72 protein-coding genes and 2 pseudogenes (2 of these 74 cut by a window edge) are annotated in these 88,634 nt (G+C 67.3%); 38 read left to right on the top strand and 36 right to left on the bottom strand.

Annotated elements, in window-relative coordinates:
- A pseudogene (locus tag E6J58_22645) lies at positions 1-1,612 on the bottom strand (propionyl-CoA synthetase) (it extends 201 nt beyond the left edge of the window).
- 138 nt (positions 1,613-1,750) lie between these two features.
- Here E6J58_22645 and E6J58_22640 point away from each other — a divergent pair.
- Positions 1,751-2,404: a hypothetical protein gene (locus E6J58_22640; protein TMB32720.1), complete on the top strand. Its 654-nt coding sequence runs from the start codon at positions 1,751-1,753 to the stop codon at positions 2,402-2,404.
- A 32-nt stretch (positions 2,405-2,436) separates the two neighbouring features.
- Here E6J58_22640 and E6J58_22635 read toward each other — a convergent pair whose 3' ends face one another.
- Positions 2,437-4,293, bottom strand: coding sequence for a radical SAM protein (locus tag E6J58_22635; protein ID TMB32719.1), 1,857 nt, complete (start codon positions 4,291-4,293; stop codon positions 2,437-2,439).
- Between E6J58_22635 and E6J58_22630 the strand changes: the two genes are divergently transcribed.
- Positions 4,209-4,970 carry a polysaccharide deacetylase family protein gene (locus tag E6J58_22630; protein ID TMB32718.1) on the top strand — a complete coding sequence of 254 codons (762 nt, stop codon included), beginning with the start codon at positions 4,209-4,211 and terminating at the stop codon, positions 4,968-4,970. The genes E6J58_22635 and E6J58_22630 overlap by 85 nt on opposite strands.
- 150 nt (positions 4,971-5,120) lie before the next feature.
- Here the strand turns inward: E6J58_22630 and E6J58_22625 are convergent, their stop codons facing one another.
- Entirely contained in the window at positions 5,121-6,554 is a 1,434-nt protein-coding gene (locus E6J58_22625; protein ID TMB32717.1) for an Hsp70 family protein, read from the bottom strand.
- A 40-nt stretch (positions 6,555-6,594) separates the two neighbouring features.
- Positions 6,595-7,299, bottom strand: coding sequence for a leucyl/phenylalanyl-tRNA--protein transferase (locus E6J58_22620; protein TMB32716.1), 705 nt, complete (start codon positions 7,297-7,299; stop codon positions 6,595-6,597).
- On the opposite strand from E6J58_22620, the gene E6J58_22615 reads away from it, so the two are divergent.
- A complete protein-coding gene (locus E6J58_22615) occupies positions 7,285-8,391 on the top strand; it encodes a threonine synthase (GenBank protein TMB32715.1) in 1,107 nt (368 codons plus the stop codon). The two genes, E6J58_22620 and E6J58_22615, sit on opposite strands and share 15 nt — an antisense overlap.
- Here E6J58_22615 and E6J58_22610 read toward each other — a convergent pair.
- Entirely contained in the window at positions 8,388-9,041 is a 654-nt protein-coding gene (locus E6J58_22610) for an inorganic pyrophosphatase (GenBank protein TMB32732.1), read from the bottom strand. The genes E6J58_22615 and E6J58_22610 overlap by 4 nt on opposite strands.
- A gap of 81 nt (positions 9,042-9,122) precedes the next feature.
- On the opposite strand from E6J58_22610, the gene E6J58_22605 reads away from it, so the two are divergent.
- The gene (locus tag E6J58_22605; protein TMB32714.1) at positions 9,123-11,405 is read left to right on the top strand and encodes an NADP-dependent malic enzyme; all 2,283 of its coding nucleotides are present in this window, start codon (positions 9,123-9,125) and stop codon (positions 11,403-11,405) included.
- Positions 11,406-11,423: 18 nt separating this feature from the next.
- On the opposite strand, the gene E6J58_22600 is transcribed toward E6J58_22605, so the two are convergent.
- Entirely contained in the window at positions 11,424-12,233 is an 810-nt protein-coding gene (locus E6J58_22600; GenBank protein ID TMB32713.1) for a ferritin-like domain-containing protein, read from the bottom strand.
- 458 nt (positions 12,234-12,691) lie between these two features.
- Here E6J58_22600 and E6J58_22595 point away from each other — a divergent pair, with 458 nt between their 5' ends.
- Entirely contained in the window at positions 12,692-13,723 is a 1,032-nt protein-coding gene (locus tag E6J58_22595) for a hypothetical protein (GenBank protein ID TMB32712.1), read from the top strand.
- Between the two features lie 7 nt (positions 13,724-13,730).
- Here E6J58_22595 and E6J58_22590 read toward each other — a convergent pair whose 3' ends face one another.
- Positions 13,731-13,955: a hypothetical protein gene (locus E6J58_22590; protein ID TMB32711.1), complete on the bottom strand. Its 225-nt coding sequence runs from the start codon at positions 13,953-13,955 to the stop codon at positions 13,731-13,733.
- A 187-nt stretch (positions 13,956-14,142) separates the two neighbouring features.
- On the opposite strand from E6J58_22590, the gene E6J58_22585 reads away from it, so the two are divergent.
- The 6 genes from E6J58_22585 to E6J58_22560 are packed head-to-tail and all read left to right on the top strand — an operon-like array spanning position 14,143 to position 18,998.
- On the top strand, positions 14,143-14,646 hold the full coding sequence (locus E6J58_22585) for a hypothetical protein (protein ID TMB32710.1): 504 nt from the start codon (positions 14,143-14,145) through the stop codon (positions 14,644-14,646).
- A 25-nt stretch (positions 14,647-14,671) separates the two neighbouring features.
- The gene (locus E6J58_22580; protein ID TMB32709.1) at positions 14,672-15,409 is read left to right on the top strand and encodes a ferritin-like domain-containing protein; all 738 of its coding nucleotides are present in this window, start codon (positions 14,672-14,674) and stop codon (positions 15,407-15,409) included.
- A complete protein-coding gene (locus tag E6J58_22575) occupies positions 15,409-17,172 on the top strand; it encodes a carbamoyl transferase (GenBank protein TMB32708.1) in 1,764 nt (587 codons plus the stop codon). The genes E6J58_22580 and E6J58_22575 overlap by 1 nt, the downstream gene beginning before the upstream one ends.
- The gene (locus E6J58_22570; protein TMB32707.1) at positions 17,169-17,381 is read left to right on the top strand and encodes a hypothetical protein; all 213 of its coding nucleotides are present in this window, start codon (positions 17,169-17,171) and stop codon (positions 17,379-17,381) included. Before E6J58_22575 ends, E6J58_22570 begins: the two co-directional genes overlap by 4 nt.
- Positions 17,368-18,318, top strand: coding sequence for a methyltransferase domain-containing protein (locus E6J58_22565; protein TMB32706.1), 951 nt, complete (start codon positions 17,368-17,370; stop codon positions 18,316-18,318). The genes E6J58_22570 and E6J58_22565 overlap by 14 nt, the downstream gene beginning before the upstream one ends.
- 8 nt (positions 18,319-18,326) lie before the next feature.
- Positions 18,327-18,998, top strand: coding sequence for an HAD family hydrolase (locus E6J58_22560; GenBank protein ID TMB32705.1), 672 nt, complete (start codon positions 18,327-18,329; stop codon positions 18,996-18,998).
- Here the strand turns inward: E6J58_22560 and E6J58_22555 are convergent.
- Both E6J58_22555 and ligD read right to left on the bottom strand, forming a co-directional pair.
- A complete protein-coding gene (locus E6J58_22555; GenBank protein ID TMB32704.1) occupies positions 18,941-19,594 on the bottom strand; it encodes an alpha/beta hydrolase in 654 nt (217 codons plus the stop codon). The two genes, E6J58_22560 and E6J58_22555, sit on opposite strands and share 58 nt — an antisense overlap.
- Positions 19,591-22,008 carry a DNA ligase D gene (gene ligD, locus E6J58_22550; protein TMB32703.1) on the bottom strand — a complete coding sequence of 806 codons (2,418 nt, stop codon included), beginning with the start codon at positions 22,006-22,008 and terminating at the stop codon, positions 19,591-19,593. Before ligD ends, E6J58_22555 begins: the two co-directional genes overlap by 4 nt.
- A 37-nt stretch (positions 22,009-22,045) precedes the next feature.
- On the opposite strand from ligD, the gene E6J58_22545 reads away from it, so the two are divergent.
- The 6 genes from E6J58_22545 to E6J58_22520 all read left to right on the top strand — a co-directional run bounded on the left by E6J58_22545 (position 22,046) and on the right by E6J58_22520 (position 27,866).
- Positions 22,046-22,933 carry a Ku protein gene (locus tag E6J58_22545; GenBank protein TMB32702.1) on the top strand — a complete coding sequence of 296 codons (888 nt, stop codon included), beginning with the start codon at positions 22,046-22,048 and terminating at the stop codon, positions 22,931-22,933.
- 24 nt (positions 22,934-22,957) lie between these two features.
- Positions 22,958-23,764 (top strand): tetratricopeptide repeat protein, encoded by an 807-nt coding sequence (locus tag E6J58_22540; protein ID TMB32701.1) that lies wholly within the window; start codon positions 22,958-22,960, stop codon positions 23,762-23,764.
- Entirely contained in the window at positions 23,761-24,456 is a 696-nt protein-coding gene (locus E6J58_22535; protein TMB32700.1) for a DUF72 domain-containing protein, read from the top strand. Before E6J58_22540 ends, E6J58_22535 begins: the two co-directional genes overlap by 4 nt.
- Positions 24,457-24,817: 361 nt before the next feature.
- Positions 24,818-26,002 (top strand): hypothetical protein, encoded by a 1,185-nt coding sequence (locus E6J58_22530; protein ID TMB32699.1) that lies wholly within the window; start codon positions 24,818-24,820, stop codon positions 26,000-26,002.
- Between the two features lie 58 nt (positions 26,003-26,060).
- Positions 26,061-27,419, top strand: coding sequence for a M20/M25/M40 family metallo-hydrolase (locus E6J58_22525; protein ID TMB32698.1), 1,359 nt, complete (start codon positions 26,061-26,063; stop codon positions 27,417-27,419).
- A gap of 3 nt (positions 27,420-27,422) precedes the next feature.
- A complete protein-coding gene (locus E6J58_22520) occupies positions 27,423-27,866 on the top strand; it encodes a MaoC family dehydratase (GenBank protein ID TMB32697.1) in 444 nt (147 codons plus the stop codon).
- Between the two features lie 67 nt (positions 27,867-27,933).
- Here E6J58_22520 and E6J58_22515 read toward each other — a convergent pair whose 3' ends face one another.
- The gene (locus tag E6J58_22515; protein ID TMB32696.1) at positions 27,934-29,373 is read right to left on the bottom strand and encodes a tetratricopeptide repeat protein; all 1,440 of its coding nucleotides are present in this window, start codon (positions 29,371-29,373) and stop codon (positions 27,934-27,936) included.
- A gap of 39 nt (positions 29,374-29,412) precedes the next feature.
- Positions 29,413-30,231 (bottom strand): VWA domain-containing protein, encoded by an 819-nt coding sequence (locus tag E6J58_22510; protein ID TMB32695.1) that lies wholly within the window; start codon positions 30,229-30,231, stop codon positions 29,413-29,415.
- 126 nt (positions 30,232-30,357) lie between these two features.
- On the opposite strand from E6J58_22510, the gene E6J58_22505 reads away from it, so the two are divergent.
- Entirely contained in the window at positions 30,358-30,891 is a 534-nt protein-coding gene (locus tag E6J58_22505; GenBank protein ID TMB32694.1) for a hypothetical protein, read from the top strand.
- A 43-nt stretch (positions 30,892-30,934) separates the two neighbouring features.
- On the opposite strand, the gene E6J58_22500 is transcribed toward E6J58_22505, so the two are convergent.
- Genes E6J58_22500 through E6J58_22475 form a run of 6 tightly spaced genes read right to left on the bottom strand, consistent with a single transcriptional unit; the run spans position 30,935 to position 41,168 of the window.
- Complete coding sequence (locus E6J58_22500) at positions 30,935-32,698, bottom strand: acyl-CoA dehydrogenase (GenBank protein ID TMB32693.1); 1,764 nt, start codon at positions 32,696-32,698, stop codon at positions 30,935-30,937.
- A gap of 48 nt (positions 32,699-32,746) precedes the next feature.
- Positions 32,747-34,357 (bottom strand): alpha-D-glucose phosphate-specific phosphoglucomutase, encoded by a 1,611-nt coding sequence (locus E6J58_22495; GenBank protein TMB32692.1) that lies wholly within the window; start codon positions 34,355-34,357, stop codon positions 32,747-32,749.
- A gap of 18 nt (positions 34,358-34,375) precedes the next feature.
- On the bottom strand, positions 34,376-35,209 hold the full coding sequence (locus tag E6J58_22490; protein TMB32691.1) for a phosphatase PAP2 family protein: 834 nt from the start codon (positions 35,207-35,209) through the stop codon (positions 34,376-34,378).
- Positions 35,206-37,221: a hypothetical protein gene (locus E6J58_22485; GenBank protein TMB32690.1), complete on the bottom strand. Its 2,016-nt coding sequence runs from the start codon at positions 37,219-37,221 to the stop codon at positions 35,206-35,208. Before E6J58_22485 ends, E6J58_22490 begins: the two co-directional genes overlap by 4 nt.
- On the bottom strand, positions 37,221-38,297 hold the full coding sequence (locus tag E6J58_22480) for a PilT/PilU family type 4a pilus ATPase (GenBank protein TMB32689.1): 1,077 nt from the start codon (positions 38,295-38,297) through the stop codon (positions 37,221-37,223). Before E6J58_22480 ends, E6J58_22485 begins: the two co-directional genes overlap by 1 nt.
- Entirely contained in the window at positions 38,298-41,168 is a 2,871-nt protein-coding gene (locus tag E6J58_22475) for a PilT/PilU family type 4a pilus ATPase (GenBank protein TMB32688.1), read from the bottom strand. It lies immediately after the preceding gene.
- Between the two features lie 86 nt (positions 41,169-41,254).
- Here E6J58_22475 and E6J58_22470 point away from each other — a divergent pair, with 86 nt between their 5' ends.
- Both E6J58_22470 and E6J58_22465 read left to right on the top strand, forming a co-directional pair.
- Positions 41,255-41,875, top strand: coding sequence for an SGNH/GDSL hydrolase family protein (locus E6J58_22470; GenBank protein ID TMB32687.1), 621 nt, complete (start codon positions 41,255-41,257; stop codon positions 41,873-41,875).
- Between the two features lie 68 nt (positions 41,876-41,943).
- Complete coding sequence (locus E6J58_22465; GenBank protein TMB32686.1) at positions 41,944-42,141, top strand: hypothetical protein; 198 nt, start codon at positions 41,944-41,946, stop codon at positions 42,139-42,141.
- Positions 42,142-42,346: 205 nt separating this feature from the next.
- Here E6J58_22465 and E6J58_22460 read toward each other — a convergent pair whose 3' ends face one another.
- Genes E6J58_22460 through E6J58_22445 form a run of 4 tightly spaced genes read right to left on the bottom strand, consistent with a single transcriptional unit; the run spans position 42,347 to position 49,370 of the window.
- Entirely contained in the window at positions 42,347-43,411 is a 1,065-nt protein-coding gene (locus tag E6J58_22460; protein TMB32685.1) for an aldo/keto reductase, read from the bottom strand.
- A gap of 20 nt (positions 43,412-43,431) precedes the next feature.
- Complete coding sequence (locus E6J58_22455; GenBank protein ID TMB32684.1) at positions 43,432-46,461, bottom strand: FAD-binding protein; 3,030 nt, start codon at positions 46,459-46,461, stop codon at positions 43,432-43,434.
- A 17-nt stretch (positions 46,462-46,478) separates the two neighbouring features.
- Entirely contained in the window at positions 46,479-47,561 is a 1,083-nt protein-coding gene (locus E6J58_22450; GenBank protein ID TMB32683.1) for a mandelate racemase, read from the bottom strand.
- Between the two features lie 3 nt (positions 47,562-47,564).
- A complete protein-coding gene (locus E6J58_22445) occupies positions 47,565-49,370 on the bottom strand; it encodes a thiamine pyrophosphate-requiring protein (GenBank protein TMB32682.1) in 1,806 nt (601 codons plus the stop codon).
- Between the two features lie 220 nt (positions 49,371-49,590).
- On the opposite strand from E6J58_22445, the gene E6J58_22440 reads away from it, so the two are divergent.
- The 12 genes from E6J58_22440 to E6J58_22385 all read left to right on the top strand — a co-directional run bounded on the left by E6J58_22440 (position 49,591) and on the right by E6J58_22385 (position 61,831).
- Positions 49,591-50,244 (top strand): cytochrome C, encoded by a 654-nt coding sequence (locus E6J58_22440; GenBank protein TMB32681.1) that lies wholly within the window; start codon positions 49,591-49,593, stop codon positions 50,242-50,244.
- On the top strand, positions 50,232-53,183 hold the full coding sequence (locus E6J58_22435; GenBank protein TMB32680.1) for a 4Fe-4S dicluster domain-containing protein: 2,952 nt from the start codon (positions 50,232-50,234) through the stop codon (positions 53,181-53,183). Before E6J58_22440 ends, E6J58_22435 begins: the two co-directional genes overlap by 13 nt.
- Complete coding sequence (locus E6J58_22430; protein ID TMB32679.1) at positions 53,183-54,586, top strand: hydrogenase; 1,404 nt, start codon at positions 53,183-53,185, stop codon at positions 54,584-54,586. Before E6J58_22435 ends, E6J58_22430 begins: the two co-directional genes overlap by 1 nt.
- Positions 54,583-55,113: a DUF3341 domain-containing protein gene (locus E6J58_22425; protein TMB32678.1), complete on the top strand. Its 531-nt coding sequence runs from the start codon at positions 54,583-54,585 to the stop codon at positions 55,111-55,113. Before E6J58_22430 ends, E6J58_22425 begins: the two co-directional genes overlap by 4 nt.
- Positions 55,110-55,688 carry a cytochrome c gene (locus E6J58_22420; GenBank protein TMB32677.1) on the top strand — a complete coding sequence of 193 codons (579 nt, stop codon included), beginning with the start codon at positions 55,110-55,112 and terminating at the stop codon, positions 55,686-55,688. The genes E6J58_22425 and E6J58_22420 overlap by 4 nt, the downstream gene beginning before the upstream one ends.
- Positions 55,685-56,896: a hypothetical protein gene (locus E6J58_22415; GenBank protein TMB32676.1), complete on the top strand. Its 1,212-nt coding sequence runs from the start codon at positions 55,685-55,687 to the stop codon at positions 56,894-56,896. Before E6J58_22420 ends, E6J58_22415 begins: the two co-directional genes overlap by 4 nt.
- Positions 56,893-57,291 carry a hypothetical protein gene (locus E6J58_22410; protein TMB32675.1) on the top strand — a complete coding sequence of 133 codons (399 nt, stop codon included), beginning with the start codon at positions 56,893-56,895 and terminating at the stop codon, positions 57,289-57,291. Before E6J58_22415 ends, E6J58_22410 begins: the two co-directional genes overlap by 4 nt.
- Positions 57,288-58,088, top strand: coding sequence for an SCO family protein (locus E6J58_22405; protein ID TMB32674.1), 801 nt, complete (start codon positions 57,288-57,290; stop codon positions 58,086-58,088). Before E6J58_22410 ends, E6J58_22405 begins: the two co-directional genes overlap by 4 nt.
- Positions 58,085-59,137, top strand: a complete 1,053-nt coding sequence (gene coxB / locus E6J58_22400) for a cytochrome c oxidase subunit II (GenBank protein TMB32673.1) — start codon at positions 58,085-58,087, stop codon at positions 59,135-59,137. The genes E6J58_22405 and coxB overlap by 4 nt, the downstream gene beginning before the upstream one ends.
- Positions 59,115-60,764 (top strand): cytochrome c oxidase subunit I, encoded by a 1,650-nt coding sequence (locus E6J58_22395; GenBank protein ID TMB32672.1) that lies wholly within the window; start codon positions 59,115-59,117, stop codon positions 60,762-60,764. The genes coxB and E6J58_22395 overlap by 23 nt, the downstream gene beginning before the upstream one ends.
- Positions 60,765-60,831: 67 nt before the next feature.
- Entirely contained in the window at positions 60,832-61,404 is a 573-nt protein-coding gene (locus tag E6J58_22390) for a cytochrome c oxidase subunit 3 family protein (protein TMB32731.1), read from the top strand.
- Between the two features lie 43 nt (positions 61,405-61,447).
- Positions 61,448-61,831 (top strand): oxidase, encoded by a 384-nt coding sequence (locus tag E6J58_22385; GenBank protein ID TMB32730.1) that lies wholly within the window; start codon positions 61,448-61,450, stop codon positions 61,829-61,831.
- A gap of 21 nt (positions 61,832-61,852) precedes the next feature.
- Here the strand turns inward: E6J58_22385 and E6J58_22380 are convergent, their stop codons facing one another.
- Together E6J58_22380 and E6J58_22375 are read right to left on the bottom strand one after the other, a co-directional pair.
- Positions 61,853-62,149 (bottom strand): DUF2795 domain-containing protein, encoded by a 297-nt coding sequence (locus tag E6J58_22380; GenBank protein ID TMB32671.1) that lies wholly within the window; start codon positions 62,147-62,149, stop codon positions 61,853-61,855.
- A gap of 9 nt (positions 62,150-62,158) precedes the next feature.
- Entirely contained in the window at positions 62,159-62,677 is a 519-nt protein-coding gene (locus tag E6J58_22375; protein TMB32670.1) for a hypothetical protein, read from the bottom strand.
- Positions 62,678-62,981: 304 nt separating this feature from the next.
- Here E6J58_22375 and E6J58_22370 point away from each other — a divergent pair, with 304 nt between their 5' ends.
- Positions 62,982-65,282, top strand: a complete 2,301-nt coding sequence (locus tag E6J58_22370) for an EAL domain-containing protein (protein ID TMB32669.1) — start codon at positions 62,982-62,984, stop codon at positions 65,280-65,282.
- A gap of 5 nt (positions 65,283-65,287) precedes the next feature.
- On the opposite strand, the gene E6J58_22365 is transcribed toward E6J58_22370, so the two are convergent.
- From E6J58_22365 to E6J58_22330, 8 genes are all read right to left on the bottom strand, one after another.
- Positions 65,288-66,709 carry a peptidase M48 gene (locus E6J58_22365; protein ID TMB32668.1) on the bottom strand — a complete coding sequence of 474 codons (1,422 nt, stop codon included), beginning with the start codon at positions 66,707-66,709 and terminating at the stop codon, positions 65,288-65,290.
- A 98-nt stretch (positions 66,710-66,807) separates the two neighbouring features.
- Positions 66,808-68,070, bottom strand: a complete 1,263-nt coding sequence (locus E6J58_22360; GenBank protein ID TMB32729.1) for a PAS domain-containing sensor histidine kinase — start codon at positions 68,068-68,070, stop codon at positions 66,808-66,810.
- Between the two features lie 41 nt (positions 68,071-68,111).
- Positions 68,112-69,458, bottom strand: a complete 1,347-nt coding sequence (locus E6J58_22355; GenBank protein TMB32728.1) for a sigma-54-dependent Fis family transcriptional regulator — start codon at positions 69,456-69,458, stop codon at positions 68,112-68,114.
- Between the two features lie 5 nt (positions 69,459-69,463).
- On the bottom strand, positions 69,464-70,126 hold the full coding sequence (locus E6J58_22350; protein TMB32667.1) for an ABC transporter ATP-binding protein: 663 nt from the start codon (positions 70,124-70,126) through the stop codon (positions 69,464-69,466).
- A gap of 239 nt (positions 70,127-70,365) precedes the next feature.
- Positions 70,366-72,774 (bottom strand): ABC transporter permease, encoded by a 2,409-nt coding sequence (locus E6J58_22345; GenBank protein ID TMB32666.1) that lies wholly within the window; start codon positions 72,772-72,774, stop codon positions 70,366-70,368.
- Positions 72,775-72,970: 196 nt separating this feature from the next.
- Positions 72,971-73,645: an ABC transporter ATP-binding protein gene (locus E6J58_22340; GenBank protein ID TMB32727.1), complete on the bottom strand. Its 675-nt coding sequence runs from the start codon at positions 73,643-73,645 to the stop codon at positions 72,971-72,973.
- 17 nt (positions 73,646-73,662) lie between these two features.
- Positions 73,663-74,910: an HlyD family efflux transporter periplasmic adaptor subunit gene (locus tag E6J58_22335; protein TMB32726.1), complete on the bottom strand. Its 1,248-nt coding sequence runs from the start codon at positions 74,908-74,910 to the stop codon at positions 73,663-73,665.
- A 147-nt stretch (positions 74,911-75,057) separates the two neighbouring features.
- A complete protein-coding gene (locus E6J58_22330) occupies positions 75,058-77,700 on the bottom strand; it encodes an ABC transporter permease (protein ID TMB32665.1) in 2,643 nt (880 codons plus the stop codon).
- 41 nt (positions 77,701-77,741) lie between these two features.
- Here E6J58_22330 and E6J58_22325 point away from each other — a divergent pair, with 41 nt between their 5' ends.
- The 5 genes from E6J58_22325 to E6J58_22305 all read left to right on the top strand — a co-directional run bounded on the left by E6J58_22325 (position 77,742) and on the right by E6J58_22305 (position 83,308).
- Positions 77,742-78,950 carry an MFS transporter gene (locus tag E6J58_22325; protein ID TMB32725.1) on the top strand — a complete coding sequence of 403 codons (1,209 nt, stop codon included), beginning with the start codon at positions 77,742-77,744 and terminating at the stop codon, positions 78,948-78,950.
- Positions 78,943-80,358, top strand: coding sequence for a 5-oxoprolinase/urea amidolyase family protein (locus E6J58_22320; protein TMB32664.1), 1,416 nt, complete (start codon positions 78,943-78,945; stop codon positions 80,356-80,358). The genes E6J58_22325 and E6J58_22320 overlap by 8 nt, the downstream gene beginning before the upstream one ends.
- Positions 80,349-81,452, top strand: coding sequence for an NAD(P)/FAD-dependent oxidoreductase (locus E6J58_22315; protein ID TMB32663.1), 1,104 nt, complete (start codon positions 80,349-80,351; stop codon positions 81,450-81,452). The genes E6J58_22320 and E6J58_22315 overlap by 10 nt, the downstream gene beginning before the upstream one ends.
- Positions 81,453-81,842: 390 nt before the next feature.
- Entirely contained in the window at positions 81,843-82,445 is a 603-nt protein-coding gene (locus E6J58_22310) for a hypothetical protein (GenBank protein TMB32662.1), read from the top strand.
- A 557-nt stretch (positions 82,446-83,002) separates the two neighbouring features.
- Positions 83,003-83,308 carry a CpsD/CapB family tyrosine-protein kinase gene (locus tag E6J58_22305; GenBank protein ID TMB32661.1) on the top strand — a complete coding sequence of 102 codons (306 nt, stop codon included), beginning with the start codon at positions 83,003-83,005 and terminating at the stop codon, positions 83,306-83,308.
- Between the two features lie 108 nt (positions 83,309-83,416).
- On the opposite strand, the gene E6J58_22300 is transcribed toward E6J58_22305, so the two are convergent.
- The 5 genes and pseudogenes from E6J58_22300 to E6J58_22280 form a co-directional block, all read right to left on the bottom strand.
- Entirely contained in the window at positions 83,417-84,835 is a 1,419-nt protein-coding gene (locus E6J58_22300) for a lipopolysaccharide biosynthesis protein (protein TMB32660.1), read from the bottom strand.
- An 81-nt stretch (positions 84,836-84,916) separates the two neighbouring features.
- Positions 84,917-85,783 (bottom strand): hypothetical protein, encoded by an 867-nt coding sequence (locus E6J58_22295; protein TMB32659.1) that lies wholly within the window; start codon positions 85,781-85,783, stop codon positions 84,917-84,919.
- Between the two features lie 14 nt (positions 85,784-85,797).
- The gene (locus E6J58_22290; GenBank protein ID TMB32658.1) at positions 85,798-86,808 is read right to left on the bottom strand and encodes a Gfo/Idh/MocA family oxidoreductase; all 1,011 of its coding nucleotides are present in this window, start codon (positions 86,806-86,808) and stop codon (positions 85,798-85,800) included.
- A 177-nt stretch (positions 86,809-86,985) separates the two neighbouring features.
- Positions 86,986-87,738 carry a WecB/TagA/CpsF family glycosyltransferase gene (locus tag E6J58_22285; GenBank protein ID TMB32657.1) on the bottom strand — a complete coding sequence of 251 codons (753 nt, stop codon included), beginning with the start codon at positions 87,736-87,738 and terminating at the stop codon, positions 86,986-86,988.
- Positions 87,739-88,612: 874 nt separating this feature from the next.
- A pseudogene (locus E6J58_22280) lies at positions 88,613-88,634 on the bottom strand (hypothetical protein); it runs 1,589 nt beyond the window's last position.

Here is an 88,634-nt window from a genome sequence, read left to right as displayed (position 1 = left end):
CAACTCCTTTTCAACGCGCTGCACACCGGACTTGAGGACGACGAATCCGACCGGCACCTCACCCTTGAGCTGATCGTTCACACCCACCACGGCGCACTCGGCCACGTCCTTGTGCGAGGCGAGGATCTCCTCCATGGCTCCGGTGGAGAGCCGGTGGCCGGCGACGTTGATGACGTCGTCGATGCGGCCCATGATCGAGAGGTACCCGTCCTGGTCGTAGAATCCGCCGTCGCCGGTCAGGTAGTAGCCCGGATACCTCGCGAGATAGGCGCTCTCGAACGTCGCGTCGTCGTCGTAGAGCGTGGGCAGGCATCCCGGCGGAAGCGGAAGCCTGATGGCGATGGCGCCGTTCTGGCCGCGCGCGACGTCGTTTCCCGTCTCGTCGAGCACGCGGACGTCGTAGCCCGGTCGCTGCGATGGGCCAGCCGGTCTCGGTCTGCCACCAGTGGTCGACCACGGGGATCCGCAGCTTCTGCTGCGCCCACTGCAGCGTCTCCGGATCGCAGCGCTCGCCGGCGAGGTAGAGCGCCCGCAGCGATTGCGTCGGATGATGCTTCTGGATGAACTTGCCTTCGGGATCCTCGCGGCGGATGGCGCGGAACGCGGTGGGCGCCGTGAACAACGTCTGCACGCCGTGTTGGGAGACCACCCGCCAGAACGCGCCGGCATCCGGGGTCCCTACTGGCTTGCCTTCGTAGAGGATGGTCGTGTTCCCGTTCAGGAGCGGCGCATAGACGATGTACGAGTGGCCTACCACCCAGCCGATGTCGCTCGCGGCCCAGTACGGCTCGCCAGGACGCGCGTTGTAGATGGCGCCCATGCTGTACTTGAGGGCGACGGCGTGTCCGCCGTTGTCGCGCACGATTCCCTTCGGGCGACCGGTGGTGCCGCTGGTGTAGAGCACGTACAGCGGGTCGGTCGCGGAGACCGACACGCAGGCCGCCGGTTCCACGCCCGCGACGGCGTCGTTCCACTCGACGTCGCGTCCCTTCTGCAGCTCCACCTCGAGCTGAGGTCTCTGCAGAACGATCACCTTCTCCGGCTTGTGCTTCGAGATGGAAATCGCCTTGTCGACCATCGGCTTGTAAGGCACCGTCCGGCCCGGCTCGAGACCGCACGAGCCGCACACGATCGCCTTCGGACGCGCGTGCTCGATTCGCGCGGCGAGCTCGTGCGCGGCGAATCCGCCGAAGACCACGGAGTGGACTGCGCCGAGTCGCGCGCAGGCGAGCATCGCGATCACCGCCTGGGGGACCATCGGCATGTAGATGACGACGCGATCGCCCTTCCCTACGCCGAGGCGGCGCAACGCTCCGGCGAAGCGCGCGGTCTCCTGGAGCAGCTCACGGTACGTGTACTTCAGCGTCTGGTTTGCGACTGCGCTGTCCCAGACGAGCGCGAGCTGATCGGCGCGGCCCGACTCGACGTGGACGTCGAGCGCGTTCTCGCACGTGTTCAGCTCCCCGCCCTGGAACCAGTTCGGGCGTTTCGGGTCCTTGCGATCCAGCACGCGTTCCCACGGCTTGCGCCAGCGGAGAGCGCGCGCGGCCTCGCCCCAGAATGCCTCCGGTTCCTGCAAGGACCGGCGGAAGACCTCCTGATAACGGCCCATGGTGCCTCCGTGGGAGCACACTGTGGGCGAGCCGCACCTGCGAAATCAAGGCCGGGCGTCTGCCTGGATGCCCTGCCGCTCGAGGCTACGAATCTACGAATCGTGTCCGTCGGACGGAGGCTCCCCGAGGGAAACGCGATGGCACGGGAGGTGAAACGAACCCTCGCAACGAAGGAGACAGACCATGACGACCCTGGGAAAGACGCTGTTCGTCAGCTTGAGCCTCGCCGCCCTGATCGCGGGCACTCTGGTGCTCCGGTCCGAGCCGGAGCAGGCGGCCCATGCGCAGCTGACTGCCGCGCAGCGGGCCGAGATGCAGCCGGCGGCGAAGCCCGCAGACCCACCGAAGGCGACGGTTCCGCCCGCCGACGACGACCAGAAGATTCCAGACTGGGACGAGCCCGAAAACGGCAGCGGATCCTGAGCACGAAAGTCGACGGTCGCCGGACCGCCCGGTACGCTGCGGCGATGGACGATCGCCGCAAGTTCCACCGGGTCAATGCACCTGTGTTCTGTCGGCCGGTCGGGCAGCCGCTGTTCAGCAGGCGCAAGGCCGTCGACGTCAGCCTCGGCGGCCTGCGCGTCTATGCAGACGACCCGCCCATGTCCGGCGACCGCCTCGAGCTGGAGCTCTTCCTGCCGGACCAGTCCGAGGTCATGTGCACCGTCGAGGTCGTCTGGGTCGAAGCGCTCCCCGAAGGATCGCCCGCCCGGTACGACGTCGGCGTGAAGTTCGTCACCATCTCGCCGGTTGACCGCGAGAGGCTGTCGACCGTGCTTCAGTCCGAATAGCCTGCACAGCACAAACCGTAGCCGCACAGCGGCTAGCGCGCGTCGCCGAATCCGAGCACGCGCTGCGTCCATGCAAGCTCGAGCGACGGATCGGCAAAGGCGACGAAGTCCCCGTCCGCGCGCCGCGCGAGCTCCGCGAGCGCAGCGTCGGACACCGGTCCGGTCACTCGCGCGCCAGGCAGATCGGATCCGAGCCTCTCCGCCTCGCGCAGCGCCTCGTGCACGGGTTGGTCGCGGAAGACCTGCGCGCGCCGGTGAAGGGCATCGATCCAGTCCTGCGGGTAATGTGGCTCGCGCACGACGACCACGATGCGGCGCTGCAGGTTTTCTCCGCGATGCTCCAGCGCCCGCGATGCGTAGCTCGCGGGCGCGTCGTCCAGGCGCCGGCGGATCGCGTCGACGAGATCGAGCGGGAACGGCGCCAGGGGCCGGAGGACGATGTCCAGCGTCGCGTAGGGATCGAGCCGCAGCCGCGCATCGATGGCGCGGAGGATGTCGCTGCGGCGCGCGAACAGATCGCTTGCGTCGAACCAGAGGGCCACGTGCTGCGCGCCCTCCGCCTGGGCCGCGAATCCGTCGATGCCCGGATCCACCAGATGCGGCCGGGGCCATTCGTCCAGGCGGCGCCCCAGGCGCTCTTCGGCTGCGAGAACCGTCTCGACCAGCTCGTCCTCGCTGAACGTTGCCGTCCGGTGGACGCGGTAGGGCGGCGCGGAGTCGAAGACGACCCCGTCGTCGACGGCGCTGGCGCGCATCGCGGTGCCGGGAAGCAGCGACAGCGGAAACACCTGCGCCTCGCTGGCGAGGCCATGCTCCTCGAGAAAGTCGATTCCGCGCAGCACGTCCTCGGGCGTGTCGCCGGGAAGCCCGACGATCAGATCGACGAGCAGCTCGATTCCCTCGGCGTGCAGCATCCTCGCTGCCTCGGCGACGCTCGAAGGCGATCCGCCGCGGCGCACGCGCTTGAGCGTTTCGCGGTTGACGGACTGCAGCCCGATCTCCAGCCGATCGAATCCCGCCTGCTTGAGCTTTCTCGCCTGCTGCGCCGTGAGCCCCTCCGCCCGGACTTCGGCAAAGAACGTCAGCGCGCGCGACGGGTTCTCGCGAGCCAGCGCGTCGAGGAGGGGCTCGAAGCCGGGACGGTGGTTGAAGGTCGGATCGAGGAAGACCACCTCGCGGGCCCCGCGGTCGCGCAGCGCGCCGATCAGCGCGGCGCTCGCGTCGACATCCAGCACGCGGAGCACGCTCGAGGAGCGGGGATAGAAGCAGAACGTGCAATGCGACCGGCAACCCCGCACGGTCTCTACGTACGTCGAGCGATGCGGTTCCACCGGCACCAGATGCGCGAGGTAGGGCGACGGGTAGTCGGCCAGCGGGAAGCTCGCCGCCGCTTGCGGCGCGAACGCGGTGAATCCCAGCGGTCCCCGGACGGCGACGCCGGGAAGTCCGGCAGGGTTGTTGCCGTCCAGCAACGCCGACATGACGCGCGCGAAGGTATCCTCCGCCTCGCCGGTGACCGCGATGTCCGCGCCGGGCTGCTGGAGGATGAAGGCGTTGTCGGGACCGACCTCCGGACCACCGATGAGAATCTTCGTCCGCGGCGACCGTCGTTTCACCTCGCGGGCGAGATGCAGGCTGCGCTCGCTGTTCCACAGGTAGAGCGAGAACCCGACGAACTCCGGCTCTTCGCGCGCGATCCGGTCGGCAAGGAGCGTATCTCCGAGCACGTCGGTCGCCGCCGGCTCGAGGACCTCGATCTCGAGACGCCTGTCCAGCCCGTGGACACGGGCGGCGACGCCGAGGCATCCCGCGGCGAGAGGAACGTTGCCGGTGGCTGCCAGCGCAGCCGGCGGAGGCACCGGGAGCTGGACGAGGCGGAGCTTCGGCACGGCGGCAGTATAGTGGAGCCGTGTTCGCGCTGACGTTCGACGACGGTCCCGGGCCGTCCACCGAAGCGTTGCTCGACGTGCTCCTCGCCTTCGGCGTCCCAGCCACGTTCTTCCTGCTCGGCCGCAACGTCGAGGAAGCGCCGTGGTGTGGCGATCCGGGGCGAGCACGGGCGATCGCGCAGCGCGCCCGGAGCGAAGGACAGGTGCTGGGAAACCACACCTATTCGCATCTGCGGCCGGATCGATGGCGCGAGTTCGCGGCGGACGTCCGCCGCGGCGAGGCCGTGCTGCGCCTGCTGCGCTCCGGCCCCATTCCGTTCCGGCTGCCCTACGGAATTCAGCGCGTCGCGGGCGGCTTTCCGCTGGGAAGCGCCGGCGACCAGATGGACCCCCGGCTCTCGGTGATCGCCTCGATGGGGATGACGCACCAGCACTGGACGAGCGACTTCGACGACTGGACGCTGGGCCCAGCCGACGGACCGTTGCTCGCCCAGCGGATGGCGGCGCACGTCGAGCAGTGCGCCGGCGCCGGCATGGATGCGGTTCTCGACCTGCACGACTCCGGCACCGGATCGAGCTTCGGCTACGAACGGCCCGCGACGGTCGTCGGCGTGAAGCTGCTGCTGGAGGAAGCGCGGCGGCGAGGCTGGGAAACCTTCGCGGTGGGTCACCCGTAGCGCCGAAGGCACTCGTCGAGCTCGATCCGCGGCATCCGGATGGAGCCATCGCTGTCGCGCGATGCATGGTCGGGATCGACGAAATCGATGTGGAAACGGAATGGCCGCGAGGGCTCCCGGTTGTCGACGATCGCGTCGATACGGCATCCCTCACCTCCGCGACAGGCGCGCAGTCTTTTCGAATCCGTCGTCGAGCACGCGGAGGCTCGCGGTGACCGTGCCGTCGGCGCCGCACCGGTAGGTTTCCTCTACTTCCGGCCCGTGACCGAGGCGCTGCACGGGGACGGCCGCCAGATCGCGGTCGCGCAGCGAAGGGTCGAACGGGAACAGGAGCTCGTCCCAGGCCGCGAGGTTGCCCTCGGGGCGTCCTTCGTCGATGCGGCCGCACTCGACGAACCGGTAATGGCCGACGTTGTGCGCCGCGCGATACCGGCGGGACACCTCTGCCGGCAACGGAGTGTCCTTCGGCACCAGGACGTCGAAGGAGATGCGGCCGCCGTGCTCGTCCTCACGGAAGACGCCGAAGTGGCGCGTCAGCCTCTCGGTCAGCTTGTATCCCGCCCCTTCGTCGAGGTGGATGGCGAGACCGATGGCGCAGGACCCGAAGGGGTGCGGCGAACGCCGCACGCGGTGCGCGCCGAACTTCTCGCGCAGCCGCCGGTACACCGGCGGAAACGAAGAGGCGCCGCCGACCACGTAGATACCGGCCAGCTCGGTCCAGGCCACCTCGTCCTCTCCCCTGCGGGGATCGCGCATGGCGGGTTCCATCGCCGAGAGCGTCTGCTCGATCAGCGGGGCGCAGGCGTCGTAGACCTCGTCGACGGGGACCACGGTTTCGTCGACGACGAACTTCCGCGTGTTCGGATTGAGCGACTCCTTCTGCTCGCGGACCTCGTCGAGCAGGTGCGGAGTCAGCGAGCGGCCTCTGCGCTTTGAAAGGACGAGGTGCGCGATGGCCTCGTCGAAGTCATCGCCCCCCAGACGCGAGATGCCGCTCGAGGTGACGACCTCGTTGGTGCGTCCTTCCATGTGGATGAGCGACGCGTCGAACGTTCCGCCCCCGAGATCGTAGACCAGCACATACTCGCGCTTGGCGGTCACCGTCTCGCGGAAGCGATGGGCATACTCGAATCCTGCCGCGCTCGGCTCGTTGAGCACCGCCTTCACGTCGAAGCCGGCGCGGCGGTACGCGTCCATGGTGATCAGGCGCTGCGCCGTCGAGGCGTTGGCCGGGACGCTGACGGCCGCCTCAATCCGGTCCTTGCGGCGAAGGCCCGCGTTTGAATGATGCAAGAGCTGCTCGCGGACGTGCGCGAAGAAGCGGGTGAGGAGCTGGGCAAGCAGGATCGACCGGTCGCCGATCCGCACCTCGGTATCCACGTGAGCATCGTTGAGGAGCCGCTTGAAGGAGCGGAGCACCGTCCAGCCGCGCTCGGCATGGCCGAAGCGCAGCTCGCCCTGGGGATCGAGTCCGACGATCGAGGGAATGGCGTCGGTATGCTCGAACGAGACGATCGGATAGTTCCCACGGTCGATGACGGCCACGACCGTGTGGGTGGTCCCGAAGTCGATGCCGAACCGCATGCACGCAGTGTACCGTGTAAACTGCCGACCTGTCTGGCTTTCAGACGAAGCGCGCTGACCGCCCGAGGGCTTCCCGGACGCGGGCACGATAGTCGTCGCGAGAGATCTCCCTGCAGCCCAGAAGCGACAGGTGCGCGGTCAGCACCTGGACGTCGAAGAGGAGGAAGCCGCGCTCGCGCAGCCGATCCACGCAGGAGGCAAACGCCACCTTGGATGCGCCGCTCACACGATGGAACATGGATTCGCCGGCGAAGAGCGCGCCCATGGCGATGCCGTACAGCCCTCCGGCGAGCGTCGATTCGTGCCAGACCTCGACGCTGTGCGCCCAGCCGAGGCGGTGGAGCTCCGAATACGTGTGGAGGATGTCGGGCGTGATCCAGGTTCCTTCCCTCGGCCGATCCGCGCATGCACGCATGACGTCGTCGAACGCTTCGTCAAACGAGACGCGGAGATCCGACCGGAAGGCGCGACGCACCGTGCGCGGCCATGGCCCCGCCGAGGCGAGCGGAAAGATCGCGCGCGGATCGGGCGATGCCCAAGGCACGAGGCCCTGACGGACGGGCCAGGGAAAGATGCCTCCCCGGTAGGCCTCCAGTACCAACGCCGGCGAGAGCGATCGGCTCACCGCCACGACGTCCTCGCCACGCCGCGGCTCGGGAAAGCGCACCGCGATATGCGGCGGCTCGATCGGCGGATACGGGATCACTGCTGTTGTTGTATTACGGCGCCAATGCTGAATCCGCATCTGAAAGGGCTCTCGTGCTTCGCGTGCGGAACGTTTCACGAGCCGGGGGCGCTGCGCACGGTGTGCGGGCGCTGCGGAATGCCGTTGCGCGTCGACTATGCGCTCCAGCGCTTCGAACCGGCTGGCCCTCCCACATTGTGGCGATACGGGCCGGTCCTGCCCCTCGATCCGGCGGGCGCGGTCACGCTCGGCGAGGGATTCACTCCGCTTTTGCGCGTCGACGACCAGCTCTGGGTGAAAGACGAGTCGCGCAATCCCACCGGCTCGTTCAAGGCGCGAGGGATGGCGGTTGCCGTGTCGATGGCGAAGGCCCTCGGAGCACGCGCCCTCGCGGCCCCGTCGGCGGGAAACGCCGCGGGAGCCCTCGCTGCCTACGGCGCCGCGGCTGGATTGCCTGTCACGGTGGCGATGCCGGAGGACACGCCGCGCGCGTTCGTCGAGGAGTGCCGCCATTATGGCGCCGATACGCACCTCGTGCGCGGCACCATCTCGGACGCCGGCAAGTGGCTCGCCGGGCATGGTCCGCGCGAAGCCTTCGACGTGTCGACGCTGAAGGAGCCCTACCGCGTCGAAGGCAAGAAGACGATGGCGTACGAGCTGTTCGAGCAGATGCAGGGAACGCTCCCGGATGCGATCGTCTATCCGACCGGCGGCGGCACGGGCCTGATCGGAATGTGGAAGGCGTTCGACGAGATGCAGGCCATCGGCTGGATCGGGCCGGAGCGGCCCCGCCTCGTCAGCGTACAGGCGGAAGGGTGCGCGCCGGTCGTCCGCGGCTTCCTGTCGGGTACGGAACAGACGGAGCCCTGGCTATCGCCGCGCACCGAAGCGTATGGACTGCGCGTACCGAATCCGATTGGCGGGTTCATCTGCCTGCGGGCTTTGCGCGAGACGCGGGGAACGGCCCTGGCCGTCGCCGAGAACAGGATCGGTCCGGCTGCGCAGGAGCTATCGCGGCGCAGTGGAATCGACGTCTGCCCCGAAGGAGGCGCGGCGTGGGCGGCGGTGAAGGACTTGTCTGCGAGCGGCTGGCTGAAGCCACGCGACCGCGTCGTGGTCTTCAACACCGGAACCGGCCTCAAATACCGTTAAGACTCCCGTTCGCCGATGAGCCGCGCCAGCAGCGTCGCGCGCGCCTGCGGGTCGCCGAAGGATTCGCGGTAATCGTCGATGCTCCGGCGCAGGACTTCCACCGCCTCGACGCGGTCGTAGACCTCGGCGATGCGGACGGTGCGCGCCCGCTCGCCGGGCATCTGCTTGTACGTGAGGAAGTAATGGCGGAGCCGCTCGATCAAGCCTTTTGGCGCATCCGCGATGTCCCGCAGGTCGCCGTATGCCAGGTCGCCTTCCAGCACCGCCACCACCTTGTCGTCGGCCTCGTCGCCGTCCATCACGCGCAGGCCGCCGATCGGGCGCGCGCGGAGGAAGAAGTTGGCATGCGCCATGGTCTTCTCGGTGAGGACGCAGACGTCCATCGGATCGCCGTCGCCGCGGACGTTGGCTACTCCGGTCCGCTCGGAGCAACGCTTTCCCACCCGCACCCCGCAATAGGTCTGCGGGACGAATCCGTACAGCGTCGGCGGCTGGCTCGAGTAGCGCTGCGGCCGGTCGACGCGCAGATGGCCGCTCTGCTTGTCGAGCTCGTACTTGACGGTGTCGGTGGGCACGATCTCGACGTAGGCCTCGATCACCCCGGCGGGATCTCCAGCGGCCACGCCGTGCCACGGGTGCGCCTGGAACATCGTCCGGACCAACTTCTCCAACTCGTCTGCCACGGGGCCGGCGCGTATCACGAGGAGGATGCGTGGTAAACAGGCGCCGTCATGGCCAGCACGTTCGAGACCAAAGGACGCCCGTCACGGCAGGACGCGCTCGACTACCATTCCAGCGGCCGCAAGGGAAAGATCGAGATCGTCCCTACCAAGCCGGTTGCCACCTCGCGCGATCTGTCGCTCGCCTACAGCCCCGGAGTCGCGGAACCCTGCCTGGAGATCGCGCAGGACCCCGACCTCTCGTACAAGTACACGATCCGGGGAAACCTCGTCGCCGTGATCTCCAACGGCACCGCCGTGCTCGGACTCGGCGACATCGGCGCCTACGCCTCCAAGCCGGTGATGGAGGGCAAGGGCGTCCTGTTCAAGAAGTTCGCCGACATCGACGTGTTCGACATCGAGGTGGACGCGAAGGACATCGAGACGTTCTGCAAGGTGGTCAAGGCGCTGGAGCCGACGTTCGGCGGCGTCAACCTCGAGGACGTGAAGAGTCCCGAGTGCTTCATCATCGAGCGCCGGCTGCGCAGCGAAATGCAGATCCCGGTGTTCCACGACGATCAGCACGGGACCGCCATCATTACCGGAGCGGCCCTGATCAACGCCCTGGATCTGGCGAAAAAGCGGATGCAGGACGTGAAGGTGGTCTTCGTCGGAGCGGGCGCGGCGGCCGTCGCCTGCGCCGAGCAGTACGTCAAGCTAGGCGTTCCCCGCGAGCACATCTTCATGTGCGACAAGTTCGGCCTCGTCTATCGCGGGCGACCGGAGGACATGGACGAATGGAAGGGCGTCTTCGCGCAGGGAACGCAGCCGCGCTCCCTTGCGGAGGTGCTCAAGGGGGCCGACGTGGTCGTCGGCCTGTCCGCGAAGGGCGTGATCTCGAAGGAGATGGTCGCGACGTTGGCGCCGAACCCCATCCTCTTCGCGCTCGCGAATCCGGTCCCGGAGATCCTCCCCGAAGAAGCCCAATCGGTCCGCAGCGACATCATCATGGCGACGGGGCGCAGCGACTACCCGAACCAGGTGAACAACGTGCTCGGCTTTCCCGGGATCTTCCGCGGCGCTCTCGACGTGCGCGCCAAGGCGATCAACGACGAGATGAAGCTCGCCGCCTCGCGCGCTCTCGCGGATCTCGCCCGGCAGGACGTGCCCGAAAGCGTCAGCGCGGCGTACGGCGGCCAGATCTTCAGCTACGGTCGCGACTACATCATTCCCAAGCCGTTCGATCCCCGGGTGCTGACCGCGGTGGCCCCAGCGGTCGCCGAGGCCGCGATCGAATCGGGCGTCGCGCGCGTCGCCCTGGAGCGCGACCGGTACGCAGAGGCGCTGCGGCGGAGGCAGGGGCGGACGTACGAAGTGATGAGCGTGGTCGTCTCCCGCGCGCGCCGGCGCATGACGCGGATCGCGTTTCCGGAAGGCAATCACCCGCGGATCCTCCGGGCCGTGCAGGAGCTCGTCGAGGAGCACATCTGCACCCCGGTGCTGCTAGGAAACCGCGAGCACATCCAGGAGCTGGCGAACGAGGCGCACCTGGCGGCGATCGAGGACGTCGAGATCGTCGATCCGCTTCGCAGCGACCGCCTGGAGCCGTACGCCCGCGCGTTCTACGAGCTGCGGCAGCGATCCGGAATCTCCTGGGCGGAAGCGCTGTACAGGATCCGGCAGCGGAACACCTATGCCGCGATGATGCTGCGCGAAGGCGCGGTGGACGGGCTGGTCACGGGAATGACGCGGACGTATCCGGAGGCGATCCGCCCTTCGCTGGAGATCGTGCGCACGCAGCAGGGACGGCGCGCCTCCGGCACCTACATCGTCGCGTTCAAGGAGTCGCTGAAGCTGTTCGCGGACTGCACCGTGAACGCGGACCCGACGTCCGAGGAGCTGGCGGACATCGCCATCTCCACCGCGGAGCTGGCACGGGCCTTCGAGCTCACCCCCCGCGTCGCCATGCTCTCATACTCGAACTTTGGCACCGACCGAGGTGGCTCGCCGGCGAAGGTTCGCCGCGCGGTGGAGCTGGTCCGCGCGCGGCGGCCTGATCTGGAGGTCGAGGGAGAGATGCAGGTGGATCCGGCAGTGGTGCGCTCGGTGCGCGAGACGGAGTTTCCCTTCGCGCGCCTGAGCGGTGACGCGAATGTGCTCATCTTCCCCGACCTGAACAGCGGGAACATCGGCTACAAGCTGCTCTGGCGGCTCGGTGGCGCGGAAGTGATCGGGCCGGTGCTGATGGGCATGGCGAAGCCGGTCAACGTCCTGCAGCAGGGCGCGTCCGTGCAGGACGTGGTGAACCTGGCGGCGATGACCGCGGTGCGCGCGCAGGGCGAGCTCACCTATTGAGCCGCACTTCGCGGATGGTCACGCTCGCGCCAGGATGCCGCGTTCGCGCAACCGGTCCACGACGCATTTCTGCAACGACGTCTGCGCCAACGAGAAATACGCGTCCGTGTCCATCCATCCGAGGGCATGGACCGCGGCTGACTGGGAGTCCAGGTCCGGACGGCGCTGCGCGCGTTTCCAGCCGCTGACCAGGGCGTCGATGGTCTCCGTCGCGATCTCGCCGAGGAGGCACCGATCCGACCGCGTGAGCCGATCGGCTGCCCAATCTAGGAACATGAATCCGAATTCGCCGTGCGCCGCCTCGTCCTTGACGATCTGCCCCAGCACGCCGCGCACGAGCGGGTGGGCCGCGACACGGAAGGTACCGTGAAGAAGCGGAATCGAAATTGCCTCGCCCACGCAGAAGATCCGCACGACCAGATCGGCGGCCCGAAACAGCGGGCGCGTCCCTGGCCGCGGCTTCGGGACGAGCTGCTCCGGATCGTGCAGCAAGGGCGCGCCGCCCCCCAGCTCGGTTGCGAGCCTGGAGCAGAGCTCGACATGGGTAATCTCGTCGAGCGGGAACCGCGCCGCCAACGCGACCAGGTCCAGGGGCGCGCGCGCCTCCATCAATGCGCGAAGCGCGACGGCGCAGGCTGCACCGGTCCGGTGTTCCTGGAACGCAGCCTCCGTCCAGGACTTCCGGGCTGCGAGCACCAGCTCGTCGGGAAAGGCCGCGGGATCCAGCGTCCCCCAAGGCAGATCTTCGACCTCCGGCCGGAGTCGGCGGTAGCGGCGCTCCGCAGCGCCACCGAGCAGCGACAACTCGAACAGCTCAAGATCCGCCATCGGCGCCGCCATCGACGGGACAGGCACAGAACGCTCCGTCGGGCCGCCCCCCGTCCGGCAGGCAGACGCCGGCGTCGCAAGTCGGCACCGGTTTCAAGTTTCCGACCACGATGGGCTCGTCCGATCCGCCGCATCCGGTGATCACCGCCACCGCGATCCCCGCACCGGCTGTCAGGAGCGGCCGAGCCTTGGAACGTCGCCTGCGAGACTTTGCATCCATCGGGTCCTCGTGGTCGACGAAGTTAGGAACGCGACTCCGCATTTCCAGTCCCCATTGGGATCCAAGATGGCGGCGATTGAACAAGACGGGTCAAAGCCGGGCCGATAGCCGCGCAAGTACCGTCGGTCCACAGCACCCCGACTCATCCGCTCCGTGCCTGGTCACGACGGTGCGGTCCTTGACGTTGCGGCATATGCTCCGCCGCGGGCTGAGGATGCTTCGCAGACTTGCACAGGGCATGATCGTTCTGGCCGCCGTGGCTCTCTTCGTATTTGCCTGGCGCGGTGACGGGGCGTGGTTCGACAAGCACGTGTTCCTGCCGCAGCAGTTTTTCATCCCGGCGAGCCGCGGCATCGTTGTCTGGTCTCGGACAGCCGCCGTCGCAATCGCGATGCTTCTGCTCGTCCTCGTCCGTTTCCTTCCGCGCGGGGCTTCGGGCCGGCGCCTGCTGCTCGCGGTGCTCCTGACGCTGCCTGCCGCGGAAGTCGTCATTGGATGGCGGGTCCACAGGCTGATACGCCCCGAGCTGGTCACGGCGATGGACGCGCTCACCACCTCGCATCCGCGCTACGGGCGCACGCTCACGGCCTCCATGGATCGCGTCCAGCCGCTCTCGGGCCGCGAGATCCGCTTCCGCACGGATGCGGAAAGGCGGCGGATTTCGGGCGCTGCGATCGACGCCACCTCGCCGTCGCTGATCTTCACCGGCGAGTCGACCATGGCGGGATTCGGCCTGCAGTGGGAAGAGACGTTTCCTGCCCTGGTCGGAACGCGGCTGCAGCTCCAGGTCGTGAACCTCGCCAGTCCGGCGTATCGCGCCGTTCAGTCCTGGGTGCGACTGAAGGATGCGCTGCCGAATCTCGAGCATCCTGTAGCCGTCGTCGGCATTTTCATGCCCGGTCTCGTGGGGCGCAGCTTCGTCCCCCCGGAAGCCCCAAGCCTGCTCCAGCGCTCCGCCCTGTACCGGCTGTGGAAGCATCTTTACTGGTCGGACGCGGCCGTCGACGAGGGCATGCGCGCCGTCGCAGCCAGCCTCCGCGACATGGCCGCCTTGGCCAAGGCGCGCGGCGCGCCCTGCATCTTCCTGGTGACGGGGCGCACGCCGCAGTGGATGCTGCACGAGCTGTTCGAGGTGCCCGCCCTGGACTTCGTCGTCGTCGAAGTGCCGCAGGAAGAGCTGCTCGCCGATGGCCATCCCGGCCCGCGAGGCAGCATCCGCATCGCCAATGCGCTCGAGGCGCGACTGCGCACCACGCTGGCGCACCGCTGATTGCGGCTCAAGCGTCTTCGGGAAGCACGTCGCGCGAGATGTGCCAGGCGCCCCAGCTCACGCCTGTAAGCGCCAGCACGGCGCCGGCCGCGGACAACGGCGGAATTCGATCGCCGTACACCAGCCATCCCAGCCCGAGAGCGCCCACTGGCGTGAGCTGCTGGATGATTCCCGCCGGCGCCGAGCAGACGGCCAGCACGGCGAGCGCCGAAGCGGCGCGCGGGGCTTTCACCGGCTCGTACTTAGCATGTACAAGCCAAAGCGAAGCCGCAGGGCGCACCTCCGGTGCGGCAGCGGATTGCAATGCACAGCTTCCGGCGATCATGTTGCCTGTACGGTATTGGGACGACTTCCTCTGACCCTGGTGCTACGTCGCGGCCGGGCGCCGGCGGGAGGTCCAGAAGGAATTCGCGGATCGCGTGCGCTTCCTCCGGCGCGCGTACCTGCTCGTCGCGCGCGACGGCCAGCGCCCCTTCTACGATGACTACGTCATCTCGCACCGGGTCCGCGCTGCGCAGATGCTTCCCCAGCTCGGGTTCGCCATTCCGCAACCCGGGATGAAGTACCCGTCCTCGAGCTGGAACGCGCAGCTGCTGGCCATGCGCGTGTCTGACATCTTCCCCGAGCGGCTCGATGCGCTGGAAGACGCGATCTTCGGCGCGATGTTCCGCGAGCTGCGCGACGTTTCCGATCCGGCAGTCTTGCGCGAATGCGCGCGCGATGCGGGAGTGCCGGAGGCGGAGGTCGACGAGGCCATCGCCAGCAATGCGCTTCGGGAGCGTGCGACCACCGAGCACGAGGAAGGCGAGGACGCAGGCGTCTCGGGCATTCCCGCGGTGGTGATTCCTGAACTCCCGCCGATCATGGGCGCCGTGCCGACTGACATGTATCGACAGGCGCTCCGCTCCGCTCTCGGCGCGTAGACGCGACCATGCTAGCGTCCGCGGCGTGCATCCCGTCCCTTCGCCGGTCGACAGGCTGCTGAAGCCGCTGCATCGCTGGATCTGGGCCGATGCCGGACGGCGCGCGCGCAAGCTGCTCCGATTCGCCGAGACCGAGGCGGACGGCGGGCGCGATCTGGCGCGCGCCGCGGAGCTGACGCGGGATCCGGTGTTGCGCCGGCTCTTCTTTCGCCATGCCGGAGACGAGCAGCGGCACGCCGATCTCTTCGCTCGCCGCGGGCGCGAGCTGTTGGCGGCAGCGACTGCGGATCGCGGCTTCGAGGCGAACTGGCTGGCGCCCGGCGAACGCGGCCTCGATGACCTGCGCGTCGAGGACGAAGCGGACGAAACGCTCCTCGCATTCCTGCACCTTTCCGAACAGGCGGCCGCCGGCCGCTTCGCCGCGTACGCGGAAGTGCTCGACGCGGACCCGCAGACCCGTGCTCTCTTTGCGCGCATCCTCGAAGACGAGGCGTTTCACATGACGTATACCCGCAAGCAGCTCGCGCGGCTCTCCCCCAAGAAGCAAGGCCTTCGGCTGTGGCAGGCGCGCGCGGCCAGGATCTGGAGCGCGTATCTGCGCCTCGCGTCCGCCGTTGCCGGGGTACTCGGACGCCTGCTGCTGTTGGTGCAATACTTTCTTCTGCTGCCGCCGTTCGCGCTGCTGGCGAAACGCGCCGCGCGGTCGGAGCCGGTTGGCTTCGCCTCTGCGCGCCGGCCGATGCCGATGAAGAGCCAGTACTGATGCGCATCCTGGGCATCTCGGCGCACTACCACGATTCCGCGGCGGCATTGCTGATCGACGGGATGCCGATCTGCGCCGTCCAGGAGGAGCGGCTCTCGCGCCGCAAGAATGACGCCGCGTTCCCGCTCTCCGCGATCGAGTGGTGCCTCGAGCAGGGGCACCTCGAACCGGAGCAGCTCGACGCAGTGGTCTTCTACGAAAAACCGATGCTGAAGTTCGATCGCATCCTGACCATCGCCCTGCGCGGCTTCCCGCGCACGTGGCGCAGCTTTCCGCGCGCCATGCAGAACGCGCTGGGCGGCAAGCTCTGGGTCAAGGGGATCATCGCCTCGCGGCTCGGCGTCCGCTCGGACCGGATCCTGTTCTGCGAGCATCACCAGTCCCACGCCGCGACCGCCTTTCTCACGGCTCCTGTGCAGCGCGCCGCGATCCTCACTGCCGACGGCGTGGGCGAGTGGGCAACGTTGACCCTCGGCCGCGGCGACATCGACGACGACGGGCAGGCTCGAATCGGGATCTCGCGCGAGCTGCGCTTCCCGCACTCGCTGGGCATGCTCTATTCGACGTTCACTGCGTATCTCGGCTTTCCCGTGAACGAGGGTGAGTACAAGGTGATGGGCCTCGCCGCCTACGGACGCCCCGCGTTCGAGGATTTGCTCTGGCGGATCGTGCGGCGCACTCCAGACGGCGGGATCGCGCTCGATCTCTCGTATTTCGACTATCACGAGAGTGCGCGACGAGGCTGGTCACGCAAGCTCGTCGACGCTCTGGGGCCGCCGAGGGATCCCCGCGATCCGATCGACCTTTCGACACCGGAAGGCCAGCGCTGCGCCGATGTCGCAGCCAGCGTCCAGCTCGTCGTGGAAGAGATTCTCGTCGACCTCGCGCGGCAGCTGCAGCGTGAGACCGGCCTCCCCGATCTCTGCCTCGGCGGCGGCGTCGCGCTGAACGGCGTGGCCAATGCGCGAATCCTCCGCGAGTCGGGATTCAGCAACCTGTACGTTCCACCCGCTCCCGGCGACGCCGGGTGCGCCATCGGCGCGGCCCTCTACGCGGACCGGATCCACTTCGGCAGGCGGCACGGCGCGTTTCCCGATCATCCTTACTGGGGACCGGTGGTCGACGCGAGCGAGCTGGCGCACATCGCTGCCGAAGACGGCTTCGAGGCGCATCGCTTGACGGAACCAGAGCTGCTGCCGCGCATCGCGGAGGAGCTCGCGCAGGGGCGCATCGTGGGTTGGATGCAGGGCGCCTGCGAGCTGGGTCCGCGCGCTCTGGGCAACCGCAGCATCCTCGCGGCGCCCCACGACGCTTCCATGCGCGAGCACCTCAACCGCAGCATCAAGTACCGGGAGGAATTCCGTCCTTTCGCGCCGGCGGTCCCGATCGAGCTTGCGGACCGCTACTTCGAGCTTCCGCGGGGAGGAGCGCGGCTTGCGCGCTTCATGTCCGGCGTGTTCCCGGTGCGGACGGAATGGCGTGAGCGGCTGGCCGCCGTCACGCACGTCGACGGGACCGCGCGCGTCCAGACCGTCGATCCGTCGATGGCGCCACGCTTTCACGCACTGCTTCATGCCTACGGCGCGCGGACCGGCATTCCGGTGCTGCTGAACACCAGCTTCAACCTCTCGGGTGAGCCCATCGTGAACCGCGCCGTCGAAGGATATTCCACGTTCCGACGCAGCGACATCGATCTGCTGGTCGCGGGGGACGCCCTGGTGACGAAGCGCCGCTCGGCCCAGACGCTTCCGGAGGTCGCATGATCCGCCGTCGCGGCAGGCTCGCTCGCACCTGGCTCATGCTCGCGAACGCGGTGCCCACCATCGCGGACGGAGCGCGTGGCCTCTGGCGAAGCGAATCGGGACGCAAGTGGCTAACCCCGCTGCTCGTCTTCCTCTGCGCGACGGGTCTCATCCTGATCGTCAGCGCCACCGTCGAGGCCCTGGCGCCGTTCCTCTATGCAATCTTTTGAGCATCTTCTCGCCTGTCCGCGCTGCCGCGGCCCGCTCCGCGCGCTGCACTGCGATGCGTGTGGTGCCCAATACGACGCGCCAGGCGGCATTCCCGCTCTACGGCTCGACGGCGACGCGCGAACCGAGCAGGTTCGCAGCTTCTATGCGACGGCGCCCTTTCCCGGATACGGGCCCCGCGACAGCTACGCCGGCCTGCGAGCGCGCGCTTCGCGGAGCGCATTTGCGCGCAGCCTCGACGCCGCCATTCCGGACGATGCCTCGGTGCTGGAAATGGGGTGCGGCACCGGCCAGCTCAGCCTGTTCCTGGCTGGTGCTGGCCGCCTGGTGATCGGCGCCGATCTGACGCGCGCGGCGCTGGAGCTCGCGCAAGGCGCGGCGAACCGATTCGGTGTCGGCGGCGTCCGGTTCGTCGAGACGGACGTTCACGCGCCGGGCCTTCGCAAGGAAGGTTTCGACGTGGTGGTGTGCAACGGAGTTCTCCACCACACGCCCGATCCGCGCGCTTCGTTTGCCGCCCTTTCGGGACTGGTACGCCCCGGCGGCGTAATCGTGGTCGGGCTCTACAACGCGCTCGCGCGCCTGCCGCTTCGCGCTCGCCGCGTGGTAGCGCGCCTGAGCAACTATCGCTGGATTCCCGGCGATCGCGTCCTGCGCGACCGCTTCCGCGAGCCCGATCGGCGCGAGGCGTGGATCCGCGATCAGTACAGGCACGTCGAAGAGCACCGGCACACCCTCGGCGAAGTGCGCGGCTGGTTTCGCGATGTGGGGATCACCTGGTTGCGCGCCTATCCAAGCACGCTGCTGGACGACGAGGCGAACGAGCTCTTCGCGCAGGAGGACGACTGGGCGCTCGAGCGGATGGTGGCGCAAGTGCGGTGGATGCGGAGCCTCGGGCACGAAGGCGGCCTCTTCGCGGCGGTCGGAGCGAAGCCGTAATTTGATGCATGACCGCAGAAGCGCTGCTCTTCGACATCGACGGCACCCTCGTGGACTCGGTCGACCTGCACGCCCGTGCATGGGAGGAGGCGTTCGAGCACTTCGGCAGGCGCATTTCCTTAGCGAAGATTCGCGCGCAGATCGGCAAGGGCGCCGACGAGCTGCTGAAGACGCTGCTCCCGCCGGAGGAATTCGAAAAGCGCGGCGAGGAGATCGATCGGTGGCGCTCCGATCTCTACAAGCGGAAGTACCTCGGCCAGGTGCGCGCATTCCCGCGCGTACGGGAGCTCTTCCAGGAGCTGCTCCGGCGCAAGCTCCGGATCGCGCTGGCCTCGTCGGCCAAGGGAGACGAACTCGCGCGGTACAAGCAGATTGCCGGCATCGACGACTTGATCGACGCGGAGACGAGCAGCGACGACGCCGAGCGCAGCAAGCCGAATCCCGACATCTTCGCCGTGGCGCTCAAGGGACTCGGCGGCGATGTGCGCAAGGATCGCGTGCTCGTCGTCGGCGACTCGCCCTGGGACGCCATTGCCGCCGGCCGCCTCGGCGTGCGCACCCTTGGAGTGCTCTGTGGCGGGTTTCCGGAGGCGGAATTGCGGAAGGCGGGCTGCATCGCGATCTATCGCGATCCAGCCGACCTGCTCGCGCGGCTCGACGAGTCGCCGATCGTCCGCTGAGCCCAGCGCGCGAACGTCTGCGCCAGCTCGGTCAGGACCTCGGGATCGCCGCGCCCGCTCTTCTTGCGCACATGGAACGAATGGTCTGCGTCATCGACGATGTGGAGCGTCGTCCGGGGCAGGCGCTCCACGGTGGGCCGCAGCAGATCGAGATGCGCCAGCTCGTCGCGCGTGCCCTGCAAAAAAAGCATGGGAACCGCGACTTCGCGCAGATGCGCGGCCCGCTCGACGCCGCGCTTGCCGGCCGGATGGAGCGGAAAGCCGACGAACGCGAGCCCGAGCACGTTTGGGAGCGGCGCGAGCGCCTGGGCCTGCGAGGTCATCCGGCCGCCCATCGACTTGCCTCCGGCGAAGAGCGGAAGTCCTTCCTTCGCCGCGGCAGCCACCACCTCGCGGACGCGTTCGTGCAGGACCGCAGGCGGATCGATGCGCCGCCGCCCTTCTTCCATGTAAGGAAACTCGTACCGCAGCGTCGCGATGTGGAATGATGCCAGCGCTACGGACAGCTTTTCGAGAAAGGGATGGCGCATTCCGGCACCAGCGCCATGTGCGAGCACGTACAGGCAGAAAGCGCCGTCGGGGCGCCGGAGGATCATCTCAGCTTGCCTGCGAGCCGTGCGAGGGCCGCCTGCAGGTCGGGACTGAGCTCGAGCACCGGCTGCAGCGGATCCTGGCGCAGCTTCTTCATCCGGGCCGGCGCGGTCTTCAGCGTGAACTTGCGCGGGTCGAGCTTGCCGTTCACTTCGCTCCACTTGAGCGGCATCGAGACCGTCGCGCCTTGCACGGGCCGCGCGCTGAACGGGCCCGCGATGGTCTTGCCGTGCCCGTTCTGCAGGTAGTCGAGATAGACGCGCCCTTTGCGCGAAGGGATGTGCCGCTCGATGGTGGCGATCCTCGGAAACCGGGACTCGACAGCTCGCGCGATCAGCTCCGCCAGCGTCGTCGACTGCGCGTGCGTGAGCTGGCCTCCCACCGGCAACAGGACGTGGAGCCCCTTCTGCCCGCTGGTCTTGCAGAAGCTGGGCAGTCCGATCTCCTCGCACAACTCGTGCACGGCGTTGGCCAGCGTCACCACGTCCTCGAACGGCGCGGTCTTCGGGTCGAGGTCGATGATGCTCCAGTCCGGATGCTGTGGCTTCGCCATCCGCGATGCCCAGAGATGCAGCGGGATGGTGCCGAGATTGATGACGTACAGGAGGGTGTCGACGTCCTCGCAGACGAAGAAGTCGATGTCCCGGCCACCCTCCTCGCTCCAGACTCTCGCGGTCCGCACCCACGCGGGAACGTAATCGGGAGCATCCTTCTGGAAGAAGCTCTTGCCGGCGATCCCGTCGGGATATCGCGTCAGTACCACGGGGCGGTCGCGAAGGTACGGGAGCAGCCACGGAGAGACCGCGCGGTAGTAATCGATCAGGTCACCCTTGGTGTAACCGTCCTCGGGCCAGAAGACCTTGTCCAGGTTGCTGAACGGGACTTCGCGCGGCAACAGCGTCACGGGCGGCGCCCCCGGCTCGATGCATTCGGCGGGCGCCTTGTCGCTGCGGAACCTGAGGAACGTCGGCTGTCGCAAGAGCCCGTCCTCGGTGATCTCCTTGTAGCGCACCTCGACCACCAGCTTCGGCTGCACCCAGGTGTGCCCGCGGCCGCCCGGAAGCGGTCCCATGCAGGGCGGCTTGTCCAGCCGCAGCGCTTCGAGCTCGGCGCGCGCGGACGTGAGCTCCTTCTCGCTGAAGCCGCCGCCGACCTTCCCCACGTAGACGAGACCCTCCGTGTTCTGCACGGCGACGTGGACGGAGCCGAAGCCCGTCCTCGATCCCTCCGCGCGCGTGAACCCCACCACCGCGAAATCTCCCACGCGGTCGATGCGGATCTTCTGCCAGTCGCGGAATCGGCCGCTCCGGTAGGCGGATTGCGCCCGCTTCGCCACGATTCCTTCGAGACCGAGCTCGCGCACGCTCGCATAGAGAGCGCGGCCCTGACCCTCGACGTAATCGACGGCGCGAATGGGACCCGCGGCCGGGACGAGTTGCAGCAGCAGCTTCTTCCGCTCGATCAGCGGCAGCGTCCGCAGATCGAAGTCCTCGAACGCCAGAAGGTCGAAGAGGAACAGCGTCGCAGGCAGCTCCGCTGCCGCGCGCTCCACGTCGCGCGGCGCGGTGAGCAGCGCGCGCTTCTGCAGCCGCTGGAAGACGGGACGGCCGGTATCGTCGAGCACCGCGATCTCTCCGTCCGCAATGAACCGCTCGGCGGGGAGCGCCAGCAACGCGCGCGCGAGATCCGGAAAGACCGCCGTGGCGTCCGCTCCGCGGCGATAGAAGATCCGCGGACGCGCGCCGTCGTGTCGCGGTCGTCGAACGGGTCGCTGCGCGGCTCGGCCAGCATCGGCTGCACGTCCTCCCCAACCACCGGGCGCCGCGGGGCCTTCAGCGCCTCGCAGTGCGCGCGCATCCCCGCCGCCCGCTTGCCGCGCTCGCGCAGCTCCTCGACCGCGAGACCGGAAAGGATGGAAGAGTCTTCGTAGGGCTCGGCGACGCCGCGGCGCACGTGCCCGTCGCCGGTCTCCTTGATCAGCAACCACTCCTTTCCCGTCTCGCCCTTGATCCGAACCAACGTCCACATCCCCTTCAGCTTGAAGCCCTTCAGCTCGAAGAGCAGCTTGCCGGCCCTGACTCCCTCGGGCGGGTCTCCGACCGGACGCCACAGCCCGCGGTCCCAGACGATCATGGGACCAGCGCCGTATTCCCCGTCCGGAATGACCCCCTCGAAGTCCGCGTACTCGACCGGGTGATCCTCGGTCTGCATTGCCAGCCTTTTCTCGGCCGGATCCGGATGCGGACCGCGCGGCACCGCCCAGGACTTGAGCACGCCGTCCCACTCGAGTCGCAGGTCGTAATGCATGCGCGAAGCGCTGTGTTTTTGCACGACAAAAACGCCGGGCCGCGCTGCTCCCGCGCCCATCGGCTCCGGGGTGCGATCGGCCGACCGCTTGCGCCGGTATTCGTCCAGCAATTTGGACATTCGTGCGGCGAGGTTATCATCCACGCCCCATGAGGCCACTTGCTACGGGGACCATTTCCTTCGGGCTGGTTTCCATCCCGGTGAAGCTGTTCTCGGCCACCGAGTCGTCGGCGGCGATCTCGTTCAACATGCTGCACGCCAAGTGCGGTGGCCGGGTCAAGCAGCAGTACATCTGCCCGCGCGACGACAATGCGGTGGTCCCGCGCGAGGAGATGGTGAAGGGGTATGAGTTCGCCAAGGACCGCTACGTCACCTTCACGCCGGAAGAGTTGAAGGCGCTGGAGGAGAAAGCGTCACAGCAGATCGAAATCGCCGAATTCGTTCCCAGCGAGAAGATCGATCCTGTCTACTTCGACAAGGCCTACTACCTCGGACCGGAGAAAGGCGCCGATCGCGCCTACCGGCTGCTGGCGGAGGCGATGCGGCGCAGCGGCAAGACCGCGCTGGCGCGCTACGCCGCCCGCGGCAAGCAGTACCTGGTGCAGATCCGGCCGCTGCCCGAAGGCGGCCTGGTGATGCAGAATCTCATGTACGCCGACGAGATCCGCCCGTTCTCGGAAGTCGGCGTCGAGCCCGCCGAGGTGAAGGACCAGGAGCTGGCGCTGGCGCGGCAGATCATCGAGCAGATCTCGACCGACGAGTTCAAGCCCGAGAAGTACAAGGACGACGTGCGCACGCGCATCCAGGAGCAGATCCAGCGAAAGGTCGAGGGGCAGGAGATCCAGATCGAGCAGCCCGCCGCGCCGCAGACGCAGATCATCGATCTGATGGAGGCGCTCAAGGCTTCGCTGGCCGCCAAGGGCCTCGGTCCGGCAAGGGAGAGCGCGCCCGCGCCGGCGAGGCCCGAAGAGCGGAAGCCGGCCAAGCGCGCCGCCGGCGAGGCCAAGGCGGAGAAAAAGGCTTCTTCCCGGAAGTAGCCCTCCGTGCGATCTTCGGCCGCGATGAGCGGCTACGGAGCGCGCGAGGTGGCGAAGATGCTCGGCCTCTCCGTGTCACAGGTGCGCGCGTACGTGCGCGCGGGCTTCCTCGAGCCTACGCGGGGGCCGCGCGGCGAGCTGCGGTTCTCCTTCCAGGATCTGGTGCTGCTGCGCACGGCGCAAGGGCTGGTCTCCGCGCGCATTGCGCCGCGGCGCGTGCGCAGCGCATTGCGCAAGCTGAAGGAGCAGCTTCCCGAAGGCAGGCCGCTGCGCGGCGTCCACATCCACGCGGAGGGAGATCGCATCGTCGTCGGCGACGATCGCGCCTCGTGGAGCCCGGAGTCGGGACAGGTGCTCTTCGACTTCGAGACGAAGGAGCTGGCCCGCAAGGTGGCGCCGCTGCAGATCCGGGCCCGCGGCGGCGACGCCTCCGACTGGTACGAGCGCGCCTGCGATCTGGAAGAAACGGCACCGGATGACGCGGCGGCCGCGTACCGCCGGACGCTGGAGCTCGATCCATCGCATGCGGGCGCCTGGGTGAATCTCGGGCGGCTGCTCCACGAAGCCGGAGACGCTCGCGCTGCCGCCCAGCACTATCGGAAGGCGATCGAACTGAACCCGGACAACGGGGTCGCGCTGTTCAATCTTGGCGTCGCCCTCGAGGACCTCCGGATGCCCGAGGAGGCGATCCTGGCCTACCGGACGGCGCTGGCCGCCGACGCTGCCTGCGCCGACGCGCACTACAACCTCTCCCAACTCTACGAGGCGCGGGGCGAAGGAACAGCGGCGCTGCGCCATTTGCGCACCTATCGCAAGCTGGTGCAGGCGTGACGGTGCACGTCGGCACCAGCGGATACAACTACGAAGCCTGGAGAGGCAGCTTCTACCCCGAGGACCTCTCGTCAAAGAAGATGCTCGGGTACTACGCGGAGCAGTTCGATACCGTCGAGATCAACTATTCGTTCTACCGCAAGCCGACGACGAAGATCCTCGAGGGATGGGCGGCGCAGGTGCCGGAACGGTTCCGGTTCGCGCTCAAGGCATGGCAGCGAATCACGCACCAGAAGCGGCTGCGGGAGAGCAGCGAGCTGGTGGAAGGATTCGTGGACGCGGCTCGTACGCTCGGCGCGCGACTGGCCCCCGTGCTTTACCAGCTCCCTCCGAATCTGAAGGCGGACTTGCCGCTCCTACGAAACTTTCTCCAGCAGCTCCCTCGCGACCTGCGTGCGGCCTTCGAGTTCCGCCACGCGAGCTGGTTCGCGGATGAGACGTACGCAGCCTTGCGCGACGCCGGGGCGGCGCTGTGCATCGCGGAGAACGAGGAGCTGGCGACGCCCGCGGTGCGCACGGCGGACTTCGGGTACCTGCGTCTGCGCCGCCAGGACTACGACTCTGCGGCTTTATTGAAATGGGCAGAGTTCGTGAAGACGTACACCGGCGAGGTCTTCGTCTACTTCAAGCACGAAGATTCTGCGGCCGGGACGGAATACGCCAGGCGCTTCGCATCTCTCGCAAAGTCGTAGAGTCTCGCGCGCTTCGCGAGATCGGCGCCTGATCGCCCGGCGTCCGACCGATCGCCACGCGGTTGACGGCGTCCGTGACCACGACTGTCCCTCGAACCTTGAGCCCACACGGCAAACGAGCCGAGCAGCACCGCGCGTTGGTGGATGAAGCAGGCCGGCACACGGTCATCTGCGCTGGCAGATTACAGGTGGCCCTCCTCGATGGATAGATGCCCAGGGCGGCGCGCATCGTTGCTTTGCTTTGCTCGCATGAGTCTGCAAATTTCGAAAAGTACGACTTGAAAATCCAATTCCATCATTGGCGAAACCTTTAAGTGACCGCGATTTCGGGACGATCTTCTTCTCTCGTCAATCTTGCCGAATGGCGCTTGCGGCGAAGTGCCCCAGGTTGCCTTCGACCGCCGCTGCGCTCAGGCAGCTGGCAAAGAGAAAGGATTGGGTTGTGTCTGTGGCACACGAGAAGACATGTCATGCTTCGCGCCGCTTCATCCTCGTCGCCCTGATGTCGCTGTTCGCTGCACCCGCAAGGAGCATCGCGCAGACATCCTCCACGCCCACTTTCAGTGGGCAGGCTTACGTCGTACAGGCCACCGTCCCGCCGCTCTTGCCGATCACCGTCGCCGACACCGGTCCCCTCCCTTCCAGTGGAGGCGCGCAGGAAGCCTCCCTTCTGGACGTCCCGCCGATCTCGCTGGGCACCGCCGGGGGCTTGAATGGAGCTGACGTTGCACATGCCACGACGATCGGCCGGGGAAACGCGAGCCGGTCAGAGGCATCGGTCGCCGATCTCAGCCTGACTGCCGCCGGAAACACGATCGCCGCCGACTTCCTGATGTCGGAGGCCAGCGCCCAATGCACAGGGACAAGCCCATCCGTCAGCGGCAGGTCCGATCTGGCCAAAGTCGTCATCAACGGTCAGAGCATCGACGTTTCCGGAGCCACCAACCAGACCGTCCCACTGCCGCTCAATGCAGGGTCAGTCGTGATCAACGAGCAGTCGAGCTCGGTCAACGGCCAGTCGGGCACGATGGACGTCAACGCCCTGCACGTCGTAGTCAACAACCCGGCGTCGGGATCGGCGCCGCTCGCCGAGGTGATCGTCTCCCATGCACATGCCGACATCACCTGTCCTGCGTCGCCGCCGCCGTGCGACGCGACCGCCGCCGACTTCGTCACCGGTGGGGGATGGATTGCATCGCCGTCAGATCCGAATGCCAAGGCAAACTTCGCCGTGGCGGGTGGCATCAAGAACGGGTTGTTCTGGGGTCACCTGATGTACCTCGACCACGGCAAGCCGTTGCGCGTCAAAGGAACCGCAGTGACCGGTTACGGCGCGTACCCTGCTTTCGGATCGAACGGCAGGAAGACGCTCGGCTTGGCCGACGTCGATGGCACCACCGAATCATATGAGGCGGACGTCGCCGATAATGCTGAGTCAGGCCGCGGAGTCGACAGGTTCCAATTGCTCTTGAACGGGGCTCCAGTAAACTCTGACAACTTCCTCGCGGGCGGCAATATCCAGCTTCACAAGCCACAGTGCCAATAGACAGGAGCGCGACCCGTGGAGGCGCGTGGTAGGGTGCGCGCCCCACGGGAGGTGACAGATGCTTCTCGCGCTCGCCTGCGTCGCGCTCGCGGCCACCGCCGTCGAAACCGAAGCCCGCCAGATCCTCGACCAGCTCCTGCGCGTCGATACGAGCCACGGCAACGAGACGGCGGCGCTGCAGCCGGTGCTTGCCCGCTTCCAGCAGGCGGGCATTCGCGCGCAGATCCTCGAGTCGGCGCCGGGGCGTGGAAATCTGATCGCCCGCGTCCCCGGGACCGGCAAGAAGCGGCCGCTGCTCCTGCTCGCACACATCGACGTCGTGCCGGTGGAAGGGCAACCATGGACGGTGCCGCCGTTCCAGCCTACCGAGAAGGACGGCTTTCTCTATGCGCGCGGCGTCAGCGACGACAAGGCGATGGCCGCCGCGTTCACCGCCATCGCGCTGGAAGCGGCGCGCGGTCCGCAGAAGCTCTCGCACGACCTGATCGTCGCGCTCACGGCGGGCGAGGAGACGGGCGGGCTGGTCGGCGTGAGGTGGCTGGCGCAGAACCACCGTGATCTGCTCGATGCCGAGCTGGCGTTGAACGAGGGCGGAAGCCTGCTCGTGGCGCCCGATCTTTCGCGGATGGAAGCAGTGCAGATCGGCGTGGCCGAGAAGACCTTCCAGAGCTACCACCTGACCGTGAAGGGAAAGGGCGGTCATTCGTCCGTGCCGCCCACGGATGTCGATCCGGTCGTGACGCTCGCCCGCGCCCTGCAGCGGATTGGCGAGCTGCGGTTTCCTGCCAAGGTCACCCCGGAGGCGCGCGAAGGGATCGCCCTCTCCGCCCGATACGAGAAGCCGCCGCTGTCCGACGCGCTCAAGCGCGTGGCGGATACGGGCACCGTCTCGCCCGAGGACGATGCCCTGATCAGCAAGGACCGGCTTGCGAATGCCCAGCTCCGCACTACCTGCGTGACGACCATGCTGAAAGCCGCGCCGCAGGACAACGTCTTGCCCACCACGGCGGAAGCGACTGTGAATTGCCGCATCCTGCCCGATGAGACGCGGGAGCAGACCCAGACGAAGCTGGCGCAGGCCATCGGCGATGCGGCCGTCGACCTGAAGCCGACGGAAGACTTCTACTCGGCGAAGCCGTCGCCGATCGCTGGCGCGGTGAACGATGCCGTGCACGCTGCCGCACGCGCCGTCTGGGGTGATGTGGCAGTCGTGCACGCGATGGGGACCGGCGCGACGGATTCGCGGCACCTGCGCGAAGTCGGCATCCAGTCCTATGGCCTCGGCGGCGCTCCGGGGACCCGCGAGGACGCTCGCGCCGGCCGCGCGGCGCACGGCGCGGACGAGCGGCGTCCGATCCGCTGGATCGGCGACGGCGTCAGGTTCCTGCGCGAGGTGACGCTGCAACTGGCGAGATAGCTCATGCGTTACTTCGAAGACTTCGCCGAGGGACAGGTCTACGAGCTGGGGGAGGCGAGCATCAGCGAGGCCGAGATTCTCGAGTTCGCCCGCAAGTACGATCCGCAACCGTTCCACGTCGACCAGGCGGCGGCGCAGCACTCGATGTTCCGCGGGCTGATCGCGAGCGGCTGGCAAACCGCGTCGATGTACATGGGCCTGCTCGTGCGCGGGCTGCTGCTGGATTCGGCGAGCCTGGGGTCGGCCGGCGTCGATGAATTGCGCTGGCTCAAACCGGTGCGCCCCGGCGACGTGCTGCGGGGGCGCGTCACCATCACATCCGTGAGACCGTCGTCGAAGAGCCCCAGCCGCGGCACCGTGGCTACGTTCGGGGAGCTCTTCGACAGGCAGGGGGAACGCGTCTACTTCGTGCGGTCTTCCGGGATGTTCGCGCGCCGGCCGCGCTAGGACACATCTCATGACTTGTACAGCCTTGAGGCGCGGTCGCTAGGCCGCCTTCGGCGGCCGCGACTGATCATTCTGCGCCCTTCGCGCGCGTGCGCAGCTCGCGGATCGACTTGCGGATCTCCGGCGCGTCCGACGCCTTCGGCGAGAGGCGCAGGTACTTGTCGTACGCCTGCAGCGCCTCCGCGTCGTGTCCCTGCATCGCGTACGCCATGCCCAGGCCCCGGAAGGCGACGGCGATGGTGGGCTCGTTCTCGAGCGCAGCGCGGAAGCTGGCCAGCGCATCGTCGGTGTTGCCCTGTTCCAGGGCAGCCTCGCCGCGGCGGACCTGCGAGAGCGCGAGTGCGTGCAGCATGGCGGCCTGCGAGCTGGGGCCGGCCGCGCGCTTTCTCGCGGGCGGCGCGGAGGTGGCGGCTTGCGGGGCGGTGCCGCCGTCCCCCGCCGCGCCGGCGCCGGCGTCGGCGGCCGAGTCCCCGGGGTTGATTTGGGCAGACTTCGATTCGACTGTTGCAGCGGCATCGGTTGGGGCAGTCTCCGCCTCGGCGGCAGCGTCCGCACTGATCTGGGTAGAGCTCGCGTCGCGTGAAGCCGGAGGCTCACTGCGCGCAGGTTTCGCTTCGTTGGCGACGGGCGTTGCGTCGGCTGCGGGCTTCGGTTCCGTCGTTGCGGGCTTCGCCTCCGGCGGCGCGGATTCGGCCGTCGCCGGCGGAGGCGGAGGCCGCGGCACAGGAAACGCAAACACGCCCAGCGCCCACGCCACAGCGACGACGGCCGCAGCCGACAGCGTGCCGGCGAGGATGGCCGGGGCAACCACAGGCTGCCGCCGCCGACCTGCATCGCCAGCGCGGAGCTGACCCACTTCGAACCGCTCCATCGTCTCCAGCGACTGTCGCTGCGCCGCCTCCATGCGCGACTGCACCCTCCCCAGGGTCGCGACTTGCGTCTCGAGCTGCTGCAGCCGGTCGATCAGTCTCGCCACGGCGTCCTTCTCCGGCGGCGGGCGCGACGAGCGGTGCCGTAAAGAGACGAGAATGTTCCGCTCGCCTTCCGCCGGCGGCCGCGGCTGCACTCCCTCCACCGCCTCTTCGAGCTGCTTGAGGTCCTCGATGCGCGTCCGCCGGTCGGAGGCCAGCGCCAGCTGCAGCACTTCGCCGAGGGGCCCGGAGAGGTCGGTGGAGTGACCGGAGAGCGGCGCGTGCTTGCCAGTCAGCAGCTCGTAACCCAGCACACCTGCGGCGTACACCTGCACCTTCGGGTCGTTCTTGTCGGGAGCATCGGGCGAGAGCAGCTCCGGCGCGAGATACGCAGGGTCCGCCTCGGGCTCGTCTTCGTCGAATGGCGCCAGGCGCAGCCCGCCTGCATCGTCGATCTGGAGGAGCCGCGCGCGCAGCGTGGAATCGTTCGCGGCGGCGAGGCGCACGGCGGCCGCGAACAGGACCGCGGCCTCGTTGTAGGGCAGCCGCTGGCCCCCGCTCCGCGCTCTCTCCAGGATCTCGAGGACGGTGATCATCGGCGTGGACGGGAATGTACCCCATCCACGCCGGCGCCTTCAGTAGCTGACTCCGAGCGACTCCGCCTTGGCGCGGACGGTGCTGGCGATCTCGGCGTCGAGGTTGTTCATCGGAACTGTATCTGCAGGGATCGGGGGCGGAGCGGCAGCGACATGGATCTTGCCCTCTTTCGCGAGCGCGGCGGCGCCCTTCTTCCATTCAGACTCCTTCAGCTTCCGGTCTGCGACCCAGGTCTTGCCGCCTTCGTTGAGCACGCTGAACTTGCGCCCGTCGGCCCTCTGGGCAACCCGGGTGTACGTCAGGTGCGTCATCGTCCCGTCCGACATCTTCGCGATCCTCTCGAACACGCGCTCTCCTTCAGCAGACAGACCGGAGCAGGCGATCACGTTGATGGTGATCCCCTTCTCCGCCGCTTCCGAAGCGACCTTCCGCCAGTCTTTGCCATCCGGATAGTGATGCGGGCCGGCATCCCCAACGAGGAAGATCAGCCGCGCGGTGCTCTTCGAGAAATCCCACTGCAGCTCGTGCACGGCGGCGTACAGGCCTTCGGCCACTGATTCGGGCTCGTCGCCGCCACCTTCCGCGTCGAGGCTCCGCAGCGTTTTCTGCACGTCCGCGATTTCTCGCGAGAAGGGAAACGCCTTGGTCACGTAGGCGTCGCCGCGATCGCGGAAAGCGACGATTCCGAAGCGCACGTCGGGTCGCGGTTGCCCGGCGGAGACGTTGCGCGCGATGGCGACGATCTTCTCCTTCACCACATCGATCTCGTCGCCCATCGAGCCGGTGGTATCGAGAGCGAACGCCACGTCGATCCGCGGCACGTTCGCCGCTGCAACCAGGAACAGGACAGCCATCATGGCAGCACCTCCTGCGCTGAGTGAACGCCGCCTTCAGCAAAAGGATCTGACTGGGGAAAAGCCGATGGCGCGCCGCGGTGTTGACGTGGCGGGCGCGGAGGTTAGGTTCAAGGGACGGCGTGAGGCATGGTGCCCACGCCCGAAATCCCCGCCGGGAGCGAATGGCCCCGGCGAGTTGGAGGAACGATGCATCCAGGCATGATGTGGTGGTGGAAGAACGCGCGCCGGCACGGCTGCGGCAGCGAAGGCGCTTCCGCGGGTGAAGGTGGCGGCTGGCAAGCCGGCCCGTGGCGCGGTCCCGGAGACGACTTTGGCAGCGGCGCATTCGGCGTCCGCAGGCCGCTCCGGTTCCTGGCCTACAAGCTGAACTTGAGCGAGGAGCAGGTCTCGCAGCTCGCGAAGATCCTCGACGAGCTGAAGACCGAGCGCGCGCAGGCGGCCGTGGACGATCGCCGGACGGTCGCGTCGTTCGCCGACGCGCTCGGGCTCGACGCGTTCGACGAGGCCCGCGCGCGCGAGGGCGGCGACCTGCGGGTGAAGAGCGCCGAGCGGCTGCGCGATGCGGTGATCAAGGCCCTCGGGCGGATCCACGCGCTGCTCGACTCCGGACAACGGGCGCAGCTCGCCTACCTGATCCGGACTGGGGTGCTCTCGCTCTAAGCTGGTCGGTGCCGGGCGCTCCGTCCTGGAGCGCCCGGTGCTCTCACTTGAGGAAGTCGTTCTGGTAGCCGCCGGCGGCGACGGCCGCGTCGGCGACGTCCTGGAGCGACTGGTCGTTGTTGTGCCCGCCGCTGGCGCGCGAGTTGGCGCGGATGCGCGTCCGCGCGTCCGAGTAGAACGTATACGTCATCGAGATCTCGTTCTTCGCCTTCTCCACGCCGCGCTGCTCGATGATCCGTGTCGTGCGGGCGAGGGCGGCGGCGAGGGCCAGCAGATCGATGGCGATGTCGGCGATGCGGCCCACTTGCAGCTGCTGCTCGACGATGTTGCGCCCATGCCTGCGCAGCGACGTCTCGCAGAGCGCGGCCAGCGCCTGGGCCGCGTCCTCCAGGTACACGACCTGCTCGTGCAAAGTGGGATGCGCCTTGCCGATCTGCGGCGTCCGCCCGTAGGGCACTGCCTGCATCGGCACGGTCTGGCGCGCTTTCCGGACGGCGTATTCGCGCAAGAGCCCGAATCCCTTGATCGGGTCCCTGAGCGAGCTCGACAGATCCTTGCCGAGACCCTTCAGGTACTCGCCTGGCTTCTGCAGCCCGGTCAGCCCGATGTACTGCCGCAGGATCTCGTTCGTCCCCTCGAAGATGCGGTTGATGCGGGTGTCGCGCATCGCTTGCTCGTAGGGCTGCTCGCGCATGTAGCCCATGCCGCCGGCGATCTGCAGCGCCTCGTCGGTGGCGCTCCACACCGCCTCGGAGTTGAAGACCTTGGTGGCGGCTCCTTCCACCGAGTAGTCGACCGCCCCGCGATCGATGGTCGAGGAGACGAAGTAGCAGAGGGACTCGCTGACGTAGAGGTTCGTCGCGATCCGCCCGAGCTTCTCCTTGATCTTGCCGAAGCTCGCGAGCGGACGGCCAAACTGCTTGCGCTCGGCCGCATGCGCGATCGCGAGCTGAAGGAGCTTGCGCTGCCCTCCCACCGCGCCAGCGCCCAGGCCGGTGCGGCCGTGGTTGAGGATGCTCATCGCCACCTTGAAGCCCTTGCCTTCCTCGCCGAGGACGTTCGTCGCAGGCACGCGCACGTTGTCGAAGAAGACGGCGGTCGTGTTCGAGGCGCGAATCCCCATCTTGTCCTCGTGCGGGCCGTGCGTGATGCCGCCGAGGTCGCGGGTGACGATGAAGGCGGTGATCTTTCCCTTCTGCTCCGCCGTATCCAGAGTCGTCTTCGCGAACACGGTGTAGAAGTCCGCGATGCCGCCGTTGGTGATCCAGAGCTTCTGCCCGTTGAGGACGTAGAAGTCGCCGTCACGGCGCGCGCTGGTCTTGATCGAGAACGCGTCCGACCCGCTCCCCGGCTCGGTCAGGCAGAACGCAGCGATGTTCTCGCCCGATGCGAGCTTCGGAAGGTAGCGCCGCTTCTGCGCGTCGTTGCCGAACAGCAGGAGGCCTTTGAAACCGATGCTGGAATGTGCGCCGAGGGTCACGGCGATCGACGCGTCCCAGGAAGCAACCTGCTGCATCACTCTCGCGTAACCGGAGTTGGAGAGCCCGAGGCCGCCGTGCTCTTCCGGCACGATCAGCCCGAACAGGCCCATCTCCTTCAGCGACTGGAGCAGCTCCGCAGGGAACTCACCGTCGCGATCCAGCTTGCGCCTGTCGATCCCGGCCATGTACCGGTCGATGGTCTCGCAGATCGGCGCAACCAGCTCGGCCTGGTCTCGCGGCATCTCCGGGTAGGGGAAGAGCTGGTCCTCGAGGATGTCGCCGAAGAACAGCGACTTGCCGAAGGAAGCGCCGGGGTCGAAGGGCATCCTCGAAGTCTAACGCACCCCGCCGATTCGTCCCGGAATTCGCCGCGGTCAGACCGTCTTGATCGCTTCCGCCACGATGGCTTTCGCCTCGTCGACGATGCGTTGCAGGTGCGTCTCGTCGCGGAAGCTTTCCGCGTAGATCTTGTAGACGTCCTCGGTACCTGACGGCCGAGCTGCGAACCAGCCGTTCTGCGCGACGACCTTGAGGCCGCCGATGTCGGCGCCGTTTCCTGGCGCCTTCGTCAGCTTCGCCGTGATTGGCTCCCCAGCGAGCGTGCCGGCGCGGACTACGTCGGCGGAGAGCTTCTTCAGCGCCGCCTTCTGTGCCGGTGTCGCGGGCGCATCGATGCGCGTGTACACCGGGCGTCCGAGCTCGGCGGAGATCTTCTGATAGAGCACGCCAGGATCCTTGCCGGTGCGTCCGAGGATCTCGGCCGCGAGCAAGTCCATGATGATCCCGTCCTTGTCCGTGGCCCACACGCTCCCGTCAAGGCGGAGGAATGACGCGCCGGCGCTCTCTTCTCCGCCGAAGCCCAGCGACCCGTCGAGGAGCCCGTCGACGAACCATTTGAACCCGACCGGCACCTCGCGCAGCGTCCGCCCGATCTTCCGCGCCACACGATCGATCAGCGCGGAAGACACGAGCGTCTTCCCCACTGCCGCGCGAGCCGGCCAGGTCCGGTTCGTGAACAAGTACTGGATCGCGACCGCGAGATAGTGATTGGGGTTCATCAGCCCGGCGCCGGGCGTGACGATCCCGTGCCGGTCGGAGTCCGTGTCGTTGCCGAAGGCGAGCTGGTACTGATCCTTGAGCCCCACCAGCTTCGCCATTGCGTAGGGCGACGAGCAGTCCATCCGGATCTTGCCGTCGTGATCGACCGTCATGAACCCGAACGTCGGATCGACCGTCCGGTTCACCACGGTGATGTCGAGGCCGTACTCCGACGCGATCGGATCCCAGTAATCGAGGTTCGATCCGCCGAGCGGATCGACTCCCAGCCGCAACCCGCGCACGGGCTCCAGATCGACGACGTTGCCCAGATCGCGCACGTAAGGTGTGATGAAATCGTGCTCCTCAAGCATCCCGGGCCGCACCGCGCGTCCGATCGAGTCCGGGTTCCGCAAGAGGTCGTTCGCGCGGTTCTCGATCCATCCCGTCGCCGCGGTGTCGGCCGGTCCGCCGCTCGGCGGGTTGTACTTGATGCCACCATCCTCGGGCGGATTGTGCGACGGCGTGATCACGATCCCGTCCGCGAACCCGCGCGAGAGCCCGCGGTTGTACGTGAGGATCGCGTGCGAGATCACCGGCGTGGGCGTGGCGCGGCGCGACCAGAGGACGTGCACGTCGTTGGCCGCGAGAACCGACAGGGCAGTGTCCTGCGCCGGATCCGAGAGCGCGTGCGTGTCCTTGCCGAGATAAAGCGGGCCGCTCGTCCCCTGGGCCTTGCGGTACTCGCAGACGGCCTGGGTCACGGCGAGGATGTGCGCCTCGTTGAACGCACGCTTCAGTGCGGTACCGCGGTGGCCGCTGGTCCCGAACGCCACGCGCTGCTGCGGATCCGCGGGATCGGGCTTCTCTTCGTAATAGAGCCGGCGCAGCCGCTCGACATCGATCAACAATTCGCGCGGGGCCGGCTTTCCGGCGAGCGGATGGGTCATGCGCGGGAATCTACCGCCTTAGAAACGGCCGGTCAGCGCAAACGAGGGCCCCTGCGCGGCAACCGACAGCGAGCCGCTGGACAACGGCCCGCCGCGCCGGTGGAGAAGCGGCACGACGACGCCGCAGGCCGCCCCGATGGCGGCGCCGGCCGCCACGTCGGTGAAGTAGTGCTTCTCAGCGATCATGCGCAGCGCCGAGGTCGTCACTGAGCCGACGGCGGCGCCGGCCCAGAGCCACGGAGCCGCGGCGGATTCCTCAATGGTCGCGGTGGTCGCCAGGGCGACGCCGAGCGACGTCACCCACGCGGTATGGCCTGAGGGAAAGCCGAGGTGGCTGCCCACGTCGGTCACGCCGTACGTTCCCTCCGCTTCGCCGGTGCCGTAGCGCACGTATGGCCGCTTGCGCGCGGCGATGAACTTCACACCCTCCGCGAGGGCGCCGGAGAGGAGAGCCGACTCCATGACAATGGACACGGCACGCCAATCGGCCCCGTCGCTTGCGTGCGGCCCCGTCGTGGTCCAGGCGCCGGCAATCGCCGCAGCCGGCACGAGAAGGTACGCGACGACGTCGCTGGCGACGCCCGCCGTCGACCGCGACAAAACCCATCCCGTCATGGCGTCGTGAAACCAGGCGTCGACGCCGTTCAGCGAGCCGCGCGACCCCGTCCCGGGAAGGCCGGTATTGTCGGCGCCGTCGCAGAGCCGGCAGTGGGCCGGCACGAGCTGGTTCCGCGAGAGCTCCGGAACGATCCATCCGACGAGGGCCACTCCGGCGACGGTGAGATCCGCCGCGGGTCGCACGTCGACCTTGTCCGATGCGCCCACCGCGAGCGCGAGCGCAACGCCGATCATGCGTACGCGTCGCGAATCGCGCCCAGCTCCTGCGCCAGCTCGCGGCAACTCTGGTACCGCTGCCTGGGGTCCTTGGCGAGCAGCCGGACGATGATCGCGTCCAGCTCGGCTGGCACGTGCGGGTTCTTTTCCCGCGGCGGCACCGGTCGGTTGTTCACGTGCATCATCAGGATCGGCACCAGCTCCTCGTGGAAGAACGGCACCTGCCCGGTGAACATCTCGTAGGCGCAGACGCCCAGCGCGTAGATGTCGGTCAGGTGCGTCACGGTGCTGAAGTTTCCGATCTGTTCCGGCGACATGTAGAGCGGAGTTCCAGCGATGGCCCCGGCCACCGTCACACCCGGCGTGGCGTACTGCTTGGCGATGCCGAAGTCCATCACTTTGAGGATACCGTCCTCGGTAACGAAGAAGTTGTCCGGCTTTACGTCGCGGTGGATGACGCCCGCGTCGTGCGCCGCCTGCAGGCCGTGGCACGCCTGCAGCAGGTACCCGAGCGCGGTGCGGAACTCGATGGGCTGGCGCATGCAGTCCTTGAGGCTCTTGCCCACCAGCAGCTCCATGCTGATGTACCGATGTCCGTTGTGCGCGCCGATGTCGTACAGCCGGATGATGTTCGGGTGGATGAGCTGGCGCGAGAGCTTCAGCTCCTGCTTGAACCGCGCCACGAGCACCTCCGACGCCTGCTCCAGGTTGAAGACCTTGAGCGCGACGTTTTCCTCCAGCTCCAGATCGAACGCGCGGAAGACGGTCGCCATGCCACCCTGGCCGATCTTCGCCTCGAGGCGATAGCGGCCGGCCACGGTCGCGCCGACTTCGAACTTCTCCTCGGAAGAGACGGGTTGTCCGACCACGACTTCGGCTTCCGCGAGCAATTCCGGCGGCGTGGTTTCCGGCGACCTGCTCACCTTCTTCAACAACCCGGGATCGGTGCGAAGAACCGTGGCCGAGCCGCCGCCGGGCAAATCCGGCAGATCGCCCAGGTCCGGCAACGACGGCATGCGCTTCTTGTGGAGGTCCGCGTTGGAGAGGACCTGGCGCGCGACCATCGCCGAAGGCCGGAGCTGCTCTTCGACGCGGCCCAGGCGCTCGCGCGCGCCCGGATGCGCGGGCTGCGCTGCGAGCAGCTTCTGCAACGCTTCGCGGGCGTTCTCGGGAAACCCATGCGAGTCGTACAGCGCCGCGAGCAGGTCGAAGACCTGCAGCTCCGCGGCGTCGCGCGGCCCACTGCGCACGTACGGGCCGACGAAGTGCTCGAAGCGGAAATCGAGCACGTTGAGGTTCGTAGCCAGGCGCACCGCGATGGCCGCCGCCACGCGGTACTGCGCGTCTTCGGCGGGTACGCGGCAGAGGTTCTCCAGCGCCTTTCCGGTATCCCCGAGCTCGAGGTAGGCCTGCGCGGCCTCGAACGGCGCCCCCGCGTCGGCGTAGAGTTGGGCCGCGTCGGCCTTCCGCCCCAGCACTTTCGCCATGCGGGCTGCGTCCGCGAAGCGCTTCAGCTGCACGTACGATTGCAGGGCAGCTTCGTGCTTGCCCTGCTGCTCGAGCTTTTGCGCCGAGACCATCGAGACGGCCTGCCCGCCCACGGCGGTGGCCTTCGACGGCGCCAGCAGCGGCCCGGTCTCGAACTGCCCCGGCTTCATCGAGGACAGCTTCGCAGCGCCTACCGAATCGCCGGCTTTCTGCAGGACCTCCACCGCGCGCTGCTGCTCGCCGAGGGCCATGAACATCTGCACTGCGGTCTGGTTCTCCCTCGCGCGCCCGAAGAAGATGGCTGCCATCAGGGCGCGCTTCCTTCCCGCAGAATCGAGCCGTCCGACCTGCCCCGGTTGCACTCCCAGGCTCTCCAGCAAGAGCTGCCCGGCGTCGCGCGGCCGCCGCAGCGAGCCGAGCACGCGCGCCGCTTCCTCCACCGCGCCCACGTCGCGGAAGAGTCTCGCGGCGGCGTCGCCTTGCCCGGCCTTCTCCAGGCCCCGCGCTCGATCCAGCGCCTTCTCGCGGGCCTTGGCATCCATCACTCCTCCTGCATTTCCGCCGCCAGGCGCTTGAGCGACTCGGGTAGATTCGCGAGCTTGATCGCCTCCTCGACGGTGATGTCGCCCTGCTTGAGCAGCCTGAACAGGCTGGCGTCGAGGCTCTGCATCCCGCTGCCGTCGTTGGAGGCGCTGTCGAGATAGCCGTCGATCTGGAAGATCTTGTTTTCGCGGATCAGGTTGGCGACCGCGTAGCTCTGCAGCAGCACCTCCATCACCGCCACGCGCCCCTCTCCGCTGGCGTGCTTGGCGAGGTGCTGCGAGATCACGCCGCGCAAGAGCACGGAGAGCGTGCTGCGCACCTGGTCGCGGCTCTCCTCCGGGATCACGTCGATGATGCGGTCGATCGCCTTCGCGGCGCTGTTCGAATGCAGCGTTCCGATCACCAGCACGCCCGTCTCGGCCGCGGCGATGGCGAGGTGGATGGTCTCCAGATCGCGCATCTCGCCGACCACCAGCACGTCGGGACTCTCGCGCAGCGCCGACCGCAGGGCGCTGGAGAACGACTCGGCGTGCTTTCCCACTTGCCGCTGCGTGATGGCGCCCTTGATGGGCTGGTGGAGGAACTCGATCGGATCCTCGATGCTGATCACGTGGCGCTGCGACGACTTGTTGATCTCGTCCACCATCGCCGCCAGCGTGGTGCTCTTCCCCGATCCGGTGGGGCCGGTGACCAGCACCAACCCGTTGGCCAGCAGGGTGAGCTTCTTGACCGCCGGGGGCAGCCGCAGGTCCTGCAGCGTGGGGACCTTGTTGGGGATCACGCGGAACACGGCGCCCAGCCCCTGCGACTGCACGAAGATGTTCACCCGGAACCGCGCTACGCCCTCGATCGCGTAGACGAGGTCCGCTTCCTGCGTCTTCTCGAACTCGGCGCGCTGGTCTTCGGCAAGAAGCTCGAGCAGGAACCGGCTGGTCTCCACCTCCGAGAGCACGCGGAATGGAAGCGGCATCAGCGCGCCCTCGTACCGGATGATTGGCACGTTGCCGGCATGGAAATGCAGGTCGCTCGCGCCCTGCTCCGCCACCAGTCGCAGGAAGGAGTCGATCCGGGCCATCTATTCCTTCCTCGTTGCCGGTGCCGTACGGACTGCGGCGATCGGTTGCGGCCGCGTGGGGATGGCTGCCGACGGCTTGAAAATCGGAATGCGCTTCTGCTGCGCGAGCTTTTCCTCCGCATCCAGCAGCGGCTCGAAATCCTTCTTGCTCAGCGCCTTCACGTACGCGTCGGCGGCGCTGATCCGGTTCTCCTTCACCAAACGCATCAGGTCGGAATCCATCAGCTGCATGCCCTGCTCGCGAGAGGTGGAGATCACCGAGGGAAGCTGGAAGGCCTTTCCTTTCCGGATCAGGTTGGAGACGGCTTCGTTGTTCACCAGCAGCTCCACGGCGAGCACGCGACCCGGGCCGGTTTTCTCCTTCATGAGATACTGGCAGACCACGGCGCGCAGGGAGTCGGCGAGCGTCGAGCGCACCTGCTGCTGTTGTCCCGGGGGAAACGCGCTGACGATGCGGTCGACGGTGGTGGCGGCGGAAACCGTGTGCACGGTCCCGAACACCAGGTGGCCCGTTTCCGCCGCGACCACGGTGAACTCGATGGTCGGCAGGTCGCGCATCTCGCCGACCAGGATGACGTTCGGGTCCTCGCGCAGCGTCGATCGCAGGGCGGCGGCGAAGGTGCGGGTATGACTGCCGACCTCGCGCTGGTTGACGAGACTCTCCTTGCGCTTGTGGATCACCTCGATGGGATCCTCGAGCGCGATGATGTGCCGCGACGCGGTCCGGTTGATGTAATCGATCAGCGCGGCGAGCGTGGTCGACTTGCCCGAGCCCGTCGGCCCGCCCACCAACACCAGCCCGTTCTTGAGGTCGCCGAAGGTACGGACCAGCGGCGGCAGGCCGAGCTTCTCGAACTGCGGCAGCGTCCCGCGGATGCGCCGGAAGACGCCGGAGAGGCCTCCCAGCTGGTAGAAGATGTTGGCGCGAAACCGTAGCCCCTCGCTCTTCACCTCGTGCGAGTAGTCGACGTCCTGCATCGCCTGCAGCGCCATCAGCTGGTCGGTGGAGAGATGCGGCAAAAGCAGCGCCTTGACCTGCTCTTCTTCCAGCGGCGTCGCGTTCACGGCGTTGACGCGTCCGACCTTCTTCATGAACACGGGCTTGCCGGAAGCGATGATCAGGTCGTCGCCCTCGGCCTGTGCGAGCTGAAGGAGGAGCCGGTCGAGCAGCGGGACCGCGTGCGCTGGCTTCCCTTGGGCAGTGATCCGCCAGCGGGTGATCAGATCGCGCGCCGCTGAGCGCACTTTGGGATGCGGATCGTCGTTCAGTTTCGCCACCGCCCCCGACTGATCGCTGGCATCGAACTTGTCGAGATACTTCACCACCAGGTACCGCACGTCCGCGCTTTCCGATGCGCAGAGGGACGCAACCTGCGGGCTTGCTGTCTTCACGCCCATGTCGATCAGCGCCTGGATGCACACCGGCTGCACGTCGGCATCTGCAGCCATGATGTGCAGGAGGTGCGGGACCGTGCGCGCGTCGTTGATCGCAGCCACCGACTCGATGGCGGTCTCCTTCACCCACCAATCGGTATCCTCGGTGGCCATCTGCACCAGCGAGCGCAAAGCCTTGGGATCCTTGATCCGGCCGAGCACGCTGACCGCGAAGCGCCGGATCACGTCGCTGGCATCCGTGAGCAGGGACACGACGTGGGCCGTGAGGCGAACGCCGCCGAGTTCGATCAGCGCGTCCATGACGCGCTCGCGCACCCACCAGTCCTCGTCCCGCAGCACGCCCATCAGCTTTGGCCAGAGCTGTTGATCGGGATCGGCGACTGTGCGGATGATCTCCGTCGCCATCCGGCGTACGTTGACGTCGCGGCTGCGCAGCAGCCAGATCACCGTCCGCGAGACGTCGAGCTTGCCCTCCATCGAGAGCTGCTTGAGAACTTCGGCGGCGCGGTTTCGCACCGGGATCTGGTTGTGGGCGAGGGCGTCGACCAGCGGCGGCAGCACGGCGTCGGTGCCGATGGCCTCCAGCGCTCCGAGCACCGCGAGGCGGATGACGCGCGGGCCGGCGCGCATCTTCCGCTCCAGCGCGGCCATCACGCGGGCGGAGCTGAAGCGGCGCAGTCCGTCGACCGCCGCCTTGACCATTCCCACCGTGTCGGAGTCGAGGAAGATGCCCACGTACTCGAACCAGTCATCCTCAGTGGCGAGGGCCGAGAAGGCGAGGACGGCCTGGACGACGACCGCCTCCTGCTCCTTCTGCGCGTCGAGCAGCGGCGCGATGGCCTTGAGGGCAGCGGCAGGGTCCTTGCCCATCACCGCGGCGTTGCCGAGGTGCTTGAGCGCGTGTACCTTTTCCGCCGCCGAGCCGGAGATGAGCGCCGCTTGCAGGGCGGGGATCGCCTGTTGCTTGGCGAAGCCTACCAGGACGTCCATCGCTTCGATGCGGCCTGCGAAACCCGCCTCGGCCACCGCGCGGCCGAGCAGATCGAACAGCGCGCGGCTGCCGCCGAGCTGCTGCAGGGTACGCGCGACGGTGGCGCGCAGCCCGCTATCGGACGAGCGCAGGTAGTCGACCAGCACCGCGTGCTCGGTCGCGCTGTTCACCTTGGGCAGCAGCGCGGCGAGCGTGGTTCGCAGCGCCGGCTCCGCCGACTTCAGCGCCTTCACGAACGGCGCGCAGAGCGCCTTGTCCGGGTTCTTGTCGATCAAGCGCGCGAACACCGTCAGCCGCGCGCGCTGCACGCTCGCGTCCGGCGCTTTTCCCGTGACGATGTCCAGCAGTTTCAGGAGCTCCGCGGTCTGCGGCGCTTCCGCTTCCGCGACGAATCGCTCCACCTCGTCGGGGGCCCTCCACGACGCAGCCTTGAACTGGTTGAGGAGGTCCTTCCCTGAGATCATCGACGCCTGCCAGCTTAGCATCGGGGTGCAAATTCGCCTGTTTGTTGGCCAGGGTAGGCGGCGGTCGCACCCGCCCGGCAAGACTGCGCGATGCCTACATTGTCGCAGTGCCGGCGGAACTCCTCTATCTGGCGCTCGGCGACTCCACGGCGGTCGGGATCGGCGCGCCGAGCGGCGGCGGCTATCCGGAACGACTCGCGGCGAAGCTCCGCGGAGCGTTTCCGACGCTGAAGCTCGTCAACCTCGGCGGCAGCGGCGCCACGACCTCCGACGTGATCGAGATCCAACTGCCGCGCGCGCTGCGTACCCGGCCCCGCCTGGTGACCATCGGGATCGGGATCAACGATGTAGGCCTGCAGCGTCCCGACGATGCCTTCGCGGTGAACCTGGAAGAGATTGTAGTGCCGTTGCGGAAGCTTGCCGCCCCCATCGTCATCGCGAACATGCCGGATCTTGCGCTTTCGCCTGCGGTGGCGCGGATGGTGGAGCGTTCGTTCTACGAGCGCCGCATCGAGCTGTTCAACGAGCACGTCACGGCCACGGCGGCGCGGCACAAATTGTCGCTGGTCGATCTGTACGACTGGAGCCGCCACGCCCTCCCCGGGCACCCGGAGCTCTTCTCGCCGGACGGTTTCCACCCCAGCGCCCTCGGCTACGATGTGTGGGCGGAGCGGATGTTCCCCGCCGCCCTCGCACTGTTGCGCGAAATGATCCCCCTTTCGGCCTGAAACCACGCCTGAAATGCGGACACTCCTGCTGCGTAGGACCTCACGAAGGGCACGCAGAAGGAGATGCCATGCGGCTGTTGAAGAGCTGGTTCCCGATCGCGCTCGCGATTCTCTGGGTGGTGATGGCGGCGATGGCGATGGCCGACTTCGCGTCGTTCAATGCCGCGACCGCACCGCGCAGGCCGCCGGTGGTGAAGCAGGAGCGCCCGGTGCATTCCGCCTTGTCCCAGGGACGGGTCACGCCCCTCCGCGCGATGCCCAACTGAGTGTGCTCGCTGAACGTCCACGCAGCAGTTTGAAAGCGTGGACGTCGGAGAAAGGTCGGGGCGCTCGCGGGATGGCTGCTTGCTCCAGTGACGGGCACGCTCTCGCTCCTGCGCCGTGCGCGCATGTTCACCGTGAAGACGCCGTCTATTCCGGCTCGGGTCGAAGCTCACTCTTCGGACGTGCGGCTCCCCAGCATTCCACCTCCTACAGCGAAAGCGGCTCGACGCCTGCCAGCGCCGCGTTCTCGTCCACATGAGCCGGCGTTTTCATCCCGACCAGCGCGCAGGTGATCCCCTTCGTGCTGCGGGCGAACTGCAGGGCCCGCTGCGCGTCCGTTTCCACGCCCGCCAGCGCATCGCGGACCGCCTGGGGAAGCTCGTGCGTGAGCCGCCCTTGCAGCACGCTCGCGGAAGCGAACACCATCAGCCGCGATGCCTGCGCGGCCTCGAGGAAGGTCGAGCCGTCCTGGTTGCGCAAGGTGGCGGCCTCGTCCATTTCGACGTTGAACGGTAGCTGGACGGCGCGGAAGCGGTGCCGATCGCCGGCGACGTCGCGGGCGGCGGCGAGGACTTCCGCGAGCGAGAGGTGCTCCTCGTCGTCGGATTCGACCCGGTAGCCATTCCAGGTCGCGGTCCCGTACCAGCCGATGCGCCCGTCGGCACACGCGCGCTCCAGCGCCTGGAATGCAACGCGGAGCCGGCGCAGGAATTCGGGGCGAGGCACTTCGCCGAGCTGCGTCTCGGGATTGTGCAGGTAGTAGACGTCGATGCATTCGACACCGAGGTTGCGGCGGCTGCGGTCGATCTGGTCCTGGAGAAAACGTGGCGCCAGCGAGTGGCAGCCGGCGACGATGTCGTCAGCCTCCAGAATGCCGCTGCGGAGGAACGTCTCCTCGACGTACGCACGCGCATCGTGCGGGCGCCCGCCGTCGAAGGCGAGGTAGCCGCCCTTGGTGCAGAGCACGACCCCGTCGCGCTGCTGCCCACTCTCGCGCAGGGCCGCCCCGACTGCGCGCTCGCTGCGCTGGTTGCGATAGTTGATCGCCGTGTCGACGACATTGAGGCCGAGCTGGATCGAGCGGCGGACGGAGGCGGCGTAGAGCGCGTCGGTCTTCGCGTCGTCGCGGCCCAGATACGTGCCGATACCCAGCGACGACACCGACAGCCCTTCCGCTTCGCGGAAGTGCCCTGACGCCGAATCCGCGTCCTCGCGGAACCGCGCCGTGCCTTCGGCTGTCGCTCGCCCGGGGAGCATGAACGAACCCAGCATCCCTCCGGATCGTACCTGGATCAACCCGCGCGTCGGCGCATGCGTACAGCAGCCACCGCGAAGGCGGCGGCTCCGAAGAGCGCGAGCCGCAGCAGGACGCGCCTCCTGCGTACCCGTCGCGTGGCGATCCGCGATGCGCGGGGCTCGCGTTTCCGCTGCCGGACCGCCATCTGCAGCGCCTGCGCGATGTGTAGCGGCCGCTTGCCGGTCGTCGAGATCTGGCCGTGGCAGCTGAAGCCGTCGGAGACGATCAGCGTCTCGTCGTCCACCTCGCGGACCCTGGGAAGCAGACGGCGCTCGCCGATGCGCATCGACACGTCGTACTTGTCCGCTTCGTAACCGAACGAGCCCGCCATCCCGCAGCACCCGGAGTCGACCACCTCGCAATCCGGCAGCACCGCCCGGATCAGCTCCTGCTCCTTCTCCCAGCGGAGCACGGCCTTGTGGTGGCAATGTCCGTGGACGAGCGCGCGCTGGCGCAGCGGCGGAGGCCGCCAGTGCGGCGCCCGCGCCCGCAAGAAACCCGCGAGCGTGTGCGTCTGCTGTGCGAGCCGCTGCGCGTCGGTGTCGTGCGGGAAGAGGCCGAGGAGCTCGTCGCGGAGCACCGAGACGCAGCTCGGCTCCAGGCCGACCACCGGCGTCCCGCGCTCGATCTCGTCGTGCAGGTCGTCGAGGATCTGGCGCAGCTTGCGCTTCGCCAGATCGAGCATTCCGTAATCGTAGAGTGGCCTGCCGCAGCAGAGTCGCTCCGCCTGGATGAGGACCTGGAAGCCCGCGTCCTCGAGCACCTCGACCGCGGCCTGCGCCACTTCCGGATGGAAGAAGTTGTTGAAGGTGTCTGCCCAAAGCAGGACGCGCTCGCCCGCGCCGCCGACACGGGGCCGCGCTTCGAACCACGAACGGAACGTCTGCGGTGCGAACTTCGGAACCTCGCGCGACAGCGCGACGCCGCCGGCCCACTTGAAGACGGGAGTGCGCGAGATCGCGTTGGCCACCGAGGGCACGCGGGAGGCGATGCGCGACCACCAATGGATCAGCCCCATCGCATACGCGCTGCGGGGGCGCAGGCGGCCAGCATAGTAGTGCGCAAGGAACTCCGCCTTGTACGTCGCGATGTCCACGTTGACGGGGCACTCGCCTTTGCAGCCCTTGCACGCCAGGCAGAGATCCAGCGCCTCTTTCACCGCCGGATCCCGCCAGCCTCCGCGCAGCGGGTTCCCTTGGAGCATCTCGAACAAGAGATGCGCCCTCCCCCGCGTCGAGTGCATCTCCTCCATCGTTACCATGTAGCTCGGGCACATGGTGCCCGCGTCGGTCTTGCGGCACTCGCCGATTCCTACGCACCGGGCGCTCGCCTTCGCGAAGCTGTAGTCATCCTCCTGGTAGTGAAAGTGCGTGCGCGGCGTCGGAGGGCGGTAGTGCGCGCCGATCCGGAGATCGTCGTCGATCCGGTTGGGACGCACCACCTTGCCCGGATTCAGCTTCCAGTCCGGGTCCCAGATGCGCTTGAACTCCTCGAATGCATCCACCAGTTCGGGGCCGTACATCCTGGGAAGGAACTCCGCCTTGCTTTGGCCGTCGCCGTGCTCGCCGGAGATCGATCCTCCATGCGCAACCACCAGGTCGACGGCATCCGAAATGAAGCGGCGATACTTCGCGATTCCGTCCGCGGTCCTGAGATCGAAGTCGATGCGGGTGTGGACGCAACCCTGTCCGAAGTGGCCGTAGAGAGCGCCATCGTATCCGTAATCGTCGAACAGCTTGCGCAGTCTGCGCAGGTACTCCCCCAGACGTGCCGGTGGGACCGATGAATCCTCCCATCCCTCCCAGTTCTCCTTTCCGTTCTCCTTCCGCGCCGTCGCCCCGAGCCCCGCCTCCCGCACCCTCCAGAGGTGCTTCTCCTCCGACTTGGTATCGAACAGCTTCATCGAGGGGCCGCCGCGGAGCCGGTCCATCAGCTTGCGCGCCTTCGCGTCCGCCTCTTCCCGGGTCTCGCCGCCGAACTCGACCATCAGCCAGCCCCGTCCTTCGGGCAGCAGCTTCACGTCATCGGGGTGGATGCCCTTCCACTTCATCTGCTGCACGAGCAGCTCGTCGATGCCCTCACACCCGATCGGCTCCGCCTCCATCACCTCCGGGATGTGATCGGCGGCGTGATAAACGTCCTCGTACCCGAGCACCAGCAGCGATCGGCACGGCGGACTATGGACGAGCCGCACCGTCGCCGCGAGCACCAGGGCGCAGGTCCCTTCGGTCCCGACCAGGGCACGGGCAACGTTGAACCCGCGCTCGGGCAGAAGCTGCGGCAGGTCGTAGCCGGAGACGCGCCTCGGGATCATCGGGAAGCGGCTGCGAATGCTCGCAGAGTGGCGGTCGCGCAGCGCGCGGAGCTGCCGGTAGATCTCTCCGCGCCTGCCGTCGCCGGCGCAGATCTGCTCGAGCTCGTCCGGAGTGGTCGGTCCGACGGTCAGGCGCGTGCCGTCGTAGAGAAGCACGTCCAGCTCCACGACGTTGTCGCTGGTCACGCCGCCCATCACCGAGTGCACGCCGCAAGAGTTGTTCCCGATCATCCCTCCAAGGGTGCAGTGATTGTGCGTGGCCGGATCGGGAGCGAAGGTCAGGTGGTGCGCCTCGGCGCGTTCCCGCAGGCGATCGAGGATCACGCCGGGCTGCACGCGGGCCCGGCGTCGCGAGGGGTCGAGCCAGAGGATGCGGTCCAGGTACTTCGAAGTATCGATCACCAGCGCGACGTTGCAGCACTGGCCGGCGAGCGAAGTGCCGCCGCCGCGCGCCACGATCGGCGCCCCGGCATCGCGGGCGCACGCCACGGCCTCGATCACGTCCCGCGCCGTGCGCGGCAGCACGACGCCGATGGGCACCTGCCGGTAGTTCGAAGCGTCGGTGGCATACAGCGCGCGGCTTCCGGCGTCGAATCGCACTTCACCGGACGTGCGCTGTCGCAGCTTGCGTTCCAGGGCGCGGACGTCCACCTCGGCTCGCGACTCCAGGGAGCGCGGTCGTAGACGGACCAAGGTCTGAAGGCTGGGCATCTTCGTTTGACCCCAAACTAAAGCTGCACACCGAACTGCGCGGCGTCCTGAACCTTGAACACGAGTCCCAGCCCCGGACGCGAGAGATCCGGCCGCAGCAAGCCGTGAACCGGGGTCGGCGCGCCGTCGAAGAGCATCCGCTCGATTCTCTGGTGGTCGAAGAACCATTCGAGGTGCCGCACGCCCGGAAGCGCGCATCCAAGAGCCACGTGCAGCGCCGGTGCGCAATGCGTGGACATCGGCAATTCATGGGCGCGCACCAGCGCGTGCGCGTCGAGAAATCCGGTGAACCCACCGCAGCGGGTCACGTCCGCCTGGACCACGTCGAGCACGGGCAGCAGCTCGCGGAAGTCGTGCGGCTCCCATGCGTACTCCCCGCCCGTGACCTCCATCGGTGCCGCGTCACGGACGAGCCGCAGCCCCTGGAGATCGGTCTTCACCACGGGCTCCTCGAACCAGCTCACGCCCTCTTCGGCGAAGTCGCGCGCAAACCGGAGCGCCTGTTTGCGCGAGTACGCGCCGTTTGCGTCGACGAACAGCCCGCGTCCCCGCCCAATCGCCTTGCGCGCCGTCCGCACGCGCTGCAGGTCGCGATCCGGCTCGCGGCCCACCTTCATCTTCACGAAGCGGAACCCTTCGTCGGCCCATCGCGAGAGCTGGTCAGCGAGCCGGGATTCCGGATACGAGGTGAACCCTCCGCTGCCGTAGGCCGGAACCTCGGAGCGCACCGTCCCGAGCAGCTTCGCGACCGGAACGCCGAGCATCTTCGCCTTGAGGTCCCAGGCGGCGACATCCAGTGCCGAGATCGCCATCGCTCCGGCGCCGGAGCGGCCGTGGTTGCGGACGGACGCGCACGCTGCCTCGTAGATTCGGCGCGTATCGAACGGATGGAGCCCGCGCACCGCCGGGGCGACCACGTCGCGGAGGAGGCGCGCCGCGCCGGCATCCGCGTACGTGTATCCGAGCCCGCGCCAGGCTCCCGCTTGAACCTCCACCACGACCAGCGTGGTCTTGCTCCAGATGGCGGTGCCATCCGACTCCGGCTGGCTCTCCGTCGGAACGTCGTAAGCGGAGACCTGGATTTCGCCGATCTCCGCCAACGGTTATCCGCCTTTCTCGCCGTCTTTCTTGAAGACGCCGGCCACCGCCGCTTTGATCGTCTCGCCGATCATGTGCCGCTTGTCGGGATCCCCCTTGAGAACCGCCTTCGCGTACGCCTTCGCTTCCTCGAGCGTGACGTGCGGCGGCATCATGGGAAATTCCGGATCCACGAGCGCTTCCACCAGCACCGGCCGGTCCGCCGCCAGGGCGGCATCCCAGGTCCGTCCGACGTCCTCGGGCCGGTCGACGCGAAGACCGAGCAAGCCGAGAGATTCGGCGTACCCCGCGTAGGGAAAGTCCGGGATCTCTTGCGACCCTTCGAACTTGGGCTCGCCGGCCTGCGCTCGCAGCTCCCAGGTGACCATGTTGAGATCGCGGTTGTTGAGGACGAGCACGACGAAGCGCGGGTCCTTCCACTCCCTCCAGTACTTCTTGACGGTGACGAGGACGTTGTTGCCGTTCATCTGCATCGCGCCGTCGCCGACGAGCGCGAAGACCGGCCGGTCCGGGTAAGCAAACTTCGCCGCCACGGCATAGGGCATCGCCGGGCCCATGGTCGCCAGATTGCCCGAGAGCGAGCCCATCATTCCCGCCCGGAAATCGAGATACCGCGCGTACCAGGTAGCCGAGCTGCCGGAGTCGGCGGTGAAGATCGCGCGCTCCGGGAGGCGCTTGTTCAACTCGCGGTACACGAACGCCGGGTTGATCGGCTTCGCCTCCACGGCAGCGTGCGCCTCGAGGATCTGCCGCCATTCGCGCATGCTGCCCTCGATCTGCTGGCGCCAGCCGCGATTCACCTTCCGCTTCAGATACGGAAGGAGCGCCCGCAGGGTCTCCGCCGCGTCGCCGTGCAGGTTCACCTCCATCGGATAGCGGATCCCGAGCATGCGGCCCTTCAGATCGATCTGCACGCCGCGAGCCTGACCCTCCTTCGGGAGGAACTCCGAGTAGGGGAACGACGAGCCCACCATCAGCAGCGTGTCGCACTCGCTCATCATCTTCCACGACGCCTTGGTGCCGAGCAGACCAATGCTTCCGGTGCACCCGGGGGTATCGTCGGGAAGGACGGCCTTTCCCAATAGCGCCTTGGCAATGCCCGCGCCGAGCACGTCCGCCACCTGCACCACCTCGGCCGCCGCACGCATGCAGCCGGCGCCGACGAGCATCGCCACCTTCTGCCCGGCATTGAGCACCTCCGCGGCGCGCTTCAGGTCTTCGTCGCGGGGAACGATGCGGGGCGCCGTGTAGCCGACGCTGGAGTGGATGGTGTTGTGCGCGTGTTCCTGCTGCTCGACCGCCTTCTCCTCCTGCAAGTCCTTCGGAACGATGACGCAGGTGACGCACTTCTCGGAGATTGCAATGCGGAAGGCGCGATCGATCGCGTGACGGACCGACGAGGGTGCCGTCACCGTCGTCACGTAGTTGTGCGCCACGTCCTTGAACAGGTTCTGGAGGTCGACCTCCTGCTGGTATTCGCCGCCGAGCGCCGTGGTCGCGGACTGCCCGACGATGGCCACCACCGGCTGGTGATCCATCGCGGCGTCGTAAAGGCCGTTGAGCAGGTGGATCGCGCCGGGTCCCGAGGTCGCGAGGCATACTCCGGGTTCGCCGGTAAACTTTGCATGGGCGCCGGCCATGAATGCGGCCAGTTCCTCGTGACGCGCCTGGATGAACCGCGGTCGCTCGTCGCCCGCGTGCTCGAACGCGGCCATGATCCCGTTGATCCCGTCCCCGGGATAGCCAAAGACCCGCTGCACTCCCCACGCGCGCAGCCGCTGGTAGAGAAAATCGCCCACCGTCTTTGCCATACGAGCCTCCGTGTCAGGGTAGTTACCTGACGCGCACAGGACACGTGCCGAGTCGGCGCTTGCCAACTCGGTGGATCAATGGGCAGCATCCTCACACCCTCGCGCGCTCGCAGGCGACTGAGGGAGTGCGACGTTCGGTCGCTGCGGCATTCTGCATCCGCTTCCGCGAAAATTTTTCGGCTACCAAAAGCCTGGGCAGTCCGGACCCCGTGAGAACGGAATGAGCTCTCTGTTCAAGCCCTCTTCGAACACCGCGTTCCGGATCGCGCTGTTCGCCCTCGCGCTGCTATTCGGCGGCGGGTTGATTGCAGGCCCGATGATCTACGTACGGACGCCGTTCTATACGCAGCAACAGGATCCGGTGGACCAGCCGGTGCAGTTCGACCATCGCCACCACGTCGGCGATGAAGGCATCGACTGCCGCTACTGCCATTACCTGGTGGAGAAGTCGCCTGCAGCCGGCGTGCCGCCGACCTCGCTCTGCCTGAACTGCCACGAGCAGATCTGGAACAAGAGCCCCAAGCTAGCGCCGGTCCGCGAGAGCTATTTCGCCGACCGGCCCATCGTCTGGAACAAGGTCAACAAGCTGCCGCACTTCGTCTACTTCAACCATTCCATCCACGTGAAGCAGGGTGTCGGTTGCGTCACCTGCCATGGCCGCGTCGACGAGATGGCGCAGGTGGAAAAGGCGCAACCGCTGACCATGGGGTGGTGCCTGGAGTGCCATCGCCAGCCGGAGAGATATCTGCGACCGCGCGATCAGGTCACCAGCATGACCTACAAGCCGAAGAGCGATCAGCTCGCGATCGGCCGGGAGCTGAAAGAGCAGTACCACGTCGAGACCCGCACGAGCTGCACCACATGCCATCGCTGAAGTCACTTCCCATTGCCGGCCAGCGGCAGAAGGTTTGGCGCGGCCTCGACGAGCACGCTGCGGCGCCGGCTCTCTCACGGGAGCTGCGACCCGAGGCACCTCCCGACGACGCGACTTCGCGGCGAAGCGTGCTGCAGCTCCTTGGCGCCTCGGCCGCGCTGGCCACCCTCGGTGGATGCCTGAAGCCGCCGGACGAAAAGATCCTTCCGTACACGCGACAGCCGCCGGAAGTGACGCCCGGAAATCCTCTTCACTACGCGACGGCGACCACCATCGACGGCCGCGCCACCGGCCTGCTGGTCACCGCCAACGAAGGGCGGCCGACGAAGATCGAGGGCAATCCCGATCACCCCTCGAGCCGCGGAGCGGTGGGGCCGCTGGAACAGGCGGAGCTGCTGAGACTGTACGACCCGCAACGCCTGAAGGTCGTGCAGAACCGCGGCCAGGATCGATCCTGGCGCGACTTCCTCCAGGCCGCGGCCGCAAGAGCGCGGGCCGTGCGCGACGCCCGCGGAGAGGGGCTGCGCTTCCTGATGGAGCCCGGTTCCTCGCCGCTCATCGCGCACCTGCGCCAGCGGCTGACCGACCTCTATCCGCGCGCCAGGTTCTCCTCCTGGAGCGCCATCCCGCTGCAGCAGGTCCACGACGGAGCGCAGCTCGCCTACGGCGGCGCTTACGAGACGCGCCTCGATCTTTCCCGGGCGCGCGTCGTGCTTTCGCTGGACTCGGACCTTCTCGCGGCCCTGCCGGGGACGCTTTCCGCGATGGGCGATTGGGCGGCAAAGCGCGACCCCGAACAGGGGCCGATGGCGAGGCTCTACGCCGTCGAAAGCAACCTGACGGTGACGGGAATGAACGCCGATCACCGCCTGCGCCTGAAGCCGACCGACGTGCATCGCTTCGGGCTCGCGTTGCTGGGCCGGCTCGCGGCGCAGGTGCCGGCGCTCGCGCGCTACGCGCCGCTGCAACAGCGGTTCCGGCTGCCAGCGGAGAGCGCGAAGTTCGCCGATGCCGTGGCGAAGGATCTGGTGAAGGCCGCCGGCGGCTCCCTGGTCTGCGTCGGGGCGCGCCAGCCGCCGGTGCTGCACGCCGTGGCGCACGCGATCAACACCGCCTTGGTCAGCGCCTGCGCCGCCGTCGCGCGCCCGGTGCTGCACGAGACCGACGCCGGCCCGCGCTCGCTGCGTCAGCTCAGCGAGGAGATGCGCGCCGGCCGCGTCGGCACGCTCGTGATCACCGCGTGGAACCCGGTCTACGGCGCGCCTGCCGACCTCAATTTCGGAAAGGCGCTTTCGCAGGTGCCCTTCTCCGTGTACCGCTCGCTGTACCTCGACGAGACGGCGGAGCGCGCCGGCTGGGTACTCCCGGCGCTACATCCGCTGGAGAGCTGGGGCGACGCGCGGGCGCACGACGGGACCGTCACCTTCGTGCAGCCGCTGATCTCGCCGCTCTATGCCGGCGTGAGCGAGGCCGAGACGCTCGCCGCTTTTCTCGGCGAGGGCGATCGCACGGCGTACACGCAGCTGCGCGAGCTCTGGCAGTCGCAGAGGCCCGGCGAGTTCGCGCTCAATTGGGAGAAATGGCTCGCCGACGGCTTCATCTCGGGCACGGCGACACGCCCTGAATCGCCGGCAGTGCGCCACGAGCAGATCCTCGCCGCGGCGATGCAGGTCCCGGCGTCGGAGTCGGCGCCAGGCCTGGAGATCAACATCGTCCCGGACTACCGCGTTTGGGACGGCCGATTCGGCAACATCTCCTGGCTGCAGGAACTGCCTGATCCGGTGACGAAGGTCACCTGGGAGAACGCGGCGCTGATCGCGCCGAACACCGCGAAGAAGCTCGGCCTCAGCCAGGGTGAGCGCGTCGATCTCGGCCTCCGCGGGCCGCCGGCGCACGCTCCGGTCGTGCTCGCGCCGGGTCATGCCGAGGACTGCGTCACCGTCTCCCTCGGATACGGGCGCCGCGGAGCGGGCGAAGCGCTCTGTCGTGATCTGGGATTCGACACCAGCACCTTGCGCCACAGCGACCACCCCTGGTTTGCGCCGGGCTTGACGGTCACGCGAGTCGGCGGAAGAGCGCTGATCGCGCAGACGCAGGAGCACCACTCGATGGAGGGTCGGCTGATCGCGGCCTCCACTACCGTGGCGAAACTGAAGGAGACCGGCGAGGAGCTGGCCGAGCACCGGGGCTCGCTCCTGACCGCATACCCGGGGGACAGCTACGCCGGGTACCGATGGGGCATGGCGATCGATCTCTCGCGCTGCACCGGCTGCAGCTCCTGCATGATCGCCTGCGTCGCCGAGAACAACATTCCGATGGTCGGCAAGGAGCAGGTGGCGAAGAGCCGCGAAATGCACTGGCTGCGCGTCGACCGCTACTTCACCGGCGACGATACCGGGAACCCCGGCGTCGTCTTCCAGCCGCTGATGTGCGTGCACTGCGAATATGCGCCCTGCGAGTACGTGTGCCCCGTCAACGCGACCGTCCACAGCGACGAGGGCCTCAACGAGATGGTCTACAACCGGTGCGTCGGCACGCGGTACTGCTCGAACAACTGCCCGTACAAGGTCCGCCGGTTCAACTTCTTCTCGTACACGTCGGACTACACCGACACGGAGAAGATGGCCTTCAACCCGGACGTGACGGTGCGCGCGCGCGGCGTCATGGAGAAGTGCACCTATTGCGTGCAGCGGATCGAGCGCGCCCGCATCCACACCCGCCTGCAGGATCGCCGGATCCGCGACGGCGAGGTGCTCACGGCCTGCCAGCAGGCCTGCCCCGCCGAAGCCATCGTCTTCGGCGATCTCAACGACTCGAACGCGAAGGTGCGCAAGCTGCACGAAGCGGAGCGCCGCTACGACCTGCTGCACGAGCTGGGGACGCGGCCGCGGACCGCGTACCTGGCGCGCGTCATGAACCCCAACCCGGAGCTGGCGTGATGGCGGAAGCGGTCCTCGACGCGCGGCTGCTCCCGCTTCCTCTGATCGAGGGGGCCCAGGACGACGGCACGCTGAACAAGTCGCTCAACGCCTACGTCTGGCAGGCGCCGCAGCGGGGATGGCTCGCGCTGCTGCTGCTCGGCATGGCCGGCACCGGCGTGCTCTTCTCGGCGATCGCGCTGACCATCGCGAAGGGCATCGGGCTGTGGGGCAACAACATCCCCGTCGGCTGGGCGTTCGGGATCATCAATTTCGTCTGGTGGATCGGGATCGGGCACGCCGGCACGCTGATCAGCGCGATCCTGCTCCTCTTCCAGCAGAAGTGGCGCACCAGCATCAACCGGTTCGCCGAGGCTATGACGCTCTTCGCCGTCATGCAGGCGGCGTTGTTCCCGGTGCTGCACACCGGGCGCCCGTGGTTCGCCATCTACTGGCTGTTCCCATACCCGAGCACGAATTCGATCTGGCCGCAGTTCAAGAGCCCCCTGATGTGGGACGTGTTCGCGGTGAGCACGTACTTCATCACTTCGCTGCTCTTCTGGTACCTGGGACTGATCCCCGACCTGGCTGCACTGCGCGACAGCTCTACCAGCCGGCGCGCCCGCATCGGTTACGGCATCTTCGCGCTCGGGTGGCGCGGCAGCGCGCGGCACTGGCACCACTACAAGATCGCGTACCTGCTGCTGGCGGGCCTCGCCACGCCGCTGGTGCTCTCGGTCCACACCATCGTGTCCTGGGACTTCGCCCTTTCCATCCTGCCCGGCTGGCACACCACCATCTTCCCGCCGTACTTCGTCGCCGGCGCCGTCTTCTCGGGCTTCGCCATGGTGTTGACGCTGCTCATCCCGGCGCGCCGCTACATGGGGCTGAAGCACGTCGTGACTGCCCGTCACCTGGAAGCGATGGCCAAGGTGATGCTGCTCACCGGCCTGATCGTCGAGTACGGCTATCTGATGGAGCACTTCGCCGCCTGGTACAGCGGCAACGAATACGAGCAGCACATCTTCTTCGTCACCCGCCCCAGGGGCCCCTACGCCTGGGCCTACTTCACCCAGATGTTCTGCAACGTGGTCGTGCCGCAGATGTTCTGGACCCGGTGGGCGCGCCGGAACGTCTGGACGCTGTGGATCGGGGCGGTGCTGGTGAACGTCGGGATGTGGTTCGAGCGCTTCAACATCATCGTCACTTCGCTGCACCAGGACTTCATTCCCTCGAACTGGGCGATGTACTACCCGACCTGGGTGGATCTCTCGCTCCTCTTCGGGACCATCTGCTTCTTCGGGACCCTCTTCCTCATCTTCCTCAAGTTCCTTCCGGCCGTGGCCACGAGCGAGTTGAAGGAGCTGAACCATGAGCTGGCTCACGGGGGCGGAATGAGCGAGCTGGAAGGAGCGCGTCCATGAGGCGCTTCGTCCTCGGCGAATTCACCGAGCCCGACGCCTGCGTCGAGGCGGCGCGCAGGCTGCGCGAGGGCGGCGTCCAGGGCCTCGATGCGTACTCGCCCTATCCCCTGCACGGGATCGACGATGCCTTGGCGATTCAGCGCAGCAAGGTGCCGGTGGTGGCCCTCACCGGAGGCGTCTTGGGCGCGCTCGGCGGCTACACCCTGCAATGGTACCTGAACAGCAGGGCATACCCGATCAACGTGGGCAGCCGTCCCCAGCACGGCTTCTGGACGAACATTCCCATCACCTTCGAGTCCGGCGTGCTGATCGCGGTGCTCTCGATCTTCTTCGGCTCGATCTTCTGGTTCTTCAGGCTGCCGCGCACCTACCACCCGGTCTTCGAGTCCGAGCGGTTCCGCACCGCCTCGCTCGACGCCTTCTGGATCAGCGCGGAAACCTCCGACGAGAACGCCGTCGCCGATCTGGAGAGGAAGTTCCGCGAAGCGGGCGCGCACAAGGTGCACACCGTGGCGGAGGCCACATGAAGCGCCTCCTCCTCCTCGCGGCGCTCGCGACCGCCTGCGGCGACACCACGCTGTTCGATCCGATGGAGCGTCAGCCCAAGTTCAAGCCGTTCGCCGGCAACCCGCTCTACGAGGACGGGCGCGCCATGCGCCAGCCGCCCGAGGGCACGGTTCCGCGCGAGCGGCAGACGCTGCGCCCGGAAATCACCACCGGGCGCGACCGCGCCGGTCAGATCGTCAGCGCCATCCCCATCCCGCTGACGCGCGAGCTGATGCTGCAGGGTCGTACGAAGTTCGAGATCCACTGCGCCGTCTGCCACGGTCTGGTGGGCGACGGGGTCTCCCTGGTCGCCACGCAGATGTCGCTGCGGCCGCCGCCCAACCTGCACAAGCTGAGCAATCCAGGCCCCGGCCACGTCTTCCAGGTGATCAGCGAGGGCTACGGCCTGATGGCCTCCTACGCCCCCGAGCTCACGCCCCAGGAAAGGTGGGCGGTGGTGGCGTATCTGCAGGCGCTGCGGCGGAGCCAATCCGCGACGCTCGCCGATGCCCCGCCGGACATCCGGCAGAAGCTGCGCGCGGAGAAGGAACGATGACGGAGCGGCGCGCGCTGCCCGATGCCAACCTGCCCCCGTGGTCAGGCGGCCGGACGCAGGTCATGGGCGCGGCCATCGCCGGCGCCGTCGGCCTCCTCTTGACGTTCATCGGCATGGCCGTTTCGCCCCAGCGGGCGCTGCTCGCGTACCTCGTCGCCTACGTGTACTGGCTCGGCCTCGCCATCGGCGCGGTGACGCTAGTGATGGCGAATCACGCGGCCGGCGCACGCTGGAACGTGACCGTTCGCCGCTTCAGCGAGACGTTCGGCGCCGTCATCCCGCTGTTCATCGTCCTCTTCCTCCCGCTGCTCTTCGGCGCGAAGCACGTCTGGTTCTGGGTCGCGCCGCACGAACCGGTCAGCAAGGAGATGCACGAGCTGCTGCACCACAAGCGTCCTTACCTGAACCTCGGCTTCTTCATCGTCCGCGCGGCGATCTACTTCGCCGTCTGGAGCGCGTTCGCCTGGCTGATGCGCGCCTGGTCGCTGCGTCAGGACGAGACGGCGGATCCGGCCTTGACCGTGCGCGCGCGCTGGTGGTCGCCGCCGGGTCTCTTGCTCTTCGCCATCACCTTCACGTTCGCGGCCTTCGACTGGCTGATGTCGCTGCAACCCACCTGGTACTCGACCATTTTCGGCCTCTACATCTACATCGGCGCCTTCGTCGCTTCGATCGCGCTGCTCTGCCTGGTGATCACCGGAGTGCGCTCCAGCGGGTCGGCGCTCGGCGCGGTGATCTCGGTGGACCAGCAGCACAACGCCGGCAAGCTGCTGCTCGCCTTCACCGCCTTCTGGGCGTACATGGCGTTCTCGCAGTACATGCTGATCTGGGCGGGCAACCTCCCCGAAGAGTTGCAGTGGATCGTGGTCCGCAGCCACGGCGTGTGGCGGCCGGTCGGCATCCTCATCCTGGTCGGACACTTCGTGGTGCCCTTCTTCCTGCTGCTTTCCCGCGACCTGAAGCGCAGCGCGCCGGCGCTCGGTGGCGTCGCCGCCTGGATGCTGGTCATCCACTACATCGATCTCTACTGGGTGGTGATGCCCGCCGCCGAGGAGGCGCGCCTCGGTCTGCATTGGACGCACGTCACCGCCTTCGCCGGCGTGGGCGGCGTCAGCATCGCCGCGGCCCTCTTCCTCTTCCGCGCCGCCCGGCCAGTGCCAGTGGGCGATCCGTTCCTGAGCGATTCTCTGAGGTACGTGCAGCCATGAGCCACGAACCGTCCCATTCGACCGAGCACATGTCCCCACCACCGGAGCAGGCGGAGGAAGGAATCCGCTGGTTCGGCGTCATCGGCACCGGCTTCGCGTCCATCCTCATCTTCACGATCGCGACCTTCGTCGTCTACCGGTACATGGAGCAGCGCGAGAGATCGCTCCAGCCCGTCGGGCCGCTTCCCATCCCGGCGGAGATGGGCAAGGCGGAGGTGGGCATCGTCGATCAGGTGCCGTTCGACGTGACGCGGGCCTCGCAGGCGTACCGCAGCGAACGCATCGAGCGCCTGTCCAGCTGGGGCTGGATGGATCGCAAGCAGGGGACCATCCACATCCCCATCGATCGCGCGATGGATCTGGTGCTCGCCGAGCAGAAGGAGCCGAAGAAGTGATTCTCGCGCTGATGCTCCTCGCACAGGTGGCGGCGGCGCAGGATGCGCCGGTCGACGTGGTCGAGCGTCTGGGCGAGCGGGTCGCCAACGCCTGGTTCATGGACAGCGAATCCAACCGCGTGGAGCTCCGTAACCTGACTGCGCGGGGAAAGCCGGTCGTCCTCACGCTCATCTACTTCGACTGCCCGATGCTCTGCAGCCTGGTGCAGAAAGGCGTGATCAAGGCGATCAACGAGAGCGGGCTTCGGCTCGCCGAGGACTACTACGGACTGACGGTCAGCTTCTCGCCCAAGGACCGCGTTCCGGAAGCGCGGCTGCGCCAAGGCGGATATCTGCAGACGCTGCGCAACGCCGGAAGAGCGTATCCCGCGCACTGGCCGTTCCTCACCGGCGGGGACACCGCGATCAGGACGCTCGCCGAATCGCTGGGCTTCCGCTACCGGTACGACAAGGAGGCGGAGCAGTACGAGCATCCCGCGGTGAGCATGATCCTCGGCCCCGACGGCCGGATCTCCCGCTACCTGTACGGCGTGGAATTCCCGGCGCGCGATCTCCGGCTCGCCGTCGTGGAAGCGTCCGAGGGAAAAGTCGGGACCACCCTCGACCGCGTGATCCTCCGCTGCTTCAAGTACGATCCCGCCTCGCGCAAATACCACTTCTACGTCATGGGTGCGCTCCGGCTCGGCGCCAGCGGGTTCGCGTTGGCGCTGGCCGCGCTGTTGGGCTTCCTCTGGTGGCGGGAGATCAAGTCCGCGCGCGCCGGGCGTCCTTCGCCATCGAGGGGGACGGGCGCATGAACGAGGTCCTGCGCAAGCTGCTCTTCCTGCCCGATCAGGCGTCGACGTTCGCCCGCGACGTCGACCGGCTGCACTACTTCGTCATCCTCACCACCTTCGTGATGTCCACGGCGGTGGGCCTCACCACCATCCTCTTCTTCATCCGCTACCGCCGCCGCTCCGAGACGCAGACCACCCCGCACATCGAGCCGCCGATGTGGATGGAGGCGCTCTTCATCGGCGTTCCGCTCAGCTTCTTCACCCTCTGGTTCTTCCTCGGATACCGCGAGTTCGTGCGCCAGCAGACGCCACCCGCCGACTCGATGGACGTCTACGTGATGGGCAAGAAGTGGATGTGGAAGTTCGCCTATCCGGACGGCCCCAACGCGATCAACGTCCTGCGGGTCCCGGCGGGACGCAACGTCCGCCTGCTGATGACTTCCCGCGACGTCATCCACTCGTTCTACGTGCCGGAATTCCGCATCAAGCAGGACGTCTTGCCGGGCCGGTACACGCAGACCTGGTTCAATGCCACCACGCCCGGGCGGTACCAGATCCTCTGCGCCGAGTACTGCGGCGCCGGTCATTCGATCATGCGCGGCGAGGTCATCGTCCTCAAGGCCCAGGACTTCGAGGACTGGCTCGCTTTCCAGCACCGCGGGGTGGTCGCCACCCAGGATGGCCAGCCGACGGCGCTCGACTTCGCGCCGCCGCTGGGGAACATGGTCGATCAGGGGCGGCGGATCGCGGCCGAGCAGGGCTGCGTCAAGTGCCACTCCACGGACGGCACCCGGCACATCGGGCCCACCTGGCTCGACCTCTACCACCGCCGCGAGAAGCTGACCGACGGCAAGACGGTGGAAGCCGACGAGGCTTATCTCACCGAATCGATGATGGATCCCGCGCTCAAGGTCGTGGAGGGCTTCCAGCCGGTAATGCCCAGCTTCCAGGGGAAGCTCGCCGGGCCCGAGGTGGCTGCGCTCGTCGAATACATCAAGTCGCTGCAGAGCGACGCGGTCCGCACCGGACCGTCGGAAGGACCCGCCTATGCGCCTATCCGAGGCCGATAGCCAGGCGCTGGCCGGCGCGCCGCCCGCGCCGACATACCTGGAGGACGGCACCACCGTGCTGTCGTGGCTGAACACGCGCGATCACAAGCGCGTGGGGGTGATGTTCCTGGCGTCGGTGATCTTCTTCTTCTTCGTCGGGGGGATCTTCGCGCTGCTTTTGCGCTTCAAGCTGCTCCAGCCTGGCCCGTTCTTCGTCGATGCCATCAGCTACAACCGCATGTTCACGCTTCACGGCGTGGTGATGATCTTCCTCTTCCTCATCCCCTCCATCCCCAGCGCATTCGGGAACTTCGTGCTCCCGCTGATGATCGGCGCGCGAGACGTCGCCTTCCCCCGGCTCAATCTCTTCTCCTACTACCTGTATCTGATCGGAGCGGCGGTAGCGCTGTGGGGGATGGTGCACGGGGGCGCGGACACGGGCTGGACGTTCTACACGCCCTACTCGAGCACCTCGCCCACACAGGTGGCGCCGATCCTCCTCGGCGCGTTCATCGTCGGATTCAGCTCCATCCTCACTGGCGTCAACTTCATCGTTACCGTGCACACCCTGCGCGCGCCGGGGCTGAACTGGATGAAGCTGCCGCTCTTCGTCTGGAGCACGTACGCGACCAGCATCATCCAGATCCTCGCCACGCCGGTGCTCGGGATCACGCTGCTGATCGTCACCGTCGAGCGCATCGGCGGATTCGGCCTCTTCGATCCGGCGCGCGGCGGCGACCCGGTGCTCTTCCAGCACATGTTCTGGTTCTACTCGCACCCGGCCGTCTACATCATGATCCTGCCGGCGATGGGCGTGATCTCCGAGTGCGTCTGCGCCTTCTCGCGCAAGAACGCGTTCGGCTACCGGGCCATCGCCTTCAGCTCCATTGGGATCGCCTTCGTCGGGTTCTTCACCTGGGGACACCACTTGTTCGTGGCCGGGCAGAGCACGTTCGTGGGCGGCGCCTTCGGGCTGCTCTCGATGTTCGTCGGCATCTTCACGGCCATCAAGGTCTTCAACTGGGTGGGGACGATGTACCGCGGCGCCATCACCTTCCGGACGCCCTTCGCGTACATCTGCGGCTTCCTCTACTTCCTCGTCTTCGGCGGCATGACCGGCGTCGCGCTGGCCACGACGTCGCTGGACATCCACTGGCACGACACCTACTTCATCATCGCGCACTTCCACTTCATCATGGTGGGCGCGTCGGTGATGGCCTTCCTCGCGGCGCTCCACTACTGGTTCCCGAAGATGTTCGGCCGCGTCTACCACGAGGGGTGGGGCCTGGTTGCGGCCTCGCTCATCATCCTCGGATTCAACGCCACCTTCATCCCGCAGTTCCTGCTCGGCAACTACGGGATGCCCCGCCGGTACTACCAGTACCCGGAGCATTTCCAGGCGCTGAATGTCGCTTCCACCGCCGGCGCGACGCTGCTCGGGTTCGGATTCGTCATCATCGTCATCTACCTCGCCATCGCGCTCAGGTACGGGCAGCGCTCCGAGTCCAATCCCTGGGGCAGCAAGGGATTCGAATGGATGACGGCATCGCCGCCGCCGACGCACAACTTCGATCAGATCCCGACCATCACCCAGATGCCGCACGACTACCGCACGCATGAGCCGCCGGGGGTGATCAGTGTCGCATGAAGTTGCCGGCCTGCCGGAAGGGATTCTCGGCCACCACTTCTCCTCGCTCGCCCGCCAGAACGAGGCGATGCGCCTGGGAATGTGGCTCTTCCTCGCCACCGAGATCCTGCTCTTCGGCGGGCTCTTCTGCGGCTACGCGGTGTACCGCTTCCAGTTCCAGCTCGCGTTCGCCGAGTGCAGCCGGCACCTGAATCTCACCGCCGGAACGGTGAACACGCTGGTGCTGATTACCTCCAGCCTTACCGTCGCGCTCGCCATCCACTTCGCGCGCACCAACCGGCAGCGCGCCGCGGTGATCTGCCTCGTCCTCACCATCCTCTTCGCCCTCGGGTTCCTCGGCATCAAGGCCATCGAGTACACCGAACACTTCCACGAGCGCGCGCTGCCCGGGAAGTACTACGCCTTCGAGGCAGTGAAGGTGCCCGGCGCGGCGATGTTCTACTCGCTCTACTTCCTGATGACGGGGCTGCACGGACTGCACGTCGTGATCGGGATGAGCGTGCTCGCCTGGATCCTCTGGCGCACCGTCCAGGGCCGTTACAGTTCGAAGTACTACACGGGGCTCGAGCTCGGCGGCCTCTACTGGCACCTCGTCGACCTGATCTGGATTTTCCTCTACCCGCTGCTGTACCTGATCTGAGGAGCTGCGCGTGAGCGAGAGTGGACCGAGCGGACGGGCCGGGGTGGCGCTCCATCCCGGGGATCTTCACGAGGAGCACGAGCTATCGGCGATCTGGTACATCGCCGTCTGGATCGCATTGGTGTTCTTCACCTTCCTGACCTGGTTCACCGGCAAGCAGCACCTCGGCACCTGGGCGCTGTTCATCGCGCTGGCCATCGCCTGCACCAAGAGCGTGCTGGTGGCGCTCATCTTCATGCACCTGAAAGACTCGTCGGGCATGACGCGCCTGGTTTTCGTCACCTCGCTGGTCTTCGTCGCCCTGCTCCTCTTCTTCACTGTGGCGGACGTGGCCACGCGGTTCCGCCCGGCCACGCCGGCGGGAGCGCCGTTCGGGACGGAGCGCTCGCAGCCGGAAGGTCTGCTCGAGCATGAAATGCCCGAGTGAGCTTCGCGCCGGCGGCCGGCGTCACGGGTGTTTGGACTGATCCTCCGCGGCGACCTTGCCGATGTTGTCGCGCCGACCGCGATCGTCAGGAGCGTTCCCCAGCGCAAAGCGCCGCTCGGCCTCGGCGAAGTCGCGCAGCACCTCTTCCGCCGAGCCGTAGCGTTCCTTCGGCAGCGCCTTGAAGAAGTTGATCACCTCGACCGGCGCCTCGTTGTCCTCGGCGGTCTCCACCAGGTCCTCGCGCGTGACCGGATATTCCACCTGCGCAAGTTGCGCCGCGGGGCTGCGCCTCGGATCCTCTCCGATTCCTCTTGCCATGGTCGAAACCTACGGTGGGCCCGGATTTGCGGCCAGCCCGCCAAGGATGCGGGGAGGCAGGCGGCCGGCGCCGGCGGCCTTCGCAAGGTACTTGTACTCGCCCGCGACGTAGCGGTACTCGACGCGCGCATCAAAGTCGCGCCACCCTTTGCCGGCGCGGACCTTGGGCGGGACCCGGCCTTCCAGGCGGACGAGCTTCCCGGTACCGCTCTCGAACGTGAAGTACACGGGGTCGACCAGCATCCCCACGAGGAAGCTGGAGGGCTTCATCCGGATTCGCGTCTGTCCCGGTTGCGCCTCGACAGCCTGGAGTTGAAAGCCGATGGTACCTTCCTGGCGCTCAATGCGGGTGCGTCGGTTCGTGCCTTCCAGTCGCTCGAAGGAGACTTGGTCCTTCTCGACACGGATCGTGCCGGTCTGGCCGAGCTGGTTCGCATGGAGCGTGTAATCGATGAGCGCGTAGCGACGAGCAGGGATGCCTTCATGGCGGTCTCCAGTGCGTGCCGGTATGGAGGTGACCCAAATCATCGTTCATGAAGTCGAACGGTTGGCAACAGGCTCGGAATCACGTCCGGCGCGACCCTCCTGCGGCGCGTGGGTGCGCTGCCGGCGGAGAACGTCCCAGCCTGAACCACCCGCTGCCCCTTTCCGCCCACCCCATACCAGTGCGTAACTTCCGCCGGTGCAGCCTCCCCCAAAGGCTCGCGAACCGCAGCTCCTGCGGTCGATCCGTGAAGCAGCACAGCGCGCGGGTAGCAGAGAAGACGCCCTTCGCGCGGCGCTGCAACGGATCTGTGCGGCCACGGGTTGGCAGGCGGGTCGGGTCGAGTTCGTGGACCCTGCCGACGAGCCGCCGCGCAGCGTCTGGCACCTCGATCAGCCCGAGCGCCTTTCCAGCCTGAGGCCGGTGGCGGAGCGGCGGCGGCGCACGCGCGGATCGGGCCTCGCCGGACAGGTGCTGCGCGACGGCGCTCCGCAGTGGCGCCCCGATGCCGAGGATGGCGCGGGGGCGGTCTTCGCTTTTCCCGCCGTCGCCCATCAGCGGACGGTGGCGGCAGTCGAATTCTTCTCGGCGGCCTCGGAGCCACCCGACGATGCGCTGCTGTCGGGAGTCACCCGTGCCTGCGCGGAATTGGGGCGCGTCATCGAGCAAAAACCCGCGGAGGGAATGCTGCGCAAGGTGGAACGAGGCTACCGGGATCTTTTCGAGAGCGTGTCGGAAGCATTGATCGTCGTCGACCCGCGCACCGGGATCATCCAAGACGCCAATCCGCGCGCGAGCGATCTGTACGGCGTCCCCCGCGATCGCATGCTGGGCAGCTCCGTTCACGGGCTCTGGTCGGATGCCGGCGTCGGCCGTGCCGCCATCGAGCGCGCCCGCCGTTTCGAAACCGTGCTGCGCCGCGGGAACGTGGACATCGTCCTCGAGGTCAGCGCCAGCCCGGTGCAGTACCACGGGGCCCCCGCCTCGCTGCTTCTCACGCGCGAGGTCACCCAGCGGGTGCGCGTGCTCGATGCGCTCCGCGCTTCCGAGGAGCGCTACCGGATCCTCTTCGAGAACAATCCGCAGCCGATGTGGGTCGAGGACGCGGAGAGTGGCGCGTTCCTCGCCGTGAACGAAGCGGCGGTGCGGCATTACGGCTGGCCGCGCGAGAAGTTCCTGACGCTGCGCTCCGCCGATCTCCGCCTGGACCCCGGTGCTGGCGCGGAGCAGCGCGCGGGATCGCCGGCGGTCGAGCGGCATCGCACGGCATCGGGAGAAGCCCACGACCTGGAGCTCTCGGTTCACGAGGTCGTCTTCGAGGGTCACCGCGCGCTCCTGGTCGCGGCATCGGACGTGACCGCGCGCCGCAAGGCGCAGGCCCGACTGCTGCAGGCGGCCTTCTACGACCCGCTCACCGGCTTGCCGAACCGCGCTCTCTTCAAGGACCGCCTCGAGGTGGCGTTCGCACGGGCGAAGGGACGCGAGGCGGCGCACTTCGCGGTGCTGTTCCTCGACCTGGACCGGTTCAAGCTGGTGAACGACAGCCTCGGGCATCGCGCGGGCGACGAACTGCTCGTCCAGATCGCGCGCCGGCTGGAGAGCTGCCGCCGCGCCGGCGACACCGTGGCGCGGCTCGGGGGCGACGAATTCACCCTGCTGGTCGAGGGCGTCTCGACCGACGAGGAGGCGATCGCGGTCTCCGAGCGGGTTCACCGCGCACTGGCGCCGCCCTATCTCATCGAGGGACACGAGGTGTTCGCCGGAGCCTCCATCGGTATCGCGCTGGGCGGTCCCGTGACCGAGCGCGTTGAGCATCTGTTGCGCGACGCCGACACCGCGATGTACCGGGCGAAGGTGCGCGGCTCGCGGCACGCCGTGTTCGACTCCTCCATGCACGAGCGGGCGATGGCACAGCTGCGCATCGAGAACGAGCTGCGCCGCGCTCTCGAGCGCGGCGAGATGCGCGTCCACTACCAGCCCATCGTCGAGCTCGCCAACGGCCGGACGCTGGGAGTGGAGGCGCTGGTGCGCTGGGAGCATCGGGAGCGTGGACTGGTGCCGCCGAGCGAGTTCATCCCGCTCGCCGAAGAGACCGGCCTGGTGGTACCGCTCGGGCGCTGGGTGTTGGACGAGGCTTGCCGGGCGCTGGCGGCCCTGCCCGAGCGCATCTCACTCTCGGTGAACCTTTCCGGCCGGCAGCTGCTCCAGCCGGAGTTCTGCGCCGAGCTGAAGGAGATGCTCTCGCGCCGCCGGATCGAGCCGTCGCGCCTTCGCCTCGAGTTGACGGAGAGCATGCTGATCGGAAACGGCGCGGCGGCACGGGCGGCGCTCACGCACCTGCGGGCCACCGGCGTGCGCCTGTGCATCGATGACTTCGGAACCGGGTATTCGTCGCTCAGCTACCTGCACGAGCTGCCCATCGACTCTCTCAAGATCGACCGTTCCTTCGTCGGCGCCATGGGAGACGACGAGCGCAAGATCAAGATCGTCCAGAGCATCCTCGTGCTGGGAAAGAGCCTGGGGATCGACGTCGTGGCGGAAGGCGTGGAAACCCTGCAGCAGGCGGAGCTCCTGCGGCGGCTCGGATGCGAGCGCGCCCAGGGGTATTTCTTCTCCCGTCCGGTCCCGCTCGAGCAGCTCAGCCTGTAGCTGCCTTACTGCGTCCCCCCCACGATTTGCTTCGCATAACCGGCAGGGATCTGCCCTCCCTGCTGCACGCCATTGATCAGCGCGACCTCTTCCAGCTTCGCCGTGGAGGGATGACTGGACTGGAACTCGGTCACCGACATCGGGCGATCGATCTTCACCAGCTTCAGCTTTCCCGGCTTCACCGAGAGAGCGCTGGAGTCGGTGAGCTCGCTGAAGCTGCCCATCGAGTCCGTGAACGTGTTCGCGTAGTTGGAGAGGCCGCCCTGCGGAGTGTACCCGGCCATCAGATACGTGTTCCCCTGCCAGGAGAAGAAGGCGAGCACTCCTTCGATCGCGCCCTGCTGCGTCTGCGCCTGGAACGCGCGCGCCAGCTTCGCGCCTTTCACGTTGACGGGCTGACCAGCCTTGAACCCCTGTTGCGAGAACAGCTTCTGTGCGGCCTCGTCCGGCGACATCTTTCCCGCCGGCGAGAGCTGGAGGATGGCGTCCTGCTTCGGGCTCGCCGCCGCCACCGCCTGCGGCGTGTTCTGGTGCGCCCAGCCCGACGGGAGCTTCCACTGGAACTTCAGATCGGGGTGGTAGAACGTGTCGCCCTTGAAGAAGCCCTGCCGCGGATCCTCGCCAAAAGTAATTCCGTCGATCATCGACAGATACTTGTCGCGCTCGACCTTCATCCCCTCGGGCGAACCCTTCAGCTCCGTCTTCAGCCGCTGCTGCGTCGCCTCCAGCCGGTTGCCCGGATCGGGGTGCGTCTGCAGCCACTCCGGCGTCTTGCCCGCGCCCGCTGCCTTCGAGACGCCGTCCAGCATCTCGAACAGTGGAACCATCTGCCGCGGGTCGTAGCCGACCTTCGTCATGTAGCGGAAGCCGAGCTCGTCGGCCTGCGTCTCGTCGTCGCGCGAGTACTTGAGGAAGAGGAGTTGCAGACCCGCGCTCGCGGCCCCAGCGGCCGAGGCAACCGCCGGAGACAGGATCGATCCGATGCCGAGTCCGATTTGCGCGACCTGCTGTTTGCTCATCTGGTTGGCCGAATGCCGCGCCGCCACGTGACCCGTCTCGTGACCAAGCACCGCCGCCAGCTCCGCTTCAGTGTTCAGATGCCCCAGGATGCCGCGCGTGATGAACACGGGCCCGCCAGGCAGCGCGAATGCGTTCACGCTCGCGTCGTCGACGATCTCGTACGACCAGGGCAGGCTCGCTCTCCCGCTCTCCGCGGAGAGCCGCTTGCCGATGTCTGCGATGTACTGATTGAGCTCCGGCTTCTCCTTGTAGATGCCGTAGGCCTGCTCGGCTTCCTGCTTGGCTTGCTTGCCGAGCTCCACCTCCTGCGACTCGGACAACAGATCGAGCTGCATCTTGCCCGTTGCCGGATTGCGGAAGCAGGAACAGAGAGCGAGAGCGGCGACCGGAAGGAAATGGATGCGCATGGAACACCAAAGCTAGGCGGCCTTGGTACGACCGCCAGCGGGGAAGGTCCGTACGTTTGACTGTCCGACGTTGGGCGTATTCCAGCGGCGACGCCGCGTCAGAGCGGAAGGCGCAAGCGAGCGCGCGCACCGCGGCGGTCGCGGCGGTTCTCGAGCGCGAGCGATCCCTGGTGCGCTTCCGCGATCTGCCGCGAGAGAGCGAGGCCGATGCCGGACCCGTTCGCCTTGGTGGTGAAGAAGGGGACGAAGAGATTGGCGGTGCTCACGAGGCCGGGACCTTCGTCGACCACGGAGATCTCGAGCTGTCGCTGGCCGACGCTCCAGCTCACCTCCACGGCTCCCCCGGTCTCCAGCGCCGCGTCGGCGGCATTGCGGATGAGATTGATCAGGAGCTGCTCGAGCTGATCGGCGTCGGCCTGGACCGAGGCCGGTGGACCACCGCGAACGCTCACCGGGATCCGCTTCTCCAGGGCCGCCACCCGCTTGATCCACTCCTCGACGTCGACCGGAGCGAGCTGCGGCGGAGGCAGGCGCGCCAGCCTGGTGTACGCGCTCATGAACCGCATCAGGCTTTCCGCGCGCCGTTCGATCACGGCCAGACCCGCCTCCACGTCCTCGGGTGCCGCACCCTTCAGGCCGCTGGAGATGCTGTGGATCGGTGCAAGCGAGTTGTTGATCTCGTGGCCGAGCACCCGGACCAGACGCTGCCAGGCGAGGCGCTCCTCCTCGCGCAGCGCGCGCCGCAGGTCGGCGAGCACGAGGAGCTGGTGCGGCAACCCTCCCATCCGGAAGGTGCTGCGCCGCATTTCGAAGCGGCCGCTGGCGCCCGGAAGGTTCAGCTCCATCACTCGCGGCGACTCCCCTGCGAGCGCTTCCTCCAGTCGCAGCCGCCCCGCGTCCAGTCCACCCGACTCGAGGAGCAGGGAAAGAGGGATCCCGAGGAGCTTCCCGGCGGCGCGATTCGCCAGCACCGCCCGGCCGCGGCCGTCGAAGGCGAGCACCGCCACCTCGATCTCGTCCATCACGCGCCGCAGGAGCGCGCCCGCTTCCAGCGACCCCACGCGCTGGGCGTGCAAGGTGTCCGCGAGGTGGTTGATCTCGAGGAGCAGCTCGCCCAAGGGATCGCCAGCCCGGGCGCCGCGCCCGCGGACGGAGAAATCCTCCTCGCGGAGCGCCGCGAGCAGGTTCGCCGCGGTCTGCAACGGGCGCAAGACGCGCTCGCGGAGAGCCAGCGACGTGAAGAGCCAGACCAGGACCGCGACGGCGCCCACGGTCCAGCGGACCTTGCCGTCGTCGACGTAGAGGTGGAGGAGCAGCACGCAGGCAAGCACCGCCGGCGCGCCCGCAGCAAGCGAGAGCAGAAAGACGTGCTGATCGTGCGCCAGCCGCTTCTTCCGCCGGATCACGAAGCTTTCAAACCATGGTGCTGCAGCCGGCGATAGAGGGCGCTGCGCGACAGGCCGAGCTCTCTCGCCGCGTCGCTGACGTTGCCGCCGCAGCGGGCCAGCGCGCGCTGGATCAGGTGCCGCTCCGCATCGTCGAGCGTCATCCGCTCGATCAGGGCGGCCCCGTGGGGAGTTGCGCCGAGGAACAGGTCCTGCGGACCGATCTCCTCGCCGGACGCGAGCAGCACCGCGCGCTCCACGGCGTGCTCCAACTCGCGGACGTTGCCGCGCCAGGGATGTCGGACGAGCGCGTGCAGCGCATCCGCGGAGAACCGGCGAGCAGGCGTCGCGCCGCGCTCGACGATGCGCTTGAGGAAGAACTGCGCCAGCTGGGGAATGTCGTCGAGGCGGTCGCGCAGCGGCGGAAGCTGCACCTCCACGGTGTTGAGCCGGTAGAGCAGATCCTCGCGGAACCGGCCCTGCCCGACCTCGTCGTGGAGGCGGGCATTGGTGGCGGTGAGGACGCGCACGTCGGCGCGCTTCACCTTGCTCGACCCCACCGGCGTGAACTCTCCCGTCTGCAGGACCCGCAGCAGCTTCGCCTGCTGCTGCATGGGCATGTTGCCGACCTCGTCGAGGAACAGCGTGCCGCCGTCGGCCACCTCGAAGGCGCCGGCGCGGTCGGTCTTCGCATCGGTGAACGCGCCCCGGAGGTGGCCGAACAGCTCGCTCTCGAAGACACCTTCGGCGACGCCGCCCGCGTTGACCGTGACCAGCGGCCGGCCGGCACGCTTCGACGCGGAGTGGATGTATCGGGCGACTACTTCCTTTCCGGTCCCGTGCTCGCCGGTGATCAGCACGTTCGCTTCGCTGGGCGCGATCTTCTCGAGGACGCGCAGCACCGACTGCATCGCCGGCGACCGGGCGATCATCTGCGGCACGTTGCCGCGAAGCCGCGAGTTTTCCTCCTCGAGGCGCCGGCTCCGGCGCAAGGCGCGTCCCAACTCGACCTGCGTCCGCAGCGTGGCGAGCAGACGGGCGTTGTCCCACGGTTTCTGCACGTAGTCGCGGGCGCCGCGGCGCATCGCTTCCACGGCCCCTTCCACGCTGCCCCAGGCCGTCATCACCACGATGGGCAGCGTCGGATCGAGCGTGCGAAGCCGCGAAAGCAGATCGAGCCCCTCGCCACCGCTGGTGGTGTCGCGGGCGTAGTTCAGGTCGATGAGCGCCGCGTCGAAGTCCTCGTGCTCGAGCGCCGAGAGCACCCCCGCGGGAGACGTCGCCGGCACCATGGCCATGCTCTCGCGCTTGAGCAGCAGCCGGAGCGCTTCGAGCACGTCGGGCTGATCGTCGGCGGCGATGATCCGGGTCACGCCGCGATCCAACCGTCCCGCAACCGCACCACACGGTTGCCGTATCCGGCGTTCACTTCCGAATGCGTCACCTGCACGATCGTCGTTCCCTGCCGGTTGAGCTCGCGGAACAGCCGCATGATCTCCTCGCCCTGCTCGGAGTGCAGGTTGCCCGTGGGCTCGTCCGCGAGCAAGAGCTTCGGTTTGGCGATCACCGCGCGCGCCACGCCCACGAGCTGCTGCTGTCCACCCGAGAGCTGGGTTGGATAGAGGTCCTTCTTCGCCACGATCGCGAAGCGATCGAGCGTATCCGCGACCAGCGCCTGCCGCTCCGACGACTTCATGTCGCGGTAGCTGAGCGGCACCTCCAGGTTTTCTGCCACCGTGAGCGAGTCGAGCAGGTGGTACTGCTGGAAGACGAAGCCGATGGTGCGTTTCGCCAGCTCCGCGCGTTGCCTGGCGTTCAGCTTGTGCACCTGCTCGCCGAACAGCTCGTATTCGCCGGTCCAGGCGTGATCGAGGAGCCCGACGATGGCGAGCAAGGTGCTCTTCCCGGCTCCCGACGGACCCATCACCGTCACGAACTCCCCGGCGGCGATCTCCAGGTCGATGCGCCGGAGCAGGAAGATCTGCCCGGCGCCCTGCTTGATCGCTTTCTCGATGTTGCGCAGTCGGATCATCTCAAGCTCCGGGCCAGCAATGCGCCCACTGCGATCACCGCGGCCGCGCAGACCTGCGCCGCGGCAAGGACGACCAGCAGCATGCCCAGGACGGCCATTATTCCGACCTCAGCGCCACTGCCGGGTCCACCCGGGTGGCGCGACGCGCGGGCAGCCAGCTCGCCGCCATGGTCAGCGTCCGCCCGATGACTCTGGAATCGCCGGCAAACCGGAAATCGCGCAGCAGCGTATCCATCGTCTCACTCCGCCCGGAGGGCAGCCATCGGATCGATCCGCGTCGCCCGCAGCGCCGGGACACCGCTGGCGGCGACGGCAACGAGCCCGAGAAGCGCGGCGATCACCGCGTACGTGAGCGGATCCCGGGCGCTGATTCCGTAGAGCTGGGAAGCGATCAGCTTCGATCCGGCGAGCGCAGCGACGGCCCCGACGCAGATGCCCGCGACCACCGTGCGCAGCGCACCGCTCAGCACCATCCGCATCACGCTCGCAGCGGAAGCGCCCACCGCCATCCGCACGCCGATCTCCCGGGTCCGCTGGGCGACAGCGTACGAGGTGACGCCGTAGATCCCGACCGCGGAGAGGAGCAGCGCAAGCGCGGCGAACGCGGCGAGCAATTGCAGAGGAAATCTCCTGACCGCGAGCGAGCTCGCGAGCACGTCCTCGAGCGGCAGCACGCGATCGACGGGTTGTGCCGGGTCGACGCGCGACAGCGCCTGCCGGACCGCCGCCGGGGTGATCCGGCCGCGCACCACCAGCGTCATCTGATCGGGCGGTTCCTGCGGAGCGGAGTAATAGAAGACCGGCGGCACCGCCTCGTCGAGCCCGTACTCCCGGGCATCGCTCACCACGCCGACGATGGTCCACCAAGCGTCGCGATGCCGCTCGGTGTCGATCTTGATGCGCCGCCCGACGACCTCTTTGCCCGGAAAATAGCGGCGCGCCCACGCATCATTCACGAGGACCACCAGCGGCGCCTTCGCGTCGTCCGCGGCGGAGAAGTCCCGGCCCGCCAGGATGCGCTGCCGCATCGCAACGAAGTATCCTGGCAGTACCGCGCGGAATTCGTCGGTCGGCCACGGCTCCCCGCTGGCCCGCTCGTATCCCTCGATTTCGATGGTCTGCCCGAACCTACCGCGGGTGGGAAGGATGAGGTTTGCTCCCACCGCGGTCACGCCCGGAAGCGCCGCGGCAGCGCGCAAGCCTTGCTCGAAATAACGTTCGCGCACGTCGGCGTCTGCGTACGCGGGTCCGGCGGGCGCAAGGTCCGCGGCGATGGCGCCTTCCACGTCGAACCCGGGTGAGACGTGCAGGATGCGCGCGAAGCTGCGCAGCAGCAGCCCTGCCCCCACCAGGAGGAACAGGCAGATCGCCACCTGCGCGATCACGAGCGCCGTGCGCAGGCGCGCCGCCGGCACGCCGCCGGTGCCGCGGCCACCTTCCTTCAGCGACGCCGCGAGGTCGACGCGGCTGGCCCGCAGCGCCGGCACCAGCGCGAACACGAGCGTGGTCGCGACCGTCAGCCCTGCCGAGAAAGCGAGCACGGATCCGTCGACGCGGACGTCTCCGAGCTGGCGGATCTGACGGGGAGCCACGGCGAGGAGCACGTCGAGTCCCCAGGCCGCGAGCAGGACCCCGAGCACGGCGCCTGCCGCCGCGAGCAGCAGGCCCTCGGTGAGGAGCTGGCGGACGATGCGCGACCGCTCCGCCCCGAGCGCCGCCCGCAGCGCGAACTCCCGCTCGCGCCCCGCGGATCGTGCGAGCAGGAGGTTCGCGACGTTTCCGCAGGCGATCAAGAGCACCAGGAGCACGGCTCCGAACAACACCAGGATGGGCTCGCGGGAAGAAGCCACGAAGCGATCGCGCAGAGGCTCCACATGGAGCATGGACTGGAATTCGGGCGGGTAGTTGTTCGGGTGTTCCTTCGCGATGCGGATCGAAAGCTGCTCGATCTCCTTGTTGGCGGCATCCCGCCGCACGCCGGCGCGCAGCTTCGCGACGGTGAGGAGGTAATGCGCCCCGCGGTCGACGAGCCGGTCGTTCTGGGTAAAGCCGTACGGGATGAAGAACTCATGCGCGCCGTTGAAGGCGAAGCCGTCCGGCAAGATGCCGATGATCCGGCGGCTCCGGCCGTCGAGCGTCACCGATCGTCCGACCGTTCCGGGATCGCCGCCGAATCGCCGGCGAAACGCAGTGGCGCTCAGCAGCGCCACCGCGTCGTTGCCCTGGAGATCTTCGTCGGGGCCGAACGCACGACCGAGCTGCGGACGCACGCCGAGCGCGCTGAAGAAGCCGGAGGTCACCCGCGCAACCGGCACCCGCTCCGCCCGGTCAGTACCCTGCAGCGCCGCCGACCCGGCGTTGAACGACCCGACACTTTCCAGCGACTGCGCCTGCGGCAGATCATAGAGCTCGGGGACGGAAAGCCCTCCCTTGCCGCTCCCGATACCCACGTAAGTGCGGTAGACCGAGACGAGCCGGCTCTCGTCGCCCCAGCCGAAAGAACGCAACAGCACGGAATTCACCACGCTGAAGATGGCAGTCGTGGCGCCGATGCCCAAAGCCAGGGCGATCACCGCGGCGGCGGTGAAGCCCTTGGTTCGCCAGAGGGCGCGCAGCGCAAAGCGGAGATCGCGAAGCAGTTGATCCATGAAGTTCACTCCGTTCGCAGGGCAGTCATCGGATCGAGTTCGCGGGACTCGGAATTGTCCACGGTACCTACCTCGCCATTGCCGAGCTCCTCGGCGTCGTCGCGCTCGGCGCGAGCGGCATTCCCGCCCTGCGGGCGACGCGGATTGCCTGCCTCAAGGTGCGCGCCGCGAACTTGAGGTCGCTCACCATCGGGCCTCAGGCGGCGGAGGATCCCGTTTCCTCGACGATGCGGCCGTCGAAGAGCGAGACGGTGCGCGTGGCGAGCCGCGCATACGACGGATCGTGCGTCACCATGATCAGCGTCGAGCCGCCCTGGTGCAGCTCGGAGAGCAGCTTCATCACCGCCTGTCCGTTCTTCGAGTCCAGGTTTCCGGTGGGCTCGTCGGCGAGCAGGATGAGGGGATCGCCGGCGACGGCGCGGGCGACGGCCACGCGCTGCTGCTGGCCGCCCGAGAGCTGCCCGGGCATGTGGCGCGCCCGGTGGCTCATGCCGACGCGATTGAGAGCGTCCTCTACGCGCTTCTTGCGATCCGCCGGCGCCATTCCCCGGTAGGTCAGGGGCAGCTCGACGTTCTCGAAGACGGTCAGGTCGCCGATCAGGTTGAAGCTCTGGAAGATGAACCCGATGTGGCGGTTGCGGACGTGGGCGCGATCGGAGGGCGACAGGTCCTGCACCGGCTTGGCGTCGAGCAGGTACTGACCGCCTGTGGCGGTGTCGAGCAGGCCGAGGATGGCCAGGAGCGTGGTCTTGCCCGACCCGGAGGGACCCACGATCGAGAGCCACTCGTTCTTCCGCACCGCAAGATGGATGTTCGAGAGAGCGTGCGTCTCCACCTCGTCGGTGAGGAAGACCTTCTCGACGTCCTGCATTTCGATCAACGCATCGCTCACCGGAGCCTCACACGGTCGGTAGAGTCCCACTGGGACATGTCGGAGAGGATCACGGCGTCGCCCTCTGCGAGGCCGTCGATCACTTCCACGGTGCTGACGGAGCTGCGGCCGAGCCGCACCTTCACCCGGTGCGCCTCGTCGCCTCCCTTGATCAGCCGGAACAGCTCGGTCTGGCCACCGGGCTGCGCGCCCGCGGGTCGTCCGACGAAGAGAACGTTCTGCAGCTTCTCGATCTCGATGGTGCCTTCCACGGTCAGGTCCGGCCGCGCGCCACGAGGGAGCTCGGCGGGAAGGGACACGTCCACCTCGACCGACCCCTGGTTCGCCGAAGGAGAGATCCGGGAGACGTCGCCTTTGACCACGCCGTTTCGGGTATCCACGACGGCGGAAAGATGGAGCGCGAGATCGCGCGCCTGCGTCTCCGGGATGCGCAGCACCGCCTTGAGCCGTTCCGGCTGCACCACCTTGGCGAGGAGCGCGCCGGGCGTCACCCACTGCCCCAGCTCCAGCGGCAGCTCGGAGAGGACGCCGCGATCGATGGAGCGCACCTTCATCGAATCGACCTGCTTGCGCCGGAAGGCGACCACGGCCTTCAGCCGCTCGATCTGCGCCATCTGCGCGGCCACCTGCTCCTTGCCGCTGCCCGCGACGACGCCAAGTCGCTTGCGCTCGATCTCGAGACGGCTCGTCAGCTCTTGCGCGCGCTCCATCTGCTGCCGCGCCTCCACTTCGCTGATCACGCCGTCCTGCGCCAGCTTCTGATCGGCCTTGGCGCGACGCTGCGCATCGGCGGCCTGGGCCTCGAGCGTGGCGAGTCCGGAGCGCGTGATGAGCGTGTTGCCGTCGGCGGTGGCGCGGAGGTTGATCAGGTCTGCCTGCGCCTGGGCGAGCTGGCGCTCGGCATCGAGCGCCTGCAGCATCACGTCCGGGTTGGACAGCTCCATCAACACCGTTCCGGGCTCGACCTGCGCGCCCGGCCGCAGAGGGATCCGCTCCACGCGGCCCGCGGTGTCCGCGGTGATCAGACGGATCTGCTCGGGAACCAGAGTCCCCGGGCCTTTGACCTCGCGCAGCATCGGGCCGCGCTTCACCGTGTCCGTCCACAGGCCGGAGCGGTCCACGACGGGCGCCGCCGCTCGCAGCCTGGAAAGGCCGAACGTGATCGCCGCCAGCGCCGCCGCGACGCTGACGCCAATGATCAGGTTGCGCTTCCGCGTGTTCCGCGGTTTGCGCGGAATGTCCACCACGCTCGTGCGCGGTTCCATCCTGGAGATCTCTGGCTGCATCGGATGATCCATTTGAGCGAAGTCCGTGCCAAGCCACTCCAGAGGGGGATTACTGCCCTGCGTGACCGGGGCGGGGAAAGGTCGTCCCATTTCCGGACAGATGCCCTACTCCGTCCGCAAGGCCACTGCGGGGTGCAACCGTGACGCCCGGCGTGCGGGCAGGTAGAGCGCAGCCGCAGCGACGCTTGCCTGGATGGCGACAACGGCTGCAAAGGTGCCCGGATCGGTCGCCGAGACACCGAAGAGCAGCGCGCCGAGAACGCGCGACGCAATCATCGAGCCGACGAGGCCGATGACCAGCCCCGCGCCGATCAGCCGGAACCCGCGCGTGAAGACCAGGCGCAGGACGTCGCGCCCGGCCGCACCGAGCGCCATCCGCACGCCAATCTCGCGCGTCCGCTGCGCCACCGTGTATGCCATCACCGCGTAGATACCCAGGACTGCGAGAGTCAGGGCGAGCGAGGCGAAGAGCGCGAGCAGGAAAGCGCTGAAGCGTTCCTGGGTGACCGACGCTCCCACGCGGTCCGCCATCGTCTTCACGTCCGCGACGGCCTGCTCGGGATCGATCGCGCGGATCGCGTCGCGCAGCGCCTTGATCAGCGGGGCAGATGCGCCGCCGAAACGGGCGATCACATACAGGCTGTTCCCGCCTTCGTCGCTCTGCTCCTGCCGCAGCCACGCTTCCGCGCGCGGGACTCGGGCGAGACCGCCCGACCGGACGTCGCGGATGAGGCCGACCACCGTGTACCTGGGAAACGGCCGCGTCTGATCGGGCAGGAACCGCTCTGGCGGACCCAGCCAGACGCGTCGTCCGATGGCTTCCTTGACGCCGAAGAGCTTCCGCGCGGCGGTCTCGTTGAGCACGATGGCGGGTTCCTTCGGATCGTCGGGAAAGCGGCCGCGCACGAGCTGCATTCCCAGAGTCCGGAAGTAGTCCCCGGTGACGAGCTGGAAGAGGCAGTTCGCCACCGCGTCCAGGTTGGCGGGCTCCGGCTCGCCTTCGGCGCTGATCCATTTGCCCCAGCTGTTGTTCGACATCGGCACGTTGGAGCCGACGCCCACCGATGCGACCCCGGGCAACGCGGTCACCGCGTCGATCGTCTTGCGCGCGAAAGCGAGCCGCGCAGCATCGTCGGGATATCTGCGCAGCGGAAGCTGCAGGTTGGCCGTGATCACCTGCTCCACCCGGAACCCCGGATCGAGGTGGTTCAGGGCACGGAGGCTGCGCAGGAGGAGCCCGGCGCCGGCGAGGAGGACCACCGAGAGCGCGACCTCCGCCACGACCAGCGCCGAGCGCAGCCGGCCCGTCCGTGGTGACACGGTGGCGGTGCCGTCCTTGAGCGCTTCGGAGAGGGAATGGCGCGACAGGAGCAGGGCCGGAGCGAGGCCAAACGCGACGCCGGTGACGAGGGAGAGCGCGACCGCGAACGCGAGCACGCGCAGGTCTAGCCGCAAGGGCGGGAGCTGGGCGAGGACGTCGCCGCCGAGCGCGGAGATGCCGCTGAGCGCCCAGACCGCGCAGGCGCAGCCCAGCGCTCCACCGGCGAGCGCGAGAATCACGCTTTCGGTCAGGAGCTGCCGGACCAGCCGGGTGCGCGTCGCGCCGAGGGCTGCGCGCACGGCGATCTCGCGACCCCGCGCAGCACCCCGGGCAAGCAGGAGGTTAGCCAGGTTCGCGCAGGCGATCAGGAGCACCATCGCCACCGCTCCGAGCAGCAGCAGCAGCGCCGGACGGAAGGCGCCGGACATTGCTTCGCGGAGCGGTTGCAGGGCGGCGCCCTGCCCCACGTTGTTCGCGAACTCGCGCGCGAGCGCATCGGCGACGCGGGTGAGGTCCTTCTGCGCGCTTTCGAGACTCACAGAAGGCTTGAGCCGCGCGATCACCTGCGTAAAATGGTTTCCGCGGGTGAGCATGTCGCTGTCGGGCTTGAACGAGATCGGCGCCCACAGCTCGATGGAAGGATCGTCGAAGGTGAATCCCTGCGGCATCACGCCGATCACCGTCCAGGGTTCACCGTCGAGCGTGACCGACTTTCCCAGCACGCCGGGATCGCCGGCGAAGTGCCGCATCCAGAACCGGTGCGAGAGCACCAGCACTTGATGCCGGCCCCATTGCTCCTCCTCGGCCGTGAAGAAGCGGCCGAGCCGCGGCTGGAAGCCGAGCGCAGAAGGGAGCTCATGGGTCGTCCGGTCCATCAGGACCCGCTCGGGCTCGCCGCCGGCGACCCCGACGTTGCGCCGGGTCGAGTAGTACGCCGCCATGGTCGCGAACGACTGCGTGCGATCCCGGTACGCCTGGAAATCGGGCAGCGCCACGTTCATCTGCGGATATGCGGAGGTCACCGACCAGACCATCACCAGGCGCTCCGGATCGCGATAGGGCAGCGGACGCAGCAGCACCGCGTCGACGGCGGAGAAGAGCGCCGTGTTCGCGCCGAGCCCGAGCGCGAGCGAAAGCACGGCCGCCACGGCGAATCCGGGGCTGCGGCGGAGGGCGCGAAGTGCGTAGAAGAGATCCTTCAGCATCGATTCACTCCGCCCGCAGAGCGAGCGCCAGGGCGGCAATGACCGTGAATCCGGGCGCTTTCCGCAGCGAGGGCAGTCCGTAGCGCACGTCCTGGACGAAGCTCTCCATCCCCTGCCCTGCAGCGAACGCCGTGCCAATAGGCGCTCTCGGCGATTCCGGAGGGGATGACCGCCCTTGGGATCGGCAGTCCCGTTTCCGGACACCGGAGTTGCGTTTGGCATCGGCGGTTTGCTAGGCGGTGGTCGTGTCCTTCTGGCGCGAGATGTCGAAGGTCGAGCGGGCCACCTTCCGGGCCTGCTTCGGCGGCTGGGCGCTCGACGGCATGGATTTCCAGTTCTACAGCTTCATCATCCCGTCGCTGATCGCCGGCTGGCACCTCTCCAAGGCGCAAGCGGGCACCCTGCAGACGAGCACGCTGCTCGCTTCCGCGTTGGGCGGCTGGATGGCAGGGTTGATCGCCGATCGCATCGGGCGCGTACGGACGCTGCAGATCACCATCCTCTGGTTCGCGCTCTTCACCGGACTGTGCGGACTGGCGCAGAGCTACGGGCAGCTGCTCGCCGCGCGCAGCCTGATGGGACTCGGATTCGGCGGGGAGTGGGCCGCGGGGGCGGTGCTGATGGGCGAGGTGATCGCGGCGCGGCACCGTGGAAAAGCCGTCGGCGCCGTCCAGAGCGGCTGGGCGCTCGGTTGGGGCGCGGCGGCGATCCTCTACACGGTGATGTTCAGCATCCTCCCCGAGCAGACCGCCTGGCGCGTACTGTTCCTCGCCGGCATCCTGCCCTCGCTGCTCGTCCTGTACATCCGGCGCAACGTCGAGGAACCCGCCGTGTTCCGCGCTGCGCGGCAGAGCGGCGCGCGAGGCCGCTTCTGGGAGATCTTCGCTCCCGACATGGCGGCGACCACCGCCCTCGCGGCACTCCTCGCCACGGGCGCGCAGGGCGGCTACTACGCGATCACGACCTGGTTGCCGACGTACCTCAAGACGGTGCGCGGGTTGTCGGTCTTCAACACCGGCGGGTACCTCGGCGTGGTGATCGCAGGCTCCTTCTGCGGATACCTGGTGTCCGCGGTCCTCTCCGACCAGCTCGGACGCAAGCGCAACTTCTATCTCTTCTCGCTCTGCTCGATGGCGACGGTGCTGATCTACACGCTGGTCCCGATCAGCGACCGGGCCATGCTCGTGCTGGGCTTTCCGCTCGGGTTCTTCGCGAGCGGCATCTTCAGCGGCATGGGCGCGTTCTTCACCGAGCTGTTTCCGACGCGGGTGCGCGGGTCGGGTCAAGGCTTCAGCTACAACTTCGGGCGCGGAGTGGGCGCGCTGTTTCCGACCGTGATCGGCTTTCTCGCCGCTTCCATGCCGCTGGGGCGCGCCATCGGCATCTTCGCAGCGTCCGCCTACGCGCTCCTGTTCGTCGCGGCCTTGATGCTTCCCGAGACCCGCGGCCGGGAGCTGGCCGCCGTTGCCTGAGCTGCAAAAGCTCTGCGACGGCGCGGCGCTGCTCTCGCTGCCGAACCAACAGGCGCTCGACCTGGCTGCATCGTTGGCGGACGATCCTCCCGAGGGGCTGCTCGACGCCGTTCCCGGCGCGCGGACCCTGCTCCTGCTCTACGATCCCGACCTGCTCGATGTGAAGCGGCTGGATCTTTCGCGCCGCGGAGATCGGCCTCCGCCGCGCACTGTCCGCATCCAGGCCTGCTATGACGGCGCCGATCTCGAGGAGGTTGCGCGTGAGCTCGGCGTCGCCGCGGAAGAAGTCGTGCGCCGCCATGCTCGCGCCGAGCACGTCGTCTCGTTCCTCGGATTTGCGCCCGGGTTCGCTTATATGACGGGCGGGTTTCCCGTCGCGCGTCTGCACACTCCGCGCGTCCGCGTGCCCGCCGGGAGCCTGGCGGTGGCGGACGGATACACCGGGATCTATCCGGCGGAGACGCCGGGAGGGTGGCGCCTGCTCGGGCGCGTCAGCGCGCGCATGTTCGATCCGGCCGCCGATCCTCCTGCGCTGCTGCGGCCGGGAGATCGCGTCGTTTTCGAACCGGTTCGAAAGCTCCCGCGTCCGCCGCGACGCCCGCGGCCTCCGGCTCCTTCCGGAGAGCCGCTCCTCCGCGTCATCGCTCCCGGAGCATTCACCTCGGTGCAAGGCGGCCCGCGACATGGGCTCGCTTCGTCCGGGGTGCCCGCCGGAGGCGCAATGGATCTCGCTTCCCTTGCGGCGGCGAATCGCGCTCTCGGCAACGACCCGTTTGCCGCGGCATTGGAGATCACGCTGACCGGGCCGGAGCTGGAAGCGCTGCAGGACCTGCGACTGGCGCTCGGAACCGATGTCCGCCCAATCAAGCGCGGTGACCGCCTGGCCACCGGTCAGGTGCGTCGAGGCGTGCGCGCATACCTCGCCGCCGAAGGCGGCCTTGCCCTGCCCCTGCCCGGCGAACCCATTCGCGCGCTGACTGCTGGCGAAGTGCTCCACGGCGCATCGGGCTCGCGGCGGCAAGGCGCCGAGCCGCCACGTCTGCCGATCCGCTGGGGCGAGCCGCTCATCGAGGTACGCGCCCATCGCGGTCCGCAATGGCACTTCTTCGCCAGCCCGGAGGACTTCTTCGACCGCGAGTACCGCGTCACGCCGAGCAGCGATCGCCGCGGATTGCGTCTCCACGGTCCGGCAATGGCGCTCGCGCGGCGTTCCGACATTCCGCCCGAAGGGACCGCTCCGGGCGCCGTCCAAGTGCCCGGCGACGGGATGCCCATCGTGCTCGGTCCCGATCGCCCCGTCACCGGAGGATATGCGAAGATCGCGACGGTGATGCCCGCGGACTTCCCGCTGCTGGCGCAGGCGGGGCCGGGGACGGCGGTACGCTTCGTGGAGCAGCGATGGACCTGAAGGCCGACGTCGCAGTCATCGGCGGCGGCGTCATCGGCTTCGCGATTGCGCGGGCGCTCTCGCTGGCTGGGCGCGACGTCATCCTGCTCGAGGCCGAGCGGGCGCCCGGGATGCACGCCAGCTCGCGCAATTCCGAGGTGCTCCACGCCGGGTTCTACTACGTGCCGGGCTCGCTGAAAGCGCGCCTGTGCGTCGCCGGGCGCAGATCGCTCTACGCGTATGCGAAGGAGAAGGGGATCGCGCATCGGCGCGTCGGAAAGCTGGTCGTCGCCACCTCAGAATCGGAGATCGCGACGCTGCAGAAGTATGCCGCGCAGGGCGCTGCCAATGGTGTCGAGGGGCTCTCGCTGCTTTCCGCAGCCGAGGCGCGAGAGCTCGAGCCTGACGTGCGCTGCGTGGCGGCGCTGTGCAGCGGGGAGACTGGAATCATCGACTCGCACGGGCTGCTCCGTGCGCTGCGCTCTGATGCGGAGTCGCACGGCGCAGCGATCGCGCTCAACTCACCCGTACTGAGCGGGCGGGTCCGGTCCGACGGCATCGAACTGGACGTCGGCGGCGAGGCGCCAACACGCTTGCGCTGCGCAGCCGTCGTGAACGCGGCAGGCCTCTGCGCGCAAGCGGTCGCGCGATCCATCGAGGGCGTCCCTCCAGCGACGATCCCGCCCTGCTACTACGCGCGCGGGCACTACTTCGTGTTCTCGGGAGCGTCGCCGTTCCACCATCTCGTGTACCCGGTGGCTGTCGCGGGCGGGCTGGGGATCCATGTGACGCTGGATCTCGAAGGGCATGCGCGGTTCGGGCCCGACGTACAGTGGATCGATTCGATCGACTACTCGTTCGACGAGACCCGTGCGCCGCAGTTCGCGGCGGCGATCCGGCAGTACTGGCCGGCGCTGCCCGCGGACGGCCTGCAGCCGGGGTACACGGGGATTCGGGCGAAGCTCGGGCCGGCCGGGAGCGCCGCTCAGGATTTTCTCTTTCAGGGCCCGCGCGACCATGCAGTTCCCGGGCTCGTCGCTCTGTACGGAATCGAATCCCCAGGGCTGACGGCGTCGCTCGCCATCGCGGAGCACGTGATGAACCTGCTGCGCTGATCGAAGCGCCTGAACAGCCTATTCGTACTGCTCTTCGCGGCGAGAGGGTGAACTTCGCGGCTTGTGACTCCCGTCACAGATGATGCGTCGCGGCTGTTCTAAATGCGGCGGCGAAAGCGGATAGGCCTACGCAACCACACGGATGTCTGCGGGCACGCAGGCCGTAACCTCCGTCGGCACCCCCCGCTGCACCTTCGACAGATCGTTCTTGTGGGGACGTCGCCTTCGCTCGTTCGGCGGCGCTCTTCGTTGGCGAGGACGCCGCGCCCGCGGAGTTGGCTGCAACTGTCGGAGGTACGGCACATGCGTCACCCATTCCGAGTCATGTCAGCAATCGTTTTTGCCCTAGCGTGCGGTACCGAGCACAAAGCCCCTGACCAAGGATCGGTCTTGCCGACCGCTGCACAGCTGGAAATACGCCCTTCCAAAGTCCAACTGACGACCAACGATGCGCAACAGTTCACGTTGTCGCCGACTACGGTGCAAGTCACCTGGAGCGTGGCGGAGGCGAACGGCGGCTCGATCAACCAGAGCGGATTCTATACCGCTCCGGGTTACTCGGGCGTCTTTCACGTCGTCGCGACCAGTACGACGAATTCGGCGGCAAATGCCCAGGCGGTCGTGACCGTCGACAGCGGCGTCCGCATCGCCGCGACGTCGCCTGTGAACGCCTATGCATGCGAGGCCGTTGCGCTGACCGCGACTGTCACCGGATCGACCGATACCGGCGTCGTCTGGAGCGCGCCGCCGTCGTGCGGCACGGTCACCACCGCGGGTGTCTTCACGTCAGCGCGCGGGACAGGTACATGCATCGTCAGCGCGCAAGCGCACGCCGATGCCAGCAAGATCGCTGCCATCACCGTGAACGTTGCGCCAGAACGAGTCCTCAGCGTGGCGATCGTACCCGGGTCGGCAAATCTCGCGGCGGGTGGAGCCCAAACGTTCGCCGCCAACGTGACGACTGCATGCGGAACGTTTCCAGCGGGTAGCTGACCCGAGCACAAGTGCGAACGCCCTCGACCTAGCGTCGACGGCGCGTTCGAGTGCAAAAGGGTGAACGGTTTTCCTCGGAGCGCAGGACACGAGCGTCTCGATACAGTGCGACGCAGGCGAATCCCTTGATTCGACAATGAAAATCCCTGCCGGGCGCCCGCACGCAAGCAGATGGGTGCTGACTTGGACTTCTATATGGACGTTTCCCCGGCCACGTCGTAGCGGATTACACCCTAGCAGAAAATTGCACCTCGCGTTTGTCTAAACCGGGGGATCCCGGGTATGTTCCGCCTCGCGCGCTTCAGCGCTGGGGGAGGAATACGATCCGCCGAGCCGCCGTTCATCCTGAACCCGTGATGGGTCCGGAGTCCGTCATGGTCGCTGCCGTCGAGAGAAATCTGCAGGAGAACGACGCGCAAAGCGATCCCCCGCGCCGAGAGTACCAGGAACTCTGGTTCGCTCTCGCGCGCAAGTCGTGGCGGTCTTTGGCAATCGTCGCCGTAGATCGGGAGGAGTCCGCGAGCGAAATCACGAATGCGCTCAGCGAAGTCGCTCGCATGCTCGACGAGCGCGTCAGCTTCTTCGCGCCCATCGATGTGCTCGACTACGTGTCGGTCGCAGGCATATTCAGCGCTGCCAACGCGAATTTCGCAGCCGACATCCCACGTCCGGTGAAGGCGCCCGTGAGAAGCATCGCCATACTGCCGCCGGTCGTCAGGAATCCGCTTGCGCTAAAAGTAGCTACCGCAGCCGACGTCGTGGTCATCTGCGTCGAGATTGGAAAGACTCGGCTTTCCGCCGTACGTCGCACGATCGAATTGATCGGACGCGATCACGTCGCCGGGTGCGTGCTCATCGGCTGACCGGTTGGATCGGCCGGAGAATCGACTTCGTCGGACGCAACCGTAATCGCCGGCTCTTTGCTGATCGAGTGGACTGGTGAGGCGAGGAGTATCTCGATGAGCGTTGCGCTACGAGCGTTTCAATTCTGCCAGGACGGGAAGCCCAAGGCCGCGCTCGACTTGCCACCGGCACAGAACGGTCGCGCGACGCAATTCGATCAGAACTGCAGCGAGCATGGCGAGGAAGAGCGCTCCAGGAATGCCAAGACCGAAGACCTTCCAAGCTTTCGGCGATACTGACTTGGTCGGGACCTCCGCCGGCCAGATCACGCTGTAACGGTACTTGAAGGCGACGCGCGCGGCGTCGAGCTCGAGTTGCGCGCTGTTCAGTCGCTCGACGACCTGCTGGTATTGAAACCGCGCATCGCGCACGGCCTCGTTCTGCTCCACACCGATAGATCCCGTTTGCTGCGACATGCGCGGACGTGTGGACGGTGGGACTGAGCGACGTCGCGCAAGGCGAGCCAGGTACTCCTGCTGTAGCTTTTGGTGCTCGCCGCGGAGCTTCACGATCTGCGGCGAGTCGTGCGAGAGCGCCTCGATGTCCTGCCGCAACGCGATGACCGCCGGATAGGCGTCGGTAAACACTGCCCGTCTCTGATCGAGCTGTGCCTGCAAATCCGCAAGCTGCCGACGCCGGAGTTCTTCCACGTCTTGGATGGCCCGCTCCTTGGCGTCGACCATCGCCTTTAGCCTCACCAGCTCCTCCCCGCCCGATTGGGGCGGAGCCGGGACCGACGTCTGGTCCGGAGAGGAGCCTGTCTCCTGGCGCGCAGCCTGACGCTGGGCCTCCTCTGTGACGCGATCGAGTTGATCCCGGAGCGCGGCGGCTCGCCCCTTTAGCATGGAGACGACCTCGTCGATCGCTGTGATCTCTTGGATGTGACGTGTCTCCAGAAAGTTCTCGGTGGCGGTTTCGACGAGATGGTACGCCTGCGAAGGATCGGGCCAATCGATCGAGATGGTGATCGTTGCGTCGTTGGTAGTGACCACAAGCGCTTTGTCGAGACGCTTTACCAGGCCGTCCAGCGGGTCGCGGTCGGCGGATTCATCACTGACTAGACCCACGAAGCGCGCGAGCAGGGGTGGGCGGGTTTCGCCAACAGGGGGGCCGGCTGCAGGCGAGTACAAGTTCGCTTGCTGGATCAGCGCCAGCACGTTCTCGCGGCGGTGCACGAGCTCGTTGGCCGAGTGTGTCGGGTCATCCTGAACGGTGGATCGGATCGGCGAGGGGAGCGCTTGCGCACGCTGTGTCAATACCGTGGTCTCAACGCGGTACTTCGGTGTGCAGATCACAAGATACCCAATCGAACCACCGACCCCGAGCAGGAAGAATGCTGCAATGAGGCGAGCATGCCGCTGTGCGGAAGCCAGCGCGAGGCGAATCATGTCTGCCGGGGTCGCGGTCCATTCCAGAGCCCCTGGGTCATCGCCGCCAAATCCGGCGAAATCCGGCGACGAGTCCCCTTCTGACGTGTGACGGTTCATGGAATCATCTTACCTCAGGGGTGAGCACTTCAGCGCTGGCACTTTTGCCGTGTGGCTGAGCGCTGAATGGGAACGCGCCTCTCAGTTGGAAAGTCCCCACGCGTTCTCGATCAGCGTCTTCGTGTGGCGGATGTTGGCAGGGCTTGATGCACCGAATACGATGGACTGAAGCCCCTCGAGCTTGCAGACCCACTCGATCGCCTGCGCGGGCGCGATCGCGCCAGATGCAAAGACCGACATGGCGATGGGGCGGCATCGCCGATTGCGGAGCGCCTCGACATACGCTTCGATGCCTCCACACATGCGAAAGCCGATCTTGTTGATGTTAGTGCAGACGATCGGGTTTTTCACTCCAACTTCTTCCAGCGCGCCGAGGAGCAGCGGAAGATTCATCGTGATGAAGCCCGGTTCGGCATGATATCGTTCTTGGACGTACCGCGCGAACTCGGCGAACACCGGATGGAGTCTCAACCCCAGAAGCAGATCCGTGACGACGTTCTGGATGAAGATGACTGGTGTGTTGAGCCCTTCGAAGCGCTTCATCTCGGCATCGATGAGGAGCGTCATCAGCGCGTATATGTCTTGGGTTACGGCTCCGACGGCGCCGCGTACCAGGGTATTGATTACGCCGCCGGTCGAAAAGCGCTGGATCGTTTCCAGCACGCCAACTTGGCTGACGGAGTTCGCATACTTGTGCGCGTATGGCATGCACGGGTAATAGACGAAGTCGCGGTAGCGTGCCGGATTCGCGCGCATGTGATCACAGATCTCGCCGATGCGGTCATGCGTCGTGCACATGAACGTGCGAATGCCCATGTCATATGCATCGTCCAGCACGCGAATGATGGAGCTCGTTTCCTTGAACCGGACCAACTGTTGGCGCGCTTTCTCCTCCGACATATGATTCACGCCGAAGAATTGATTGTCGCCAAAGAGGATTCGATCCATGTCGTGCTGGCTCCTCAAGCGGCGGCCTGGTCTGCGCGGGCGATGAGGTCCAAGACCCGGTCGGTCTCGTAAGCGCTGGCAAACGAGTTCTCATGCACCACGCTCCCCGACCGGATCGACGAGAGAAAAGCAGCTACCTGCGCGGTGTACTCCTCACCGCGCAGGTAGAACGCAACGCCTTCCTGCAGATCGGTGATCCAGCGCGTATTCCAGCCTTCCTGGTAACCATCGAACGCGGTGCCGCAGAGTACTTTCAACTCTTGCCGATCGACCGCCAATTCCCCGTTCGTGCACTGGATGTTGATCTTCGTGGTCATCTTCCTCACTGAATCGTCGCTCCAGTTGGTTTCAAGAGTGCCGACCGCACCACCGCGATACTCGAACTCAGCGGATACTGCGTCCTCCACATTGCGCGAGAAAATGCTCTGCATTCGGGCTTTGAAAACCTTCGTCGGCGGACCGACCAGAAAATTCATCAGGTCCACCACGTGGCACGCGTAGTCGTGCAGGCACCCGCCGCCCTCCGCCTTCCGCGACCGCCAGGTCGACGCCTGCTGTTTCACGACGACAGGCCCGATGGCGCTGCCATGGATGCTCGTGACGCGACCGAGCGCGCCCGCCTCCAAGAGCCGGCGGGCCTCACGGAACGTGCCGATGTAGCGGTTGTGGAATCCCACCATGTTGACGCGCCCGCGCTGAGCAGCGAGATCCGCTAGCGTTCGGCTCTCCGAGGCCGAGAGAGTGAGCGGCTTTTCCACGAACACATGGAGATCTCGCTCCAGTGCATGCTTCGCACATTCGAAATGCATCGATGTCGGGGTGGCGATGAAGATGCAGTCGAGGCGGGTCTGATCGATCATTTCTTCGTAGCTGGTATGCGTCTCTATGCCGGCGTACTTCCGCAGCACAGAAAGGATGTACCGCGACGTGTCGCAGACCGCTGCTACCGACGCGTTCGGCAGCGCATTCGCGATCGCATAGTGTGAGAGGCCCATCTTCCCTGCGCCAACGATGCCGATTCGCATCAACCTCGACGCCCTCTCAGATTGTGACTCGTTCCAGCGATCGTTGGCCAAAGAGCCCCTCACTTGTAAATCAATACTCCGCGGCGCCGGCGCGAAATCATAAGTGGATCTGCACCTCGGCGCAAAGTCAGGCTGCGTCTACCTCAGATGCGGCTCACATGCAGTGAGCGCGCGTCATCATGAGGCAGTCGCCACGGACGCTCCGAATGGGTTGCGATACAGACCAAGCCGTTGCTGAGCGAGCAAGTACAAGACTGGCGGTTGATGAACGAGGTACCGGTGCCATCGTTGTCGCGGCTCGCGAACCAGACGGTACAGCCACTCCAGCCCCGCATCAGTCATCCAGCGGGATGGACGCTGCAGGGTATTGGCCTCGTAGTCGATCGTTCCTCCCAACGGAAGAAAGGTTTTCACATGAGGCATCCGGTCGCGGTATCGCACGATGAACTTCTCCTGCCGCCCAGCTCCCAGACCGACGACAAGTACGGTTGCGCGGGAATCGTTGATCTTGGAGATCATCCGATCCACCTCGCCGAGGCGCGTATCGAAGTCGCGAGGAGGGGAGTCCGTTCCGACGACCATCTCGCGGCCCACGGCCGCATTGATGTTCCTGCGTGAGATCTCGGCGATTCCGGGACCACCCCCGCAGATGAAGATTGTGATGCCCTCGACGTTCTTGTGCCCTGAGTAGAATCGCGGAAAGAAGTCGGAACCGGACACGCGTTCGCGGAGTGGCGTTCCGAGAATCTTCGCGGCCGCGAAGAGGATTTGACTGTCGCAGGTTACGACATCGAACTCGGGCAGCATCTCGTAGAATTCACGATCCTTCTGTAGCTTCATGATCATGTCCACGTGAAGCGTCAAGAGCAGCCCCTCGCGGAACGAGAAGAGCACCTCATCCATCGTGACGTCGTCGACATCGACGTTCAACAGTCGGACTCGCCTCTGTTTCGGATCCAGTTCGCCCCCCCGCGGTGCGTCGCTACCGCGCTTGCACTGCGGCGCGGCTGAGACCTGCGCGCAATCGACTATTGATTTCGCTCCAGACGCTGGCCGCCTGGCCGCCGGCCGCAGAGTCCACGGTAACAATCCTAGACCTCGCAGGTCGGGTCGATCAATGGAAATTTCGCGCCGGAGCGGAAAAGGCCCACGGCCCGCGCGTGTGCGGTGCCGTCGTCGCCGAATTCGACGCGTCGATCCAGGCGAAACACCGTGGAGTTCCGTCGTCGTGGTCCCAGCGGGCGCCCCGGGGTCGGCCACGTCCCTTCGCGACGGTCGCTCGCGGACGTCGCGAAGTGTCCGCAAAGGTTTGGTCCGCGTCTACGGCTCGTAGGCTCCGATGCTCGGCGGGTTGGGGCGCGTCTTCACCAGCGTAAAGTCCGTGGACGGTGCATTCGCCGCACTTCCGGCCCCGATGAGCGGCGAACCGGCGGCCAGCGTCAAGTCAGTTGGCGGATTTGTGAATAGTGGATTCCCAGTCACGCCAGGACCCGGATCGAAGTCGCTCCCCGGACTGTTGGCGTAGAATGCCGACGCCCCTCCGTAGCAGGCATTCGTTGTAACGGCTGCATACGCAGACGCGTTCGGGTTGCAGGTCCCGCTGCAGGCCGGGACGTTCGCGTCGCCGATATTGTTGCGGACCATGCACACTGTACCGCCCACCGAGCATGTGCCGAGCGGCGTCGAGAAGCACGCTCCGGTCACTGAGTAGACGCTGTTGTTTGCGATGATGTGCCCAATGCCCTCGGCCCCAGCGTGAACGCCGTACTGGCCAGCGAGACTGGTCCCGGTCATGTAGAGCGTGTTATTGGCGATCCTGGTATTGT

Source organism: Deltaproteobacteria bacterium (assembly GCA_005879535.1).
Classification (GTDB): domain Bacteria; phylum Myxococcota; class Myxococcia; order Myxococcales; family 40CM-4-68-19; genus 40CM-4-68-19.
This window is presented reverse-complemented; position numbering and strand designations above follow the sequence as displayed.

Bases quoted from the DNA above. Each gene is read 5' to 3' on its own strand.
- coxB (TMB32673.1), top strand. From the start codon at position 58,085: ATGAACGAGGTCCTGCGCAAGCTGCTCTTCCTGCCCGATCAGGCGTCG.
- E6J58_22640 (TMB32720.1), top strand. From the start codon at position 1,751: ATGGCACGGGAGGTGAAACGAACCCTCGCAACGAAGGAGACAGACCAT.
- E6J58_22465 (TMB32686.1), top strand. From the start codon at position 41,944: ATGCGGCTGTTGAAGAGCTGGTTCCCGATCGCGCTCGCGATTCTCTGG.
- E6J58_22555 (TMB32704.1), bottom strand. From the start codon at position 19,594: ATGATCCTCCGGCGCCCCGACGGCGCTTTCTGCCTGTACGTGCTCGCA.
- E6J58_22460 (TMB32685.1), bottom strand. From the start codon at position 43,411: ATGCTGGGTTCGTTCATGCTCCCCGGGCGAGCGACAGCCGAAGGCACG.
- E6J58_22435 (TMB32680.1), top strand. From the start codon at position 50,232: ATGCCATCGCTGAAGTCACTTCCCATTGCCGGCCAGCGGCAGAAGGTT.
- E6J58_22420 (TMB32677.1), top strand. From the start codon at position 55,110: ATGAAGCGCCTCCTCCTCCTCGCGGCGCTCGCGACCGCCTGCGGCGAC.
- E6J58_22475 (TMB32688.1), bottom strand. From the start codon at position 41,168: ATGCTAAGCTGGCAGGCGTCGATGATCTCAGGGAAGGACCTCCTCAAC.
- E6J58_22615 (TMB32715.1), top strand. From the start codon at position 7,285: ATGCTGAATCCGCATCTGAAAGGGCTCTCGTGCTTCGCGTGCGGAACG.
- E6J58_22315 (TMB32663.1), top strand. From the start codon at position 80,349: ATGGACCTGAAGGCCGACGTCGCAGTCATCGGCGGCGGCGTCATCGGC.
- E6J58_22510 (TMB32695.1), bottom strand. From the start codon at position 30,231: ATGATGGCTGTCCTGTTCCTGGTTGCAGCGGCGAACGTGCCGCGGATC.
- E6J58_22595 (TMB32712.1), top strand. From the start codon at position 12,692: ATGATCGTTCTGGCCGCCGTGGCTCTCTTCGTATTTGCCTGGCGCGGT.
- E6J58_22480 (TMB32689.1), bottom strand. From the start codon at position 38,297: ATGGCCCGGATCGACTCCTTCCTGCGACTGGTGGCGGAGCAGGGCGCG.
- E6J58_22440 (TMB32681.1), top strand. From the start codon at position 49,591: ATGAGCTCTCTGTTCAAGCCCTCTTCGAACACCGCGTTCCGGATCGCG.
- E6J58_22345 (TMB32666.1), bottom strand. From the start codon at position 72,774: ATGGATCAACTGCTTCGCGATCTCCGCTTTGCGCTGCGCGCCCTCTGG.
- E6J58_22485 (TMB32690.1), bottom strand. From the start codon at position 37,221: ATGGATGCCAAGGCCCGCGAGAAGGCGCTGGATCGAGCGCGGGGCCTG.
- E6J58_22620 (TMB32716.1), bottom strand. From the start codon at position 7,299: ATGCGGATTCAGCATTGGCGCCGTAATACAACAACAGCAGTGATCCCG.
- E6J58_22490 (TMB32691.1), bottom strand. From the start codon at position 35,209: ATGATCGGCGTTGCGCTCGCGCTCGCGGTGGGCGCATCGGACAAGGTC.
- E6J58_22515 (TMB32696.1), bottom strand. From the start codon at position 29,373: ATGATCACCGTCCTCGAGATCCTGGAGAGAGCGCGGAGCGGGGGCCAG.
- E6J58_22350 (TMB32667.1), bottom strand. From the start codon at position 70,126: ATGATCCGACTGCGCAACATCGAGAAAGCGATCAAGCAGGGCGCCGGG.
- E6J58_22380 (TMB32671.1), bottom strand. From the start codon at position 62,149: ATGGCAAGAGGAATCGGAGAGGATCCGAGGCGCAGCCCCGCGGCGCAA.
- E6J58_22520 (TMB32697.1), top strand. From the start codon at position 27,423: ATGCGTTACTTCGAAGACTTCGCCGAGGGACAGGTCTACGAGCTGGGG.
- E6J58_22430 (TMB32679.1), top strand. From the start codon at position 53,183: ATGGCGGAAGCGGTCCTCGACGCGCGGCTGCTCCCGCTTCCTCTGATC.
- E6J58_22330 (TMB32665.1), bottom strand. From the start codon at position 77,700: ATGCCAAACGCAACTCCGGTGTCCGGAAACGGGACTGCCGATCCCAAG.
- E6J58_22325 (TMB32725.1), top strand. From the start codon at position 77,742: ATGTCGAAGGTCGAGCGGGCCACCTTCCGGGCCTGCTTCGGCGGCTGG.
- E6J58_22530 (TMB32699.1), top strand. From the start codon at position 24,818: ATGGCGCTTGCGGCGAAGTGCCCCAGGTTGCCTTCGACCGCCGCTGCG.
- E6J58_22540 (TMB32701.1), top strand. From the start codon at position 22,958: ATGAGCGGCTACGGAGCGCGCGAGGTGGCGAAGATGCTCGGCCTCTCC.
- E6J58_22600 (TMB32713.1), bottom strand. From the start codon at position 12,233: ATGGCGGATCTTGAGCTGTTCGAGTTGTCGCTGCTCGGTGGCGCTGCG.
- E6J58_22495 (TMB32692.1), bottom strand. From the start codon at position 34,357: ATGACCCATCCGCTCGCCGGAAAGCCGGCCCCGCGCGAATTGTTGATC.
- E6J58_22570 (TMB32707.1), top strand. From the start codon at position 17,169: ATGATCCGCCGTCGCGGCAGGCTCGCTCGCACCTGGCTCATGCTCGCG.
- E6J58_22500 (TMB32693.1), bottom strand. From the start codon at position 32,698: ATGCCCTTCGACCCCGGCGCTTCCTTCGGCAAGTCGCTGTTCTTCGGC.
- E6J58_22290 (TMB32658.1), bottom strand. From the start codon at position 86,808: ATGCGAATCGGCATCGTTGGCGCAGGGAAGATGGGCCTCTCACACTAT.
- E6J58_22305 (TMB32661.1), top strand. From the start codon at position 83,003: ATGCTCGACGAGCGCGTCAGCTTCTTCGCGCCCATCGATGTGCTCGAC.
- E6J58_22575 (TMB32708.1), top strand. From the start codon at position 15,409: ATGCGCATCCTGGGCATCTCGGCGCACTACCACGATTCCGCGGCGGCA.
- E6J58_22610 (TMB32732.1), bottom strand. From the start codon at position 9,041: ATGTTCCAGGCGCACCCGTGGCACGGCGTGGCCGCTGGAGATCCCGCC.
- E6J58_22505 (TMB32694.1), top strand. From the start codon at position 30,358: ATGGTGCCCACGCCCGAAATCCCCGCCGGGAGCGAATGGCCCCGGCGA.
- E6J58_22365 (TMB32668.1), bottom strand. From the start codon at position 66,709: ATGCGCATCCATTTCCTTCCGGTCGCCGCTCTCGCTCTCTGTTCCTGC.
- E6J58_22415 (TMB32676.1), top strand. From the start codon at position 55,685: ATGACGGAGCGGCGCGCGCTGCCCGATGCCAACCTGCCCCCGTGGTCA.
- E6J58_22390 (TMB32731.1), top strand. From the start codon at position 60,832: ATGCGCCTGGGAATGTGGCTCTTCCTCGCCACCGAGATCCTGCTCTTC.
- E6J58_22300 (TMB32660.1), bottom strand. From the start codon at position 84,835: ATGAACCGTCACACGTCAGAAGGGGACTCGTCGCCGGATTTCGCCGGA.
- E6J58_22375 (TMB32670.1), bottom strand. From the start codon at position 62,677: ATGATTTGGGTCACCTCCATACCGGCACGCACTGGAGACCGCCATGAA.
- E6J58_22340 (TMB32727.1), bottom strand. From the start codon at position 73,645: ATGCAGGACGTCGAGAAGGTCTTCCTCACCGACGAGGTGGAGACGCAC.
- E6J58_22560 (TMB32705.1), top strand. From the start codon at position 18,327: ATGACCGCAGAAGCGCTGCTCTTCGACATCGACGGCACCCTCGTGGAC.
- E6J58_22455 (TMB32684.1), bottom strand. From the start codon at position 46,461: ATGCCCAGCCTTCAGACCTTGGTCCGTCTACGACCGCGCTCCCTGGAG.
- E6J58_22295 (TMB32659.1), bottom strand. From the start codon at position 85,783: ATGGATCGAATCCTCTTTGGCGACAATCAATTCTTCGGCGTGAATCAT.
- E6J58_22625 (TMB32717.1), bottom strand. From the start codon at position 6,554: ATGCGGTTCGGCATCGACTTCGGGACCACCCACACGGTCGTGGCCGTC.
- E6J58_22395 (TMB32672.1), top strand. From the start codon at position 59,115: ATGCGCCTATCCGAGGCCGATAGCCAGGCGCTGGCCGGCGCGCCGCCC.
- E6J58_22425 (TMB32678.1), top strand. From the start codon at position 54,583: ATGAGGCGCTTCGTCCTCGGCGAATTCACCGAGCCCGACGCCTGCGTC.
- E6J58_22545 (TMB32702.1), top strand. From the start codon at position 22,046: ATGAGGCCACTTGCTACGGGGACCATTTCCTTCGGGCTGGTTTCCATC.
- E6J58_22525 (TMB32698.1), top strand. From the start codon at position 26,061: ATGCTTCTCGCGCTCGCCTGCGTCGCGCTCGCGGCCACCGCCGTCGAA.
- E6J58_22605 (TMB32714.1), top strand. From the start codon at position 9,123: ATGGCCAGCACGTTCGAGACCAAAGGACGCCCGTCACGGCAGGACGCG.
- E6J58_22445 (TMB32682.1), bottom strand. From the start codon at position 49,370: ATGGCAAAGACGGTGGGCGATTTTCTCTACCAGCGGCTGCGCGCGTGG.
- E6J58_22410 (TMB32675.1), top strand. From the start codon at position 56,893: ATGAGCCACGAACCGTCCCATTCGACCGAGCACATGTCCCCACCACCG.
- E6J58_22565 (TMB32706.1), top strand. From the start codon at position 17,368: ATGCAATCTTTTGAGCATCTTCTCGCCTGTCCGCGCTGCCGCGGCCCG.